Source organism: Streptomyces sp. CB02009, assembly GCF_001905825.1.
Lineage (GTDB): Bacteria > Actinomycetota > Actinomycetes > Streptomycetales > Streptomycetaceae > Streptomyces.
The window spans coordinates 337114-451660 of record NZ_LIVV01000004.1; the positions used below are offsets into that span (position 1 = coordinate 337114).

103 protein-coding genes and 4 tRNA genes (2 of these 107 running past the window's edge) are annotated in these 114547 nt (G+C 71.6%); 47 read left to right on the forward strand and 60 right to left on the reverse strand.

The window, feature by feature from the left end:
* The 4 genes from AMK27_RS17850 to AMK27_RS17865 form a co-directional block, all read right to left on the reverse strand.
* A protein-coding gene (locus AMK27_RS17850; protein ID WP_073908501.1) for an FG-GAP repeat domain-containing protein crosses the window boundary here: on the reverse strand, nucleotides 1-1112 show its 5' portion. The gene continues 1099 nt to the left of window position 1, outside the view; 1112 of the gene's 2211 nt are visible here — the first part of the coding sequence; the start codon lies at nucleotides 1110-1112; its stop codon lies off the left edge, out of view.
* A 265-nt stretch (nucleotides 1113-1377) separates the two neighbouring features.
* On the reverse strand, nucleotides 1378-2472 hold the full coding sequence (locus tag AMK27_RS17855; RefSeq protein ID WP_073908504.1) for an AI-2E family transporter: 1095 nt from the start codon (nucleotides 2470-2472) through the stop codon (nucleotides 1378-1380).
* A gap of 215 nt (nucleotides 2473-2687) precedes the next feature.
* Nucleotides 2688-3650 (reverse strand): pirin family protein, encoded by a 963-nt coding sequence (locus AMK27_RS17860; RefSeq protein ID WP_073908507.1) that lies wholly within the window; start codon nucleotides 3648-3650, stop codon nucleotides 2688-2690.
* Nucleotides 3651-3800: 150 nt separating this feature from the next.
* Nucleotides 3801-4304 carry an SseB family protein gene (locus AMK27_RS17865; RefSeq protein WP_073908510.1) on the reverse strand — a complete coding sequence of 168 codons (504 nt, stop codon included), beginning with the start codon at nucleotides 4302-4304 and terminating at the stop codon, nucleotides 3801-3803.
* 330 nt (nucleotides 4305-4634) lie between these two features.
* On the opposite strand from AMK27_RS17865, the gene AMK27_RS17870 reads away from it, so the two are divergent.
* The gene (locus AMK27_RS17870; RefSeq protein ID WP_073908512.1) at nucleotides 4635-6464 is read left to right on the forward strand and encodes an acyl-CoA dehydrogenase; all 1830 of its coding nucleotides are present in this window, start codon (nucleotides 4635-4637) and stop codon (nucleotides 6462-6464) included.
* A 103-nt stretch (nucleotides 6465-6567) separates the two neighbouring features.
* Here AMK27_RS17870 and AMK27_RS17875 read toward each other — a convergent pair whose 3' ends face one another.
* Nucleotides 6568-7143: a YciI family protein gene (locus tag AMK27_RS17875; protein WP_073908515.1), complete on the reverse strand. Its 576-nt coding sequence runs from the start codon at nucleotides 7141-7143 to the stop codon at nucleotides 6568-6570.
* An 89-nt stretch (nucleotides 7144-7232) separates the two neighbouring features.
* On the opposite strand from AMK27_RS17875, the gene AMK27_RS17880 reads away from it, so the two are divergent.
* Together AMK27_RS17880 and AMK27_RS17885 are read left to right on the forward strand one after the other, a co-directional pair.
* On the forward strand, nucleotides 7233-8540 hold the full coding sequence (locus AMK27_RS17880; protein ID WP_073908518.1) for a M18 family aminopeptidase: 1308 nt from the start codon (nucleotides 7233-7235) through the stop codon (nucleotides 8538-8540).
* Nucleotides 8541-8617: 77 nt separating this feature from the next.
* A complete protein-coding gene (locus AMK27_RS17885) occupies nucleotides 8618-8962 on the forward strand; it encodes a hypothetical protein (protein WP_073908521.1) in 345 nt (114 codons plus the stop codon).
* Here the strand turns inward: AMK27_RS17885 and AMK27_RS17890 are convergent, their stop codons facing one another.
* On the reverse strand, nucleotides 8963-10768 hold the full coding sequence (locus AMK27_RS17890; protein WP_073908524.1) for an NHL domain-containing thioredoxin family protein: 1806 nt from the start codon (nucleotides 10766-10768) through the stop codon (nucleotides 8963-8965).
* 56 nt (nucleotides 10769-10824) lie between these two features.
* Between AMK27_RS17890 and AMK27_RS17895 the strand changes: the two genes are divergently transcribed.
* Nucleotides 10825-11316, forward strand: coding sequence for an LURP-one-related/scramblase family protein (locus AMK27_RS17895; protein WP_073908527.1), 492 nt, complete (start codon nucleotides 10825-10827; stop codon nucleotides 11314-11316).
* Nucleotides 11317-11380: 64 nt separating this feature from the next.
* On the opposite strand, the gene AMK27_RS17900 is transcribed toward AMK27_RS17895, so the two are convergent.
* Entirely contained in the window at nucleotides 11381-12661 is a 1281-nt protein-coding gene (locus AMK27_RS17900; RefSeq protein WP_073908530.1) for a trans-sulfuration enzyme family protein, read from the reverse strand.
* Nucleotides 12662-12724: 63 nt separating this feature from the next.
* On the opposite strand from AMK27_RS17900, the gene AMK27_RS17905 reads away from it, so the two are divergent.
* From AMK27_RS17905 to AMK27_RS17925, 5 genes are all read left to right on the forward strand, one after another.
* The gene (locus AMK27_RS17905) at nucleotides 12725-14299 is read left to right on the forward strand and encodes an aminotransferase-like domain-containing protein (RefSeq protein ID WP_079188494.1); all 1575 of its coding nucleotides are present in this window, start codon (nucleotides 12725-12727) and stop codon (nucleotides 14297-14299) included.
* Between the two features lie 101 nt (nucleotides 14300-14400).
* Nucleotides 14401-14844 (forward strand): hypothetical protein, encoded by a 444-nt coding sequence (locus AMK27_RS17910; RefSeq protein WP_073908533.1) that lies wholly within the window; start codon nucleotides 14401-14403, stop codon nucleotides 14842-14844.
* A 14-nt stretch (nucleotides 14845-14858) separates the two neighbouring features.
* Nucleotides 14859-16316, forward strand: coding sequence for a hypothetical protein (locus AMK27_RS17915; RefSeq protein ID WP_073908536.1), 1458 nt, complete (start codon nucleotides 14859-14861; stop codon nucleotides 16314-16316).
* 49 nt (nucleotides 16317-16365) lie between these two features.
* Entirely contained in the window at nucleotides 16366-16974 is a 609-nt protein-coding gene (locus tag AMK27_RS17920) for a hypothetical protein (RefSeq protein ID WP_073908539.1), read from the forward strand.
* A gap of 159 nt (nucleotides 16975-17133) precedes the next feature.
* A complete protein-coding gene (locus AMK27_RS17925; RefSeq protein ID WP_073908542.1) occupies nucleotides 17134-17985 on the forward strand; it encodes a histidine kinase in 852 nt (283 codons plus the stop codon).
* A 204-nt stretch (nucleotides 17986-18189) separates the two neighbouring features.
* Here AMK27_RS17925 and AMK27_RS17930 read toward each other — a convergent pair whose 3' ends face one another.
* Entirely contained in the window at nucleotides 18190-18987 is a 798-nt protein-coding gene (locus tag AMK27_RS17930; RefSeq protein WP_073908544.1) for a carbon-nitrogen family hydrolase, read from the reverse strand.
* A gap of 155 nt (nucleotides 18988-19142) precedes the next feature.
* On the opposite strand from AMK27_RS17930, the gene AMK27_RS17935 reads away from it, so the two are divergent.
* A complete protein-coding gene (locus AMK27_RS17935) occupies nucleotides 19143-19970 on the forward strand; it encodes a maleylpyruvate isomerase family mycothiol-dependent enzyme (protein ID WP_073908547.1) in 828 nt (275 codons plus the stop codon).
* Between the two features lie 49 nt (nucleotides 19971-20019).
* On the opposite strand, the gene AMK27_RS17940 is transcribed toward AMK27_RS17935, so the two are convergent.
* The 5 genes from AMK27_RS17940 to pdhA (AMK27_RS17960) all read right to left on the reverse strand — a co-directional run bounded on the left by AMK27_RS17940 (nucleotide 20020) and on the right by pdhA (AMK27_RS17960) (nucleotide 25872).
* The gene (locus AMK27_RS17940; protein WP_073908550.1) at nucleotides 20020-21336 is read right to left on the reverse strand and encodes an MFS transporter; all 1317 of its coding nucleotides are present in this window, start codon (nucleotides 21334-21336) and stop codon (nucleotides 20020-20022) included.
* Entirely contained in the window at nucleotides 21333-21974 is a 642-nt protein-coding gene (locus AMK27_RS17945) for a GntR family transcriptional regulator (protein WP_073908553.1), read from the reverse strand. The genes AMK27_RS17940 and AMK27_RS17945 overlap by 4 nt, the downstream gene beginning before the upstream one ends.
* A 256-nt stretch (nucleotides 21975-22230) precedes the next feature.
* On the reverse strand, nucleotides 22231-23679 hold the full coding sequence (locus AMK27_RS17950) for a dihydrolipoamide acetyltransferase family protein (RefSeq protein ID WP_073909516.1): 1449 nt from the start codon (nucleotides 23677-23679) through the stop codon (nucleotides 22231-22233).
* Between the two features lie 31 nt (nucleotides 23680-23710).
* The gene (locus tag AMK27_RS17955) at nucleotides 23711-24691 is read right to left on the reverse strand and encodes an alpha-ketoacid dehydrogenase subunit beta (protein ID WP_073908556.1); all 981 of its coding nucleotides are present in this window, start codon (nucleotides 24689-24691) and stop codon (nucleotides 23711-23713) included.
* Nucleotides 24692-24693: 2 nt separating this feature from the next.
* On the reverse strand, nucleotides 24694-25872 hold the full coding sequence (gene pdhA, locus AMK27_RS17960) for a pyruvate dehydrogenase (acetyl-transferring) E1 component subunit alpha (protein ID WP_073908559.1): 1179 nt from the start codon (nucleotides 25870-25872) through the stop codon (nucleotides 24694-24696).
* A gap of 338 nt (nucleotides 25873-26210) precedes the next feature.
* Here pdhA (AMK27_RS17960) and AMK27_RS17965 point away from each other — a divergent pair, with 338 nt between their 5' ends.
* From AMK27_RS17965 to AMK27_RS17975, 3 genes are all read left to right on the forward strand, one after another.
* Nucleotides 26211-26870 carry a response regulator gene (locus AMK27_RS17965; RefSeq protein WP_073908562.1) on the forward strand — a complete coding sequence of 220 codons (660 nt, stop codon included), beginning with the start codon at nucleotides 26211-26213 and terminating at the stop codon, nucleotides 26868-26870.
* Nucleotides 26871-27041: 171 nt separating this feature from the next.
* Nucleotides 27042-27494 (forward strand): pyridoxamine 5'-phosphate oxidase family protein, encoded by a 453-nt coding sequence (locus AMK27_RS17970; protein ID WP_073908564.1) that lies wholly within the window; start codon nucleotides 27042-27044, stop codon nucleotides 27492-27494.
* Nucleotides 27495-27674: 180 nt separating this feature from the next.
* Entirely contained in the window at nucleotides 27675-28673 is a 999-nt protein-coding gene (locus tag AMK27_RS17975; protein ID WP_073909520.1) for a phosphotransferase, read from the forward strand.
* Between the two features lie 36 nt (nucleotides 28674-28709).
* Here AMK27_RS17975 and AMK27_RS17980 read toward each other — a convergent pair whose 3' ends face one another.
* Complete coding sequence (locus AMK27_RS17980; protein WP_073908567.1) at nucleotides 28710-30338, reverse strand: protein kinase domain-containing protein; 1629 nt, start codon at nucleotides 30336-30338, stop codon at nucleotides 28710-28712.
* A 275-nt stretch (nucleotides 30339-30613) separates the two neighbouring features.
* Here AMK27_RS17980 and AMK27_RS17985 point away from each other — a divergent pair, with 275 nt between their 5' ends.
* On the forward strand, nucleotides 30614-32284 hold the full coding sequence (locus tag AMK27_RS17985; RefSeq protein WP_073908570.1) for a protein kinase domain-containing protein: 1671 nt from the start codon (nucleotides 30614-30616) through the stop codon (nucleotides 32282-32284).
* 257 nt (nucleotides 32285-32541) lie between these two features.
* Here AMK27_RS17985 and AMK27_RS42705 read toward each other — a convergent pair whose 3' ends face one another.
* On the reverse strand, nucleotides 32542-32700 hold the full coding sequence (locus tag AMK27_RS42705; RefSeq protein ID WP_158076923.1) for a hypothetical protein: 159 nt from the start codon (nucleotides 32698-32700) through the stop codon (nucleotides 32542-32544).
* Between the two features lie 94 nt (nucleotides 32701-32794).
* Here AMK27_RS42705 and AMK27_RS17995 point away from each other — a divergent pair, with 94 nt between their 5' ends.
* The 5 genes from AMK27_RS17995 (at nucleotide 32795) to AMK27_RS18015 (ending at nucleotide 38419) form a co-directional block, all read left to right on the forward strand.
* Complete coding sequence (locus tag AMK27_RS17995) at nucleotides 32795-33208, forward strand: hypothetical protein (protein WP_143204863.1); 414 nt, start codon at nucleotides 32795-32797, stop codon at nucleotides 33206-33208.
* Between the two features lie 95 nt (nucleotides 33209-33303).
* Nucleotides 33304-34029: a PadR family transcriptional regulator gene (locus AMK27_RS18000; protein WP_107425604.1), complete on the forward strand. Its 726-nt coding sequence runs from the start codon at nucleotides 33304-33306 to the stop codon at nucleotides 34027-34029.
* Nucleotides 34030-34177: 148 nt separating this feature from the next.
* Nucleotides 34178-34912 (forward strand): ABC transporter ATP-binding protein, encoded by a 735-nt coding sequence (locus AMK27_RS18005; RefSeq protein WP_073908576.1) that lies wholly within the window; start codon nucleotides 34178-34180, stop codon nucleotides 34910-34912.
* Nucleotides 34909-37773, forward strand: a complete 2865-nt coding sequence (locus tag AMK27_RS18010; protein WP_073908578.1) for an ABC transporter permease — start codon at nucleotides 34909-34911, stop codon at nucleotides 37771-37773. The genes AMK27_RS18005 and AMK27_RS18010 overlap by 4 nt, the downstream gene beginning before the upstream one ends.
* Nucleotides 37774-37870: 97 nt before the next feature.
* Complete coding sequence (locus AMK27_RS18015) at nucleotides 37871-38419, forward strand: bacterial proteasome activator family protein (protein ID WP_015034799.1); 549 nt, start codon at nucleotides 37871-37873, stop codon at nucleotides 38417-38419.
* A gap of 140 nt (nucleotides 38420-38559) precedes the next feature.
* Here AMK27_RS18015 and AMK27_RS18020 read toward each other — a convergent pair whose 3' ends face one another.
* The 7 genes from AMK27_RS18020 to pdhA (AMK27_RS18050) all read right to left on the reverse strand — a co-directional run bounded on the left by AMK27_RS18020 (nucleotide 38560) and on the right by pdhA (AMK27_RS18050) (nucleotide 47015).
* Entirely contained in the window at nucleotides 38560-39546 is a 987-nt protein-coding gene (locus AMK27_RS18020; protein ID WP_073908580.1) for an NAD(P)H-quinone oxidoreductase, read from the reverse strand.
* Between the two features lie 188 nt (nucleotides 39547-39734).
* On the reverse strand, nucleotides 39735-40820 hold the full coding sequence (locus AMK27_RS18025) for a potassium channel family protein (protein ID WP_073908583.1): 1086 nt from the start codon (nucleotides 40818-40820) through the stop codon (nucleotides 39735-39737).
* Nucleotides 40817-42208: a molybdopterin molybdotransferase MoeA gene (locus tag AMK27_RS18030; RefSeq protein ID WP_073908585.1), complete on the reverse strand. Its 1392-nt coding sequence runs from the start codon at nucleotides 42206-42208 to the stop codon at nucleotides 40817-40819. Before AMK27_RS18030 ends, AMK27_RS18025 begins: the two co-directional genes overlap by 4 nt.
* A complete protein-coding gene (locus AMK27_RS18035) occupies nucleotides 42205-43113 on the reverse strand; it encodes an NTP transferase domain-containing protein (RefSeq protein WP_073908588.1) in 909 nt (302 codons plus the stop codon). The genes AMK27_RS18030 and AMK27_RS18035 overlap by 4 nt, the downstream gene beginning before the upstream one ends.
* A 259-nt stretch (nucleotides 43114-43372) precedes the next feature.
* A complete protein-coding gene (locus AMK27_RS18040) occupies nucleotides 43373-44791 on the reverse strand; it encodes a dihydrolipoamide acetyltransferase family protein (protein WP_241847532.1) in 1419 nt (472 codons plus the stop codon).
* Nucleotides 44791-45855 (reverse strand): alpha-ketoacid dehydrogenase subunit beta, encoded by a 1065-nt coding sequence (locus tag AMK27_RS18045; RefSeq protein WP_073908594.1) that lies wholly within the window; start codon nucleotides 45853-45855, stop codon nucleotides 44791-44793. The genes AMK27_RS18040 and AMK27_RS18045 overlap by 1 nt, the downstream gene beginning before the upstream one ends.
* Entirely contained in the window at nucleotides 45855-47015 is a 1161-nt protein-coding gene (gene pdhA, locus AMK27_RS18050) for a pyruvate dehydrogenase (acetyl-transferring) E1 component subunit alpha (protein ID WP_073908597.1), read from the reverse strand. Before pdhA (AMK27_RS18050) ends, AMK27_RS18045 begins: the two co-directional genes overlap by 1 nt.
* 177 nt (nucleotides 47016-47192) lie before the next feature.
* Between pdhA (AMK27_RS18050) and AMK27_RS18055 the strand changes: the two genes are divergently transcribed.
* Nucleotides 47193-47795 (forward strand): Lrp/AsnC family transcriptional regulator, encoded by a 603-nt coding sequence (locus AMK27_RS18055; RefSeq protein WP_107425605.1) that lies wholly within the window; start codon nucleotides 47193-47195, stop codon nucleotides 47793-47795.
* A gap of 240 nt (nucleotides 47796-48035) precedes the next feature.
* Here AMK27_RS18055 and AMK27_RS18060 read toward each other — a convergent pair whose 3' ends face one another.
* Together AMK27_RS18060 and AMK27_RS18065 are read right to left on the reverse strand one after the other, a co-directional pair.
* Nucleotides 48036-48629, reverse strand: a complete 594-nt coding sequence (locus tag AMK27_RS18060) for a TetR/AcrR family transcriptional regulator (protein WP_073908600.1) — start codon at nucleotides 48627-48629, stop codon at nucleotides 48036-48038.
* Entirely contained in the window at nucleotides 48626-50233 is a 1608-nt protein-coding gene (locus tag AMK27_RS18065; protein WP_079188495.1) for a 3-hydroxyacyl-CoA dehydrogenase, read from the reverse strand. Before AMK27_RS18065 ends, AMK27_RS18060 begins: the two co-directional genes overlap by 4 nt.
* A 124-nt stretch (nucleotides 50234-50357) precedes the next feature.
* Here AMK27_RS18065 and paaN point away from each other — a divergent pair, with 124 nt between their 5' ends.
* Nucleotides 50358-52055, forward strand: a complete 1698-nt coding sequence (paaN, locus tag AMK27_RS18070; protein ID WP_073908603.1) for a phenylacetic acid degradation protein PaaN — start codon at nucleotides 50358-50360, stop codon at nucleotides 52053-52055.
* 136 nt (nucleotides 52056-52191) lie between these two features.
* Here the strand turns inward: paaN and AMK27_RS18075 are convergent, their stop codons facing one another.
* Genes AMK27_RS18075 through AMK27_RS18085 form a run of 3 tightly spaced genes read right to left on the reverse strand, consistent with a single transcriptional unit; the run spans nucleotide 52192 to nucleotide 54964 of the window.
* Nucleotides 52192-52869, reverse strand: coding sequence for a TrmH family RNA methyltransferase (locus AMK27_RS18075; protein WP_073908606.1), 678 nt, complete (start codon nucleotides 52867-52869; stop codon nucleotides 52192-52194).
* On the reverse strand, nucleotides 52866-54134 hold the full coding sequence (locus tag AMK27_RS18080; protein WP_073908610.1) for an HTTM domain-containing protein: 1269 nt from the start codon (nucleotides 54132-54134) through the stop codon (nucleotides 52866-52868). The genes AMK27_RS18075 and AMK27_RS18080 overlap by 4 nt, the downstream gene beginning before the upstream one ends.
* On the reverse strand, nucleotides 54131-54964 hold the full coding sequence (locus AMK27_RS18085; protein WP_073908613.1) for a DUF5819 family protein: 834 nt from the start codon (nucleotides 54962-54964) through the stop codon (nucleotides 54131-54133). The genes AMK27_RS18080 and AMK27_RS18085 overlap by 4 nt, the downstream gene beginning before the upstream one ends.
* A 112-nt stretch (nucleotides 54965-55076) precedes the next feature.
* Between AMK27_RS18085 and paaA the strand changes: the two genes are divergently transcribed.
* The 6 genes from paaA (at nucleotide 55077) to AMK27_RS18115 (ending at nucleotide 60017) form a co-directional block, all read left to right on the forward strand.
* Complete coding sequence (gene paaA / locus AMK27_RS18090; RefSeq protein WP_107425606.1) at nucleotides 55077-56144, forward strand: 1,2-phenylacetyl-CoA epoxidase subunit PaaA; 1068 nt, start codon at nucleotides 55077-55079, stop codon at nucleotides 56142-56144.
* Nucleotides 56141-56428 (forward strand): 1,2-phenylacetyl-CoA epoxidase subunit PaaB, encoded by a 288-nt coding sequence (paaB, locus tag AMK27_RS18095; protein ID WP_073908616.1) that lies wholly within the window; start codon nucleotides 56141-56143, stop codon nucleotides 56426-56428. The genes paaA and paaB overlap by 4 nt, the downstream gene beginning before the upstream one ends.
* The gene (gene paaC, locus AMK27_RS18100) at nucleotides 56425-57165 is read left to right on the forward strand and encodes a 1,2-phenylacetyl-CoA epoxidase subunit PaaC (protein ID WP_073908619.1); all 741 of its coding nucleotides are present in this window, start codon (nucleotides 56425-56427) and stop codon (nucleotides 57163-57165) included. Before paaB ends, paaC begins: the two co-directional genes overlap by 4 nt.
* Nucleotides 57159-57656 carry a 1,2-phenylacetyl-CoA epoxidase subunit PaaD gene (gene paaD / locus AMK27_RS18105; protein ID WP_073908622.1) on the forward strand — a complete coding sequence of 166 codons (498 nt, stop codon included), beginning with the start codon at nucleotides 57159-57161 and terminating at the stop codon, nucleotides 57654-57656. The genes paaC and paaD overlap by 7 nt, the downstream gene beginning before the upstream one ends.
* On the forward strand, nucleotides 57656-58759 hold the full coding sequence (locus AMK27_RS18110) for a 2Fe-2S iron-sulfur cluster-binding protein (protein ID WP_073908625.1): 1104 nt from the start codon (nucleotides 57656-57658) through the stop codon (nucleotides 58757-58759). The genes paaD and AMK27_RS18110 overlap by 1 nt, the downstream gene beginning before the upstream one ends.
* 124 nt (nucleotides 58760-58883) lie before the next feature.
* Complete coding sequence (locus AMK27_RS18115) at nucleotides 58884-60017, forward strand: acyl-CoA dehydrogenase family protein (protein ID WP_073908628.1); 1134 nt, start codon at nucleotides 58884-58886, stop codon at nucleotides 60015-60017.
* A gap of 36 nt (nucleotides 60018-60053) precedes the next feature.
* Here the strand turns inward: AMK27_RS18115 and AMK27_RS18120 are convergent, their stop codons facing one another.
* The 5 genes from AMK27_RS18120 to AMK27_RS18140 form a co-directional block, all read right to left on the reverse strand.
* Entirely contained in the window at nucleotides 60054-60398 is a 345-nt protein-coding gene (locus tag AMK27_RS18120) for a rhodanese-like domain-containing protein (RefSeq protein ID WP_030321294.1), read from the reverse strand.
* Nucleotides 60399-60455: 57 nt separating this feature from the next.
* The gene (locus tag AMK27_RS18125) at nucleotides 60456-61250 is read right to left on the reverse strand and encodes a hypothetical protein (protein ID WP_073909531.1); all 795 of its coding nucleotides are present in this window, start codon (nucleotides 61248-61250) and stop codon (nucleotides 60456-60458) included.
* Nucleotides 61251-61498: 248 nt separating this feature from the next.
* Complete coding sequence (locus AMK27_RS18130) at nucleotides 61499-62992, reverse strand: DUF2252 domain-containing protein (protein WP_107425608.1); 1494 nt, start codon at nucleotides 62990-62992, stop codon at nucleotides 61499-61501.
* A 287-nt stretch (nucleotides 62993-63279) separates the two neighbouring features.
* Nucleotides 63280-63939, reverse strand: a complete 660-nt coding sequence (locus AMK27_RS18135) for a response regulator (RefSeq protein ID WP_073908631.1) — start codon at nucleotides 63937-63939, stop codon at nucleotides 63280-63282.
* Nucleotides 63940-63976: 37 nt separating this feature from the next.
* On the reverse strand, nucleotides 63977-65767 hold the full coding sequence (locus AMK27_RS18140) for a sensor histidine kinase (protein WP_241847533.1): 1791 nt from the start codon (nucleotides 65765-65767) through the stop codon (nucleotides 63977-63979).
* A gap of 185 nt (nucleotides 65768-65952) precedes the next feature.
* Here AMK27_RS18140 and AMK27_RS18145 point away from each other — a divergent pair.
* Nucleotides 65953-66026, forward strand: a tRNA-Met gene (locus AMK27_RS18145).
* A gap of 198 nt (nucleotides 66027-66224) precedes the next feature.
* On the opposite strand, the gene AMK27_RS18150 is transcribed toward AMK27_RS18145, so the two are convergent.
* Nucleotides 66225-66308, reverse strand: a tRNA-Leu gene (locus tag AMK27_RS18150).
* A gap of 697 nt (nucleotides 66309-67005) precedes the next feature.
* On the opposite strand from AMK27_RS18150, the gene AMK27_RS18155 reads away from it, so the two are divergent.
* From AMK27_RS18155 to pknB, 6 genes are all read left to right on the forward strand, one after another.
* Complete coding sequence (locus AMK27_RS18155; RefSeq protein WP_073908634.1) at nucleotides 67006-67875, forward strand: FhaA domain-containing protein; 870 nt, start codon at nucleotides 67006-67008, stop codon at nucleotides 67873-67875.
* Between the two features lie 10 nt (nucleotides 67876-67885).
* Nucleotides 67886-68413: an FHA domain-containing protein FhaB/FipA gene (locus tag AMK27_RS18160; RefSeq protein WP_073908637.1), complete on the forward strand. Its 528-nt coding sequence runs from the start codon at nucleotides 67886-67888 to the stop codon at nucleotides 68411-68413.
* 179 nt (nucleotides 68414-68592) lie between these two features.
* Nucleotides 68593-70086, forward strand: coding sequence for a Stp1/IreP family PP2C-type Ser/Thr phosphatase (locus tag AMK27_RS18165; RefSeq protein ID WP_073908640.1), 1494 nt, complete (start codon nucleotides 68593-68595; stop codon nucleotides 70084-70086).
* A gap of 26 nt (nucleotides 70087-70112) precedes the next feature.
* On the forward strand, nucleotides 70113-71555 hold the full coding sequence (locus tag AMK27_RS18170; protein WP_073908643.1) for an FtsW/RodA/SpoVE family cell cycle protein: 1443 nt from the start codon (nucleotides 70113-70115) through the stop codon (nucleotides 71553-71555).
* Nucleotides 71552-73018: a peptidoglycan D,D-transpeptidase FtsI family protein gene (locus AMK27_RS18175; RefSeq protein ID WP_073908646.1), complete on the forward strand. Its 1467-nt coding sequence runs from the start codon at nucleotides 71552-71554 to the stop codon at nucleotides 73016-73018. Before AMK27_RS18170 ends, AMK27_RS18175 begins: the two co-directional genes overlap by 4 nt.
* A gap of 155 nt (nucleotides 73019-73173) precedes the next feature.
* Complete coding sequence (gene pknB, locus AMK27_RS18185; RefSeq protein ID WP_073908648.1) at nucleotides 73174-75213, forward strand: Stk1 family PASTA domain-containing Ser/Thr kinase; 2040 nt, start codon at nucleotides 73174-73176, stop codon at nucleotides 75211-75213.
* A 144-nt stretch (nucleotides 75214-75357) separates the two neighbouring features.
* Here the strand turns inward: pknB and AMK27_RS18190 are convergent, their stop codons facing one another.
* The 6 genes from AMK27_RS18190 to AMK27_RS18210 form a co-directional block, all read right to left on the reverse strand.
* Nucleotides 75358-76032, reverse strand: a complete 675-nt coding sequence (locus AMK27_RS18190; RefSeq protein ID WP_073908651.1) for a class E sortase — start codon at nucleotides 76030-76032, stop codon at nucleotides 75358-75360.
* 37 nt (nucleotides 76033-76069) lie between these two features.
* Nucleotides 76070-77440, reverse strand: a complete 1371-nt coding sequence (locus AMK27_RS18195) for a class E sortase (protein WP_073908654.1) — start codon at nucleotides 77438-77440, stop codon at nucleotides 76070-76072.
* Complete coding sequence (locus tag AMK27_RS18200; RefSeq protein ID WP_073908659.1) at nucleotides 77437-78075, reverse strand: aminodeoxychorismate/anthranilate synthase component II; 639 nt, start codon at nucleotides 78073-78075, stop codon at nucleotides 77437-77439. The genes AMK27_RS18195 and AMK27_RS18200 overlap by 4 nt, the downstream gene beginning before the upstream one ends.
* Nucleotides 78072-78233, reverse strand: a complete 162-nt coding sequence (locus tag AMK27_RS43055; RefSeq protein WP_143204864.1) for a DUF4175 domain-containing protein — start codon at nucleotides 78231-78233, stop codon at nucleotides 78072-78074. The genes AMK27_RS18200 and AMK27_RS43055 overlap by 4 nt, the downstream gene beginning before the upstream one ends.
* Nucleotides 78234-78297: 64 nt before the next feature.
* Entirely contained in the window at nucleotides 78298-78978 is a 681-nt protein-coding gene (locus AMK27_RS18205) for a class E sortase (protein WP_073908664.1), read from the reverse strand.
* Nucleotides 78979-79034: 56 nt separating this feature from the next.
* Entirely contained in the window at nucleotides 79035-79802 is a 768-nt protein-coding gene (locus AMK27_RS18210) for a DUF881 domain-containing protein (RefSeq protein ID WP_073908667.1), read from the reverse strand.
* A gap of 140 nt (nucleotides 79803-79942) precedes the next feature.
* Between AMK27_RS18210 and crgA the strand changes: the two genes are divergently transcribed.
* The gene (gene crgA, locus AMK27_RS18215; RefSeq protein ID WP_030321260.1) at nucleotides 79943-80197 is read left to right on the forward strand and encodes a cell division protein CrgA; all 255 of its coding nucleotides are present in this window, start codon (nucleotides 79943-79945) and stop codon (nucleotides 80195-80197) included.
* A gap of 315 nt (nucleotides 80198-80512) precedes the next feature.
* Here the strand turns inward: crgA and AMK27_RS18220 are convergent, their stop codons facing one another.
* Both AMK27_RS18220 and AMK27_RS18225 read right to left on the reverse strand, forming a co-directional pair.
* Nucleotides 80513-81397 carry a rhomboid family intramembrane serine protease gene (locus AMK27_RS18220; protein WP_073908672.1) on the reverse strand — a complete coding sequence of 295 codons (885 nt, stop codon included), beginning with the start codon at nucleotides 81395-81397 and terminating at the stop codon, nucleotides 80513-80515.
* Between the two features lie 22 nt (nucleotides 81398-81419).
* Nucleotides 81420-81947 carry a peptidylprolyl isomerase gene (locus tag AMK27_RS18225; RefSeq protein ID WP_073908676.1) on the reverse strand — a complete coding sequence of 176 codons (528 nt, stop codon included), beginning with the start codon at nucleotides 81945-81947 and terminating at the stop codon, nucleotides 81420-81422.
* A 175-nt stretch (nucleotides 81948-82122) separates the two neighbouring features.
* Here AMK27_RS18225 and AMK27_RS18230 point away from each other — a divergent pair, with 175 nt between their 5' ends.
* A complete protein-coding gene (locus AMK27_RS18230) occupies nucleotides 82123-82836 on the forward strand; it encodes a DUF5324 family protein (protein ID WP_073908679.1) in 714 nt (237 codons plus the stop codon).
* A gap of 386 nt (nucleotides 82837-83222) precedes the next feature.
* Here AMK27_RS18230 and AMK27_RS18235 read toward each other — a convergent pair whose 3' ends face one another.
* Together AMK27_RS18235 and AMK27_RS18240 are read right to left on the reverse strand one after the other, a co-directional pair.
* Nucleotides 83223-83609, reverse strand: coding sequence for a DUF6344 domain-containing protein (locus AMK27_RS18235; protein WP_073908682.1), 387 nt, complete (start codon nucleotides 83607-83609; stop codon nucleotides 83223-83225).
* A 352-nt stretch (nucleotides 83610-83961) separates the two neighbouring features.
* Nucleotides 83962-84034: transfer RNA gene (locus AMK27_RS18240), tRNA-Ala, on the reverse strand.
* Nucleotides 84035-84162: 128 nt separating this feature from the next.
* Here AMK27_RS18240 and AMK27_RS18245 point away from each other — a divergent pair.
* Complete coding sequence (locus AMK27_RS18245; RefSeq protein WP_055601717.1) at nucleotides 84163-84711, forward strand: helix-turn-helix domain-containing protein; 549 nt, start codon at nucleotides 84163-84165, stop codon at nucleotides 84709-84711.
* Nucleotides 84712-84772: 61 nt separating this feature from the next.
* A complete protein-coding gene (locus AMK27_RS18250) occupies nucleotides 84773-86236 on the forward strand; it encodes a serine/threonine-protein kinase (protein WP_073908685.1) in 1464 nt (487 codons plus the stop codon).
* A 41-nt stretch (nucleotides 86237-86277) separates the two neighbouring features.
* On the opposite strand, the gene AMK27_RS18255 is transcribed toward AMK27_RS18250, so the two are convergent.
* From AMK27_RS18255 to dnaA, 11 genes are all read right to left on the reverse strand, one after another.
* The gene (locus tag AMK27_RS18255) at nucleotides 86278-87654 is read right to left on the reverse strand and encodes a hypothetical protein (RefSeq protein ID WP_241847548.1); all 1377 of its coding nucleotides are present in this window, start codon (nucleotides 87652-87654) and stop codon (nucleotides 86278-86280) included.
* Nucleotides 87655-87761: 107 nt separating this feature from the next.
* On the reverse strand, nucleotides 87762-87896 hold the full coding sequence (locus AMK27_RS18260) for a DLW-39 family protein (RefSeq protein WP_003958712.1): 135 nt from the start codon (nucleotides 87894-87896) through the stop codon (nucleotides 87762-87764).
* Nucleotides 87897-88054: 158 nt separating this feature from the next.
* Nucleotides 88055-88128, reverse strand: a tRNA-Ile gene (locus AMK27_RS18265).
* 109 nt (nucleotides 88129-88237) lie between these two features.
* Nucleotides 88238-88807: a DUF3566 domain-containing protein gene (locus AMK27_RS18270; RefSeq protein ID WP_107425609.1), complete on the reverse strand. Its 570-nt coding sequence runs from the start codon at nucleotides 88805-88807 to the stop codon at nucleotides 88238-88240.
* 106 nt (nucleotides 88808-88913) lie between these two features.
* Complete coding sequence (gyrA, locus tag AMK27_RS18275) at nucleotides 88914-91541, reverse strand: DNA gyrase subunit A (RefSeq protein WP_073908691.1); 2628 nt, start codon at nucleotides 91539-91541, stop codon at nucleotides 88914-88916.
* A gap of 41 nt (nucleotides 91542-91582) precedes the next feature.
* Nucleotides 91583-93613 (reverse strand): DNA topoisomerase (ATP-hydrolyzing) subunit B, encoded by a 2031-nt coding sequence (gene gyrB / locus AMK27_RS18280; protein WP_073908694.1) that lies wholly within the window; start codon nucleotides 93611-93613, stop codon nucleotides 91583-91585.
* 435 nt (nucleotides 93614-94048) lie between these two features.
* A complete protein-coding gene (locus AMK27_RS18285; protein ID WP_073908697.1) occupies nucleotides 94049-94609 on the reverse strand; it encodes a DUF721 domain-containing protein in 561 nt (186 codons plus the stop codon).
* Entirely contained in the window at nucleotides 94606-95727 is a 1122-nt protein-coding gene (gene recF, locus AMK27_RS18290) for a DNA replication/repair protein RecF (RefSeq protein ID WP_073908700.1), read from the reverse strand. Before recF ends, AMK27_RS18285 begins: the two co-directional genes overlap by 4 nt.
* A 60-nt stretch (nucleotides 95728-95787) precedes the next feature.
* Nucleotides 95788-96666 carry a phosphogluconate dehydrogenase (NAD(+)-dependent, decarboxylating) gene (gene gnd, locus AMK27_RS18295; RefSeq protein ID WP_073908703.1) on the reverse strand — a complete coding sequence of 293 codons (879 nt, stop codon included), beginning with the start codon at nucleotides 96664-96666 and terminating at the stop codon, nucleotides 95788-95790.
* A 120-nt stretch (nucleotides 96667-96786) separates the two neighbouring features.
* Entirely contained in the window at nucleotides 96787-97917 is a 1131-nt protein-coding gene (gene dnaN / locus AMK27_RS18300; RefSeq protein ID WP_015034855.1) for a DNA polymerase III subunit beta, read from the reverse strand.
* Nucleotides 97918-98973: 1056 nt separating this feature from the next.
* Nucleotides 98974-100764: a chromosomal replication initiator protein DnaA gene (dnaA, locus tag AMK27_RS18310; RefSeq protein ID WP_073908706.1), complete on the reverse strand. Its 1791-nt coding sequence runs from the start codon at nucleotides 100762-100764 to the stop codon at nucleotides 98974-98976.
* Between the two features lie 396 nt (nucleotides 100765-101160).
* Here dnaA and rpmH point away from each other — a divergent pair, with 396 nt between their 5' ends.
* From rpmH to AMK27_RS18355, 9 genes are all read left to right on the forward strand, one after another.
* Nucleotides 101161-101298 (forward strand): 50S ribosomal protein L34, encoded by a 138-nt coding sequence (gene rpmH, locus AMK27_RS18315; protein WP_030205020.1) that lies wholly within the window; start codon nucleotides 101161-101163, stop codon nucleotides 101296-101298.
* Between the two features lie 20 nt (nucleotides 101299-101318).
* The gene (rnpA, locus tag AMK27_RS18320; protein WP_073908709.1) at nucleotides 101319-101690 is read left to right on the forward strand and encodes a ribonuclease P protein component; all 372 of its coding nucleotides are present in this window, start codon (nucleotides 101319-101321) and stop codon (nucleotides 101688-101690) included.
* The gene (yidD, locus tag AMK27_RS18325; protein WP_073908712.1) at nucleotides 101687-102013 is read left to right on the forward strand and encodes a membrane protein insertion efficiency factor YidD; all 327 of its coding nucleotides are present in this window, start codon (nucleotides 101687-101689) and stop codon (nucleotides 102011-102013) included. Before rnpA ends, yidD begins: the two co-directional genes overlap by 4 nt.
* Nucleotides 102014-102016: 3 nt before the next feature.
* Nucleotides 102017-103342 (forward strand): membrane protein insertase YidC, encoded by a 1326-nt coding sequence (gene yidC / locus AMK27_RS18330; RefSeq protein ID WP_073908715.1) that lies wholly within the window; start codon nucleotides 102017-102019, stop codon nucleotides 103340-103342.
* Nucleotides 103343-103371: 29 nt separating this feature from the next.
* On the forward strand, nucleotides 103372-103881 hold the full coding sequence (locus AMK27_RS18335) for a Jag family protein (protein WP_030321234.1): 510 nt from the start codon (nucleotides 103372-103374) through the stop codon (nucleotides 103879-103881).
* Nucleotides 103882-103999: 118 nt separating this feature from the next.
* Nucleotides 104000-104716, forward strand: coding sequence for a 16S rRNA (guanine(527)-N(7))-methyltransferase RsmG (gene rsmG / locus AMK27_RS18340; RefSeq protein WP_073908718.1), 717 nt, complete (start codon nucleotides 104000-104002; stop codon nucleotides 104714-104716).
* Nucleotides 104717-104952: 236 nt separating this feature from the next.
* Nucleotides 104953-106029, forward strand: a complete 1077-nt coding sequence (locus AMK27_RS18345) for a ParA family protein (RefSeq protein ID WP_073908721.1) — start codon at nucleotides 104953-104955, stop codon at nucleotides 106027-106029.
* Entirely contained in the window at nucleotides 106026-107123 is a 1098-nt protein-coding gene (locus AMK27_RS18350; RefSeq protein ID WP_073908724.1) for a ParB/RepB/Spo0J family partition protein, read from the forward strand. The genes AMK27_RS18345 and AMK27_RS18350 overlap by 4 nt, the downstream gene beginning before the upstream one ends.
* Nucleotides 107124-107282: 159 nt before the next feature.
* The gene (locus tag AMK27_RS18355; protein ID WP_073908727.1) at nucleotides 107283-107900 is read left to right on the forward strand and encodes a GNAT family N-acetyltransferase; all 618 of its coding nucleotides are present in this window, start codon (nucleotides 107283-107285) and stop codon (nucleotides 107898-107900) included.
* 111 nt (nucleotides 107901-108011) lie between these two features.
* On the opposite strand, the gene trxA is transcribed toward AMK27_RS18355, so the two are convergent.
* The 6 genes from trxA to murJ form a co-directional block, all read right to left on the reverse strand.
* Nucleotides 108012-108344 carry a thioredoxin gene (gene trxA / locus AMK27_RS18360; protein WP_030321223.1) on the reverse strand — a complete coding sequence of 111 codons (333 nt, stop codon included), beginning with the start codon at nucleotides 108342-108344 and terminating at the stop codon, nucleotides 108012-108014.
* Between the two features lie 56 nt (nucleotides 108345-108400).
* Nucleotides 108401-109366, reverse strand: a complete 966-nt coding sequence (trxB, locus tag AMK27_RS18365) for a thioredoxin-disulfide reductase (RefSeq protein ID WP_073908730.1) — start codon at nucleotides 109364-109366, stop codon at nucleotides 108401-108403.
* A 139-nt stretch (nucleotides 109367-109505) separates the two neighbouring features.
* Nucleotides 109506-110468, reverse strand: a complete 963-nt coding sequence (locus tag AMK27_RS18370) for a zf-HC2 domain-containing protein (protein WP_073908733.1) — start codon at nucleotides 110466-110468, stop codon at nucleotides 109506-109508.
* On the reverse strand, nucleotides 110465-111169 hold the full coding sequence (gene sigM, locus AMK27_RS18375) for an RNA polymerase sigma factor SigM (protein ID WP_252121804.1): 705 nt from the start codon (nucleotides 111167-111169) through the stop codon (nucleotides 110465-110467). The genes AMK27_RS18370 and sigM overlap by 4 nt, the downstream gene beginning before the upstream one ends.
* A 25-nt stretch (nucleotides 111170-111194) precedes the next feature.
* Nucleotides 111195-112883, reverse strand: coding sequence for a protein kinase family protein (locus AMK27_RS18380; RefSeq protein ID WP_073908736.1), 1689 nt, complete (start codon nucleotides 112881-112883; stop codon nucleotides 111195-111197).
* A 119-nt stretch (nucleotides 112884-113002) separates the two neighbouring features.
* Nucleotides 113003-114547: the 3' portion of a murein biosynthesis integral membrane protein MurJ gene (gene murJ, locus AMK27_RS18385; RefSeq protein ID WP_073908739.1), read on the reverse strand. The gene runs 723 nt beyond the window's last position; the window shows 1545 of its 2268 coding nt (coding positions 724-2268); its start codon lies beyond the right edge, outside the window; the stop codon is at nucleotides 113003-113005.

The following is a 114547-nucleotide window of genomic DNA, read 5'->3' on the forward strand; positions in this document are numbered from 1 at the left end:
GCGAAGTCGCGGCCCGTGCTCGCGACCCGGGTCACCACGGGGACGCTGCCCTGGACGCCGTCGAACAGGCGGTAGAGACCGTCGGCGTCGTTCTTGACGCCCCGCACGTGCACGGCGCCGTCCGGGGCGTGGGCGACGCTGGAGAAGCGCTCCAGGAGTTCGTACGGCTGGGCGTCGGCCTTGAAGAGGTCCACGGCGTACAGCGGGGTGACCGAGTTCCCGGCCGCCTCGCCCGGGACGCCGTACAGCAGCACGTCACCGACGATGCCGACGATGACGGCCTTCTGGCTGAAGGTGTCGAGCTGGATCTCCTTGGGGAGCTTGCCGGCCCTGTCGACGATGATCCGGTTGCCCTCGGACCGGGCCTCGACCCGGGCGGAGTAGTCGAGGGTGAGGGCGCCCCCGGCGCCCGTCACGAGCTTTCCGGTGTCCCGCTCGTGCCGGAGGGACGTGCCGTGGACGAAGTCGACCAGGGCCAGCGAGTCCTGGTTACGGAACGTGGCTCCCGACGTGTACCGGGTGGTGACCAGGACGAGCGCGTCGTTGCCGGCGGACGCGACGACCTTGAAGCCCACGTGGTTGCCGTACCCGGAGAGCTGGATCTTCCTGGTGTGCTCGCCGTTCGGGGTGTACAGCCACAGGTCGTGGTAGCCCCCCGCCCGGGGGACCTGCACGAACAGGTCCCTGCCGACCACGCCGACCAGCTCGGCCCCGGCGGCGAACTCGGTGGCGAGGTCGACCGTGACGGGCGCGGCGGAGCCCGTCATGTCCCGGACGGTGATCGCGCCGCCGTTCTCGCCGGTGACGAGGAAGTCGGACCTGCTGTCGTGTCCGACGGTGGCGCCGCCGACCGGCTCCACCGAACCGTCCGCCTTCCGCCACTCCAGGACGGTCGCGCCGTCGGCGTCCTCGCGGGACGTCAGGTAGCCGGCGTCGCCGACGCTGACGATGTCGGTGTCGACCGGCAGCGTCGCCGTGTCGGCGGCCTCGGCGACGGCCGCGGGAACGACGGCGGCGGCCGGGACGGTGACGAGGACCCCCGTCACGGCCGTGACCGTGGACAGGGTGAGAAGCGCGGCGGCGAGCCGACGGCCGGAGGTGCGGTGCTTCACGCGTGCAGTGCCTTCCGAAGGTGGTGTCCTGAGGGAGCGGCGAGCGAGGCGTCCGCCCCTGCTTCGGTGCACGTGTCCCTGGGGACGCGGCGGTGAAGGCCGTGCGGGGGCCCGGTGTCGCGGTCTGCGACCGCGCGAGCTCTCCGGAGGCGGCGGGAACGGCACGTCTGCCCGCACGCACCGCCTGGTACGACTGCCGGGCCGTGCGAACGGTTGTACGGGGAATCGCGTCTTCCGCTGGTGGGCCGGTCCGGCCGCGGACACGTCAGTGCGGCGGAGGACTCCGCAGCGCCCCCGGAGGGTCGTCGGGGGCCTCGCGGGGAGCCCCGTACCGCGTCCGCAGTTCGCCGAGGATGCCCGTCGCCGCGGCGGTCAGCGGTACGGCGAGCAGCATGCCCAGGATGCCCGCGACGGAGGCTCCGGCCGTGATCGCCAGCATCACCGCGGCCGGGTGCATCTGGACGGTCCGGCTCTGCACCATCGGCTGCAGCAGGTAGCCCTCGATCATCTGGACGGCCAGGACGATGCCGAGCACCCACAGCGCGATGGCGAAGCCCCGGTCCGCGAGCGCGACGAGGACGGCGATCGCGCCGGAGAGGAAGGCGCCGAGGTAGGGGATGTACGCGGTGACGAAGACGAGCGCGGCGAGCCCCACCGCGCCGGGCACGTCGAGGACGACGAGGCCGAGTCCGATGAGGATCGCGTCGACGAGGGCGACGAAGGTCGTCCCGCGCATGAAGCCCTCGACGGCTTCGAAGGCGCGGCGCGCCATGGCCTCGACGAGGTCGCCGGTGGCGCGGGGGACGAGGGCGCGCAGGGCGCCGGCCGCGCGGTCCGAGTCCCGCAGGAAGAAGAAGATCAGGACCAGGGAGAGGGCGGCGGTGGCGAGCATCCCGCCGACGACGCTGAGGCCCGTGAGCACGCCCGACGCGGCTGTTCCGCCGAACTCCTTCAGGAGGCCCTCGGCGTTCTCGGCGAGGTCGTCGAGGGAGGTCCCGGCCGGGCCGAGGTGCTCGGCGATGTCGGCGGCGGCCTGCCGGAGCGAGGCGATGATCTGGTCGCCGGTCTCGATCAGCGCGGCGACGACGATGTACGTGGCTCCGCCGACGACGGCGAGGACGGCGACGACCGTGAGCGCGGCGGCGGACGACCTCCGGACCTTCATCCGGAGCAGGCGCCGGTAGAGGGGCCCGAGGAGCGCGGTGCCGAGGATCGCGAGCAGGACGGGGGTGACGACCGTCTCGAAGACCACGCACAGCCAGATGCCGACGGCGGCGACCCCGGCGGCCAGGAGCAGGACGACGCACCAGGCGGCGACCCGGCGGGCGGGTTCGGGAAGGAGCGGCGACGACGTCTGCACCCGACCACCGGACCACGCCCTCCGGCGTGTCGTCGCGCGCGGACGGACCGTACGGGTGACGGGGCGTCAGCGACGCGTCGTCTCCGGCTCACATCCGGCGTCCGGCGGACACCCACGCGCGCGTACGGGGCCGGGCGCGGCGCCCGACCCCGTACCGGGTCCTGCTGTCAGTCCTGCTGTTCCGGCTGCCAGTCCTGCCGTTCCTGCGTTCCTGCCTACTCGCCCATCCCGTGGACCGCCGGGATCGTGCCGAGGCGGCCCGCCTGGAAGTCCTCGAAGGCCTGGCGGAGTTCGGCCTGGGTGTTCATGACGAACGGGCCGTAGTGGGCCATCGGCTCACGGATCGGCTGCCCGCCGAGGAGCACGACCTCCAGGTCCGGGGTGTTCCCGTCCTGCTTCTCGTCGGCGCGGACGGTCAGCGAGCCGCCCTTGCCGAAGACGGCCGTCTGGCCGGTGTGCACCGGGCGACGCTCCGCGCCCACGCTGCCGCGGCCCGCCATGACGTACGCGAGGCCGTTGAAGTCCTCGCGCCACGGCAGGGTGATCTCGGCGCCCGGGCGCAGCGTCGCGTGGATCATCGTGATCGGGGTGTGGGTGATGCCCGGTCCGTCGTGGCCGTCGAGCTCGCCCGCGATGACGCGGAGCAGCGCGCCGCCGTCGGGGGAGGTGAGCAGCTGGACCTGGCCGCCGCGGATGTCCTGGTAGCGGGGGGCCATCATCTTGTCGCTGGCGGGCAGGTTCACCCACAGCTGGAGGCCGTGGAAGAGGCCGCCGCTGACGACGAGGGACTCCGGCGGCGCCTCGATGTGGAGGAGGCCGGAGCCGGCCGTCATCCACTGGGTGTCGCCGTTGGTGATGGTGCCGCCGCCGCCCTGGGAGTCCTGGTGGTCGAAGGTCCCGTCGATGATGTAGGTGACGGTCTCGAAGCCCCGGTGGGGGTGCCAGGGCGTGCCCTTGGGCTCTCCGGGCGCGTACTCCACCTCACCCATCTGGTCCATCATGATGAACGGGTCGAGGTACTGGTAGTTGATCCCCGCGAAGGCGCGGCGGACCGGGAAGCCCTCGCCCTCGAAGCCCGAGGGGGCCGTGGTCACGGCGAGCACCGGGCGGGGAGCGGCGTCGGCCTGGGCGGCCACGCGCGGCAGGGTGAGCGGGTTCTCGACAGTCACTGCGGGCATGACGGACCTCCTAGAGCGGCCTTCTCCGACCTTGTACGTCCACTTTAGTTGAACGCTGAACTTCTTGCCACCCACAACGCGGAACGCCCGGGAGTCATTCCTCCCGGGCGCTCTCCCCACGTCTAGGGGGTGTCTTGGGCCAAGCCTGCGTCAGCCGTACATCCTGCGCATCGCGAAGTCGACCATCTGCTCCACGGCCTTCGCGTCGAAGACCATCCGGTGGTCGCCCTCCATGTCCAGGACGAAGCCGTAGCCGGTCGGCAGCAGGTCGATCACCTCGGCGCCGGTGATCACGAAGTACTTCGACTCCTTGCCCGCGTACCGCCGCAGCTCCTTGAGCGAGGTGAACATCGGGATGACCGGCTGCTGGGTGTTGTGCAGGGCCAGGAAGCCGGGGTTGTCGCCGCGCGGGCAGTAGACCTTCGAGGTCGCGAAGATCTGCTGGAAGTCCTCGGGCGCGAGCGTGCCCGTCGTGAAGGCGCGGACCGCGTCGGCGAGGGAGGGCGGCGAGGGCTCCGGGTAGAGCGGGGGCTGCTGCCCGTACCCGCCCTGCATGCCGCCCTGCATTCCCCCCGGCATGCCGGCCTGCATCCCGCCCTGCTGCGGCGGGGCGTACTGCTGCTGGGCACCCGGATTCTGCTCGTAGCCGTACATGGGGCCAGCCTATCGACCCGAAGACGGTCGCAGCACGGGCCGTTGGGGAGTACGGCGACGGCGGCGGGCCCCCGCGCGGAAGGAGGGCGGGAGGAGGACGGGAGCGGAGTGCGGGGAGGAGCGCGGGGAAGGACCGCGAGGGAGGCCCGTGGCACATGCCCCGGGCCCTTTTTCTGCGGCCCGTGTCACAGATGGCCGGATAGGGGTTGCTCTTATTACCGGTGGGTAGCATCATCGTAGGGAAGCGTGGGCTACTCACCGGTAGTACGAGCAGGGCCACGCTCGCGTACCAGGACATCCTCCTCCCCGAGCCTTAACGGAGCCGTCGCCATGGGGCACTACAAGTCGAATCTCCGCGACATCGAGTTCAACCTCTTCGAGGTCCTCGGCCGCGACAAGGTGTACGGCTCCGGGCCGTTCGAGGAGATGGACGTCGAGACCGCGAAGAGCATCCTCGACGAGATCCGCCGCCTCGCCGAGAACGAGCTCGCGGAGTCCTTCACCGACGCCGACCGCAACCCGCCGGTCTTCGACCCGGAGACCAACACCGCCCCGGTGCCGGCCACCTTCAAGAAGTCGTACAACGCCTTCATGGAGTCCGAGTACTGGCGTCTGGGCATCCCCGAGGAGATCGGCGGCACCGTCTCCCCGCGCTCCCTGATCTGGGCGTACGCGGAGCTGCTGCTCGGCTCGAACCCGGCCATCTGGATGTACTCCTCCGGCCCGGCCTTCGCCGGCATCCTCTACAACGAGGGCAACGAGGCGCAGAAGAAGGTCGCGCAGATCGCCGTCGAGAAGCGCTGGGGCTCCACCATGGTGCTCACCGAGCCCGACGCGGGCTCGGACGTCGGCGCCGGCCGCACCAAGGCCACCCAGCAGGAGGACGGCTCCTGGCACATCGAGGGCGTGAAGCGCTTCATCACGTCCGGTGAGCACGACATGGAGGAGAACATCCTCCACTACGTCCTCGCCCGCCCCGAGGGTGCCGGCCCCGGCACCAAGGGCCTCTCCCTCTTCCTCGTCCCGAAGTTCGAGTTCGACTGGGAGACCGGCGAGCTGGGCGAGCGCAACGGCGTCTACGCCACCAACGTCGAGCACAAGATGGGCCTCAAGGCCTCCAACACGTGCGAGATGACCTTCGGCGACCAGCACCCCGCCAAGGGCTGGCTGATCGGCGACAAGCACGACGGCATCCGCCAGATGTTCCTCATCATCGAGTTCGCCCGCATGATGGTCGGCACGAAGGCGATCTCCACCCTCTCCACGGGCTACCTCAACGCCCTGGAGTACGCCAAGGAGCGCGTCCAGGGCACCGACCTGGCGAACTTCATGGACAAGGCCGCGCCCAAGGTCACCATCACCCACCACCCCGACGTCCGCCGCTCGCTCATGACGCAGAAGGCGTACGCCGAGGGCATGCGCTCCCTCGTCCTCTACACGGCCTCCGTGCAGGACGAGATCGCGATCAAGGAAGCGGCCGGCGAGGACGCCAAGGCGCTGCACGGCCTGAACGACCTGCTGCTCCCGATCGTCAAGGGCTACGGCTCCGAGAAGGGCTACGAGCAGCTCGCGCAGTCGCTCCAGACCTTCGGCGGCTCCGGCTTCCTGCAGGAGTACCCGATCGAGCAGTACATCCGGGACGCCAAGATCGACACCCTCTACGAGGGCACCACGGCCATCCAGGGCCAGGACTTCTTCTTCCGCAAGATCGTCCGCGACCAGGGCGCGTCCCTGAACGCGCTGTCCGAGGAGATCAAGAAGTTCCTCGCGGTCGGCACCGGGGGCGAGGAGCTGGCCGGCGCCCGCGACGCGCTGGCCAAGGCCGCCGTCGACCTGGAGAGCATCGTCGGCACGATGATCACCGACCTCACCGCCACCGGCGAGGACGTCAAGAACATCTACAAGGTCGGCCTCAACACCACCCGCCTGCTGCTGGCCTCCGGCGACGTCGTCGTCGGGTACCTGCTGCTGCGCGGCGCGGCCGTCGCCGCCGAAAAGCTGGCCGCGGGCGCGGCGGGCAAGGACGTCTCCTTCTACCAGGGCAAGATCGCGGCCGCGAAGTTCTTCGCCGCCAACGTCCTGCCGGGCGTGAGCGCCGAGCGCGCCCTCGCCGAGGCCGTCGACGGCTCGCTGATGGACCTGGACGAGGCCGCGTTCTAGGACGCGCCCCCGTTCACACAGGCACGGCCCGTCCCCGGGGAGGGGGGCGGGCCGTTCCCTTGCGCGCGGGCGGGCGCCCTACCCGGGCGCCCTACCCGGTGCCCTACCCGGGGCGGCCGCCGAACTGCCAGTCGTGCACCTCGACCGCGGCGTACCCGTCCGGGGTCGGCAGGACACCGCGGGCCGCCTCCCGGTCCGGCGCCCTGACCAGCGCCGCCGTACCCAGCCAGGTGGCGCCGTCGTCGGAGAGCAGCGGCCCGTAGGCGATCAGGTCCCCCCGGTCCTCCCAGTCGGCCGGCGCCTCCAGGTCGACGGCCTCCGCCGCCGCCGTGGGCGCGCCGAGGCCGATCACCAGGAAGCGGTCGCCGCCGGTCCGGCCGCCGGGGTAGTCCCACATGGTGCGCCCGAGGACGTTGCGCCACCGGCGCAGCATCACGTCCCGGTAGGCGCCGGCCTGGTGGTTGGGCTCATCGAAGGCGAAGGCGCGGGCGGCGTCCGCGTCGGGGAGGTCGAGGACGTGCACGCTGCCGGTGAGCGTCTCGCCGTCCTCGCCGAAGGTCGGCCCCCGGGCGATCATCTTCTCGGCGTACCGGTCCATGTAGGCCAGGTGGGCCTCGTTCAACGCCTGGCGCAACGGCAGGGAGCCGGTCCGGTCCCGGTGGTAGCAGAGGAATTCCATGTCCGAAGGATCTCCTCGCGCGAGGGCGCGGGGCGAGCGATTTGCGGGGCCCCGTATTCGTATACCGGGCCCTGCGTAAGGTGGAACCCATGAGCAGCGCAGCCTCCCGTCCCACCGCAGGCCCCTTCGACCGCGGCCACACCGACGACCTCATGGCCTTCCTGACGGCCTCGCCCTCGCCGTACCACGCGGTCGCGAGCGCCGCCGAGCGGCTCGAGAAGGCCGGGTTCCGCCGCGTCGAGGAGACCGCCGCGTGGGACGCGACGAGCGGCGGCAAGTACGTGGTCCGCGGCGGCGCGATCATCGCCTGGTACGTGCCGGAGGGCGCCTCCGCCCACACCCCGTACCGGATCGTCGGCGCCCACACCGACTCCCCCAACCTGCGCGTCAAGCCGCAGCCCGACATGGGCGCGCACGGCTGGCGGCAGGTCGCGGTCGAGATCTACGGCGGCACCCTGCTCAACACCTGGCTCGACCGCGACCTCGGCCTCGCCGGGCGGCTCACCCTCCGCGACGGCAGCCACCACCTGGTCAACGTGGACCGGCCGCTGCTGCGCGTCCCGCAGCTCGCGATCCACCTCGACCGCGGCGTCAACGACGGCCTCAAGCTGGAGCGCCAGCGCCACATGCAGCCCATCTGGGGCATCGGCGAGGTCCACGAGGGCGACCTGATCTCCTTCGTCGCCGCCGAGGCCGGCGTCGACGCCGAGGACGTGAGCGGCTGGGACCTGATGGTGCACGCCGTCGACGCCCCCGCGTACCTCGGCCGCGACCGCGAGCTGCTCGCCGGGCCGCGCATGGACAACCTGCTGTCCGTGCACGCCGCCGTCGCCGCGCTCGCCTCCCTCGCGGGCCGCGACGACCTCCCGTACATCCCGGTCCTCGCCGCCTTCGACCACGAGGAGAACGGCTCCGAGGCCGACACCGGCGCCCAGGGCCCGCTCCTCGGCAACGTCCTGGAGCGTTCGGTGTACGCGCGCGGCGGCGCCTACGAGGACCGCGCCCGGGCCTTCGCCGGCACCGTCTGCCTCTCCTCCGACACCGGCCACGCCGTCCACCCGAACTACGCGGAGCGCCACGACCCGACGCACCACCCGCGCGTCAACGGCGGCCCGATCCTGAAGGTGAACGTCAACCAGCGGTACGCCACCGACGGCAGCGGCCGCGCGGTCTTCGCCGCCGCCTGCGAGAAGGCGGGCGTGCCGTGGCAGTCGTTCGTCTCCAACAACGACATGCCCTGCGGCACGACGATCGGCCCGATCACCGCCGCCCGCCACGGCATCAAGACGGTCGACATCGGCGTGGCGATCCTCTCCATGCACAGCGCCCGCGAACTCTGCGGCGCCGACGACCCCTACCTCCTGGCCAACGCGCTGGTCGCCTTCCTGGAGGGCTGAGGTCCGGCGGCCCCGGGCCGCGGGACGGCCCGGGCCGCGAAACATCCGCGAAAGGTCCCGCTTGGCAGGGTCGCCCCATGCATCGTCATGAGGGGCCCTCCCGGGGCAGGTTCATCGCGGGTGTCGGGGGAGCCGCCGTGCTCGCCGCGGCGGTGGCGGGAGTGCTGGTCGGCACGTACAACGACCGGCCGCCGTGGGGGACCGACATCTCCTACGAGGGCGGCTTCGTCATGGCGTCCCGGATCCGCGGGTACGACGTGGACGGCACGCGGACGAAGGCGCTGCTCGCCGGGGAGTGCGTGCTCATGGAGCGGCAGGGCATGGGCGGCGACCGGGCCGTGCACGACCCGGCCGCCTGGGTGGACGGGTGCCTGGACGCCGCCGCCGGGCGGCCGTCCAGGAACCAGGGTCTCGTCCGCTGACTACGCGTCCATACCGGCGAGGATCAGCGGCAGCCGGGACACGCCCGCCTCCGTGATCTTCACCGGGACGCCCCAGTCCTGCTGGTGGACGTGGCAGGCCGGGTACTCGTTCGCCGGGTCGTCGTCGCAGGACGCGGCCATCGCCGAGACGTGCAGGACGCCCTCGGTGAGCTCCGGGTTGAGGTCGAGCTCGCGGAAGAGGTCCGTGCCCGTGCCCTCGCCCGCGAGGAGCAGCTCCGGCGGGGTCGAGGAGACCAGGAGGCGGGTCGAGGGGCCGTACCGCTCGTCCAGCTTCTGGCCGTTGGGCGCCTGGAAGACCACGTCGAGCCGGAGGCGGCCGGGGGCGACCTCGGTGGCCTCGCGCCGGGTGCGGTGGGCGACGGCCTCGACCTGGACGGCCTCCTCGGGGAGGCGCAGCCGGGTCAGCCGGTGCCGGGCGGACTCGACGACCACGATGTCGCCGTCGACGAGGACCGCGTCGCTGGGCTCGCGCAGGTCCGTGGCGAGCGTCGTCACCTCGCCGGACGCCGGGTCGTAGCGGCGCAGGGCGTGGTTGTACGTGTCGGAGACCGCGACCGAGCCGTCCGGGAGCGCGGTCACGCCCAGCGGGTGCTGGAGCAGGGCCTGCCCGGCGGCGCCGTCGCGGTGGCCGAAGTCGAAGAGGCCGGTGCCGACGGCGGTGTGGACCACGCCCTCCGTGTCGACCCAGCGCAGGGCGCTGGTCTCGGAGTCGGCGACCCACAGCCGGTCCTCGGTGGCGGCGAGCCCGGAGGGCTGCGCGAACCAGGCCTCGGCGACGGGCCCGTCGACGAGCCCCTCGTTGGTGGTGCCGGCCGCGACCTCGACGGTCTTCGTGGCGGGGTCGTACGTCCACAGCTGGTGGACGCCGGCCATGGCGATCCACACCTTGCCCTGCCACCAGGCGACGTCCCACGGCGAGGACAGGTCGACGTCCAGAGCGGGCCCGGAGGTGGGGGAGCCCTGCCACCACTGCTTCCCGGTGCCGGCGATCCGCTCGATCGCGCCGGTCGCCGGGTCGAGGACGCGCAGGGCGTGGTTCACGGTGTCCGCGACCACGACCGTGCCGTCGGGGAGCTGCGCGAGGCCCTGCGGCTCCCGGAAGACGCCCTCGCCGATCCGGCGTACGACGGTCTCGCCGTCGGCGGCCAGCTCGACGAGCTGGTGCCGGGTGGTGTCGGAGACCAGGAAGTTCCCGGAGGGCAGCAGGATCGCCTTGCCGGGGAAGCGCAGATCGGTGGCGACGGGCTCGGGGGCCACGTACGGCCCGTCGCCGCGCCGCAGGGTCCCCTTGGCCTCGTGCTCGGCCTCCAGCTCCTCGACGAGGGTCCGGATCGCGTTGGCGTGTCCCTCACCGGCGTGCTGGGCGACGACATAGCCCTCGGGGTCGATCACGACGAGCGTCGGCCACGCGCGGACGGCGTACTGCTTCCAGGTCGCGAGCTCCGGGTCGTCGAGGACGGGGTGGTGCACCTCGTAGCGCTCGACGGCGTCGCCGACGGCCTGGTGCTCGGCCTCGTGCACGAACTTCGGCGAGTGCACGCCGACGATGACGAGCGTGTCGCGGTGCTTCTCCTCCAGGTCGCGCAGCTCGTCGAGCACATGCAGGCAGTTCACACAGCAGAACGTCCAGAAGTCGAGCAGAACGATCTTTCCCCGGAGGTCGGCGAGGGTCAGATCGTCCCCGCCCGTGTTCAGCCAGCCACCCTTGCCGATCAGCTCGGGGGCGCGGACACGGGCACGGCGGGACGCGGGCGCGGGAGTGGGCGCCGAAGCGGCATCGTTCATGGTTCAAGCTTGCCATCCGGGTGAGAGACCCCGGCCGCGCGGGCAGGCATAGCGCCGTGAAATATCTCGTGCGGGACAAGATCTTCGCGATCGGCGACGACTACTGGATCGAGGACGAGCAGGGCCGGCACGCCTTCCTCGTCGACGGCAAGGCGCTGCGCCTGCGCGACACCCTGGAGCTGAAGGACCCCGACGGCCACGTCCTGATCACCCTGCGGCAGAAGATGTTCAGCCTGCGGGACGCCATGACGATCGAGCGGGACGAGCGGCCGCTCGCGACCGTCCGCCGCAAACGGCTCTCGCTGCTGCGCAACCACTACCGGGTGACGCTGGTCGAGGGCACGGAGCTCGACGTCAGCGGCCGGATCCTGGACCGGGAGTTCACCGTCGAGTACGAGGGTGAACTGCTGGCCCACATCTCCCGGCAGTGGTTCCACGTCCGCGAGACGTACGCGGTGAACGTGGTCCGCGAGGACGCCGACGCCGCGCTGCTCGTCGCGGTCGCGGTCTGCGTGATCCGGATGGCCGAGCGGGAGCGGGAGGACTGACGCGGAGGACTGACGCGGAGGACTGACGCGGAGGACTGACGCGGAGGACTGACGCGGAGGCCGCCTAGGCGGCCTTCTCCAGCGCCAGATCCAGCGCCTGCTCCAGGTCCGCCCACAGGTCCTCGACGTGCTCGATGCCGATCGAGATCCTGACCGTGCCGGGGCCGATCCCCGCCGCGGCCAGGGCCGCCTCGTCGAGCTGGTGGTGGGAGGTGGAGGCCGGGTGCATCACCAGGGTCTTCACATCGCCGAGCGAGACGCTGAGGGAGGCGAGCCGGACCGCCTCGACGAAGGTGCGGCCCGCCTCCCGGCCGCCCGCCAGGTCCACCGAGACCACGCCGCCCCCGCCGGCGGGCAGCAGGCGCGCGGCGATCTCCCGGTCCGGGTGGTCGGCGAGGGCGGGGTGGCGTACGGCCGCCACCGCCGGGTGCGCGGCGAGCCGGGCCGCCAGGTCGGCGGCGCTCGCGCACTGGCGCTCCATGCGCAGGGAGAGGGTCTGCATGCCGCGCAGGGTGAGCCAGGCGGCGAACGGGTCGGTGGACGCGCCCTGTTCGACCGCGTGGTGGCGGATCCGCCCGTACAGCCCGGCGTCCTTGAAGACGGCGATCCCGCCGAGGACGTCGGCGTGCCCGGACAGGTACTTGGTCGCGGAGTGGATGACGATGTCGGCGCCGTGGTCGAGCGGCCGGAAGAGGAGCGGCGAGGCGAAGGTGTTGTCGACGGCGACCGGGACCCCCGCCCCGGCGGCGACGGCGGCGAGCGCGGGCACGTCGGAGACCCGGGTGGTCGGGTTGGCGATGGTCTCCAGGTAGAGCAGCCGGGTCTCGGGCCGCAGCGCCGCCCGGACCTCCTCCGGGTCGGTGCCGGAGACGTACGTGACGTCGACGCCCCAGCGGGTGGCGAGGTCGGTGAGCACCGCGTACGTGCCGCCGTAAAGGCAGGTCTGGGCGATGACGTGGCCGCCGCTGCCCAGCAGGCCGAGGAGGACGGCGTTCACCGCGCCCATGCCCGAGGCGAAGGAGACGCCGGCGGTGCCGCCTTCGAGGCGGGCGACGGCGTCCTCCAGGGTGCGGACGGTGGGGTTGCCGAGACGGCTGTAGAGGAAGGCGTCCGCGGAGGTGAAGGCGGTGGCGAGGGCGTCGGCCGACTCGAAGGCGAAGACATGGCCCTGGTGGAGCGGGACCCCGAGGGGCCTGCTGCCGGTGATCTCCACGTGCGGCGGGTGGACGGCGAGGGTCTCGGGGCGGGGAGACGGCGACGGCGAGGCCGTGGGGGAGGGCGCGGACGGGAGCGCGGGAGACGGCGCGGAGTCGGCGGGCGCGGGAGACGGGGAGTCGGTGCTCATGAACTCAGTCTGTGGACGGGGGGTTTGCCTTCCCAGGTCCAATCCCGGCAGATTGGTTCGGCCATGAAGCCAATCGGTCACTCCCCCCCACCCGCCGACCTCGTCTCGCGGCTGGGCCGCTGGTCCGCCGGCCGCGGGCCCCTCTACCTGCTGCTCGCGGCGCGGCTGCGCCGCCTGGTCGACGAGGGCGCGCTGCCCCCGGGCACCCTGCTGCCGCCCGACCGGCGGCTCGCGAAGGACCTGGCCGTCGGCCGTACGACGGTGGTCGCGGCCTACGACACCCTGCGCCAGGAGGGGCGGCTCGTCCGGCGGCAGGGCAGCGGGACCCGGGTCGCGCGCCCGGCGCTCGCGCCGGAGGCGCCCCGGGCGGGGGACGCGTCACAGGCGGGGGACGCGTCACGGGCGGGAGGCGCGCCCCGCGTGGCGGAGACGTCCAACCCGCTGTTCCTGCACCTCCTGGAGGCGCCGGACGACGTCATCCTGCTCAGCTGCGCCGCCCCCGCGGAGCCGCCGCCCGAGCTGGTGGACGCGTACCGCTCGCTCGTCCTGCCGGGCGGCGATCTCGGCTACCACCCGGCCGGTCTCGGCGTCCTGCGGGAGGCGGTGGCCGCGCGGTACGCGGAGCGGGGCGTGCCGACCGGGCCCGGCCAGATCCTCGTCACCACCGGTGCGCAGCAGGGGCTTTCGCTGCTCGCCCGGCTGCTGCTCGCGCCGGGGGACGGGGTGCTGGTGGAGGCGCCGACGTATCCGGGGGCGCTCGACCTGTTCCGGGAGGCCGCCGCCGTGCCGCTGCCGGTGGCGGTCGGGCCGGACGGGGTCGACGTGGCGGAGGCGGTACGGGTGATGGAACGCCACCGTCCCGCCCTGGCCTACGTGGTGGCCCGCTTCCAGAACCCCACCGGCACGGTGCTCCCGCCGCTCGCCGGACGCCGGCTCGTGGCGGCGGCGAACGCGCTGGGGGTGCCGCTCGTGGACGACGAGGTGCTCGACGACCTGGCGTTCGGCACCGCGCGGGAACCACGGCCCCTCTCCGCGTACGGCGAGGTGATCGCGGTCGGTTCGCTCAGCAAGGTCGTGTGGGGCGGGCTGCGGATCGGCTGGGTGCGCGGCCCGGCGCCGCTGATCGCCCGTCTCGCCCGGCTGAAGGCCCTGCACGACCTGGGCTGCGACGTGCCGTCCCAGCTGGTCGCGGCGCGGCTCCTCGCCGATTTCGCGCCCGTACGGGCCGCCCGGCTGCACGCCCTGCGCGCGGGTCACGCCCATCTGCGGGCCGAGCTCGCCCGACTGCTGCCGTCCTGGTCCTGCGCCCCGGCGACCGGTGGCCAGACCCTCTGGGTGCGGCTCCCGCACGGCGACGGCGTCTCCTTCGCCCAGGTCGCCCTCCGGCACGGGGTGGCCGTCCTGCCGGGCGCGACGACCGACGCCCTCGGCGGCAGCGTCCGGCAGCTGCGGCTGCACTTCCTGCTGCCGCGGGAGGTGCTCACGGAGGCGGTGCGGAGACTGGCGGCGGCCTGGGCGGAGTACGGGCCCGCCCCGGCGGGAGCGCCGGGCGCGGACCCGGGGTCCGGAAGGGTCGGGGAGACGGGCGCGGAGACGGGCGTGCGACCGGGTGCGTCGCTTCAGGGCATCACGCTCTGACCAGGGGGGAGGGATCCAGCCTTGCGTCTCGGGCCTCACCACGGAAACATACGATGCACCTGCAAAGTGATGATCATTCTTTCTCATGGGGGCGCAGCGGCATGGGTTTTGACGAGGACTGGGCCGGCATACGGTCCGGCGCGACCGAACAGGCCCCCGTCGGAACGCGGTTGAACCAGCTCGACGGCGGTGGCGGAGGCGGGGGCACCTCCGGTGGGCCGCCCAGCCTCGCTACCGCACCCGCAAAGAAGAAGGCCGCGGCAAACACCATCGAGAACGAGCTGGAACCGGACACGGCCAAGGCCGCCAAGGTCGCCGACGCCGCCACGACCGCCGCCGTCGGCGGCTTCGAGGGCTGGGCGACCGCGACGGGCCTGAAGACGGTCGAGACCACCTGGGACAGCCAGGTGAAGAACCTCCTCGCCCGCCTCGCCTCCGAGAAGACCGCCCTGCGGAGCACCGCGCTCACGTTCGGCCAGCAGGAGCTCGACAACCGGGCCCGTCTCGCCGGGGTCAGGCCGACCTCGCGCATCGAGCAGTACTGAGGGGGCGGACGTACATGCTGACGTACTCCGAGATCATGACGACCGACCTGGGCAAGCTGTCCACCACCGCCGACAAGTGGACGGAGATGGCGGGCGACCTGAAGAAGGTCGAGGAGCGCTACCGCGACAGCGTCGAGTCGCTGACGACCTCCCAGGCCTGGCTCGGCGAGAGCGCCACCGTCGCGCAGACCAACTTCGCGGCCACCCGCTACGAGTACCAGGCCGCCCAGACCCAGGCGAAGGCCACCGCGACGGTGCTGCGCAACGCCCACGAGCAGTTCACCGAGCTGAAGAAGCAGCTGGAGAACGCCCGCGCCGACGCCGTCAAGGCCGGGATGAAGGTGTCCGAGCAGGGCAGGGTCGCCTACGACTACGACCGGCTCTCGGCGAGCGAGCGCAGCGCCCTGCACCACGACCCGGACGGCGCCAAGAGCGTGCGGGAGGCCGAGACGGCCTGGACCGAGCACCTCGACGGCTGCGTCAAGGCCTTCGACCTCGCCGACCAGGACCTGAAGAAGGACCTGGAGGCCCTGGTCAAGGACGGCTACGGCAACAAGAACGACGGCACCCTCGGCACCGGGTTCAACGGTGACGCGGGGAAGGTCGCCGCGGCCGACGACAAGGCCAAGGACGACCGGATGAACCTGGCCTGGCTGAAGATGAAGGACGACGAGACGCTCGACGACTACGTCCAGCGGCTCCAGCGCGACGGCATCGCCAAGCTCACCGGCAACGAGAAACTGGCCGACCTGGTCGACAAGTTCACCAAGGGCACGATCACCGCCGGCGCCTTCGCCGGCGCCCTGACCGCGGCCGGCCTGTACTCGTACAAGCTGTCCAAGGCGATCCGGCCGCCGTTCGTCCACCCGACCGCGCCCGGCACGTTCCTGTCCAAGCACTTCAACATGCGGCTCGCGGGCGCGGCGCCCGGCAGCCTGCTCACCAAGATCCCGCCGGGTCTCGCGACCGCGCTGACCGGCTCGGACGAGGCCGCCATGCTCGGCGGATTCATGCGCAACGGCGCCTTCTTCATGCCGACCGCCGCCGAGGCCAACCTCCTGAAGGTCGCGCAGAACGGCGGTCTCGCCAACGCAGCCAAGGCGGCCGGCGTGCTGCGCGGCGCCGGTGTCGTCGGCGGCGTCGCGGCCACCGCGTACGGCATCGCCAACCTCACCACGTACAACACGGACATGATCAAGGCCGACCCGGCGAAGTTCGCCTCGGACCTCACCGGAACGGCCTTCAGCGCCTCGATGACGGCCCTGACCGTCGCCCCGACCCCGGTCACCCTCGGCCTCGCCGTCGGCACCGGCGTGGCCTACGGCGCCGCGCTGATCTGGGACAACCACGAGGCCATCGGGAAGGGTATCGAGCAGGCCGGGGACTGGATCGGCGACAAGGCGTCCGACGTGGGCTCCGACATCGCGAGCGGGGCGAAGAAGCTGGGCAGCGCCCTGAACCCCTTCGACTGACCCCGGCCGCGCGCCCCCGAGACCCCCCAGACCGAAGAGGAATCCGTTCATGCACACCCAGGTCAGCCCGTTCGAACTCCAGGCGTGGAAGGAGGGGGACCGGCACCGCTACAGCGCCGGCTGGAAGGGGGTCTCCCCGGAGTTCGGCGAGATCACGCTGACGGCGCCGCTCCCCCGCACCAGCCCCGAGTCGCTCGTCTCGGAGGTGCGCGGCGGGCTGCTCCCCGTGGCCTCGTTCGAGGCCCGCGGGATGCACGCCGAGGGGCTCAAGCTGCCGACCCTGAACCGGTCCACGCTGCGGGTCGGCGACCGGATGGTGTACGTGGAGCGGAACCGGCTCGGCGCCACGCTCGCCCAGCGCGCCCTGACCATGAAGTACGCGGGCGACCGGTACCGGCTCGCGGCGCTCGACAAGAACGCGTACGTCCTGACCCGCGAGCCCGACGACGAGGACCCGGGGGTCAGGATCACCGTCCGCGAGTCGGGGCGCGGCAGGAACCGGCGGCTCTCCGTGCGGGCCGAGGGCCGCGCGGAGGGCGGGGACCTGGCCCTGGCCCTGATCTTCGCGGGCGTCGACCGGTCGGCCCTGACCCGGATCGGCGCGGTGAAGGCGGGCATCTCCCGCGTGACCCACTTCTGGACCGAGGCGGCGTACTGATTCCGGCCCGGGCGTGCTCCGCCGCCCGGCCCGGGGCCGCCTCCCTCACACCCACCGCCGCGCCCGTCCCACGGAGCGCACCCGCCGCGCCCGCCCTGCATGCCCCACCTGCCCTACCTGCCGCACCCGCCCTACCCGCCCTACCCGAGTGAGCGACACATGCCTTCCTTCGACGTGACCCGATCCCGTTTCCGGCTGGCCGACGACGAGGTCTTCGTCCTCGCCCAGCTGGCGACCGGTCAGCCGGTCCCGGAGTCCATGGCGCCCGCAGAGGCGCGGCTCCGGGACGCCGGGCTCATCAGCGCGGCAGGGGAGCTGTCCACGCTCCTGCTGCCCCTGCTGCAGACCCTCGTGAACCCCACCGTGATCCTCTCCCTGGAGGCGGGCGGCCGGCAGGGCACCCTGCACCACGGGCTGCTCATCGGCGAGGACCACGTCGTCTGCCACGAGACCTGGCCGGGCGAGGAGGAGGCGGTCTACCGGCTCGTCGAGCCGCGGACCGTGGTGTGGACGCTGGCCGACCTGATCGCCCTGCGCCAGTCCGACACGTCGGGCGCCGGCCCGGCCGGGGAGCAGGTCGTCGAGACGACCGTCGGCGTCCTCGAAGCGGGCCTCCAGGCCCAGGAGAAGGCCGCGTCGACGCCCGGCGCGGACGAGCGGCAGCTGGTCGTCGAGGCGCTGCGGGCCACCGGGGCGGCGGAGGGCACCGCCACGCTGCTCGCACAGCTGATCGTGGAGGTGCGCTCCAGCTGGCGGATGACCGCGGCCTGGCAGGGCCACCAGGACGGGGAGGCCGGTGTACGGGCCCGCGTGGTCGCCGCCTGGGACTGCGGTCCGCTCGGCTACTGGCTGCGCGAGCTGCCCGCCGAGCCGGTGACCGAGGGCGAGGTGACGGCCGCCAGCCCGTTCCGGCTGCGCCGCGTCGCCCCGAAGCGGATCTGGCAGGAGCTGACCGGCCTGCTCCCGGACGAGTCGGAGATCGTCCGTCGCGAGGCCCCGCCGCAGGCGTAGCGGGCCGCGCAGCGGAGCTCGTACGAGAGAAGGCATCGGCCTCACACCCGGCCCCTGCGCCGACGGGGGCCGGGTGGGCGACGGGGGCCGGGTCAGGAGCCGCCCGGGCGACCGAAGCCCGGTCCGGAGCCGTCCCCGCGACGGAGGCCGGGTCCGGAGCCGCCCGCACGACCGGAGCCGCCCGTGCGACCGGGCCCGGTGTGCTCAGGCGCGCTTCGGCGGTGCGACGCCCAGGACCCGGTCCTTCAGCGCCGGGAACTGCTCGCGGGTCGTCGTGACCTTCGCCGGGTCCAGGACCACCCGGAGGATCTCCTCGTCCGGGCCCGCCTCGGCGAGGGTCTCGCCCCAGGGGTCGACGACGATCGAGTGACCGGCCTGCTCCACACCCGCGTGCGTGCCCGCCGTACCGCAGGCGAGGACGTACGCCTGGTTCTCGACGGCGCGGGCCCGGGCGAACAGGCTCCAGTGGGCGCGGCGGCGGGCCGGCCAGCCGGCCGGGACGACGAAGGCCTGCGCGCCCGCGTCGACGAGCCCGCGGAACAGCTCGGGGAAGCGCAGGTCGTAGCAGGTGCCGACGCCCACGGTGAGGTGCGGCAGGTCGACGGTGACCAGGTCCTCCCCTGCGGCCATCATCACCGCCTCGCCCTTGTCGAAGCCGAAGCGGTGGATCTTGCGGTAGGACGCGGCGAGTTCGCCGTCGGGGGAGAGGACCAGCGAGGTGTTGTACAGCGCCCCGCCCTCCGCCTCGACGAAGGAACCGGCGTGCAGCCAGACCCCGGCGTCGCGCGCGGCGGCGGCCATCGCGCGGTGGGTGGGGCCGTTCAGCGGCTCGGACTCGGCGGCGTAGGACTCGTACGCGAAGGCCCCCACGGGCCACAGTTCCGGCAGGACGACCAGGTCGGCGCGGCCGGATTCCTCCCGTACGAGACGGGCCACCCGGGCCCGTCGGGCGTCGACCGGTTCGTCCGGGTCTACCGCGATCTGGATCAGCGAGGCGCGCACACTACCACCGTCCTGGCATTCGAGCCGTCAACACCGGCCTACGATCGTCACACGAAAGCACTGCCGGGGTGCCTTCGGGCAGCGTAACTTAGCGTCCGAGCCTCCCACCCAGTCGTGTTTTCAGCCCGCGCACCGAAGAACCGCCGAGGGGTCCCGTGACCGTCCATCCCAGCCTCCAGAACTACGCCGACGCCTGGACCCACTCCATCGAGGCGATAGCCGAGCTGGTGCAGCCGCTCGTGGAGGGGGAGTGGAACCGGCCCACACCGTGCCCAGGCTGGTCGGTGCGGGACATCGTGTCGCATGTGATCGGCATGGAGACCGAGATGCTCGGCGACCCGCGCCCGATCCACTCGCTGCCGCGCGATCTCTACCACGTACGCAGCGACTTCGCGCGCTACATGGAGGTCCAGGTCGACGTGCGGCGGCACCACACCGCGCCGGAGATGACCTCGGAGCTGGAGTACATCCTGATCCGCCGGGCCCGGCAGCTCCGCAACGAGAACCGCTCCCCCGAGCACCTGATCCGCGCGCCCCTCGGCGCCGAGCAGTCCCTGGAACTGGCGTACCGGATGCGCGCCTTCGACGTGTGGGTGCACGAGCAGGACCTGCGGGTCGCGCTCGGCGTGCCGGGCAACCTGGACTCGGCGGGCGCCCATGTGACGCGCGACGTGCTCCTGGAGGCCCTGCCGAAGGTCATCGCCAAGGACGCGGGCGCGCCCGCCTCTTCGGCCGTCGTGGTCGACGTCAGCGGCCCGCTGGAGTTCCTGCGGACGGTACGGGTCGACGCGGAGGGCCGGGGTTCCATCGACGGCGCGCCCTCGCTGGGCCCCGCGGTGACGCTCGCGACGGACTGGGAGACGTTCGTGCGCCTCGCCTGCGGCCGGGTCCGGCCGGCCGATGTGGCCGACCGGGTCAAGACGGAGGGCGACGAGGCGCTGGCGCAGGCCATCCTCGACAACTTCGCGGTGACTCCTCGCTAGTTCGCCCCGCGGCGGTCCGCGGGACGGTACGTCCTGGACGGGCGGACGCCTAGACCGGTACGTGCACGGCCTCCACCCTGCTGGCGACGAGCCGCTCCCGTTCCCTGCGGTGGGTACGGGCCTTGAGGCGGAGGATCTGGACGACGCCCAGGGCCTCCAGGACGAAGACCGACGAGAACGCGATCCGGTAGTTGTCGCCGGTCGCGTCGAGCAGCACGCCCACGGCGAGCAGCGTCGTCATCGAGGCCACGAAACCGCCCATGTTGACGATGCCGGACGCGGTGCCCTGACGCTCCGGCGGGTTCGCCGGGCGGGCGAAGTCGAAGCCGATCATCGAGGCCGGTCCGCAGGCACCGAGGACCAGGCAGAGGGTGACGAGCAGCCACATCGGGGCGTGGTCCCCGGGGTACGCGAGGGTGGTCGCCCACAGCAGCGCGGTCGCGGCGACCGTGCCGAGGGCGAGCGGGGCGCGGGCCGTGTGGTGACGGGCGATGATCTGCCCGTACGCGAGGCCGACGACCATGTTCGACAGGACGACCAGGGTGAGCAGGGTCCCCGCGGTCGACCGGGACAGACCCTGTGCCTCGACCAGGTACGGCAGTCCCCACAGCAGCAGGAAGACCATCGCGGGGAACTGGGTGGTGAAGTGCACCCACATGCCGAGCCGCGTGCCGGGTTCCCGCCAGGACTCGGCGATCTGACGGCGCACGAAGGCGGCGCCCGCGTGGGTGGCGGGCTGCGGTGCGTAGCCCTCGGGGTGGTCCTTGAGGAAGAGCAGCAGCAGGACCAGGACGACGACACCGGCCAGGGAGCTGCCGACGAACGTGGTCGTCCAGCCGAGGCCGTGCAGGGCGCGGGCGATGAAGACGGTGGAGACCAGGTTGCCGGCCATGCCGAAGAGGGCGGCCACCTGCCCGATGAGCGGGCCGCGGCGGGCCGGGAACCAGCGGCTGCCGAGCCGCAGGACGCTGATGAAGGTCATGGCGTCGCCGCAGCCGAGCAGCGCCCGGGAGGCGAGCGCGGTGCCGTACGAGGGCGAGAGCGCGAAGCCCAGCTGGCCGAGGGTGAAGAGGACGACGCCGAGGGCGAGGACCTTCTTGGTGCCGAGCCGGTCGACCATGAGGCCGACGGGTATCTGCATGCCCGCGTAGACGAGCAGCTGGAGGATCGAGAAGGTGGAGAGCGCGGAGGCGTTGACGTCGAAGCGGTCGGCGGCGTCGAGTCCGGCGACCCCGAGGGACGTGCGGAAGATGACGGCGACGAAGTAGACGGCGACGCCGACGCCCCAGACGAGGGCGGCCCGGCGGCCGCCGGGCGGATCGCCGGGGAGGGTGACGGCGGAGCCGTAGCCGTTGCGGCCGCTCATCGGTCCTCGCCCCGGACCAGGACCTTGACCCAGCTGAGGTGCTGGCGGACGCAGTGCGCCGCGCCCTCGGCGTCGCCGGCTCTTATCCGGTCGAGGATCTCGGCGTGCTCGGTGATGTTCTTGGCGACGCGGTCGGGCTGGGACTGCATCACGGCCACGCCCATCCGCAGCTGGCGGTCGCGGAGCTGGTCGTAGAGGCGGGAGAGGATCTGGTTGCCGGCGTGCTGCACGATCTCGGCGTGGAAGCACCGGTCGGTGACCGCCACCTCGGCGAGGTCCCCGGCCGCGGCGCGCAGCTTCTGCTCCTCCAGGAGCTCCTCGAGGCGCTCCACGAGCGAGGCGGGCGCGGGCACGGCCCGGCGGACGGCGAACTCCTCGACGAGCAGCCGGGTCTCGACGACGTCGGCGATCTCCTGCGCGGAGACGGCGAGGACGAGGGCGCCCTTCTTCGGATAGAGCTTGAGCAGCCCTTCCATCTCCAGCTTGAGCAGCGCCTCACGGACCGGCGTCCGTGACACCCCCACGGCGAGGGCGAGTTCGCCCTCGGTGAGGAGGGTGCCCCCCTCGTAGCGCCGGTCGAGGACGGCCTGCTTGACGTGCATGTAGACACGGTCGGCTGCGGGGGGTGCGGATGCCATGCGTACAGCTTAGATACAACAAGGGTGCAAGGGCAGCCGTGTCCACGATGCGGAATCGGCTGCGGTGCGGGCGGAGGAGCCCCGGCGTGAAGCGGGTCGGGCACGGGCGGCTTCGACGATCTCCCTCACCTTCCGCGGGGTGGACCACGCTCGTGGTGGCTGTGGCGCGCGCCAGTCGGTCACCACAGCGAAACACCCGGCCGGGAGAGTGTCCTCCCCGGCCGGGTGTTTCACGTGAAACGTCGCAACTCAGGCTTTACGCCCAGCTGATCAGCCTCTTCGGCTGCTCCAGGATCGCGGCGACGTCCGCCAGGAACTTGGAGCCGAGCTCGCCGTCGACCAGGCGGTGGTCGAAGGAAAGGGCCAGCGTCGTGACCTGGCGCGGCTTCACCTTGCCCTTGTGGACCCACGGCTGGAGCTTGATCGCGCCGACCGCGAGGATCGCGGACTCGCCGGGGTTCAGGATGGGCGTACCGGTGTCGACGCCGAAGACGCCGACGTTGGTGATGGTGAAGGTGCCGCCCTGCATCGCCGCCGGGGTGGTCTTCCCGTCGCGGGCCGTGGAGATCAGCTCGCTCAGCGACGCAGAGAGCTCGGGCAGGGTCTGCGCGTGCGCGTCCTTGATGTTCGGCACGAGCAGACCGCGCGGGGTGGCCGCGGCGATGCCCAGGTTCACGTAGTGCTTGAGGACGATCTCCTGCGCCGCCTCGTCCCAGGCCGCGTTGATCTCCGGGTTGCGCCGGACGGCGACCAGGACGGCCTTGGCGATGAGGAGCAGCGGGTTGACCCGCAGGCCCGCCATGTCCGTACCGGACTTGAGCTCCTCGACCAGCTTCATCGTGCGCGTGATGTCGAAGGTCACGAACTCGGTGACGTGCGGGGCGGTGAACGCCGAGCCGACCATCGCCGCCGCCGTGGCCTTCCGTACGCCCTTGACGGGGACACGGGTCTCCCGGGCGTCGGCCGACACGGCGGGCGCGGCCTGCACGGCCGGCGCGGCCGCCGGAACGGCCACGGGCTCGGCGACGGGCGCCGGGGCCTCGACGGCCGGCGCGGGCGCCGGAGCGGCCGCCGCGTGGACGTCCTCACGGGTGATGATGCCGTCCGGGCCGGTCGGGGTGACCGTCGCCAGGTCGACGCCGAGGTCCTTCGCGAGCTTCCGGACCGGCGGCTTCGCCAGCGGTCGCCCGGCGCCCGGCCCGTGCCCGTTGAGCTGCTCCGGCACGGAGACCGGAACGGCGACGGGGACGGCGACGACGGCCGGAGCCGCCTGCGCCGGAGCGGCGGGAGCGGCCGGGACCGCGCCCTGCGCCGCCTTGCGCGGGCGCCGCTTGGTGGAGCTCGCGGCCACGCCGTAGCCGACGAGGACCGGCGTACGGCCCTGCGGCTCGGCCTCCTCCTCGACGGCCGGGGCGACCGGAGCGGGCGCCGCGGCCTGGACGACCGGAGCGGCCTCGGCCGCCGGCGCCTCGGGCGCGGCCCCGCCGCCGACGTTCACCGAGATGATGACCTGGCCGACGTCGACCGTGGTCCCCTCGGGGAAGCGCAGCTCGTGGACCGTGCCGTCGAACGGGATCGGCAGCTCGACCGCGGCCTTGGCCGTCTCGACCTCGCACACGACCTGGCCGTCCTCGACCGTGTCACCGGGCTGGACGTACCACTTGAGGATCTCGGCCTCGGTGAGGCCCTCGCCCACATCGGGCATCTTGAATTCGCGGATCGTCACGGTGCTCTCCTCAGTACGCCAGCGAGCGGTCGACGGCGTCGAGCACGCGATCGAGACCCGGCAGGTACTCCTCCTCCAGGCGCGCCGGCGGGTACGGCGCGTGGTAGCCGCCGACCCGCAGGACGGGGGCCTCCAGGTGGTAGAAGCAGCGCTCGGTGATCCGGGCGGCGATCTCCGCGCCGGCACCGTAGAAGACCGGGGCCTCGTGGACCACCACGAGGTGGCGGGTCTTCTCGACGGACCGCTGGATGGCGTCGAAGTCGATCGGGGACATCGAGCGGAGGTCCAGGACCTCGACCGACTTGCCCTCCTCCTGGGCGGCCGCGGCGGCCTCCAGGCAGACCTTCACCATCGGCCCGTACGCGGCGAGCGTCAGGTCGGTGCCCTCGCGGGCCACCCGGGCGTCGTGGAGCGCGCCGGGGATGGCCTCGGTGTCGACCTCGCTCTTGTCCCAGTAGCGCCGCTTGGGCTCGAAGAAGATGACCGGGTCGTCGCTCTGGATGGCCTGCTGGAGCATCCAGTAGGCGTCCGAGGAGTTGGACGGCGAGACGACCTTGAGGCCCGGTACGTGCGCGAAGAGCGCCTCGGGGGACTCGGAGTGGTGCTCGACCGCGCCGATGCCGCCGCCGTACGGGATGCGGATGACGACGGGCATCTTGACCTTGCCGAGCGCACGGGCGTGCATCTTGGCGAGCTGCGTGACGATCTGGTCGTACGCGGGGAAGACGAAACCGTCGAACTGGATCTCGACGACCGGGCGGTAGCCGCGCAGGGCCAGGCCGATCGCGGTGCCGACGATGCCGGACTCGGCGAGCGGCGAGTCGATGACCCGGTCCTCGCCGAAGTCCTTCTGCAGACCGTCGGTGACCCGGAAGACACCGCCGAGCTTGCCGACGTCCTCGCCCATGATGAGGACCTTGGGGTCGGTCTCCAGCGCCTTGCGGAGCGACTCGTTGAGCGCCTTGGCGAGCGGAAGCTTCTGTACAGCCATGGTTACTTGACCTCGCCATCCGCGAAGGACGCCTGGTAGGCGGCGAACTGCGCGCGCTCCTCGTCGACGAGCGCGTGCCCGTCCGCGTACACGTTCTCGAAGATCGCCATGTCGTCGGGGTCGGGCATGTTCCGCACGCCCTCGCGGACGCGCTTGCCGAGCGCCTCGCTCTCGGCCTCCAGAGCCTCGAAGAAGGCCTCGTCGGCGTGGCCCTCCCGCTCCAGGTACGCCTTGAGGCGCAGGATCGGGTCCTTGGCCTCCCAGGCCTCCCGCTCCTCGTCCCGGCGGTACTTCGTCGGGTCGTCGGAGGTGGTGTGGGCACCCATGCGGTAGGTGAAGGCCTCGACGAGGGTCGGGCCCTCGCCGCGGCGGGCGCGCTCCAGGGCGGAGCGGGTGACCGCGAGGCAGGCCAGGACGTCGTTGCCGTCGACCCGGACGCCGGGGAAGCCGAAGCCGCGGGCGCGCTGGTAGAGCGGGACGCGGGTCTGCTTCTCGGTGGGCTCGGAGATCGCCCACTGGTTGTTCTGGCAGAAGAACACGACGGGCGCGTTGTAGACCGCGGAGAAGGTGAACGCCTCGTTGACGTCGCCCTGGCTGGAGGCGCCGTCACCGAAGTAGGCGATCACGGCGGAATCCGCGCCGTCCTTGGCGATACCCATCGCATAACCCGTGGCGTGCAGGGTCTGGGAGCCGATGACGATCGTGTAGAGGTGGAAATTGTTGCTGTTGGGATCCCAGCCACCGTGGTTCACACCGCGGAACATTCCCAGCAGATTCGTCGGGTCGACACCGCGGACCCACGCGACACCGTGTTCGCGGTAGGTCGGAAAGACGTAGTCGTCATCCCGCAGCGCACGGCCGGAGCCGATCTGGGCGGCCTCCTGGCCGAGCAGCGACGCCCACAGGCCCAGCTCGCCCTGACGCTGCAGGGAGGTCGCCTCGGCGTCGAAGCGACGGGTGAGGACCATGTCGCGGTAGAGACCGCGCAGCTCCTCGGCGCTCAGGTCGATGTCGTAATCGGGGTGCTGGACGCGCTCTCCCTCGGGCGTCAGCAGCTGGACGAGCTCAGGCTCTGCGCTCTGCGCCGCCGGTGCCTTCTTCGCGCTTGCGGCGCTGGTGGTGCGCTTGGCGCCGCTGCTGCGTCGCGTCGTCTTGCGCGCGGCAGTGCTCTCCACGGTCACGTGCGTGCTCCTCCGTCGGTCCGGCCTCCGGGTTCGCCGGTAAGCCAGTGCGGCTCCGCCTTATCCGTACCCTTCGCACGGGGTGGGTGCGACGCGGCCGGAGTCGGGCGTGACAGGTGCTCCGGCGAACGCCGTCATAGGCACGTTACCCATAGTGCGGCATTCCTGCGAAACCCCACCTGACCTGCGATTTTGCTTGGATTTCCAAGTAAATCGAGAAAAGGGGGACTCGCTGCTGGTCAGCGCATGGACAACGGCCCGACGCCGTCGTCGGAACATCCGGCACGTTATCCCGCGCACCCCGGGCGCGGGAAGAGCCAATATGTGAGACTGGCAGCGTGCGCGAAGAAGGAAAAATCCGGGTATTTCTGCTGGACGACCATGAAGTCGTCCGGCGCGGCGTCCACGAGCTGCTCTCCGTGGAGGACGACATCGAGGTGGTCGGGGAGGCCGGGACGGCGGCGGACGCGCTGGTCAGGATCCCCGCGACCCGTCCCGACGTCGCCGTGCTCGACGTCCGGCTGCCGGACGGCAGCGGGGTCGAGGTGTGCCGGGAGATCCGTTCGCAGGACGAGGACATCAAGTGCCTGATGCTGACCTCGTACGCGGACGACGAGGCGCTCTTCGACGCGATCATGGCCGGAGCCTCGGGTTATGTCCTCAAGGCCATCCGCGGCAACGAACTCCTGAACGCGGTACGGGACGTGGCGGCCGGCAAGTCGCTGCTCGACCCGGTGGCCACCGCCCGCGTCCTGGAGCGGCTGCGCGACGGCAACAGTCCGAAGGGTGACGACAAGCTCGCCAGTCTGACGGAGCAGGAGCGCAAGATCCTGGACCTGATCGGCGAGGGCCTGACCAACCGGGTCATCGGCGAGCGCCTCCACCTCGCGGAGAAGACCATCAAGAACTATGTCTCCAGCCTGCTGTCGAAGCTGGGCATGGAGCGGCGCTCGCAGGCCGCCGCCTACGTGGCGCGGCTCCAGGCGGAGCGCCACTGACGCACGCCGGGGCCCCGGAGCGGGCCGCGCGCCGTCGGTGACGCCGGAACGGGCCGCGCCGCCGGTGAGGCCGGAGCGCGGCCGACCGCCCCGATTCGGGACCTACGTCCCCGCGAAACCGGGGCAGGGGCCCCTTTTCCGACACGGTGCCGGTGGCGGAGAGTGGATGCCATGTCCACCGACGAGATCCGCGCCATCGAGCTGCTCAGCCGTGTGTCGTACGGCCGGGTGGCGACGAGCATGCGGGCGATGCCGTTCGTCGCCCCCGCCCGCCACATCGTGGCCGACGGCCGCGTCCTGCTCCGGCTGCACCGGGGCCTCGGCTACCACCGCGCCTGCAACGGCAGCGTCGTCGCCTACGGTGCGGACAACTTCAGCTCCGGGTCCGCGAACCTCTGGTCCGTGCAGTTCACCGGCACCGCGGAGATCGTCGAGCCGACCGCGGAGGAGCTCGCGGAGTTCGGCACCGAGCCCGAGCTGGTGGACGGCGAGGCCTTCGACCCGGTTTACATGCGCATCGAACCGCAGTTCGTGACGGTGCACGCGCTCGACTACGCGAGCGAGACCCCGGGCACCCGGCCCGCCCCCCACTCCGTCCGGCGACACCTCCACCACGTAGCGTGATCTAACATCTGGTAAGTGCCGCGCTCATATGAACCGCCCACTCCACCGGCCGAACCGCCCGGCCCCCGGACCGGCGGTCGCCGACCGGGCGCCCACCGGTCCGCCGCCTCCCCACCCGCCGCACCGCTCGGCGCCCCACCCGCACCCCTCGGGGCCCCGCCCGCCCCGCCGGTCGGCGCCCTGCTCCGCCGCCACCGGTACGCCGGAGAACCCCTCTCCTGCGTGCCCGTCGCCGAAGGGCTCCTCAACCGCGGCTTCCGCCTCTCCACCACCCGCGGCACCTACTTCCTCAAACAGCACCTCGACGCGCCCACCGCCGATCGCGCCACCATCGCCCGGCAGCACCGCGCCACCCAGCGGCTGCACGCCCTCGGCCTGCCCGTCGCCCCGCCGCTGCCCGACACCACCGGCCGCACGGTCGCCGTCGTCGACGGCCACTGCTACGCCCTGCACCCCTGGATCGACGGCCGCCACCGCGACGGCGCCCAGCTCTCCCTGGGCTGCTCCCGGCGCCTCGGCACCCTCCTCGGCCAGGTCCACACCGCCCTGGACCGGGTCATGGAGCCCTCGGGGCCCGACGGGGCCGGCGCCACCGCCGGCGACGCCGTCTGCGCCAGCGCGGACCTCCTGGACACCTTCCGGGCCATCGACGAGCTGATCCGCCTGGCCCGCGCCCACCGCCCCCGCGACAGCTTCGACGCGCTCGCCGAGCACCGCCTCAGGGAACGCCGCCGGCTCCTCGCCCAGCACGCCCACCACCGCCCGCCGCCCGCCGCGGCCGCCGGCTGGGTGCACGGCGACTTCCACCCGCTGAACCTGCTCTACCGGGGCGCCGAGCCCGCCGCGATCATCGACTGGGACCGGCTCGGGGTCCGCCCGAGGGCCGAGGAGGCGGTCAGGGCCGCCGCCATCTTCTTCGTAAGGCCGGGGGGCGAGCTGGCCCTGGAGAAGGTCCGGGCGTACGCGCGCGCGTACCGGCGGGCGACCGGCGCCGACCGCGCCGAGCTGGCGGCGGCGGTGCGCCGGGTGTGGTGGGAGCGGCTCAACGACTTCTGGACCCTGCGCTGGCGCTACCAGCTGCACGACCGAAGGGCCGACCCGCAGTTTCCTGCGATGTCGGCCCTGGCGGTCTGGTGGACCCGCGAGTACGAGGCGGTGAGCGACGCGTTCGCGGGGTGAGGCGGCGTCCGGGCCGGGGGCCCGGGCCGAGCCCGGTCAGCCGGTCTCGGTGCCGTCCGTCGCCGGCGGGTCCGTGTTGCCGCCGCCCCCGGTCGGGTCGGTGGTCGTCTCGGTCGGCCCCGGGTCCGTGGGATCGGTCGGCGGATCCGTCGGCTCCGTCGGCTCGTCCGTGGGCTCCGTCGGCGGCGCGGTCGTCCTCGACGGCTCCGTCGTCGGCGGAGCCGTGGTCGGCGGCTGGGTCGTCGGCTGGTACGTGGTCGGCGGCGGCCACGGGTTCTGCGTGGCACCCCCGTCCGACGTGCCCGGGTCGGTCGACGGCTCCTCGGAGGGCTCCTCCGAGGGCGTCGGCTCCTGCGACTGCGTCGACGGGGCCGTGCTGACCGTCGGCGTCGGCGTGCGGCCCTTCTGGTTGCCCGGGTCGCCCGCCTTGTCCAGGGCGTAGGCGACACCGGCGACCACCGCGACCAGCGCGAGCGCGGCGAACAGCCAGATCTTGCCGCGGCGGCCGTTGCCCCCGGTGTGCGAGCCGTACGCGCCGTCCTGGCCGTAGCCGCCGGTCCCGCCCGTACCGCCGTCGTAGCCGCCGTACCCGCCGACGCCGCCGTCCTCCGGGTTCCGCGGCGGAAGGATCGGGCCCTGCGCGGTCTCGCCGTGCGTGGGGTGACCCATCGCGGTCGTCGCGGCCATGCCGCCGACCGGGGTGTGCCCGCCCTCGTGCGCCTCGACCGGCCCGGTGTTCCACGTGCCGGTGTGGCCGCCCTGCTGCTGGAGCATCTGCAGGCCGTACTGGATGAGGCCGCGCATCTCCTCGGCGCTCTGGAACCGGTCGTCCGGGTCCTTCGCGAGCGAGCGCATCACCAGACCGTCCAGCTCCGGCGGCACGGACTGCGTGACGTCGGACGGCGGGACCGGCGCGTCCTGGACGTGCTGGTACACGACGGACAGCGGGGTCTCACCGGTGAACGGGGGACGCAGCGCGAGGAGTTCGTAGAGGAGGCAGCCCGTCGCGTACAGGTCGGAGCGGTGGTCGACGGCCTTGCCGAGCGCCTGCTCCGGGGAGAGGTACTGAGGGGTGCCCATGACCATGCCGGTCTGGGTCATCGTCGACTGCGCGCCGTGCAGGGCGCGGGCGATGCCGAAGTCCATGACCTTCACGGCGCCGCCGTGGGTGATGATCACGTTCGCCGGCTTGATGTCGCGGTGCACGATGCCGTGCTGGTGCGAGTAGGCCAGCGCCTCCAGGACTCCGGAGACGATGATGAGGGCCTGCTCGGGCCCGGGGGCCTCGGCGCTGAGCAGCAGGTCGCGGATGGTGCGGCCCTCGACCAGCTCCATCACGATGTACGGCACGGGCCGGCCGGCCACGAGGTCCTCGCCGGAGTCGTAGACCGCGACGATGGCGTGGTGGTTGAGCCCTGCGACCGACTGCGCCTCACGCGTGAAGCGGGCCTTGGAGACCGGGTCCTCGGCGAGGTCGGCGCGCAGCAGCTTGACCGCGACCGTACGGCCGAGCCGTACGTCCTCGGCCGCGAAGACCTCCGCCATGCCGCCGCGCCCCAGGCGGTGCGTCAGGCGGTAGCGGCCGTCGCCGACGACCCCGCCGACGCCCCAGGACTCCGCCGACGAGTCGGGCACACCGCCGCCTGCTCCGGATTCGGGTGCCATCAGTCCTCGCCGTCGTCTGTCGTGCCGTGTCCAGTCGTCACGCTACAGGCTCCGTACGACACCACGGTCCGAGATGGACCGGCCATCCAACCCCTTCCACGTACACCTGTGCAAATTCGGCAGGATTCCTCCGCCCCCGCGGAAACGGTTCGGGGGACCTTCCTGTGCGGAGGGTCACGGAACGGGCACCTGGCTTGACGTGTCACTGCCCTCGGGCAGACTTGGCCAGGAAATTCCGGATCGACGCCGCCACGCGCGCGTATGGGGGAGCACAGATGAGCCAGGACGGCGCACAGGGCCGCTATGCGGGCGGTTCGGTCGCGGGCGGCCGGTACCAGCTGCGCGACCTTCTCGGCGAGGGCGGCATGGCGTCGGTCTACCTGGCCTACGACAGTGCGCTCGACCGCCAGGTCGCCATCAAGACGCTGCACACCGAGCTCGGCCGGGAGCAGTCCTTCCGCGAGCGCTTCCGCCGCGAGGCGCAGGCGGTCGCGAAGCTGTCGCACACCAACATCGTCTCGGTCTTCGACACCGGCGAGGACACCCTCGACGGCGCCGTCATGCCGTACATCGTCATGGAGTACGTGGAGGGGCAGCCGCTCGGCTCGGTCCTCGCCTCGGACATCCAGCAGTACGGCGCGATGCCGGCCGACAAGGCGCTGAAGGTCACGGCCGACGTGCTCGCCGCCCTCGAGGTCAGCCACGAGATGGGCCTGGTCCACCGCGACATCAAGCCCGGCAACGTGATGCAGACCAAGCGCGGCGTGGTCAAGGTCATGGACTTCGGCATCGCGCGGGCCATGCAGTCCGGCGTGACGTCGATGACGCAGACCGGCATGGTCGTCGGCACCCCTCAGTACCTCTCCCCCGAGCAGGCCCTCGGGCGCGCGGTGGACGCCCGCTCCGACCTCTACTCGGTCGGCATCATGCTCTTCCAGCTGCTGACCGGCCGGCTCCCCTTCGACGCCGACTCCCCGCTGGCCATCGCCTACGCGCACGTGCAGGAGGAGCCGGTCGCCCCGTCGACCGTCAACCGGGCCGTGACGCCGGCGATGGACGCCCTCGTCGCCCGCGCGCTGCGAAAGAACCCGAACGAGCGGTTCCCGAGCGCGGCCGCGATGCGCGACGAGTGCCTGCGGGTGCTCTCCGCCGGTCAGACCGGTGCCCCGGTGATCGTCGCCGGCGGCCCCGTCAGCAGCGGTGCGGGCGTCGGCTCCGCGGTCTTCCCGCCCGTCGGCCAGACCCCGCCGCCGGCCCCGCACTCCGCACCGCACGGGGTGCAGCACCCCTACCAGCCGCCGACGCCGCAGCCCGGACCGTACGGTCCGGCGACCCCGGCCCCCGCCTCTTCGTACGGCTACCCGCAGCAGGCGCCGACGCACGCTCCGGCGTACCAGACCCCGTCCCACGCCCCGCAGGCCTCGTACCAGGCGCCCACCCCCGCGCCGTACGCCCCGGTGCACACCCCCGCGCCCACCTCGACGGGCGGCGGCTCGCGGCGGAACACGCCGGTGATCGTGGGCGCGGCCGTCGTCGCCCTGCTCGCGATCGGCGGTCTGGTCGTCGCCCTGAACCTCGACAAGGGCGATGACCCCGAGGCCGGCGGCACCGGCGGCACGGGCACCCAGCAGAGCCAGACCGCGGCCCCCGGCCACAAGGGCCCGGACCTCACCAAGACGATCGACCCCAAGAAGTGCAGCCAGCCGACGGAGTCGAGCGACGACCCGGAGAAGTTCGAGGTCCCCAACTTCACGTACAAGAACATCCAGTCGGTGAAGGCCTGCGTCCAGGCCGCCGGCTGGAAGATCATGACGCAGACCCCGGTGGACGAGTCCACGTACGGCGAGGGCACGGTCCTGGAGCAGTACCCGCCGGCCGGCGAGGACATCACCGACAAGGACGCCGAGTTCACCCTGAAGATCTCGACGGGCAACCCGGGGCAGTAGGGCGGATCCGCCCCCGGTCCCACGACGGCGCGGACGCTTCCGCGCCGTCCGGACCCCTTCCTTACTCCTCCTGACGCCCCTTTACGTCCGCTGCACCCGCCCCGGATGCCGGAAGCGTCCCGACATGTGACGCTGAGTCCACTATCTCGTCGGCTCGGCACGGGAGGGGGTCACCCGGTGACTCCAGCACTCCGCAGGGCACGGGCGCGGGTCCTCGGACCCGCTCTCACCTGCGTGTTCGCCTGCGCGTGCGTCCTCTACGGGGAGCCGTTCGCCCACGGAGCCGAGGCGCCCGTCAGCTCGGTGGGGGCCACGGCCTCGACCGCGTCGTCCGGCCCCACGTCCGTCCCGCCGTCGCCCTCCCCGACGTCCACCGCCCCGTCGCCCTCCTCCGGCCCTCCCACCGCGACGGTCACGCCCTCCCCTTCCTCCTCCGCGCCCACCTCCCCGGGGCGGACCTGGGGTGCCGGCCCGCCCGCGCCCCCCGCGCCCGCCGCCACCGGCACCGGGGTGGCACCCCCCGCCGCGCCGAACGCCGAGCCCAGCGACGTCCCCTCGCCCGACGGCACCGCGTCGCTGGCGGGCCGTCCCGCGGGCGAGGGGAGGCCGAGGCCCGGACGCTTCGTGCCGCCGGCCGCCGACGACACGGCTCAGCCGGAGGACTCTCGTACCGAAACGGCAACAGACCAGGAGAGCTCCGAGGGCCCCGCGGCCGTCGGGCGGGAGGACGAGGGGGTACGCGAGGAGGAGGCCGCCGCGCCGGAGACGCCCCCCGCCAGCCGGCCGGGCGTCGCGCCGCGGATGGCGTCCGAATCCGCGGCGCCCCTCGTCGACCAGCGGATTCCCGTGCTCACGCTGGGAGTGGGGCTCGCCCTGATGGGTCTCGGGATCGGCTTCCTGGGGCTCCGGATGCGGCGCCGCTGAGCCCCTCGGCCCGCCCGGGTCCCCCTTGAGTCGGACCCGGCCCTTCCGTCTCAGGACGGTTGTCCGCGACGACATACCCGGTATACATACTGAGTATGTCGATCCGCCACGGGCTTCTCGCCCTCCTCGAACGCGGCCCTCGGTACGGCTCCCAGCTCCGTACGGAGTTCGAATCCCGCACCGGCTCCACCTGGCCGCTCAACGTGGGCCAGGTGTACACGACCCTCAACCGGCTCGAGCGCGACGGCATGGTCGCCCAGGGCGGCGAGGACGCGGCCGGGCACGCGCTCTACGCGATCACGGACAGCGGCCGCGCCGAACTCAGGACCTGGTTCGAGAAGCCGGTGGACCGCACCAGCCCCGCCCGCGACGAGCTGGCCATCAAGCTCGCCATGGCCGTGGGCGCCTCCGGCGTCGACATCCGCGACGTCATCCAGTCCCAGCGCCGGCACACCGTGAAGGCCATGCAGGACTACACCCGCCTCAAGGCCCAGGCGCTCATCGCCGTCGAGAGCGGCGGAGCCCGGGAGCGCGACGACGTCGCCTGGCTGCTCGTCCTGGAGCAGCTGATCTTCCAGACCGAGGCCGAGGCCCGCTGGCTCGACCACTGCGAGTCCCGGCTGATCCGCCTGTCGGCGACGGCCGCGGACACCGGGTCCGCCACCGCGACCACGACCAGGGCCGCCACCGGCGGCACTCCCGGAGGCACGGCCGGCGGCACCGCGGAGGCGCCGACCGCGACCGCCCCGACCGGCGCCGACACGGCGCCCACCCGAACCGCACCACCCGAGGCCGCGTCACCCGTGGCCGGGGCGCGCTGACCGCACGGTCGCGCCCCACCCGCACCGCTCGCGCCTCACCCGCCGTACGGCCCGCGCACACCGCCCGCCGTACCACTCCCGCGTCACCTTTCCACCGCTCGCTCCCGTACCCGGCCGACCGTCGGGTACGCCCAAGGGGGGACCCCTCATGTCCGCACAGCAGCCCGTGCTGCAACTCCAGAACCTGACCCGCGTCCATGGCGCGGGTGCCACCGAGGTGCATGCCCTGCGCGGCATCGACCTCGCCGTGTACCCGGGTGAACTCGTCGCCGTCATGGGCCCGTCCGGCTCCGGCAAGTCCACGCTCCTCACCATCGCCGGCGGCCTCGACACCCCCACCTCGGGCCGCGTGATCGTCGAGGACACCGACATCACCCAGGCGAGCGTCAAGGAGCTCGCGGCCCTGCGCCGCCGCAGCATCGGCTACGTCTTCCAGGACTACAACCTCATCCCCGCCCTCACCGCCGCCGAGAACGTGGCCCTGCCGCGCGAGCTGGACGGGACCTCCTCCCGCAAGGCGCGCGTCGAGGCCCTCAAGGCCCTGGAGGAGATGGGCCTCGGCCACCTCGCCGACCGCTTCCCGGACGAGATGTCCGGCGGCCAGCAGCAGCGTGTGGCCATCGCCCGCGCGCTCGTCGGCGACCGCCGGCTCGTCCTCGCCGACGAGCCGACCGGCGCCCTCGACTCCGAGACCGGCGAGTCCGTGCTCGCCCTGCTCCGCAGCCGCTGCGACGCCGGCGCCGCCGGCGTCCTCGTCACCCACGAGCCGCGGTTCGCGGCCTGGGCGGACCGGGTCGTGTTCCTCCGGGACGGCGCCATCGTCGACCAGACCGTGCGCAGCGAGGCCGATTCCCTGCTGTCGGGCCAGGTGGCTGAGGCGTGAAGACCTGGTTCCACTCCTGGCGGGCCGCGATCCGGATCGCCCGCCGCGACGCCTGGCGCTCCAAGGGCCGCAGCGCCCTCGTCCTGGCCATGATCGCCCTGCCGATCCTGGGCGTCAGCGCCCTCGATCTGACCTTCCGCAGCTCCGAGCTGTCCCCCGCCGAGCGGGCGGACCGCATGATCGGCGCGGCCGACGCCCAGTTCAAGGACCCGGGATTCGGCGGAGTGCCGATCTTCCAGGACCCGCTCGGCGAGATGAACACGCCGGCCAAGGACTACGAGAACACGACGTGGCCGAGCGGCCCCACCGATGTCCCCAAGACCTTCCCCGCGGGGTCCACGGTCCTCACGGACAGCTCCGGCTCGGCCAAGCTGACGACGAAGCACGGTCTGCTCGTCACCCAGGTGCGTGAGCTCAAGGCGGCCGATCCGATCGCCCAGGGCATCACGACCCTGCTGGAAGGGCGCTACCCGGAGAAGAACGACGAGGTCGTCGCGACCTCGAACTTCCTGGAGAGCAGCGGGCTGACGGTCGGCTCGACCCTTTCCGCACGCAATTTCGACCGCCCGTATCGGATCGTCGGCTCCTACGAGATTCCCGACGATCTGAAGGCCGTCCAGGTCAACGCGCTCCCCGGCGCCTTCCTCGCCCCGTACGCGAAGGCCGTCGAGAAGGCCGGCCTGCAGAAGCCCGACACCAGCACCACGTACCTGGTGCGCGCGTCCGGTGGTTTCACGTGGAACACGGTCAAGGAGCTCAACGCCAAGGGCGTGATCGTCACCTCGCGTGCCGTGATCCTCGACCCGCCGGCCGACTCCGAGGTCCCGCTCTACCAGAAGGAGAACTGGGGCAACTACGAGGCCGGCTCGGGGGCGAGGGCCGCCGAACTCGCCGCCATCGGCACCGTCGTCGGTCTGGCGATGCTGGAGATCTGCCTGCTCGCCGGACCCGCCTTCGCGGTCGGCGCCCGCCGCTCGCGCCGCCAGCTCGGTCTCGTCGGTGCCAACGGCGGCGCCCGCAGCCACGTCCGGGCCATCGTGCTGAGTGGCGGTCTGGTCATCGGCGTCGCCGCGGCGGTCACCGGCACGGTCCTCGCCCTGATCCTCACCAAGGCACTCCAGCCGTACCTGGAGGAGACTATGGGCCAGCGGTTCGGAGCCTTCGACATCCGGCCGCTCGAAACCCTCGGCATCGCGCTGCTCGCCGTGCTGACCGGCCTGCTCGCCGCCATCGTGCCGGCGATCACCGCCTCCCGGCAGACCGTCCTCGCCTCGCTCACCGGCCGGCGCGGCGTCCGCCGCAGCAGCCGGGTACTGCCCCTGATCGGCCTCACGGCCCTGCTGATCGGCGGCGCGATCGCGCTCTTCGGCTCCATGGTCACCCAGCAGTTCATCGTCGTGGCCGGTGGCTCGGCCATCGCCGAGCTGGGCGTCGTCGCCATGACCCCGGCCCTGGTGGGCCTCTTCGGCCGGGCCGGCCGCTGGCTGCCGCTGTCGCCGCGGCTCGCGCTACGGGACGCCGTGCGCAACCGGGGCCGTACGGCACCCGCCGTCGCCGCCGTCCTCGCCGCCGTCGCCGGTACGGTCGCCGTCTCCACGTACATGGCCAGCGACGAGGCCCAGCAGCGGGCCCAGTACACCGCCCAGATGCCGCACGGAACCGTCGCCGCGTTCGTCACCGAGGAGGGCGGCCGGGACGTTCCCGCGGTCCGCGACGCGATCCAGCGGTACGTCCCCGTCGACATCCGCGCGGACGTCGCCCGCGTCTCGGTCGGCAAGCCCAGCTGCCAGCCCTGGGACAGCGGCCCGGGCTGCGGCCGCTTCGAGGTCGTCGTGCCCCCGGCGAACGAGTGCCCCATGTACCGGACGCTCCCCGGCGGCGGAGACCCCTCGGAGAAGTACACGCCCGAGCAGCGACGGAAGATGCTCACCGACGACTGGCGGTGCAAGGAGGGCCGGAGCAGCGGGATGTACGTCGCCGACGGCGGGCTGCTCGTCGCCGACGCCTCACTCCTGAAGGTGCTCGGCCTCGACGACCCCGCGACCGTGAAGGCCCTCGACGAGGGCAAGCTCGTCAGCTTCAACCCCGTCAACATCGGCAAGGACGGCACGTTCGGGATCAAGCAGATCACCGACCTCGCCGCCGCCGACAAGGCCTCGGAGGCGGGCAGGCCCGCTCCCGGCAAGGTCGTCTCCCTGCCCGCCTACCAGGTGCCCGGGGACGAGAAGTCCTACGGCGTCCAGGCCCTGATCACCCCGGCCACCGCCAAGGCCGCCGGTCTCGCGACCGCACCGCTCGGCATCTACGCCAGCACCGACCGGCTGCCCGACACCGAGGCACGCCAGAAGCTCGACGGCGAGCTCACCAAGCTCGGCAGCGACGTCGACCTACGCGTGGAGGAAGGATTCGTCAACGCCAACAGCCTCATCCTGCTCTCGCTGGCGATCTTCGCGGGGCTCGTCACCATCGGCGCCGCGGGCATCGCCACCGGGCTCGCCCAGGCCGACGCCGAGGCCGACCTGAAGACGCTGGCCGCCGTGGGCGCCCCGCCGCGGGTCCGCCGGACCCTCAGCGGCTTCCAGTGCGGCGTCGTCGCCGCGATGGGCGTGCTCCTCGGCTCGGCCGCCGGAGTGCTCCCGGCGATGGGCCTCCGGCTCAACGAGGAGCGGCAGCAGATGCGCTGGCACGAGGAATCCGTCGCCCAGGGCTGGAGCGCGGCCTCGGACGCGCCGTACGTCCCGATCGTCATCCCCTGGGAGACCCTCGCCGGCCTGCTCGTCGCCGTACCCGTGGGTGCCGCGCTGCTCGCCGCCCTGGTGACCCGCTCGCGCGGCGCGCTGGCCCGGCGCGAGGCGACCTGACGGTCTTCGTTGTCGACCTGTGCCCCCGCACGAGGGTGGATCACCCTCGTGCGGGGGCACACCCCGTGGTGACGCACGTGTACGAGAGAATGGCGGCATGGAGATGCCGAGGAATGACAGGTCGCAGGAGAGCCCCCAGGTCCTCATCGTGGGACAGGACGGGATGGCGCTCGGCGGCACTCAGGGCGACGACGAACCCCGCGAGGTCCCGGTGACGGAAATGGTCGAGCAGCCTGCGAAGGTCATGCGGATCGGCAGCATGATCAAGCAGCTCCTGGAGGAAGTACGCGCGGCACCTCTCGACGAGGCCAGCCGGGTCAGGCTCAAGGACATCCACGCCAGCTCCGTGAAGGAGCTGGAGGACGGGCTCGCTCCCGAGCTCGTCGAGGAGCTGGAGCGGCTCTCCCTGCCGTTCACGGACGAGGCGATCCCCTCGGAGGCGGAGCTGCGCATCGCGCAGGCGCAGCTGGTGGGCTGGCTCGAGGGCCTCTTCCACGGCATCCAGACGGCGCTCTTCGCCCAGCAGATGGCGGCCCGCGCCCAGCTGGAGCAGATGCGCAGGGCGCTCCCGCCGGGTGCGTCGCACGACGATGACGACGACGACCGCGGCCCCGGCCACGCGGTCCGCTCGGGCCCGTACCTGTAGGCCACGGCGGAGTACGCATGCGTGAGGGGCCCGGCACTGGGTGTGCCGGGCCCCTCACGCGTCGTCCGCGACGGCGCCGCGGGCGAGGATCCGGGTCCGAACCCGGGGAATCGGGTCCGAACCCGAGGAATCGGGCCGGGTCAGCCCCGCGGGGTCACGAGCAGGACCTTGCCGACGTGGGTGCCGGACTCCAGCGCCCGATGGCCCTCGGCGGCGTCGTTCAGCGGCAGCGTCCGGTCGACGACCGGCCTGACCGTGCCCGCGCCGATCAGCGGCCAGACGTGCTCCCGTACGGCGGCCACGATCGCCGCCTTCTCCTCCGCCGGGCGGGCCCGCAGCGTCGTCGCCATGACCGCGGCGCGCTTCGCGAGCAGCGCCCCGAGGTTCAGCTCGCCCTTGACGCCGCCCTGGAGACCGATGACGACGAGCCGGCCGTTCACGGCCAGCGCCTTCACGTTCCGCTCCAGGTACTTCGCGCCGACGATGTCCAGGATGACGTCCGCACCCGCCCCGTCCGTCGCCTTGGCCAGCTCCTCGACGAAGTCCTGCTCGCGGTAGTCGATGAGGACGTCCGCGCCGAGCTCGGCGCAGCGCGCCAGCTTCTCGGGGCCACCGGCCGTGACCGCGACCCGCGCCCCGACCGCCTTCGCCAGCTGGATCGCCATCGTGCCGATGCCGCTCGCACCGCCGTGCACGAGCAGCGTCTCGCCGGGACGCAGGTGCGCGATCATGAAGATGTTGGACCAGACGGTGCAGGCGACCTCGGGGAGGGCCGCGGCCGTGGCCAGGTCGACGCCCTCCGGCACCGGGAGCAGCTGCCCCGCGGGGACGACGACCTTCTCCGCGTAACCGCCGCCGGCGAGCAGCGCGCAGACCTCGTCGCCGACGGCCCAGCCGGACACTCCGGGGCCGAGCGCGGCGATCCGGCCCGAGCACTCCAGGCCGGGGTACGGCGAGCTGCCCGGCGGCGGGTCGTAGAAGCCCTGGCGCTGGAGCAGGTCGGCGCGGTTGACCGCGCTCGCCGCCACCTCGACGAGGACCTCGCCCTCGCCGGGTACGGGATCGGGCACCTCGGCCCAGACGAGGGCCTCGGGGCCGCCGGGTTCCGGAATCGTGATCGCATACATGGCGGCGAGGCTACTCCCGGCACCGGCCGGGGCGCGGTGCTCCCGGCTCCGACGGCCGGGTTCGGTCCTCCGGGTTCGGTCCTCCGGGCTCAGGGGGTCCTGGCCCAGCCGGTCCGGACTCGGCAGGTCCGGACCCAGCCGGTCCGGACCGGCTCGGCCGGGGCCGGTCCGGACCGGCCCCGGCCGGATCAGTCCTCCGGCGGCGTCCTGAGCGGGGTGACCGGCACGGCCCGCACGATGGTGATGACCCGGTCGGTGAGCTGGAGCGGGCTGGCCGCGGGGTCGTCGTAACCGAGCAGCCGGTGGCCGCGGAGCACGCTCACGACCAGGTCACCCGTCTCCCGCACGCTCTTCCCGACCTCGCTCTTGGTCACCGGGCGCTCGACCAGGTCGAGACCGGAGCCCTGCTGGATGAGGTCCTCCATCACCGTGCCGGCGCTGGGGCTCAGCACCGAGAGGCCGAGCAGGCGCCCGGCGGCGCTGGCGCTGGTGATGACCGCGTCCGCGCCGGACTGGCGCAGCAGCGGCGCGTTCTCCTCCTCACGGACCGCGGCGACGATCTTCGCGCCCCGGTTGAGCTGCCGGGCCGTGAGGGTGACCAGGACGGCCGTGTCGTCGCGCTGGGTGGCGATGACGATCTGCCGGGCCCGCTGCACCTCGGCACGGAGCAGGACATCGCTGCGGGTCGCGTCGCCGACCACGCCGACGAAGCCGTCCGCGTTCGCCGTCTCGATCACCTTGTTGGAGGGATCGACGATGACGATCTGCTCCTTGCTGAGACCGGTCGCGCAGAGCGTCTGGATCGCGGACCGCCCCTTGGTGCCGAAGCCGACGATGACGGTGTGGTCGCGCAAGGTGGACCTCCAGCGGTTCAGCCGGAACTCCTCGCGGGTCCGCTCCGTGAGGACCTCGAGGGTGGTGCCGACCAGGATGATCAGAAACAGCACGCGCAGAGGCGTGATCAGCAGGATGTTGGTGAGCCGGGCCGAGTCGCTGTACGGGACGATGTCGCCGTATCCGGTGGTGGAGAGCGTGACGGTCGCGTAGTAGGCGCAGTCGAGGAAGTCGAGCGTCTCGTTGGCGTTGTCGTGGTAGCCCGAGCGGTCGACGTAGACGATGAGGACCGTCACGGCGAGCACGCCGAGGGCCATCAGGAGCCGCTTGCCGACCTGGCGCAGGGGCCGCTCGACCTCCCGGCGCGGCAGCTTGACCTGCGGGCCGGAGATCCGCTCCTCCGCGTGGCGGGCCATCACGTCACGACTGGGAAGTTTCACGTGAAACACGCTCCTTGGGCCGGTACGGCCCCCTCGGCCGCCGGCCAGGGAAGGTCGAGGACATCCAGCTCTTGCCCGGGGCGGGCGCCGCCGGGCGGGACGACGGCCAGGCCGTCGGCGGCGGCGATGCCCCGGAGCATGGCCGGTCCGTTGAATCGCAGGGGCACGGCGCGTCCACCACGGCGGACGACCGGGACGAGCCGTGTGTCGTACGGATGGCCGGGCACCTCGTCCCGCACGGGGACGCGGGGCGGGGCGGGCGCCGCTGCCGCGGCCCCGGTCAGCGCGGCCAGGAGCGGCTGCGCCAAGGTCAGAAGCCCGGAGACGGCCGCGAGCGGGTTGCCGGGAAGCCCGACGAGATGGCGGACGTGCGGGGGCTCGGCCCGGGCGGGCGCCGACGGCAGGGGCTCGGACCGGGCGGGCTCGGACCGGGCGGGCTCGGCCGCGAGGCGGGCGAGCAGCATCGGGTGACCGGGCCGGACCTTCACGCCGTCGACCAGGAGGGTCGCGCCGGCCTTGTCCAGGACGCCGTGGACGTGGTCCACGGGCCCGGCGGCGGTTCCGCCGGTCGTGAGGACCAGGTCGGCGGCGGAGCCGGTGACGGCCGCGTACAGCTCCTCGGCCTCGTCACCGATCCTGCGGGTGGCGAGGACGTCGGCGCCGAGCGCCGCGAGCCACGGGCCGAGCATGGGGCCGAGGGCGTCGCGGATCAGACCGTCGTGGGGGAGCCCCGTCGTGAGCAGCTCGTCGCCGAGGACCAGGATCTCGACCCGGGGGCGCGACGGTACGGGCAGCTCGTCGTAGCCGGCGGCCGCGGCGAGACCGAGCACGGCCGGCGTCACGACGGTGCCGGCGGGCAGCAGCTCGTCGCCGGTACGGCACTCCTGGCCCCGGGGCCGGATGTCCTGCCCCGGCACGACCTCGCGCAGGGCGTGCAGCACCGCGCGCCCGGCACGTGCGGGGTCGGCGGGGGCCGGCTCGGTGCGGGCGTGCTCGGCGCGGACGACGGCGGTGGTCCCGACCGGGACCCGGGCGCCGGTGGCGATCCGTACGGCCTCGCCGTCGGCCGCCTCGGCATCGGACGCCTGTCCGGCGAGGACGGCGCCCTCCGCGCGTACGGTCCAGGGGCCGGGACCCGCGACCGCCCAGCCGTCCATGGCGGAGGTGTCGAAGGGCGGCAGGTCGGTGAGGGCGAGCAGCGGCTCGGCCAGGACCTGGCCGAGCGCCTGCCCGAGGGGTACGCCGCGCGGCGCCCGGCCGGCCCGCGCGGAGGCCCCGGCGCGGGCGGCGGCGGCGCGGGCCTCGGGCCAGGCGGTGGCCCGGTGCGGCTGCCCGGCCCGCGCGTCGGCGGTTCCGGGGGCCACCGGAAGGGGCTCCTTCAGGGTCATCCCGCCTCGTCCTGCTCGGCGGCCCAGCGCTGGGCCAGCGCGGCGGCCTTGCGGGCGGCCTCGGCGACCGCCTCGGGGCCGCCCTCGGTGCCCGCGCGCGCCGCCGCGTACCCGACCAGGAAGGTGGTCAGGGGTGCGGCGGGGCGGGCCACTCCGTGGGCGGCGTCGCGGGCCAGATCGAGCAGGACGCCGGTGTCGACGTCCAGCTCGATGCCCAGTTCGTCCTTGACTGCGGTGATCCATTCATCCAGCACGGTCCCATGCTCCCTGATGCGGGCGCGGGCCGTGGCGATGTCCTTCCAGGTGTCGCAGTCGAAGGAGGCCAGCGGCCCGGCGGCGACCCGGGTCAGGCGCAGCGCACCGGTGAGCTGCCGCAGCGGGCCGCCGGCGAGCGTGCCGCGCTCCTCGGCGATCCGTGCCAACTCCCGCCGGAGCGGGGTGACTCGGTAGGCGGCGACGAGCGGCTGGTCCCGTCCCCCGGCGTCGGTGAGGAGCGCGGCCTCGGCGTCGGGGGCGTCGGCGAGCGCCCCGAGCAGCCGGTGGACGGTGTCCTCGTCGAGGAAGGGCAGGTCGGCGGAGAGGACGAGCAGGACGTCGGCCCCGCCGGCCCCGGCATCCCCGAGTCCGGTCCCGCCTCCGGCGCGGGCGCCCGCGCCGATCTCCCGTACTCCCGCGTCGAGGGCGGCGAGCGGCCCTCCGCCGGGCGGGTCCTCCCTGGTCCAGCGGACGGGGCGGACGGTCGGGCGGGCGTCGCCCACGACCACGGTCCGGTCCGCGCCGCGGCACGCGGCGAGGACCCGGTCGAGGAGCGCCCGGCCTCCGACCCGTACTCCGGGCTTGTCGGCACCGCCGAGTCGCTGGGCGGCGCCTCCGGCGAGCACGACGGCGTCATGTGGGGTGGTCACCCCAGCAGTATGGTCCGCCGCCCCTTCCCGCCGTCGGGCGCGTCTCCCTGGTGGGACGGCACGCACGGCGGAACAGACGGCGGAACAGGCGGCGGACGGGTCCGGAGGCCGGAGCCGGCGGCCGGCGGCCGGCGACTTGTCAGGTGGCCCGAGCGCGGCTCCGGAGGACGGCCGGGGCCCTGCCCGCCGGGACCGGGGCAGGTCCGTCACGCCGCGCAGCCCCGGCAGGACCGGGCAGGTCCCGCCGGGGCGTTCGGTGTCAGAGCGTGCGGAGCAGGACCGCGGGCTGCTCGACGCAGTCCGCCACGTACCGCAGGAACCCGCCCGCCGTACCGCCGTCGCAGACCCGGTGGTCGAAGGTGAGCGAGAGCTGCACCACCTGACGTACGGCCAGCTCGCCCTGGTGGACCCAGGGTTTCGGGATGATCCGGCCGACGCCGAGCATCGCCGCCTCGGGGTGGTTGATGATCGGCGTGGACCCGTCGACCCCGAACACCCCGTAGTTGTTCAGGGTGAACGTGCCGCCCGTCAGATCCGCCGGCGTGAGCGCCGACTCCCGTGCGGCCTCGGTCAGCCGGGCGAACTCCGCCGTCAGCGACTCGGCCGTCCGGGTCCCCGCGTCCTTCACCACGGGGACGACCAGGCCGCGTGGGGTCTGGGCGGCGAAGCCGAGATGCACGGCCGGCAGCCGGACGATCTCGCGGGCCGCCATGTCCACGGTGGAGTTGAGCTCGGGGAACCGCGCCAGGGCGTGGACGCAGATCCGGGCGAGGAGCGCGAGCAGGGAGATCTTCGGCCCGCCCGCCGCGTTCATCGCCGCCCGCGCGGCCATCAGCTCGGTCGCGTCGGCGTCCACCCAGCAGGTCGCGTCCGGGATCTCCGTACGGCTGCGGGACAGCTTGTCCGCCACCGCTCCGCGGACCCCGCGCAGCGGCACCCGCTCACCGGCCGTGGCGACCGCGGCGGACGGCGCCGCGGCGGGCACGGCGACCCGGGAGGGCGCGGCAGCCGGGGTGGGCGCGGCGGCGGGCCGCTCCAGGGCCGCGATGGCCAGCTCCACATCGGCGCGCAGGATCAGCCCCGCGGGCCCCGATCCGCGCACCTCGCGCAGATCGAGCCCCCGGTCCCTGGCCAGCTTCCGCACGAGCGGCGAGATGACCGGCACCGGGCCGTCGTGGGCCGGGACGGCCTCGGCGACGGGAGCCGGGGCGGCCACCGCGACCGGAGCCGCGACCGGGGCGGGTGCGGGGGCCTTCGCCACGGCGTGGCTCTCGTGCCGCACTCGGCGGCGCCGGGCGGCGGGCCCTGCCGTGCCGTACCCGACGAGCACGTTGCCCGAGTACTCGGACGACACGGCGGACTCGGCAGCGGTCTCCCCCACCGTGGGGGCGGCTCCGGGAGCCGCCTCCGCGAGCTCCTCCGGTGCGCCCGTGCCACCCACAGCGACCGTCAGAAGCGGCGCGCCGACGGGCAGTTCGGTGCCCTCCTCGCCGTACCGGGCGGTGACGACACCGCCGTACGGGCAGGGCACCTCGACCATGGCCTTGGCCGTCTCGACCTCGACGACCGGCTGGTCGATGGCGACGACGTCGCCGACCGCGACGAGCCAGCGGACGATCTCCGCCTCGGTGAGTCCCTCACCGAGGTCGGGCAGCTTGAACTCGAGCACCTGGGCCATCAGCTTCCCGCCTCCCACTGCAGTCGCGCCACCGCGTCCAGGACCCGGTCGACGCCCGGCAGATGGTGCCGTTCCAGCATCGGCGGCGGGTACGGGATGTCGAAGCCCGCGACCCGCAGCACCGGCGCCTCCAGGTGGTGGAAGCAGCGCTCGGTGACGCGCGCGGCGATCTCCGCGCCGGGCCCGCCGAAGCCCGTCGACTCGTGGACGACGACCGCGCGGCCGGTGCGCCGCACCGAGGCGCAGACCGTCTCGTCGTCGAAGGGGACGAGCGAGCGCAGGTCGACGACCTCCAGGTCCCAGCCCTCGGCCTGCGCGGCCTCCGCCGCCTCCAGGCAGACGGGCACGGAGGGACCGTAGGTGATCAGCGTGGCTCCGGTGCCCCGCCGTCGCACCACGGCCTTGCCGATCGGTTCCACGGCGGCGGGCGCCTCGGGGGACCAGTCGGACTTGGACCAGTAGAGCCGCTTGGGCTCCAGGAAGACCACCGGGTCGTCGGAGGCGATGGCCGCGCGGAGCAGCCCGTAGGCGTCCTCGACAGTGGCCGGGGTGACGACGTGGAGTCCCGGGGTGGCCATGTAGTAGGCCTCGGAGGAGTCGCTGTGGTGCTCGACGCCGCCGATCCCGCCGCCGTACGGGACGCGGATGACGATCGGCATCGGCATCGCGCCGCGCGTCCGGTTCCGCATCTTCGCCACGTGGGAGAGCAGCTGCTCGAAGGCCGGGTAGGCGAACGCGTCGAACTGCATCTCGACGACCGGCCGCAGGCCGTACATCGCCATGCCGACGGCCGCGCCGAGGATGCCGGCCTCGGCCAGCGGGGTGTCCGTGCAGCGGTCCTCGCCGAACTCCTTCGCGAGTCCGTCGGTGACCCGGAAGACCCCGCCGAGGGTGCCGACGTCCTCGCCCATCACGTGGACGGTCGGGTCCTCGGCCATCGCGTCGCGCATGGCGCGCTGCAGCGCCTGCGCCATCGTGGCGGGCTTGGCCTTCCCGGCCCCGCCGCCCTTACCGGCCTTCCCGGCGGTCCTGTCCGCCGTGGATCCGGTCGTCGCCGTCGTCATCACGCCTCACCCTCGGCTTCGAGCTCGGCGCGCAGCTGCGCCGCCTGTTCCCGCAGCTGCGTGGTCTGCTCCGCGTACACGTGCGAGAAGAGGTCCATCGGGTTCAGCACCGGGTCGGCGTTCATCCGCTCGCGCAGCTCCGCGGCCATCGTCTCGGCGGCCTCGGCCGCCGCGCGCCTGCCGTCCTCGTCGAGCAGGCCGCGCTCGGTCAGTTCCCGTTCGAGGATCAGGATCGGGTCGTGCGCCCGCCAGGTCTCGACCTCGCCGGCCGCGCGGTAGCGGGTGGCGTCGTCGGCGTTGGTGTGGGCGTCGATCCGGTACGTGATCGCCTCGACGAGGGTGGGGCCGCCGCCGCGCCGCGCTCGGGCCACGGCCTCGGTGAGCACCTGGTGCACGGCGACCGCGTCGTTGCCGTCGACGAGCCGGCCGGGCATCCCGTATCCGACGGCCTTGTGGGCCAGGGACGGGGCGGCGGTCTGCTTGGCGAGCGGCACGGAGATCGCGAAGCCGTTGTTCTGCACGAGGAAGACCACGGGGGCCTGCCAGACGGCCGCGAAGTTCAGCGCCTCGTGGAAGTCGCCCTCGCTGGTGCCGCCGTCGCCGACCATGGCGAGCGCGACGACGTCGTCGCCCTTGAGCCGGGCGGCGTGGGCGAGGCCCACCGCGTGCGGGAGCTGGGTGGCCAGCGGCGTGGAGAGCGGCGCGATGCGGTGCTCGTGCGGGTCGTACCCGGTGTGCCAGTCGCCGCGGAGCAGCGTCAGGGCCTGCACGGGGTCCAGGCCGCGGGCGACCGCGGCCAGGGTGTCCCGGTACGAGGGGAAGAGCCAGTCCCGCTCCTCCAGGGCGAGGGCGGCGGCGATCTCGCACGCCTCCTGGCCGTGGGTGGACGGGTACACGGCGAGCCTGCCCTGCTTGGTGAGGGCGGTGGCCTGGGTGTTGTACCGGCGGCCTCGGATCAGCTCCGCGTAGAGCCGGAGCAGCAGCGCGGGATCGGCGTCGGCCACGGCGTCCGTGCCGAGCACGCGCAGCGGCTCGGTGTCGGGCAGCAGCGGGGTGGGGTCGGTACGCGGCTGCCAGGCCGGCGGCGGGGTCGGCCGGTAGGCGGGAACGGCACCGGGCGGCTCTTGGACTGTCGAACTGCGCTGTTGCAACGAGTCCACCTCCTCGTGGGAGCGGGCATAAGACCCGAAGGCGGGTGGCGCGAGTGTGGCGCGCCTCACCTACCGATTGTTCGGTCGTGGAGGCATTTTGGCTACAGGCACCTTCAGCCTGTGGACAAACGGTTCTCCACAGCCTGGGATGAGTACAGGTCGTCCACCGGAGAGAGGCGGGGGCACATGGCGGATGAACAAATGGCCGTCGACCGGAGCGGGGCTCCGGACGACGACCCGGGCGGCGACCCGGGCGGCGCGCTCCGCGGGACCGGGAGCGAGGTGCCCGGCGAGGCCCTGAGCGCCCCGATCGGCACGCCGACGGGCGCCCTTCCGGCACGCCCGCTGGACGCGATCGACCGGGACATCCTGCGACTGCTGCAAACGGACGGTCGCGCCTCGGTACGCTCCGTCGCCGAGCGGGTGCACGTCTCCCGGGCCAACGCCTACGCGCGGATCAACCGGCTCATCGACGACGGGGTGATCCGCGGCTTCAGCGCGCGGGTCAACCACGAGCGGGCGGGCCACGGCGCCTCCGCCTACATCACGCTCAAGATCGTCCAGAACTCCTGGCGGACGGTCCGCGAGCAGCTCGGCGCGCTGCCGGGGGCCACGCACATCGCGCTGGTCAGCGGCGACTTCGACGTCCTGCTGCTGGTGCACACGCCGGACAACAGGACCCTGCGCGAGCTGGTGCTCACCCGGATCCAGGCGATCCCCGAGGTGCTGTCCACGCGCACGCTGCTGGTGTTCGAGGAGACGGACCTCAACACGGACCCGCACGCCTGACGACACGGGCCCCGAGACGGCGAAGGGCGGGGTCCCGGCACGGCGGAGGACGGCCCCGACGAGGGGCCGTCCTCCGCTCCACAGACTCGTGGGATCGTCGATCCAGGCCCGATGGACCCCTCAGGCCGTCTCAGGCCCTGAGGAACCGGCCGGGGCCCAAGCCGACCCGGCCCAACGCGCCCCCAGAGCCACCCGGCGGGGCCATTCCGGCCCCGGCGGCCTTCCCCAGGGCCCGGCCCCTCAGCGGGCCGTCCTGAGCCCGTCGAACGCCAGGCGCGCGACGGTCTCGGCGAGCTGCTCGCGCTCCGCCGTCGCGTCCGGATGCGGCCGGTACCACTCCACCAGCGAGTTGATCATTCCGAAGAGCAGCCGGGTCGCGAGCCGGATGTCCACATCGGCCCGCAGATCGCCCTCCTCGGCCGCCGCCTTCAGCAGATCGGCCACCTTGTGGTCGAACTCGCGCCGCCGCTCCATGGCCCACCGCTCGGTGCCGGTGTTGCCGCGCACCCGCAGCAGCAGCGTCACGTACGGCAGCTCCGCGATCAGCACCTCGACCGTGCGGCGCGTGACGTGCTCGACCCGCTCGACGGCCCGGCCCCGGCCGGCCTCCGGCTCGTCGAGGATCGCGAAGAGCCCGTCGAGCGCCCGGCTGACCGCCCGCCGCAGCAGCTCCTCCTTGCCGGACACATGGTGGTAGATCGACGACTTGGAGATCCCGGCCGCCTTGGAGAGGTGCTCCATGGACGTGCCGTCGTAGCCGCGCTCGTTGAAGACCCGCACGGCGACCGAGAGCAGCGTCTCGGGCGTGTAGGTGTCGCGTCTCGCGGTGGTCATCGGGAGTCCTCCGCGTCCTCGGCGTGCCCCCGGCGTGCCGTGCCCAGGCTCGGCGCGTACCGGCCCGTGGGGTAGCGGTCGTGCATCGCGTCGAGGAGGTCCCTCACGCGCGCGTGGCCCACGTTCCCGGCCCACTCCAGCGGGCCGGCCGGGTAGTTGACGCCGAGCCGCATGGCCGTGTCCACGTCCTCGGCGGTGGCGACACCGCGGTCGACGGCGTCGGCGGCGAGGTCGGCCAGCATGGCGACCGTGCGACCGACGATCATGCCGGGGACGTCGCCGATCACGGAGACCTGCTTACCGAGCGCCTGGAAGAGACCGACCGCCTCCGCGAGGGTCTCGTCCGAGGTCCCCTCCCGGGTGGAGAGCACGATCCGGGTCGCGCGCGCGTAGTCCAGCGCCAGGTCGAAGTAGACGATCTCGTCGGTGCCGTACTCGAAGGAGGTCTCTCCGTCGACGAGCAGGAGCCGGCCGCCGCCGGGCAGCTGGATGTACCCGTGGCCGCCCTTGCGCCGGACGGCGATCCCCGCCGCCTCGAAGAGCCCGATCAGCGGCTGGGCGGGCCCGAGGTCGCCCAGTACGGCGATCTTCTTCGGCGCCTCCGCCGGCGCCGCCGTGTGCGGCTCGGGCCGCTCGGCGCCCTCCGCGTACGAGAACCAGCCCTGGCCCGTCTTGCGGCCGAGGCGCCCCGACTCCACGAGCCGCCGCTGCGCGAGCGAGGGCGTGAACTTCGGGTCCTGGTGGAAGGACTCCCACACGGACCGGGTGACGGCCTCGTTCACGTCCTGGCCGATGAGGTCGGTCAGCTCGAACGGGCCCATCCTGAAGCCGCCGCACTCGCGCAGGGCCGCGTCGATGGTGGCCGGGTCGGCCGCGCCCTCCTCGAAGACCCGCAGCGCCTCCGCGTAGAAGGGGCGGGCGACCCGGTTCACGATGAAGCCGGGGGTGTCCGCACAGCGCACCGGGGTCTTGCCCCAGCCCTTCACCGTCTCGTACGCGCGCGTGGCGACGTCCGGCCCGGTGGCGAAGCCGCTGACGACCTCGACGAGGGGGAGCAGCGGCGCCGGGTTGAAGAAGTGCAGTCCGACGAAGCGGCCGGGCAGCCGCAGGCCCCCCGCGATGGCGGTGACGGAGAGCGAGGAGGTGTTGGTGGCGAGGACCGTGTCGTCGCCGACGACCTTCTCCAGGTCGGCGAAGAGCTGCTGCTTGACGGGCAGCAGTTCGACGATCGCCTCGACGACGAGCGCCGCGTCCGCGAGCTCCCCGAGGTCCCGGGCGGCGGACAGGCGTCCGACGGCCGCCGCGCGCGCGGTGGCGTCGAGACGCCCCTTCTCGACGAGGCGGTCGAGGCGCGCGGTGAGGGCGGCCACGGCCTCCTCCGCGCGGCCGGGGGCGCTGTCGTAGAGCCGCACGGGGTGGCCGGCGACCAGGGCGACCTGGGCGATGCCCTGGCCCATGGTGCCGGTGCCGACGACGGCGACGGTCCGGTCCCGCCCGACGGGGCCCGGGGCCCCTCCGGCGGCGGCTTCGGATGCTTCCACGGCGGCGGCAGGCCCACTGGCGGTCACGTCGTCGCTCCCCCTGACGGTCACGTTGGCGCTCATAGGAGTGATCCTCCCCGATGGGTTTTCCACAGGATCGACAGGCCCCCTTGTCCCGACCGATCGTTCGGTTACTCTAACTCCGTACGTGTCTCCCTGCCCAGCTCGACGAGGAGTTGGTCCACCCATGGCCACCGCTCTGCCGACCACCGACCGACTGGCCGAGAAGCACCGGTCCACGCTCGACCAGGCGCTCGACACCATCCGGACCCGCGCCTACTGGTCGCCGTATCCCGAGCACCCGAAGGCGTACGGGGAGGACGGCTCGCTCGACGCCGCGGCCGGCCTCGCCGCCCACCAGGCCCGGCTGAACACCCGCTTCGAGCTCGACCAGCCCGGCACGGACGGCTGGACCGGCGGCGAGACCTCGCCGTACGGCCCCGAGCTGGGCATCGAGTACCCGCACGCCGACATCGACGTCCTGCTCCCCGCGATGCGCGCGGGCACGGCTGCCTGGCGCGACGCCGGGGCCGAGACCCGCGCCCTGGTCTGCCTGGAGATCCTCGCCCGGATCTCCGCCCGCACCCACGAGTTCGCCCACGCCGTCATGCACACCAGTGGCCAGGCGTTCATGATGGCGTTCCAGGCCGGCGGCCCGCACGCCCAGGACCGCGGCCTCGAAGCCGTGGCGTACGCGTACGCGGAGCAGACCCGCACCCCCGCCGGCCGGGCCGACTGGTCCAAGCCGCAGGGCAAGCGCGACCCGCTCGAGCTGAGCAAGGAGTTCACCCCGGTCGGCCGCGGCATCGCCCTGGTCATCGGCTGCAACACCTTCCCCACGTGGAACGGCTACCCGGGCCTGTTCGCCTCCCTCGCCACCGGCAACCCGGTCCTGGTCAAGCCGCACCCGCGCGCGGTGCTCCCGCTCGCGCTGACCGTGAGCGTCGCCCGTGAGGTGCTCGCCGAGTCAGGCTTCGACCCGAACCTGGTCGCGCTCGCCGTCGAGCGTCCGGGCGAGGGGATCGCCAAGACCCTGGCCGTGCGCCCCGAGATCCGGATCATCGACTACACCGGCTCGACCGCCTTCGGCGACTGGCTGGAGGCCAACGCCCGCCAGGCGCAGGTCTACACGGAGAAGGCCGGCGTCAACACGGTGGTGGTCGACTCCACCGACGACTACAAGGGGATGCTCGCCAACCTGGCCTTCTCGCTGTCCCTCTACAGCGGCCAGATGTGCACCACCCCGCAGAACCTGCTGATCCCCCGCGACGGCATCACCACCGACCAGGGCCCCAAGTCGTACGACGAGGTCGTCGCCGACCTGGCCGCGGCGGTGGGCGGTCTGCTCGGCGACGACGCCCGGGCGAACGGTCTGCTGGGCGCCCTGGTCAACCCGGACGTGAAGGCGCGGCTCGAGGCCGCCGCCGGTCTCGGCGAGGTGGCGCTCGCCTCCCGCGAGGTCGTCAACCCGGAGTACCCGGACGCGGTGGTCCGCACGCCGGTCGTCGTGAAGCTGGACGGCTCCAAGCCGGACGCCCAGGCCGCGTACTTCTCGGAGTGCTTCGGCCCGGTCTCCTTCGCCGTCTCGGTGGACTCCACCGCCGACGCCCTGGAGCTGCTGCGGCGCACGGTCCGCGAGAAGGGCGCGATGACGGTCGGGGCCTACACGACCTCGGCGGACGTCGAGCGCGCGGTGGAGGAGGTCTGCCTGGAGGAGTCGGCGCAGCTGTCGCTGAACCTCACGGGCGGCGTCTATGTGAACCAGACCGCCGCGTTCTCCGACTTCCACGGCTCCGGCGGCAACCCCGCGGCGAACGCGGCCCTGTGCGACGGCGCCTTCGTCTCCAACCGCTTCCGGGTGGTGGAGGTCCGCCGCCAGGCCTGAGGCACACCCGCGTGGAGGCTCCCAGGGGCCTCCACGCGGGCCCTCCGGGGCCCGTCCTCCCGCGTGAGGGTGTCGACCTCCTCCGTGCGGGTTCTCGACCCTCCTCGGAGATCTCGGCTCCCAAGAGATCCGGACTCTAGGGAATCTCGATCTCCGCGTAGCGCTGGACCCATGCGTGCATGGCGATCGCGGCGGCAGCCCCCGCGTTGATCGACCGGGTCGAGCCGAACTGGGCGATCGAGCAGACCATCTCCACATGGGCGCGGGCCTCCTCGGTGAGCCCCGGGCCCTCCTGTCCGAAGAGCAGCACGCACCGGCGGGGCAGCACGGTCCGCTCCAGCGGTACGGCGCCCGGCAGGTTGTCGATGCCGATGACCGGGATGCCCTCGGCCGCCGCCCACGAGGTCAGCGACTCGGTGTCCGGGTGGTGCCGGACGTGCTGGTAGCGGTCGGTGACCATGGCGCCGCGCCGGTTCCACCGCCGCCGGCCCACGATGTGGACCTCCTTCGCCAGGAACGCGTTGGCGGTCCGTACCACCGAGCCGATGTTGAAGTCGTGGCCCCAGTTCTCCACGGCCACGTGGAAGTCGTGCCGCCGGGTGTCCAGGTCGGCGACGACCGCCTCCCGCGTCCAGTACCGGTAGCGGTCCACGACATTGCGCCGGTCGCCTTCGGCGAGCAGCTCGGGGTCGTACCGCTCGCCCTCGGGCCACGGCTCGGGGTGCGGGCCGACGCCGACCTCGGGGCCGAAACCCTCGTCGTACTGGACCGGCTCCGACGCCTCGGGCGCTGCCGTCTCTTCGGTGGTGCTCACCCGACGAGGGTACGGGGACCGTGCTCCTCACCCGTACGGCGCTGCTCGGGCACCGTCCCGGCGGGCGCCCGCCGCCACAGCCGGTCCCTGCCCCGGACGACCCGGGCTCCGAGCGCCACGAGGAACGCCGTCGGCAGGAACACCGCGTCGGCGGAGATCATCGCGAGCGAGAAGACCGGCAGCCCGAGGAGCACCGCGATCCCGGCGTGCTCCAGCATCATCGCGACGAGCAGGACGTTCTTGACCTTGCGGTGGAAGAGCGTGAACGGGAAGGCGACCTGCACGATCACCGTGCCGTAGGTCAGCAGCATCACCATGATCCCGCTGGTCCCGAGCAGCTCGGAGAGGGCGGGCCAGGGCGTGAAGTAGTCGAGGTTCAGCGGGTAGAACAGCGCGGTGCCGTCCTGCCAGCGCGAGCCCTGGATCTTGTACCAGCCGGCCGTGGCGTAGATCAGGCAGACCTCCGCCATGATCACGAACAGGGCGGCGTTGTGCGCGAGGTTCGCGAGGGCGTCGAGCAGGGTGCGCGGCTCCCCGGGCGCGAACCGGCACACCAGCCACCACAGGCCGTTCCCCAGCCACAGGACCCACAGCAGCACCGGCAGCCACCATTCGCCGGTGACCTGGCTGAACCAGGTGGTGGCGAGGAGGAAGCCGCCGAGCACCGTCCACAGGAGCGGGCCGACGCGGTCGTGGCGCGGGGGTTCGCCGGCCTTCGCGGCGCGGGCCTCGCGGGCGGCCCGCCGGGCGTCGAGGGACCACACCTGGGAGCAGCGGGTCAGCACGAGGTAGATCGCGGCGAGGTGGAGGACGTTGTCGCCGCCGTCGCCGACGAAGACGGACCGGTTCTGCAGCGAGAGCACGCCGGCCATGAAGACGACCGACACGGCGCGGGTGCGCCAGCCGAGCAGGAGCAGCACGGCCGAGAGCACGGCGAGCCCGTAGACGAGCTCGAACCAGAGCCGGCCGTCCGACCACATGAGCACGGTGAAGGAGCGGTTGTCGGCGATCAGCCGGCGGGCCATCTCCCAGGACCAGGGGCCGTCGGGTCCGTACAGCTCGTGCCGGAACGGCAGCTCGCGCAGCAGGAAGACCAGCCAGGTCAGCGAGAAGCCGATCCGAACGATCGCGGTCTGGTACGGGCCGAGGGCGCGGCCCGTGACGTTCTGGACGGCGCGGGCGAGCCGACGGTCGAAGGGCTCGCGGGCCCGGCCACGCGCGGGCGTGGGGGCGGCGGAAGCAGGGCGGGGGGTGGGAGTGCTCATCGGCCCGCCTCCGTGCGGCTTCTGTCGACCCCGGCGGGCCGGTCGGCGTCGGTGACCGGCCACCACGGGAAGTCGCGGTAGGAGGGGGCGGTGTCGTTCTTCTCGGTGCCCCACGCGGGCGCGGCGACCGCCCGGGTGACGGTGCGGAGCTGCACGCGCTCCGCGTCGCCGGACCGGTCCCCGAGGCGGAGCATCGCGATCCGGCGCATGTACTCCTCCGAGAGACGGCCGCGCATCCCGTTGGGGGTGTGGTCCTCGGAGTGCGAGTTCAGATAGAAGTCCACGGCCCGCCGGAGCTCGTTCTGCTGGGCGTGGCTGGGCATCGGGTTGTGCCGGATCGCCTCGGCGTCCTGGGCGGTGAGGTCGATCCAGCCGGTGGTGCGGCGGCTGCCGTCGGCGGCGACGAGTTCGGCCCGGACCTCGACGGAGACGTTCTGCTGGAGCGGGTTGGGCGCGAAGAGCTTCCAGTTCTGTTCGAACTCGGGATAGACCCAGTCGTCGACCGCCTGGCCGTGCCGCTTGGTCAGCGTGTTGGACGGGGCGACGTGCAGGAACACCATCGCCAGATGGACGCAGGCGAAGACCCCGACGACGGCGAGCGCCACGGCGAGGACGACCTGGTAAGGCATCGACAGGGCCATGATCCCGCCGCCCGCGCGTTCCGCAGCGGGCCGCACGTCCGAGCCGTCGCCCGACAGACCCGAGGGCTCCGGGGCGTCCGAGGGCTCCGTCGTCACCGGGTCCGACGGGCCCTGGTGCCCGGTGCCGGCCGGGGGCGTCGGACGGCCGTCGTCCGCGTCGGCGGCGCCTTTCTCGACGTACGCGTCCATCCCGCCCCGATCCCGATCGGCCCACCCCGGTTATCCACAGGGTTGACACCATACGGGCCGCCGACTCACCATTGAAGCTATTCAACCGAACGATCGGTCGGTAGGGAGTCCGATGACTGCAGTGACGTCAGGGACGGCAGAGACCACGGGCGCGCCCGGCGGGTCGGACGCGGCCATGGCGGCGGAGCAGGCCGCCTACGAGGCCGTGTTCGACGCCGCAGTGGCCGCCGACGAGCGGATCGAGCCGCGCGACTGGATGCCCGAGGCCTACCGCGCCTCGCTCGTCCGGCAGATCGCGCAGCACGCCCACTCCGAGATCATCGGCATGCAGCCGGAGGCGAACTGGATCACCCGCGCGCCCTCGCTGCGGCGCAAGGCGATCCTCATGGCCAAGGTCCAGGACGAGGCCGGCCACGGCCTGTACCTGTACAGCGCCGCGGAGACCCTCGGCACCAGCCGCGACGAGCTGCTCGACAAGCTCCACTCCGGCCGCCAGAAGTACTCCTCGATCTTCAACTACCCCACGCTGACCTGGGCCGACGTCGGCGCCATCGGCTGGCTGGTGGACGGCGCCGCGATCACCAACCAGGTCCCGCTCTGCCGCTGCTCCTACGGGCCGTACGCCCGCGCGATGGTCAGGGTCTGCAAGGAGGAGTCCTTCCACCAGCGCCAGGGGTACGAAGCCCTGCTCGCCCTCTCCCGCGGCACCGAGGCCCAGCACGCCATGGCGCAGGACGCCGTGGACCGCTGGTGGTGGCCCTCGCTGATGATGTTCGGCCCGCCGGACGACGAGTCCACCCACACCGCGCAGGCGATGGCCTGGAAGATCAAACGGCACTCCAACGACGAGCTGCGGCAGCGCTTCGTCGACATCGCCGTCCCCCAGGCCGAAGCCCTCGGACTCACCCTCCCCGACCCCGACCTCCGGTGGAACGAGGAGCGCGGGCACTACGACTTCGGCGCCATCGACTGGACCGAGTTCTGGGACGTCCTCAAGGGCAACGGCCCCTGCAACGAGCAGCGGATCAGCCGCCGGCGCCAGGCCCACGAGGACGGCGCCTGGGTCAGAGAGGCAGCGGCCGCCCACGCGGAGAAGCACCGCGTGGACAAGCACCGCGTGGACAAGCACCAGGCCGAGCAGCACCAGCACACCGCACAGCACGGGGAGGCACAGGCATGACGAGCGACAGCTGGCCGCTGTGGGAGGTGTTCGTGCGCTCCCGCCGCGGACTGTCCCACACCCACGCGGGCAGTCTCCACGCACCCGACGCGGAGATGGCCCTGCGGAACGCCCGCGACCTGTACACCCGCAGGAGCGAGGGCGTCTCGATCTGGGTCGTGCCCTCCGCGGAGATCACCGCCTCCTCGCCCGACGAGAAGGACCCGTTCTTCGAGCCCTCCGCCGACAAGCCCTACCGCCACCCGACGTTCTACGAGATCCCGGAGGGGGTGAAGCACCTGTGAGCACCACCCCGGCCACGAGCGGCGCCGCCGTGATCACCGGCGCCGCCCTCGCCCTCGGCGACGACGCCCTCGTCCTCTCCCACCGCCTGGGGGAGTGGGCGGGCTCCGCCCCCGTCCTGGAGGAGGAGGTCGCCCTGGCCAACATCGCACTCGACCTCCTCGGCCAGGCCCGCGTCCTGCTCTCCCTCGTCGGCGACGAGGACGAACTGGCCTACCTCCGCGAGGAGCGCTCCTTCCGGAACGCCCAACTGGTCGAGCAGCCGAACGGCGACTTCGCCCACACCATCGCCCGGCAGCTCTACTTCTCCACCTACCAGCGGCTTCTGTACGGGCAGCTGGCCTCCGGCGACGGCCCCTTCGCCGGCCTCGCGGCCAAGGCCGTCAAGGAGGTCGCCTACCACCAGGACCACGCCGAGCACTGGACGCTGCGCCTCGGCGACGGCACCGACGAGAGCCACCACCGCATGCGGCGGGCCTGCGACGCCCTCTGGCGGTACACGGGCGAACTGTTCCAGCCCGTCGAGGGGATCGACGTGGACCACGCGGCCATGGAGAGCGCCTGGCTGGCCTCGGTCACCGACGTCCTCGGCAGGGCCACGCTCACCGTCCCCGAAGGACCGCGCACCGGCGCCTGGGCCGCGGGTGCCGGACGGCAGGGACTGCACACCGAGCCGTTCGGACGGATGCTCGCGGAGATGCAGCACCTGCACCGCAGCCACCCGGGGGCGACATGGTGACCATGACGGCCCTGGAGGAGGAGCTGAGCCGGATCGCCGGCGCCGTCCTCGACCCCGAACTGCCCGTCCTCACCCTCGCGGAGCTCGGCGTCCTGCGCGGCGTCCACGTCACAGGACCCGGTCGGGTCGAGGTCGCCCTGACCCCGACGTACACCGGATGCCCCGCCGTCGAGACCATGTCCACGGACATCGAGCGCGCACTCCACGAGCACGGAGTGCCGGAGGTCTCCGTGGTCACCGTCCTCGCCCCCGCCTGGTCCACCGACGACATCAGCGAGGAAGGACGGCGCAAGCTCGCCGAGTTCGGCGTCGCACCCCCGCGCCCCCAGGGCCCGGCCGGCGGCCCGGTACCGCTGACCCTCGCGATCCGCTGCCCCCACTGCGGCTCCACCGACACCGAACTCCTCAGCCGCTTCTCCTCCACCGCGTGCAAGGCTCTGCGTCGCTGCACCGCCTGCCTCGAACCGTTCGACCACTTCAAGGAGCTGTGATGGAGTCCTCAGGCGCGGGCGCCCGGGCCGGCGGACGGGCCGGGTTCCACCCCCTCAGGGTGAGCGAGGTCGAGCAGCTCACGGACGACTCCGTGGCGGTCACCTTCGCCGTCCCGCCCGAGCTCCACGACACCTACCGGCACCTCCCCGGCCAGCACCTCGCCCTGCGCCGCACCGGCGAGCACGGCGAGGAGATCCGGCGCACCTACTCCATCTGCGCCCCCGCCACCCCGGCCGGCGAGGCCCCCGTCCTGCGCGTCGGCATCCGGCTCGTCGACGGCGGCGCCTTCTCGACGTACGCCCTCAAGGAGCTGGCCGCCGGCGACCTCGTCGAGGTCATGGAACCGATGGGCCGCTTCACGCTCACCCCGCGCCCCGGCCACTTCGCGGCCGTCGTCGGCGGCAGCGGCATCACCCCCGTCCTGTCGATCGCGGCCACCCTGCTCGCCCGCGAGCCCGAGGCCCGGTTCTGCCTGATCCGCAGCGACCGCACCGCCGCCTCCACGATGTTCCTCGACGAGGTCGCCGACCTGAAGGACCGCTACCCCGACCGCTTCCAGCTGGTCACCGTCCTCTCCCGGGAGGAGCAGCAGGCAGGTCTGCCGTCCGGCCGCCTCGACCGCGAGCGCCTCGCCGCGCTCCTGCCCTCGCTGCTGCCCGTCGGCGCCATCGACGGCTGGTTCCTCTGCGGCCCCTTCGGACTCGTCCAGGGCGCCGAGCAGGCCCTGCGCGGCGCCGGAGTCGACCGCGGACGGATCCACCAGGAGATCTTCCACGTCGACGACGGCTCCGCGCCCACCACGGTGCCCACCGCCGACACCCCCGCGCACGCCACGCTGACCGCGACCCTGCACGGCCGGTCCGGCACCTGGCCGGTGGACCGCGGCGAGACCCTCCTCGACACGGTGCTCCGCTCCCGCGCCGACGCCCCGTACGCCTGCAAGGGCGGAGTGTGCGGCACCTGCCGCGCCTTCCTCGTCGGCGGAGAGGTGCGGATGGACCGCAACTTCGCGCTGGAACCGGAGGAGACCGACGCCGGATACGTCCTGGCCTGCCAGTCCCACCCGGTCACACCGGACGTGGAGCTGGACTTCGACCGCTGACGCGCGAGGAACCGGCGCCACAGCCCTCCGGCCCGACTGTGGCGCCCCCATTCCCTTCCACTAGAACCTGTTCTATCTTGACGATCCGTCAGGACCAGCAGGGGCACAACGGGAGGGCAGAGCAGTGGACTTCACCTTCACCGAAGAGCAGCAGGCAGCCGTCGAGGCCGCCAAGGCGGTCTTCTCGGGCGTCACGCCCGACGCGGTACCGAGCCCCGCCCTCACCGCGGGCGCCGTCTCCGAGGACCTCGACCGACCGCTCTGGTCCCGCCTCGCCGCCGCCGACCTCCTCGGCCTCGTGGTGTCCCCGGAGCGCGGCGGCGCCGGACTCGACCCCGTCGCCCTCTGCCTCGTCCTGCGTGAATCGGCCCGCGTCCTGGCCCGCGTCCCCCTCCTGGAGACCAGCGCCGTCGCCCTGACCATCGAGGCCTACGCACCCCCGAAGACGGCCGCCGAACTGCTCCCCCGGGTGAGCCGCGGCGAACTCGTCCTCACCGCAGCCTCCCAGGGACGCACCGGCCACGACCCCGCCGAACGCGCCGTCACCGCCCGCCGCGACGGCACCGACTGGATCCTCGACGGCCTGCAGACCGCCGTCCCCTGGGCCCACGGCGCCGACATCATCGCCGTACCGGCCCACACCCCCGACGGCGCCACCGTCCTCGCCCTGCTGCCCCGCACACACGACGGACTGACCCTCACCGCCCAGTACTCCACCAGCGGCGAACTCCTCGCGGAACTACGCCTCGACGCCGTCCGCCTCGGCGGCACCGACGTCATCGACACCGAAGGCGCCTGGGACCGGCTGCGCGGACTCCTCACCACCGGCACCTGCGCGCTCGCCCTCGGCCTCGGCGAGGCCGTCCTCACCATGACGAGTCAATACACCGGAAAACGCGAACAGTTCGGCCACCCCGTCGCCACCTTCCAGGCCGTCGCCGTCCAGACCGCCGACCGCTACATCGACCTGCGCGCCATGGAGGTCACCCTCTGGCAGGCGGCATGGCGCCTGTCCAGCGGAGCCGAAGCGGCACTCCCCGCCGAAGGGGACATCGCCGTCGCGAAGATCTGGGCCTCCGAAGGCGTACGACGAGTGGTGCAGACCGCTCAGCACCTGCACGGCGGCTTCGGCGCCGACACCGACTACCCGCTGCACCGCTTCCACGCCTGGGCCAAACACCTGGAGCTGTCCCTCGGCCCCGCCGCGGCCCACGAGGACGCCCTGGGCGACCTGCTGGCCGCCCACCCCCTCGACTGAGCCCCGCCGGAACCGGTCGGGACGGCCGGAGGAACGTCAGAGAACGAAAGCCGGGCTTCCGGTACCCGCCACCATCGGGCGCCCGGCGCCGTCCCAGGCGAGCATGCCGCCCTCGACGTTCACCGCGTCGAAGCCCTGCTGCACCAGGTACTGGGTGACCTGCGCCGACCGGCCACCCACCCGGCACATCACATACGCGCGACCGCGCTCGGCCACCGCCTCGGTCACCTCACCGAAGCGGGCCACGAAGTCGCTCATCGGGACGTGCAGCGCACCCTCGACATGCCCGGCGGCCCACTCGTCGTCCTCCCTGACGTCCAGCACCAGGGCATCGGCCGGCACGGAAGCCGCGTCCACCGAGGGCAGAGGGGAGAAATTCATGGGACCGGCCTTCTCTCGATCAGTACCGCCCGAAGGGTCTCGAGCGCACGGAAAAACCTACTGCACCAGCCCGGCCAGCTCGCTCTCCCGCTCGGAGACCTGAGCGAGCAGCTGCTCGGCGATCTCCTCCAGGAGACGGTCCGGGTCCTCGGGCGCCATCCGCAGCATCGCGCCGATCGCGCTCTCCTCCAGCTCGCGCGCCAGCGTCGACAGCATGTCCTTGCGCTGCGCCAGCCATTCGAGGCGCGCGTACAGCTCCTCGCTCTCGCTGAGCCGCTCCTCGGCCGGCACGGGACCGGCCTCCCACTCGGCGGACAGCTCGCGCAGGACGGCCTCGTCGCCGCGGGCGTAGGCGGCGTTCACCCGCGTGATGAACTCCTCGCGCCGCTTCCGCTCGTCCTCCTCGCGGGCCAGGTCGGGGTGGGCCTTGCGGGCCAGCTCCCGGTAGAGCTTGCGGACCTCCTCGGTGGGCCGGACCCGCTTCGGCGGCCGCACCGGACGGTCGGTGAGCATGGCCTCGGCCTCGGGGGAGAAGCCGTCGGAGTCGATCCAGTCGTGGAACAGCTCGTCCACCCCGGGCATCGGCATGACCGCGGCCCGCGCCTCCTGCGCGCGCCGCAGATCCTCGGGATCACCGGTCCGCGCCGCCCGCGCCTCGGCGATCCGGGCGTCGAGCTCGTCGAGCCGCGCGTACATCGGGCCGAGCTTCTGGTGGTGCAGCCGGGAGAAGTTGTCCACCTCGACGCGGAAGGTCTCGACGGCGATCTCGAACTCGATGAGCGCCTGCTCGGCCACCCGCACGGCCCGCTCCAACCGCGCCTCGGGCCGCTCGTCCCGCTGCTGCCCGCCCAGCTCGTCCTGGGGCCGCTCGCTCTCGGGGCCCTCGTTCGCACCCTGGTGCACGCTCACGTCTACGCCCGCCCACGTCCTCGTTCCGGCTCGTCCCACCCAGCCTACGGTCCTTCCGGGGGGCCTCCCCCCTCCCCTCCCCCTCCCCACCCTCCCCCTCTGGCCCCGGACAGGGGCATCGAGCCGCCGCGTCTGGCCTCATCGCCCCGCGGCGGCGCGCCGACGCGGCCCGCGGTCTGCTCGGGGGTCGGTCAGACGCCCAGTTCCGCCGCTATCCGGCCGGCCCGGACGGCGGTGAGCAGGTCGGCGTGGTCGGCGGTGGTGCGGTCCGCGTAGGAGACGGCGAAGGCGGCGACGGCCTCGTCGAACTCCTCGTTCTTCCCGCAGTACCCGGCTATCAGGCGCGGGTCGGCGCTGTGGGCGTGGGCACGGGCGAGCAGGGCCCCGGTCATCCGGCCGTAGTCGTCGACCTGGTCCACGGTGAGTGCGGCGGGGTCGACGCTGCCCTTGCGGTTGCGGAACTGTCGGACCTGGAAGGGCCGCCCTTCCACCGTGGTCCATCCGAGCAGGATGTCGCTCACGACCTGTATGCGCTTCTGCCCGAGCACCACGCGCCGTCCCTCGTGGCCGGGGTCCGGAACGGCGAATCCGGCGGTCGGCAGATGGGGAAGCAGAGCGGACGGGCGTGCCTCCTTCACCTGCAGGACGAGCGCCTCGCCCCGGTGGTCGAGGAGGAGCACCACGTAGGAACGGGTGCCGACGCTGCCGGTGCCGACGACCCGGAAGGCGACGTCGTGGACGGCGTACCGCGCGAGGAGCGGCAGCCGGTCCTCGGACACGGTCTCCAGGTAGGGACCGAGGGAGGCGGCGACGGCGGCCGCCTCGGCGTCCGGGACCCTGCGCAGCACCGGGGGAGCGTCGACGAAGCGGCGGCCGCCGCCCTCGGCGTCGGTGACGGCCTCGGTGGAGCGGGCGGCGAACCGGGCGCTCGTGTTGTTCCGGGCCTTGGCGGAGACCCGTTCCAGGGTGCCGAGGAGGTCGCGGGCGTCGGTGTGGGAGACGAGCTCCTCGTCGGCGATGGCGTTCCACGCGTCGAGGGCGGGGAGGCGGGCCAGCAGCCGCATGGTGCGCCGGTAGGCGCCGACGGTGTCGAAGGCGGCGGCCCGGCACACGTCCTCGCTCGCCCCCACCTCCCGGCCGACGAGGACGAGGGACGTGGCGAGCCGCTTGAGGTCCCATTCCCAGGGGCCGACGACGGTCTCGTCGAAGTCGTTGAGGTCCATGACGAGCCGGCCGCGCGCGTCTCCGTAGAGCCCGAAGTTGGCCGCGTGGGCGTCGCCGCACAGCTGGGCGGCGATCCCGGTGACCGGGGTGCCGGCGAGGTCCTGGGCCATGAGCCCGGCCGCTCCGCGCAGGAAGGTGAAGGGGCTGGCCGCCATCCTGCCGGCCCGTATCGGTGCGAGTTCGGGGACGCGGTCCCGGTTCGACTCCTCGACGGCCCGGACGGCGTCGGGCCGGTCGGCGGCGAGGGCGGGCTGCTGGTGGGCGGAGCGCGGGACGCGCTCGCGCAGTGCCTTGCCTCGCGCCTTGGGCGAGGCCGCGGCGGTCCCGCCGCTGACGGCGGCCCGGCGGGCGAAGCCCCGCACGTGCGGCACGCGCCCGCCGTCCGAGCCGCTGTCCGGCCCGCCGTGCGGTGCTCCGTCCGTGCCGCGCTGTCCCGGCACGCCGACCTGGTCGTCGCCCATGGTCTGGCCTCCCCCGATACGAAAGTCCAACATCATCCGGCCTGAAGGTACCGCCGCACCCGAGCGGTCGTCTCCCCCTGTGGACAAGGGCCTGTGGACAACTCCTCGGCCGGTGGCCGACCCTGCTCCGTCTCCTCCTGCGTCGCGCCCTCCGCCCGCAGTGGGCGGCGGGCCGCGACCCGTTCCTGCAGCCCCGCTCCAGGCGGTCCAGCAGCCCTCCTCCAGGCGTCCAGCAGCCCTCCTCCAGCCCAGCCCAGGCCTCCTGCAGTCCCTGCTCCAGGCCCGCGCTACAGCCCCGCGTCGCGGGCGAGGAGTGCCGCCTGGACCCGGTTCTCGCAGTCCAGCTTGGCGAGGATCCGGCTCACATACGTCTTCACCGTGGCCTCGCTCATGTGCAGCCGCTTCCCCGCGTCCGCGTTGGAGAGCCCCTCGCCGAGGAGCGCGAGGACATCGCGCTCCTTCTCGCTCAGGCCCGCGACCCGCCCCCGTGCCTCCTCGGCACGGGCCGCCTCCCGGCCGGTGGCGAGCCGCTCCACCACATGGCGGGTCGCCGCCGGTGACAGATACGCGTCGCCCGCCGCGGCGGCCCGTACCGCACGGATCAGCTCAGCGGGTGCCGTGTCCTTCAGGAGGAACCCGGCACCCCCGTGCTCCAGGGTCCGCAGGACGTTGTCCCGCTCCCCGAAGGTCGTCAGGACGATCACCCGGGCCGCGGGCGCCGCCCGGCGCAGCTCCGGCAGCGCGGACAGGCCGTCGAGCACCGGCATCTGGATGTCGAGCAGCACCACGTCGGCGGCGTGCGCCCGGGCCGCGTCGACCGCCTCCCGGCCGTTGGCGGCCTCGGCGACGACCACGATCTCCGGGTCGGAGGTGAGGATCATGCGGATCCCGGCCCTGATCAGCGGCTCGTCGTCGGCGATCACCACCCTGATGGGCTGCCCTGCCACAGCTACTCCCCACGGCTCCGGTACGGGCGGGTCGGCGCTAGCGCGCCTCGACCTCGTACGACTTCTTCTCGATCAGCTTGCCGTCCTTGAAGCAGAACCGGAAAACGGGCTCCTTGTCGAAGGTGTCGCTGAACTCCGAGGACATCAGCACGAGACAGTCGGCGCCCTCCGGCTGCGCCGGTCCCTTTCCGCCGAGGCCGGCGGTGGCGATCGTGTCGCCGGACGGGAGTTGGCCGCGCACCTCCTTCTCCGACGCACCGACCTTCACCGCGTCGTACTGCGCGGGCTCGATCATCCCCTCCTTCACCGACCCCATCAGGAAGTAGAGACCGAAGCCCGCCGCCACCACCAGCAGGACGAGCGCGGCGAACGCGATCCCGCAGCCCAGCGCGATCGAACCGCCCGTGCTCCTGCCTCTTCCCCCACGCATCGCCATGGCCAGCTCCCGCTCCGTGAATGTCCAGTCGGCCGGTCCGACCACGACCGGACGACCATCACCCACGAGCGGTTTCGTGGTCTGCTGCCGGAAGTCGTCGGCCTCATCGACCAAAGGCGCTGCCTCGGCGAGGGGTGCCGCCCCGTAGGGCAGCATCCCGGCGACCCGGAACCCGCCGCCGTCGGCCGGACCCGCATGGCACATGCCGCCCACCAGCCGGGCCCGCTCGGCGAGACCGGTCAGTCCCTGCCCGCCGCTCACCACGTCCTTCGCGGGCTCGTCCGTGGGCCTCTCGTTGAGGACCTCGACGACGAAGGTGTCCGGCTCGTACCGCAGCTCGACACCGATCGCCGCCCCCGGCGCGTACTTGTAGGCGTTGGTGAGGGCCTCCTGCACGATCCGGTACGCGGCGTGGTCGGCGGCCGGAGCCAGTGACCGCTCCTCCCCCGAGCGTCTCAGGCCGACCGATGTTCCGGCCGTGCGCGCCGCCTCGACGAGTCCTTCGATGCCCGCGATCCCCCGCGCCGCGCGGCCCGTCTCGTCGCCGGACCGGCCAGGTGCCGCGGCCGCCGAACCGTCGGGTGCCTCGATGCCGTCGCGCAGGATTCCGACGACCTCGCGCAGCTCGTGCATCGCGGTCACCGACGCGTTCCGCAGGACGCCGACGACCTCGCGCTGGCGCTCGCTCAGATCCCGGTCCACTTCGAGGGCTCCGGTGTGGACGGCGATCAGGGCCAGTTGGTGGCCGAGGCTGTCGTGCATGTCCTGGGCGATCCGCTGCCGCTCGCGCAGCCGCGCCTGCCCGACCACCATGGTCCGCTCCCGCAGCAGTTGGGCGTTGCGCTCCTGGAGCGCGTGCAGCAGGGTCCGCCGCTGGGTCCAGTAGCGGTGGGCGAGGCCGGGGGCCAGCGTGGTGCCCAGGTAGTAGAGCGTGGCCGTGAGGGCGATGGGGAGCAGTCGGCCGCCTTCCCAGGGCCCGACGAGGCTCCCGCCGACGTTCAGGACGAAGGCGGCGATGAACGCGGCGAGCGCGCGGCCCGCCCCCGCGATGTACCGGCCGGAGGACCAGCCGACGACGAGCAGCAAGGGCCCGAACCCGGGCACGAAGGGCGTGAGTCCCGCGGTCAGGACGAGCACGCTCGCGGGAAGTCTGCGGCGCACCAGGGACAGCAGGGCGGACGCGGCGGCGACGGCGCCCAGCATCCAGCCCTCGCCGCCCAGGAGGTCCTCGGTCCCGGCGCCGAGCAGCGCGACGACCGCGGCGAGTGCCACCTCACCGGTGGTCCTGCGCCCCGACCACTGCCCCGGCACCGCGAACCACGCCCACCCGGCGGCGAGCGCGGCCCCGATCCCGTACGAACTCCGGGTCCCCGACTTCGACGTAACGTCCACGCTCGGCACCGTAGAGGGCGGCCCGGCCCCGGGGCGTCCCTCTTTCGTCGCACCCCTCGTCGACAAAAGTCGCGCCCCGGACGCCCGACGCCGATGAGTCCCACCACCACCGTGCGCCCGGTGTGACGTTGGTCATGGCACGCGGGAGGGGGCGGTCCCGAACTTGTGTAGAGTGGCATCACCGACGCGGGGTGGAGCAGCTCGGTAGCTCGCTGGGCTCATAACCCAGAGGTCGCAGGTTCAAATCCTGTCCCCGCTACGAAAGAGAGGGGCCCGGCTGATGCCGGGCCCCTTTCGCGTTCCTCCGCTTCGGCCCGGTGCGAGCTACCTCACACCCCGTCCGCTCGTCCCGCCCGAGGCCGATCCAGCTCGACACGTCATCAGGGGGCAGGGACAGGGAACAGGGGAAAACGAAACGGTCGGCATCGTGATCACGATGCCGACCGTTTCTTACTTGTGCGCGAGGGGGGAGTTGAACCCCCACGCCCTTTCGGGCACTGGAACCTGAATCCAGCGCGTCTGCCTATTCCGCCACCCGCGCATTGGGTGTGCTCCGGACTCTCTCACTTTGCGGTGCGAGCGCCTGGCGACATCAGAAGATTAGCACGTCGCAGACCGTGGATTCACATCCGTTGTTTGGCCTCCGCTCACGCAGACCAAGGTGAGGGAGGGACAGATGCGTGGAGGGGGGAAGGGGCGTGGGGACGGACGCGGAGGGAAGGGGAGACGGGAGGGAGGCAGAGAGATGAGGAAGAGGGAGAGGAGGGAGAAGACGGAAGGGTGGCAGGAAAGAGGGATGTATCACCCGGAACTGTCGAGGACCGTTCGCGATACGGCCCCGATGCAGCCCCGATCCACCCTCAGTGCCGGCCCGACCAGACGCGCACCCCGGCCCCAGCCGGCCCTACCAGACGCCCGCCCCGGCCCGAACCAGCCCGACCCGACCCTCATCCGCCACCGGATCGCCCCCGGATCGCCCCCCGCCCAGGCCCGGATCACCCCGGATCGCCCCGAACCACCCGCGAACCACCCACGAACCGGCCCCAGACCTCGCCCGAGCCCCCGCGCCCACAGCCGGGTGCGGGACACTGTCCACAGGCCGCCTCTACGATCCGTGGGGAAAGCTTGTGAGTGGTGACACTCGTCCACAGGGCAGAGAAGGGGAACCAGCCGATTTCCCGACGCGTGGATACGATCAGTAAGCAGTACCAGGACGACAACGACGGAGGAGGTGCCCCATGGGAGTCATGAAGCGTTTCGAGCAGCGTCTCGAAGGTCTGGTCAACGGCACCTTCGCCAAGGTCTTCAAGTCCGAGGTCCAGCCGGTCGAGATCGCGGGCGCACTCCAGCGGGAGTGCGACAACAACGCGCAGATCTGGAACCGCGAGCGGACCGTCGTCCCCAACGACTTCATCGTGGAGCTGAGCGCGCCGGACTACGAGCGCCTCAGCCCCTACTCGGGTCAGCTCGGCGACGAGCTCGCCGGCCTGGTCAGGGACTACGCGAAGCAGCAGCGGTACACCTTCATGGGACCGATCAAGGTCCACCTGGAGAAGGCCGAGGACCTCGACACCGGTCTGTACCGCGTCCGCAGCCGCACCCTGGCGTCGAGTACGTCACAGTCGCAGCCGCCCGCGGGCGGCCAGCAGCAGCCTCACCAGCAGCAGGGCCAGGGACAGGGCCGCGGCGGATACGGGTACCCCCCGGCCGGCGCCCCGCCCATGCCCGCCTCCCCGCCGCCCGGCGCTCCCGGCCACCGGCCGGCGGCCGCCGCCGCGGGCCGTCCCGCGGCCCCCGGCCCCGGTACGCACGGGGGAGCGGGCCCTCAGGTCCGCCGCTGGATCGAGATCAACGGCACCCGCCATCAGATCTCCCGCCCGACTCTGGTCCTCGGCCGCAGCACCGACGCGGACGTGAGGATCGACGATCCCGGCGTCTCCCGCCGGCACTGCGAGATCCGGACCGGAACGCCCTCGACGATCCAGGATCTGGGATCCACCAACGGCATCGTGGTGGACGGGCAGCACACCACCCGCGCTACGCTCCGCGACGGCTCGCGGATCGTCGTGGGCAGCACCACCATCGTTTACCGGCAAGCCGAAGGGTGAAGCGGGGGCAATGTCAGAGCTGACCCTGACGGTCATGCGGTTGGGTTTCCTGGCCGTTCTGTGGCTGTTCGTCATCGTGGCCGTGCAGGTCATCCGCAGCGACCTCTTCGGTACGCGGGTCACCCAGCGCGGTTCGCGGCGCCAGGAGGCGCGACCGCAACAGCAGCAGCAGGCGCGGCAGGCCGCCGCGCCTCCGCAGCAGCGCGGCCAGCAGACCGCGGGCGGTGGGCGGCAGCGCCGCGGCGCCCCGACCAAGCTGGTCGTGTCCGAAGGCACCCTCACCGGCACGACCGTCGCCCTCCAGGGGCAGACGATCACGCTGGGCCGGGCCCACGATTCGACGATCGTGCTGGACGACGACTACGCGTCCAGCAGGCACGCGAGGATCTACCCGGACCGGGACGGCCAGTGGATCGTCGAGGATCTCGGGTCCACGAACGGCACGTATCTCGACCGGACCCGCCTCACCACCGCCACACCCATTCCGCTGGGCGCGCCGATCCGCATCGGCAAGACCGTCATCGAGCTGCGGAAGTAGTGCTACATCATGAATAGGCGCGAGCGGAGCGAGCGAGTCGGGACGGTCCCCGCCACAGGCCGTGCCGGGCTCCCGACCGGAGCGACTGGAGCGACCGGCGTGACCGGAGCGACCGGAGGGTGGGCAGTGTGGGTCGAGACCGGCTGTACCCCGATGCAGCGTCGACAGGGCAGGTGCGCATGACTCTGTCCCTGCGATTCGCCGCGGGCTCGCACAAGGGCATGATCCGCGAGGGCAACGAGGATTCCGGCTACGCCGGCCCCCGGCTGCTCGCCATCGCCGACGGCATGGGCGGCCAGGCCGCCGGTGAGGTCGCCTCCTCCGAGGTGATCTCCACCCTCGTCACGCTCGACGACGACGTCCCCGGCTCCGACATCCTCACCTCGCTCGGTACGGCGGTGCAGCGCGCCAACGACCAGCTCCGGATGATGGTCGAGGAGGACCCGCAGCTCGAGGGCATGGGCACCACGCTCACCGCCCTGCTGTGGACCGGCCAGCGACTCGGTCTGGTGCACGTCGGCGACTCGCGCGCCTATCTGCTGCGCGACGGTGTGCTGACCCAGATCACCCAGGACCACACCTGGGTCCAGCGGCTCGTCGACGAGGGCCGGATCACCGAGGAAGAGGCCACCACCCACCCGCAGCGCTCGCTCCTCATGCGCGCGCTCGGCAGTGGCGACCACGTCGAACCCGATCTCTCCATCCGCGAGGTCCGGGCCGGCGACCGCTACCTGATCTGCTCCGACGGGCTGTCCGGCGTGGTCTCGCACCAGACGCTCGAGGACACCCTCGCCAGCTACCAGGGCCCGCAGGAGACCGTGCAGGAGCTGATCCAGCTCGCCCTGCGCGGCGGCGGCCCCGACAACATCACGGTGATCGTCGCCGACGTCCTGGACGTCGACGGCGGCGACACCCTCGCCGGCCACCTCAGCGACACCCCGGTCATCGTGGGCGCGGTCGCCGAGAACCAGGCCGCCCAGCTGAACGACGGCGGGGCGATGCAGACCCCGGCCGGCCGCGCCTCCGGACTCGGCCGCCCTGCCCCGCACCAGCAGCCGCCCGCCGGCGGGTTCGGCCCGCCCGGAAGCGGCGACGACCACGGCTACGGCGGAATGCCCCCGCAGGGCTCCTTCGAGTCGTACACCGAAGACGACTTCGTGAAGCCGCGCAAGGGCCGCAAGTGGCTGAAGCGCTCCTTCTTCCTGATCCTGGTCCTCGGGCTCATCGGCGGCGGGCTGTACGGCGGCTGGCGCTGGACGCAGACCCAGTACTTCGTCGGGTCCAAGGACCAGCACGTGGCGCTGTACCAGGGCATCAGCCAGGACCTGGCCTGGGTCTCGCTGTCGAAGGTCGAGAAGGACCACCCCGAGATCGAACTCAAGTACCTCCCCGCGTACCAGCAGAAGCAGGTCGAGGACACGATCACGGGCGGCAGCCTCGCCAAGGCCGAGACGAAGATCGCCGAGCTGGCCGTGCAGGCCTCGGCCTGCAAGAAGACCGCGGAGCGCCGCGCGGCCGCCGAGAAGGCGGCCGACCAGGCGAGCAAGCCGCCGGCCGAGACGCCGGACGGCCCCGCCACCCCTGACTCCAAGCCCACCACAGCCGCTCCGACCCCGGGTCCCACCCTCACCGCGGAGGAGCAGAAGCTCGCCTCGAACTGCGGCAAGCAGTAAGCACCCGTAGGGGGCCTTTCACCACCATGAGCGTTGTCACCAACACGACCACCATCGGCGCGATCGAAGCGCCGAGCCGCCGCAACACCGAGCTGGCGCTGCTGGCGTTCGCCGTCATCATCCCGGTGTTCGCCTACCTCAACGTGGGCCTGGCCATCGACGGCAAGGTCCCGGCCGGCATGCTCGGGTACGGGCTCGGGCTGGCGCTGCTCGCGGGCGTCGCGCACCTCGTGGTGCGGAAGTGGGCCCCGTACTCGGACCCGCTGCTGCTGCCCCTGGCGACCCTGCTCAACGGCATGGGCCTGGTGCTGATCTGGCGGCTGGACCAGTCGCCGCGGCTGATCGCCCTGGCGAAGCGCCAGTACGGCGCGTTCAGCGCGTCCGCACCGAACCAGATGATGTACTCCGCCATCGGCATCGCCATGTTCGTGGGCGTGCTGCTGCTCCTGAAGGACCACCGGGTCCTCCAGCGGTACACGTACATCTCCATGGTCGTGGCGCTCGTGCTGCTGCTGCTGCCGCTCGTCCCCGGCCTCGGCGCGGACGTCTTCGGTGCCAAGATCTGGATCCGCGTCGGCGGCTTCTCCATCCAGCCGGGCGAGTTCGCGAAGCTGGTCCTGGCGGTGTTCTTCTCCGGCTACCTGATGGTGAAGCGGGACGCCCTGGCGCTGGCCAGCCGCCGCTTCATGGGGCTCTACCTGCCCCGCGGGCGCGACCTGGGCCCGATCATCACGATCTGGGCGGTCAGCCTCCTCATCCTGGTCTTCGAGAACGACCTGGGTACGTCGCTGCTGTTCTTCGGCATGTTCGTGATCATGCTGTACGTGGCGACCGAGCGGACCAGCTGGATCGTCATGGGTCTGCTGATGGCCGTCGCCGGTGCCGTGATCGTCGGCTCCACGGCGAGCCACGTGCAGTCCCGAGTGGCGGCCTGGCTCGACCCGTTCGAGTGCCTGAAGACGGCGCCCCCCGGCACTAACATGGCGTACGCCTGTGACCAGATGACCCAGGTGCTGATGTCCTTCGGCTCCGGCGGCATCCTCGGCACCGGTCTCGGCCAGGGCAACTCCGACCTGATCCAGTTCGCCGCCAACTCCGACTTCATCTTCGCCACGGTCGGCGAGGAGCTCGGACTCGCCGGTGTGATGGTCTTCCTGCTCTTCTACGGGCTGATCGTCGAGCGCGGTATCCGCACCTCGCTCGCCGCCCGCGACCCCTTCGGCAAGCTGCTCGCGATGGGCCTCTCCGGCGCGTTCGCGCTCCAGATCTTCGTCGTCGCCGGCGGTGTGATGGGCCTCATCCCGCTCACCGGTATGACGATGCCGTTCCTCGCGTACGGCGGATCCTCCGTGATCGCCAACTGGGCCCTGATCGGCATCCTGATCCGGATCAGCGACACCGCGCGGCGCCCCGCGCCCGCGCCCGCCCCGTCCCCCGACGCCGAGATGACCCAGGTGGTCCGTCCGTGAACAAGCCGCTGCGCCGGGTCGCGATCTTCTGCGGCCTGCTCATCCTCGCCCTGCTCGTGCGCGACAACTGGCTCCAGTTCGTCCGTGCCGACGAGTTGAACGCCCACCCCAAGAACCGCCGGGTGCAGATCGAGCGCTACGCGAACGAGCGCGGCAACATCATCGTCGACGGCAAGCCGATCACCGGCTCGGTGGACTCCGGGGACGAGTACTTCACGTTCAAGCGCACCTATGTCGACGGCCCCATGTGGGCCCCCGTCACCGGTTACGCCTCGCAGGCCTACGACGCCAACCAGATCGAGAAGATCGAGGACGGCATCCTCACCGGCAACGACGACCGGCTCTTCTTCGACCGCACGCTCGCCATGTTCACTGGCGAGAAGAAGAAGGGCGGCGACGTCGTCACGACCCTCAACGGCGCCGCGCAGAAGGCCGCCTTCGAGGGACTGGGCAAGAAGACCGGCGCCGTCGTGGCCATCGAGCCGTCGACCGGCAAGATCCTCGCGCTCGCCTCCACCCCCTCGTACGACCCCTCCTCCTTCGCCGGCTACTCCGCCAAGGACGAGAAGGCCTGGGTGGCGCTGGAGCAGGACAAGAGCAAGCCGAAGCAGAACCGGGCGATCCGTGAGATCTACCCGCCGGGTTCCGTCTTCAAGGTCGTGACCGCCGCCGCCGCTCTGGAGAACGGCAAGGTCAAGGACATCGACGCGAAGACCGACACCCCCGAGGGCTGGAAGATCCCCCTCTCCAACCGGGAGATGATCAACCACGCCCGGGGCTGCGCCAACGCCAGCCTGAAGCGTGCCCTCGACATCTCCTGCAACTCGGTCTTCGCGAAGCTCGGCGACGACGTCGGCGTCGAGAAGATGAACGAGATGGCCGAGAAGTTCGGCTTCAACGCCGAGCAGTTCACCCCCGTCCGCTCCTCCGCCTCCGTCTACGACAAGAAGGCGGACCGCGGCGGCAACGCCCTCTCCTCCATCGGCCAGTTCAACACCGCGACCACCCCGCTCCAGATGGCGATGGTCACGGCGGCGATCGCCAACGACGGCAAGCTGATGAAGCCGTACATGATCGACGAGCTGCGCGCCCCCAACGTCGACCTGCTCAAGAAGACCGAGCCGGAGGAGATGAGCCGCCCGGTCTCGCAGGAGAACGCGCAGCTGCTCCAGCAGATGATGGAGAGCGTCGTCCAGAACGGCACCGGCGGCAACGCCGACCTGAACATGGACGGTGTCAAGGTCGGCGGCAAGACGGGTACGGCCCAGCACGGCGACAAGAACGCGAAGCGCCCGTACGCCTGGTTCATCTCGTACGCGAAGACCGCCGAGGGCTCCCCGGTCGCGGTCGCCGTGATCGTCGAGGACTCGGCGGGCACCTCGCGTGAGGACATCAGCGGTGGCGGCCTCGCCGCCCCGATCGCGAAGTCCGTGATGAAGGCGGTCCTGAAGACCCGGAGCTGACGTCCCAGCCCCGTTCATGCCAGGTACCGGTCAGGTATCAGCTACCGGCCCCGGGCGGATCGTCTTCCCGGGGCCGGTACCGTATCCGCGAACAGCACACACCGCCGGACCACCCATGGGTGCGGTCGGGACAGACGGAGAGGGCTGGATTAGCTATGGAAGAGCCGCGTCGCCTCGGCGGCCGGTACGAGCTGGGCTCGGTGCTCGGCCGTGGTGGCATGGCCGAGGTGTACCTCGCCCAGGACACCCGGCTCGGCCGCACCGTCGCCGTGAAGACGCTGCGGGCCGACCTGGCCCGTGATCCGTCCTTCCAGGCCCGGTTCCGCCGTGAGGCACAGTCCGCCGCCTCGCTGAACCATCCGGCGATCGTCGCGGTCTACGACACCGGCGAGGACTACGTCGACAACGTCTCCATCCCGTACATCGTGATGGAGTACGTCGACGGGTCGACCCTGCGTGAGCTGCTGCACTCCGGGCGCAAGCTGCTGCCCGAGCGCACCCTCGAGATGACGGTCGGCATCCTCCAGGCACTGGAGTACTCGCACCGCGCCGGCATCGTGCACCGCGACATCAAGCCGGCGAACGTCATGCTGACGCGCACCGGCCAGGTCAAGGTCATGGACTTCGGCATCGCGCGCGCCATGGGCGACGCCGGCATGACCATGACGCAGACCGCCGCGGTGATCGGCACGGCCCAGTACCTCTCCCCCGAGCAGGCCAAGGGCGAGCAGGTCGACGCCCGCTCCGACCTGTACTCCACGGGCTGCCTGCTCTACGAGCTCCTCACCGTCCGTCCCCCGTTCATCGGCGACTCCCCGGTCGCGGTCGCGTACCAGCACGTCCGCGAGGAGCCGCAGCCGCCGAGCAACTTCGACCACGAGATCACGCCCGAGATGGACGCCATCGTCCTCAAGGCGCTGGTCAAGGATCCCGACTACCGGTACCAGTCCGCCGACGAGATGCGCGCGGACATCGAGGCGTGCCTCGACGGTCAGCCGGTCGCGGCCGCCGCCGCGATGGGCATGGGGATGGGCATGGCGGGCGCCCCCTCGTACGGCGGGGGCTACGGCGGCTACCCGGAGGACCAGCCGACGACGGCGCTGCGCCAGGCCGACCCGGCGGGCCAGACGTCGATGCTGCCCCCGATCAACGCGGACGACGGCGGCTACGGCTACGACGACCGCCCGGACCGCCGCCGCGGCGGAGGCCAGAAGAAGTCGAACACCTCGACGATCCTGCTGGCCCTCGCGGGCATCCTGGTGCTCGTCGGCGCGATCTTCATCGGCGTCTCGCTGTTCGACAAGAAGGACGGCACCCGGCAGGTCGCCGTTCCGCAGCTGGTCGGCCAGACGGTCGCGGTGGCCACGGAACGGGCGACCAACGCGGAGGTGAAGGTCCAGGAGGCCGGCACCGAGCGCTGCGACCAGCCCAAGGGCGCCATCTGCCGTCAGGACCCCGCCGCAGACGGCACCACGAAGATCGACACCGGCGCCACGATCCAGGTGTACGTCTCCGAGGGCGCCCCGCTCGTGGAGGTTCCGGACGTCCAGGAGCAGTCCCAGGAGCGCGCCGAGCAGTCCCTGAAGGCCAAGGGCTTCAAGGTCAAGGTCGAGCAGCAGGAGTCCGACGAGGACCCCGGCACGGTCCTGCAGCAGAATCCGGACGGCGGCACCAAGGCGGAGACGAACTCCGAGGTGACGATCACCGTCGCCAAGCAGAAGCTGCTGCAGCTCCCCGACGTGAAGACGCGGAGCTACGACCAGGCCGTCCAGCAGCTGAACGGGGTCGGCTTCACGAACATCACCAAGGAGGACGTCGACTCCGACCAGCCCGCGGGCATCGTCGTCGACCAGACCCCCGGTGGTCCCTCGGACCAGTCCAAGGAGACCCAGATCACGCTGAAGGTCTCCAAGGGCCCGCAGCAGACCCAGGTTCCGATCCCGGGCGACCTGAACAACCGGCCCTTCAAGGACGTCAAGGCGCAGCTCGAGGCGCTCGGCCTGGTGGTCGTCCAGCAGGGTTCGGACAAGGAGGACGCCATGGTCTTCGGCACGAACCCGCCCGCGGGTACGCCGGTGAAGACCGGGGACAGCGTCACCGTCTTCACGGTGGGCGGCGGCGGCCAGGGCGGCGGCCAGGGCGGCAATCAGGGTGGCGGAGACAACAACGGTGGCATCGGCGGCATCTTCGACTGACGCCCCGGCGACCGTGCGGACGGTCGGACCGTTCGAAGGGGAGAGCCCCGGCATCCAGTGGATGCCGGGGCTCTCCCCTTGTTCGCGCCGGTCGCCGCGGCCGTGCCCGCGCGGATCGCCTCGGCCGTGCCCGCGCCGGTCGCCTCAGCGGAGTTCCGCCGGAGGCGTCCGGTCGCGGTCGACCTTCTCCGTGCGCACCAGTTCGCCCCAGACGATGTACCGGTAGTCGGAGGTGTACATGGGGGTGCAGGTGGTCAGGGTGATGAAGCGGCCGGGCTTCGTCTTCCCCGACTCCTCGGGGACGGGCTGGAGGACGTCCACGTTGTACTTCGTGGTCTCCGGCAGGGTCTTGTAGACCTTGTAGACGTACCAGGTGTCCTTGGACTCGAAGACGATCGGGTCGCCGTCCTTGAGCTTGTGGATGTTGTGGAACTTGGCGCCGTGTCCGTCCCGGTGCGCGGCGAGCGTGAAGTTGCCCTGCTTGTCCTGCGGGAGGGCGGACTTGATCGGGTCGGTGTAGTAGCCGGCGACGCCGTTGTTGAGGATGGCGCTCTCGGTGCCCTGCTTGACCAGCACCTCGCCGTTGCCCATCGCCGGCACGTGGAGGAAGCCGATGCCGTCCTTGGTGTCGAGCGCTCCGGGGCCGTCGGCCCAGCGGTCGCGGACCTGGGCGCCGTCCTGGTCGGCGGCGCGGTCGGCGAGGACGTTGGTCCACCACAGGGAGTAGACGACGAAGAGGCCGAGCACCAGGCCCGCCGTGATGAGGAGTTCGCCGAAGAAGCTGATGACTCCGGCGATCCGATTACGCACGCGTGCCACTAGGTCGTCCCGTCGTCCCGTCCGGAGGTGTGGGGTCTCAGCCTACGAGCGCTTTCGGCTTTCCCTGGCTGCGCGGGCGTTCCTCGACCAGCCTGCCCCACACGATCATGCGGTAGGTGCTGGTGAACTCGGGCGTGCAGGTGGTCAGGGTGATGAACCGGCCGGGCTCGGTGAAGCCGGAGCCCTTGGGCACGGGTTCGATCACGGAGACGTTCGAGGGCGCGGTCTGCGGGAGGATGCTCGCCATCTCGTAGGTGTAGTAGGCGGTGCGGGTCTCGACGACGATGGGGTCGCCGGGCTGGAGCCGGTTGATGTAGCGGAACGGCTCGCCGTGGGTGTTGCGGTGGCCGGCGACGGCGAAGTTGCCCTGCTTGTCGGAGGGCATGGCCGTCTTGAGGCTGCCTTCGGCGTAGTGGCCGACCATGCCCTTGTCGAGGACCTTCGCCTTGTTGATGCCCTCGGCGACCGGGACGACGACGTCGAGCTTGGGGATGTACATGATGGCGAAGCCCTCGCCGGGCTCGAACGCCCCCGGCTTGCTGTCGTCCCCCGCGCCGTCGTCGTTGGCCCAGGTGTCCTCGATCTGCTCCTTGGCCCGGTCCGTCTCCTGCCCGGCCAGCACGTTCGTCCACCACAACTGGTAGGTCACGAACAGCAGCATCACCACACCGAAGGTGATGAACAGCTCCCCGACCGCACGGCTGGCGATGACACCGACGCTGTCCTTGGCGGCGCGGGCGGCCCGCCGGGCCTCGACTCGGGAGAGCGGTGCGGCGGGCGGTGCGCCCCCCGGGGTGCCGGCCGTGGCGCCGCCCGGGGTGGCCGGCGGTCCGCCCCGGCGGCTCTTGCCCCGGCTGCCGCCCTTGGCGGCGCGGCGGCGTTCGGCGCGGCCGGGCCCGGGAAGGGGCTCGGGAGCGGAGCCGGCACCGGGACCGGTCCCGGTGCCGATCCCGGTGCCGGTCCCGGGAAGGGCCTCCACGGCCTCCAGAACGGCCGTGTCGTCCGAGGGGCGCCGACGGGAGGGCCGTGGGGCTCGTGGGGCCTCAGGGGCCTCGTACGGCTCGTACGGGGGCGTGTGGGCGTCCTGGCGGGGCGCTTCGGGGGTGGCGTCGTAGGCGGGCGCGTAGGGGGCCTCGTAGACGGGCTCGGGCTCGCGGTACGTCTGCGCGGGCTGCCCGTACGTCTGCGGGGGCTGTCCGTACGCCTGCGAGGGCTGCTGGTACGTCTGCGCGGGGTCCTGGTAGGGCTGTTGAGCCTGCTGGGGCTCGGGGTAGGCCGCCTGCTCGGGGTACGGGTACGGGGCCGGAGCCGGTTCCTGGTACGGCGAGGGGACCCCGTAGGGGTCCGCGGGTATCGGCTCGGGCTCCGGCTCGTTCGTGTCCCGGAACCACGGAGAGCCCGTCGTCACGCGACGGCCTTGCCCACCACCGGCGCGAGCCCCGCCGACCGTCCGACCGCCCCCTTGTCGCCGCACTGCTCCAGCCAGTTGGCGAGCATCAGGTGCCCGTGCTCGGTGAGGACCGACTCGGGGTGGAACTGGACTCCCTCGACGGGAAGTTCGCGGTGGCGCAGGCCCATGATGATGCCGTCCTCGGTCCGCGCGGTGACCTCGAGCTCGGCCGGCAGGGCGGCGGGCTCGGCGGCCAGCGAGTGGTAGCGGGTCGCGGTGAACGGCGAGGGCAGTCCGGCGAAGACGCCCTGCCCCTCGTGGGTGACGGGGGAGGTCTTGCCGTGCAGCAGCTCGGGCGCCCGGTCGACGACCCCGCCGTACGCCACGGCCATCGACTGCATGCCGAGGCAGACGCCGAAGACGGGCACGCCGGTGGCCGCGCAGTGCCGGACCATGTCGATGCAGACCCCGGCCTGTTCGGGCGCGCCGGGGCCGGGCGAGAGCAGGACGCCGTCGAAGCCGTCCTGGGCGTGGCTCAGCTCGACCTCGTCGTTGCGGAGGACTTCGCACTCCGCGCCGAGCTGGTAGAGGTACTGAACGAGGTTGAAGACGAAGCTGTCGTAGTTGTCGACGACGAGAATTCGCGCGCTCACTGGCCGTCCACCGTCACATCGTTGAACGGAAGCAGCGGCTCCGCCCAGGGGAACACGTACTGGAAGAGGGCGTACACGACCGCGAGCACCAGCACGATCGAGAGCAGCGCCCGCACCCACGCGTTGCCCGGCAGATGCCGCCAGATCCAGCCGTACATGACGTCGACCGCCCCTTCCGTTCGTTACGGGGACCAGAGTACGGGGCGAGGGGGCCGCGGGGGGTCAGCTGTCCAAAGCCTGTGGACGACCGTCGGCGACCGGCCGGGTGGCGTCGAGGTGCGCCCAGACCACGAGCCGGTGGCTGCTGCCCCACTCGGGTTCGCAGGTGGTGAGGGTGAGATAGCGGCCGGGCCCGTCGAACCCGGACTTCGCGGGGACGGGGTCGATGACGCCGACATCGGTGGGCACGGTCCGGTAGGGGGCGCGGTCGACGCGGTAGGTGAACCAGGTCGTCCCGTCGGTGAGGACGATCGCGTCGCCCTCGCGCAGCCGCGGGAAGTCCTTGAAGGGATCTCCGTAGGTGCGGCGGTGGCCGGCGACGGCGAAGTTCCCGGTCGCGCCGAGGCGGGCGGTCCCGGCGTAGTGGCCGAGCCCCTTCTTCAGGGTGCCGACCCCGGTGCCCTGGAGGACGGGCCACTTCCAGTCCTTGCCGAGTCGGGGGACGTACATGACGGCGATGCCCTTGCCGGGGGTGTACGGCACGGCTGCGGGGACGGCTCCGGGTGCGGGGGCGGCGGTCCGGACCGGGGTGGCGGTCCACTCGCGCTGGAGGGTGTCGATCTGGCCGGCGCTCGCGCTCGCGGCCTGGATCCCGGTCCAGTACAGGACGTACACGACGAAGAGGACGATCAGGGCGCCGACGGTGATGCACAGCTCGCTGAAGGTCCTCACGACGAGACGCAAGCGCCCCTCCCGCAGTCGGCTCGCGGCGGTGCCACCCCGGCCGTGCGTGCGGGGTGTCAGCCCACCGGCTTCGCTTGGTGGAGGTCCACTGTGCCCGAGTACCCGGGAAGAGTCACCGCCCTGTGCTCGTCGACTTTCCAGCCGAGCCCGTACGCCTTCACGTACAGCTGGTAGTTCTGGATCGCCGGGGAGCCCGCGAGCGCCCTGGTCAGCTTCCCCCGGTCACCGACGGCGGTGATCTTGTACGGGGGCGAGTAGACGCGGCCCTGGAGGATCAGGGTGTTGCCGACGCAGCGCACGGCGCTGGTGGAGATGAGCCGCTGGTCCATGACCCGGATGCCCTCGGCGCCGCCCTGCCACAGGGCGTTGACGACGGCCTGCAGGTCCTGCTGGTGGATGACCAGGTCGTTGGCCTGCGGCTCGGGGTAGCCGGGGGCGGCCTGGGCGTTCGGCGGGGCGTCGTTGAGGGTGACGGTGAGACCGGAGCCGGAGACCTCGGTGGTGCCCGCCGCCGCTTCGAGCGCGTCGAGTTTCGCGTCCTCCGCGCGCGTGGAGCCGTCGTCGCGGGCGGCGAGCGAGTCGACCTGGGAGCGGAGGGCGGAGGTGGACTCGTCGAGGCCCGCGTTCTTGTGGCTGCGCTCCTCGATCAGGTCGGAGAGCCGCAGGAGTGAGGCGTCGGTGCGGATGTTCGTGCCCTTGGCGGTGTTGAAGCTCGTGACGAAGATCAGTCCGGCGAGGGCGAAAACGGCAAGGGTGAGCACCCGGACGGGGCGCCACCTCGCGGTGCGGCCAGGTCCTTCGGGAGTGCCGGCGGAATTGCTCAACGTACCCTGATCCCCTTCGGTGCCGCGGAACCACTACGCTAACGGACGCCTGGGGGACGCAGTCGTCCTCCTTCGTCACATCCCGGCGCCAGCCACAGTTCCCTGCGCGGTCACGCAGCGCATCGACAGGAGAGTCCCTCGTGCCGAAGTCACGGATCCGCAAGAAGGCCGACTTCACGCCCCCGCCGGCGAAGCAGGCCACCTCGATCAAGCTGACCAACCGCAGCTGGGTGGCGCCTGTGATGCTCGCGCTGTTCGCCATCGGTCTGGTGTGGATCGTGGTCTTCTACGTCACCGACGGTTCGATGCCGATCGAGTCGATCCGGAACTGGAACATCGTGGTGGGCTTCGGCTTCATCGCGGCCGGCTTCGGCGTCTCGACGCAGTGGAAGTAGCGGAGAACAGCAGGGGTACGGCCGCCGTCTAGCGTCCGTACCGGCTGCTCGTCAAGCTCTCCCCTGAACTTATCCACAGCGTTGTGCACAGCACTGGATAACTTACGAAGATCTGTGGATAACTCGCACGAGGTTGACGCCGGTATGACCGGAATCACCCTCGCCGGAGACCGCAACGCCCCTCGCCTCCCTGGAGAAGTACCAGGTCAGAGGCGAGGGGCGCAGTCTTTCCCCACAGAGCGGGGAGAGGCCGCCACGCACTGTGGATAACTCTGGGGAAAGCTCACAGAGAAGCTCGTCCACAGCCCTGTGCGCTCAGGTGAGCGTCGCGGTGCGGGCCAGCACGATCCCCACGTCGAGCAGCAGCACCAGGGCCAGCGCCCCGTACTGCACCAGGTCCCGGCAGGCCCTCGGCGCGTGCACGAGCGCGTACGTCACCACGAGGCCCGCGACCAGACCGCCGACGTGGGCCTCCCAGGAGATCCCCGGTCGGGTGAACGTCATGAGCAGCGACAGGGCCACGAAAAGGATCACCGGCCGCATGTCGTGACGCCGCCGGCGGGCGAGCACCACCCACGCGCCGATCAGGCCGTAGACCACGCCGGAGGCGCCGAGCGAGGGCTGGTTCTGCGCGGCGACGAGGTACGCCAGCACGGAGCCGGAGAGACCGGAGAGCAGGCACAGGGCCGCGTACCGGATCCGGCCCAGCTCGGGCTCGACGATCCCGCCGATCACCCACAGGCCCAGCACGTTGAAGAGGATGTGCCAGACCTCCTGGTGGAGGACGGTCGAGGTCAGCAGCCGGTACCACTCGCCGTCGGCGACCCCGACCAGCTCGCCGAGCGACGGGCTGTAGGCGTAGCCGATGAGGACGAGCTCGTCGACGAGCCGATCCCCGAACACGAGTACGGCCAGGTACACCGCGAGGTTGATTCCGATGAGGATCTTGGTGACGAGGCGGTCGTCCGCCGCGACCCGGCCGCCCGCGAGCGTCCGCGGCTGGTTGGCGTCGGCGGCGTGGCCCGTCCCCGACCCGTTGCGCACGCAGTCGGGGCACTGGAAGCCGACGGAGGCGGAGACCATGCACGACGGGCAGATCGGCTTCTCGCAGCGTGTGCAGCGGATGCCGGTCTCCACCTCGGGGTGGCGGTAGCAGCGCGGCAGACCGGCGCGCTTGTCCTCGGAGGGTTTCGGTTCCATGAGAGGTGCCGTCCCTTCCGCCTCAGCGCTTCTCGATCACCACGGACTCGATGACCACGTCCTGCAGCGGTCGCTCGGTGTGCGGGTCGGTCGCGGTGGCCGCGATCGCGTCCACGACCTTCCGGCTCGCGCCGTCCACGACCTCGCCGAAGATGGTGTGCTTGCGGTTCAGCCAGGTCGCGGGAGCGACGGTGACGAAGAACTGCGAGCCGTTGGTGCCCGGACCGGCGTTGGCCATGGCCAGCAGGTAGGGACGGTCGAAGAAGAGCTCGGGGTGGAACTCGTCGGCGAACTCGTAGCCGGGACCGCCCGTGCCGTTCCCGAGCGGATCGCCCGCCTGGATCATGAAGCCCTTGATGACCCGGTGGAAGACCGTGCCGTCGTAGAGCGGCTCCGAGGAGACCGTGCCGGTCGCAGGGTGCGTCCACTCGCGCTCACCGCCGGCGAGCTCGACGAAGTTCCTGACCGTCTTCGGGGCGTGGAACGGCATCAGCCGCACCTCGATGTCACCCAGGCTGGTCTTGAGGGTCGCGTACAACTGCTCGGCCACGGTCGCCTTCCGTCCACGTCATGTCGCGTCACGTCACGTCTGTCTCTGGCGTGTCCGATCCTCGCATGCCCCGGATGCCCACCCCACATGCCGTACCTGGCTCCGGGGGGCATGATTTCGAAAAGGATGGAAAGGCGAAAAACCGACATCGTCGCCACCGAGGAGGAGGAATCCCGTGACCCGCATGGACAGCGTGCGCGCCGCGTCAGATTCGGCGAAGGAGAGCGTCCTGCACGCCGCGGAAGTGGTGGCGCCGTACGCCGGCACGGCAAAGGACCAGGCCGCGCACTACGCCCATGAGGCGCGTGTGCTGATCGCGCCGAAGGTCTCCAAGGCCGCTCACCAGGCCCGGGCGCAGGCTCGTGCGCAGTACGACTCGTATGTCGCACCGCATGTACCGCCGCGGGTCGACGCAGCCGCACACACTGCGGCGGTCAAGACCCGCTGGGCCTACCGTCAGGCGGCCGATTACACCGTTCCGCGTGTCGAGCAGGCGGTCGCCGCGACAGGTCCCGTCCTCGATGAGGCCGGGTCGCGTTCGACTGCCGCCTGGGCCGCACTGCGCGGTCAGGTGACACCGGAGGAGATCCAGAAGATCGCGAAGAAGCACGAGCGTCAGGCACGGGCCGGACGCCTCGCCAAGGGCCTCCTGGTCCTGGGCGTTCTCGTCGGCGGCGCGTTCGCCGCCTGGAAGTGGTGGGACAAGCAGGCCAATCCCGACTGGCTGGTCGAGCCGCCCGCCGCCACCGAGGTGGAAGAGGAGGGTTCCGTACTGACGTCCTACGACGAGGGTGGGGATGCCCTCGACCCGGAGGTGGAGGCCAAGGAGACCGAGGCCGAAGCCGCTGCCGCCGCCGAGGAAGCCGCCGATCGCGACGAGCGCCGCTGACCGACCGGGGTACTGCTGGGTACTGCCGAGGTCCTACCGCGTGTGACCAGGGCCCTGCCGAAGTCTGCCGGGGTCCTGGTTCCCGCGGTGTCCCGCGGGGTCATGCCGAGTCCTGCGGGTTCTTGCCGTACTGCGGGTCCTGCGGGTTCTTGCCGTACTGCGGGTCCTGCGGGTTTCTTCCGGTTCTGCGAGTCCTGCGAGGCCTGCGGGTCCTGCGAGGCCTGCGGGTCCTGCGAGTTCCGTCTGCGGATTCCTGCCGGGTCCTGCCGGATCGTACGAGTCGGAGTCGTACGAGGAAGGGCGGACACGGTTACGGGAACGGGTGCAGGAACGGGTTCGGGAACGGGAACGGGTGCGGGGAGTGCGCATCGTCGTCTCCCCACGCCCTACGCCGCCGCGGCGAGCGCCAGCTCGGTCAGCGCGGCCGGCTCGTCGTTCTCGGCAGCGGCGGTGACGCCGGCGGCGGAGCGGCTGCGGGTGGCGGGAGAGGAACCGTGGGCCTCGGCGGCGATGCGCTGCTTGATCGTGGGCGGCAGGGAGCGGTCCCCGACGAGCGGCCGGCGGTGAGCCCTCTGTGCCGGTACGGAGGCGAGCGCGGCCCGCTTCTCCCCGGCGACGGGCGCGGCCGTGGTGGGGCCGGCCGGCTCCTCCGGCTGCTGGACGGCGGGCTGCTGGGTCGCGGCGGCGGTGCTCGCCAGGCCGACGGAGGCGAGCAGGGCGAAGAGGACGGAGATGAAGGCGGTCCAGAACTGCTTGACCTTGGCGGTGGCCATGGCCCCTCACTTTCGTGACGATCTCGAATGGTTCATTTCGGTTTGCGCGCTTTACGTACTTTCCTCATGATGTGGATGCGCGCCCGTTTTCCACGGAACGTCGCCGCCGTCGCGCAGTTCTTCCGATGAACACCACCCGTCCGGACCAGCGGACCCTTCGGGACCGGAAGCAAGCACGGCACCCACGGCCGTCCTGGACGGATTCCCACCCCCTTCGCCCCGCCTCGCGGCGGCCGGGAACGGCGGGCGGCACACGGGTCCCGACGGATCGACCGCGCGGGCGGACCCGGACCGGCATACGAAAACACCCCCTGTGAACTGCGTTTCCGCAGTTCACAGGGGGTGCCTGTTGTGGAGCCTAGGGGAGTCGAACCCCTGACATCTGCCATGCAAAGACAGCGCTCTACCAACTGAGCTAAGGCCCCGGAACGAGAACAGCGTACCGGGTCACCCCCCATGCCCGGCAAAAGGATTGGGACTCCCGGTCGGCGACCACTCTCCGTAAGATGCTGAGCGAGGTTCGCAGTGGCGAACCTAGGGATGGGGAGAAGAAATGGACGCAGCGCAGCAGGAAGCCACGGCGCGAGCCAGAGAGCTTCAGCGCAGTTGGTACGGAGAGCCGCTGGGGGCGCTCTTCCGTCGGCTGATCGACGATCTCGGACTCAATCAGGCCAGGCTCGCGGCCGTGCTCGGATTGTCAGCGCCCATGCTGTCCCAGCTGATGAGCGGCCAGCGGGCCAAGATCGGGAACCCGGCCGTCGTCCAGCGCGTCCAGGCGCTCCAGGAACTCGCCGTGCAGGTCGCCGACGGCACCGTCAGCGCGGCCGAGGCCACCGACCGGATGGACGAGGTCAAGAAGTCGCAGGGCGGCTCCGTCCTCACCAGCACCGGGCAGCCCGCCACCGGCTCCGGCGCACCGACCGTCCGCCGCGTGGTCCGCGAGATCCAGTCGCTGCTGCGCTCCGTAGCCGCGGCCGGCGACATCATCGACGCCGCCGACTCCCTCGCCCCGGCCCACCCGGAACTGGCAGAGTTCCTCCGGGTGTACGGCGCGGGGCGGACCGCGGACGCGGTCGCGCACTACGAGTCGCACCAGAACTGACGCGGTCGGCAGCCGGCCGGCACCGCCCGCAGACGAGGCAACGGGGAGCGGACACAGCACGATGGGTGAGGTATTCGCTGGGCGGTACGAGCTGGTCGACCCGATCGGACGGGGCGGGGCGGGCGCCGTGTGGCGCGCCTGGGACCACCGGCGCCGCCGCTATGTGGCGGCCAAAGTGCTCCTGCAGAGCGACGCGCACACGCTGCTCCGGTTCGTCCGGGAGCAGGCGCTGCGGATCGACCATCCGCACGTCCTCGCCCCGGCCAGCTGGGCCGCCGACGACGACAAGGTCCTGTTCACCATGGACCTGGTCGCCGGTGGTTCTCTGGCGCACGTCATCGGCGACTACGGCCCGCTGCCGCCCCGGTTCGTCTGCGTCCTGCTCGACCAGCTGCTCTCGGGCCTGGCCACGGTGCACGCCGAGGGGGTCGTGCACCGCGACATCAAGCCCGCGAACATCCTGATGGACGTCACCGGGACCGGGCGGCCGCATCTGCGGCTGTCCGACTTCGGCATCTCCATGCGCAAGGGCGAGCCCCGCCTCACCGAGACCAACTACGTGGTGGGCACGCCCGGTTACTTCGCACCCGAGCAGCTCCTCGGTGCCGAACCCGACTTCACCGCCGACCTCTTCGCCGTCGGCCTGGTCGCCCTCTATCTGCTCCAGGGCCGCAAGCCGGACTCGCAGGCCCTGGTCGGGCATTTCCTCACCCACGGCACTCCCGGCGCCCCCGAGGGCATCCCGGAGCCCCTGTGGCAGGTGCTCGCCGGTCTGCTGCAGCCCGATCCGCAGGCCCGCTTCCGGACGGCCACGGGCGCGCGCAAGGCCCTGGCCGCCGCCGCCGACATGCTGCCCGAGCCGCGCCCCGACGAGGATCGGGTCGAGATCTTCGACCAACTCGGGCCCCTGCCGTCCGGCTTCGGCCCCCAGGGCCCGACGGGCCCCGCCGGCACCGCCGCACCCACCGGCCCTGCCGACGGGGCGGCCACGGCCGCCCGGAGCACCCCCACGAGCGCCTCGACGCCCGCCGCACCCGGCGTGCCCCCCGGCGCCGCCCCGACGCCCGCCAACGCACCCGTACCGCCTCAGCAGCCCCAGCACCCCCCACAGCCGCACTACCAGACCCCACACCCGGCCACGGCCCCCTTCGCAGCCCCGGCCACGGCCCCGTCCTCCACTCCGGCCACGACTCCGCTCGCCGCCCCGGCCGCGGCTCCCGCGCCGCTGCCCGGGCCCTCCGAGACGGGCAGCTTCCACCTGCCCCCGCCGGTCGGCCACCCGACCCCCTCCTTCGACCGGGCACCGACCTCGGCGGTGCCGTACGGACAAGCCCCTACTCATCCATACACCGCCCGACCCGTTCAGGTTCCCGCTCAGCACACGGCCCCCGTCGGGGTCCCGGCGGGAGCCTCCGCCCCCGCCCCGGTACGCCGACCGGGACCGCCCCCGAAGGTCGCGATCCCGGTCCTGCTGCTCGCGCTGCTCTGCTTCGCGGTCGGCTTCTGGGCCCTCGCGCAGACCTGAGAGCGCCCGGCCCCCGGCTACGCGGCGGGGCCCGCCCCCGGTTACGCCGCCGCCCGCCTCCGCGCCACCAGCGTCCATCCGCCGAGTCCGAGCAGCAGAACCGTCCCGCTGCCGATCCCGGCCGCCGCGACGACCCGCATGGAGTCGCTCCCCGACGTCGCCTGCGCCCCCGAGACGCCCTTCTCCGCCGCTTCCTTGTCGTCGGCGGTCACGCTGAACCGCGCGGGGTCCCCGTCGTACCCGGGCCCCGGCTTCGCGTCGCCCCGCAGCGAGACCCGCAGGGTCAGCGGCACGGTCCCGTCCCCGTACTCCTTGGCCATGTCCGGGTTGAGCGTGGCCGACAGGTAGTACCAGCCCGCGAAGCGCATCCCGTTGGTGGCCTCGTCGTACGAGCCGCGGTTCTCGTGGGCCACCGGCCGCAGCGCGTCCAGCGCGAGCGTCGCGGGCTTGCCGCTGTAGCTGACGGTGTTCTCGTCGACGTGCCCGAGGGCGGGGTTCTCCAGGGAGAGGACCAGGGCGTGGCCGACGTACTCGTCGCCGGCGGCGCTGCTGCCGAGTTCGGCGGTGGCGAACAGCTGCTGCCCCCAGTCGACCGGCACCCGGTAGAAGAGCGTCTGGCCGGGCCGGATGTCGGACCGCCACTCGCCCTGCGCCAGCGAGGTGGCGTCGTGGACGCCGGAGCCGCCCTGCCGCGGCTGCGGGCCGCCCGCGGGCGGCCCGGGCGTGCCGGAGGCCCAGACCTCGGGCAGCTCGGTCGGGCCGGCCTTCTTCAGCACGGGCTCGGACGCGTGGCGGATCTCCAGCTCCCAGTCGTCCGTGCTCGTCTTCGACTCGCGCTCGACGAGCACGTAGTAGGCCCCGGCACGCTGGCAGGTGGAGCTGTCGGCCTTGATCTCGCGGCGGGCGTACGCGGCGAGCGGCCGGGTGAACTCGCTGGAGGAGAAGTTCGCCTGCTGGTATCCGCATTCGGTGCCAGAGCCGTCCTGCATGCTCACCTTGAAGCCGTCGCCGTACTCGACCTTCCCGCCGGCCCTCGGCACCGCGACGACGGAGACGTACGCGTTCTGCTGATCGAGGTTGACCCGGTAGTAGACCTTGCCGTTCCTCTTGAGCGTGTCGCGGTAGGTCTGCCCGGTCCTCAGCTCCACGGCGTCCGAGCTGGAGGCGGCGCCCTGGACCCGCTGGGCGGAGCTGTCGAAGGTGTACGGCGGAAGAGCCCCCTCGGCGCCCGCACGCCCCGCGACGGCGTTCCCGGCGCCCCCGAGGCCCGCACGCCCCTCGGCCGCGTTCGCCGCGCCCGCGGCCGCCGTCTGTGCGGGAAGCGCCACGGCCTGCCCGGGAAGCGCCACGACCGCTCCCACCGCCGCGGCCGCCGCGATCAGGGCCCCCGCCCTCCGGCCGATGCCCGCCTGCGTCATCACGCGCTGCTCCTCTTCACTCAAGCAAGTAGAAAAATTGCTCAGGCAAAGCGAAGCCCCGGCCCGCTCTCGCGCGGCCGGGGCTTCACCCACAGACGGTTCTCGTCTCAGACACCGGAACCTGCGGGCACGGAGTCGGTCGCCTCCGTCCACAGATCCTGCTCGGCGCGATCCGCCTGGATCTGGCGGTACACGAGGAGCCCGCCGATGGCGGCCAGTGCGACCAGGAGAAGCTTCTTCACCGCGCGACCTCGTCTTTCGTTGACGTAGGAGACTTCTGACGCCCACTCTACACATCGACCGATACCGATCGGTGACCTGTACGAGGTTCAAACCTTCCAAGGCCCCCGAACAAACAAATCGACCCGGACGGAGGAACCGTCCGGGTCGATCAGTACTGTGGGGCTAACAGGATTTGAACCTGTGGCCTCATCCTTATCAGGGATGCGCTCTAACCAACTGAGCTATAGCCCCGCCGCGCTTTGCGGTGTGTGTCCCGCGCGCTGACTCCTGAACATTAGCGCACCGGGGGGCCAGTCCCAAAATCGGTAACCGACCGGCCCCCTCGCAGGTCACTCGCGCGTCACTCGTCCTCGGCGAGCGTGAGCTCCACGCCGCCGACGAAGCCGGCCGACAGGTTGTAGATGAACGCGCCCAGCGTCGCCAGCGCGGTCATCAGGACCACGTCGATCACGGCGATCACCGAGGTGAACATCAGCACCCGCGGCAGCGAGAGGAACGACTGCAGATCGAAGCCGTTGGACTCGTTCGAGCCCGTGGCCTCGCTGATCGTGCCGCCGACCGTCGAGAAGACGCCCATGGCATCCATGACCATCCACAGCACGGCCGCCGCGACGATCGTGCAGATGCCCAGTGCGATGGAGAGCAGGAAGCTCACCTTCATCACCGACCACGGGTCGGCCTTGGCCACCCGCAGCCGCGCCTTGCGCGTACGGGGCGTCGTGCGGGCCCCCGTACGCGGCCGGCGCACGGCACCGGTCTGTCCGCCCGCCGTACCGCCGCCCGACGCCGGAGCGCCGTACGCCTGCGGCGGGTGGTAGGGCGCCCCCGGCTGCTGCGCACCCGTGCGCTCGCCGGGCAGCGGCCCGTTGTAGGTCTCGTACGAGGGCTGCTGCCCCCGAGTGTCCGTCACCGCAACCCCCTGGGAGTCCGTGGCGGAGCCACGGGCGCCGTTCGCTCCAGCACCAGCAGAAGCTCCGGCAGCCGCCGATCCGGCGCCCGTGGCTCCACTCACGCTCTTACTCCTCGTGCTCCCCGGCCGAGGGCTCCGTGCCCTCGACTGCCTCGGTCTCGACCACCACGGTCTCGACCACCGCGCTCTCGGACGCCTCCACGGCGCCCTCGGCGTCGACGAGGTCGTCGACCTCGTCCTCGCCGCCGGCCTCGGCGTTCCGCGCGATGCCGACGACGGCATCGCGCTTGCCCAGGTTGATCAGCTGGACGCCCATGGTGTCACGGCCGGTCTCCCTGACTTCGTTGACTCGCGTGCGAATCACACCGCCGGACAGCGTGATGGCGAGGATCTCGTCCGTCTCCTCGACCACCAGCGCGCCCACGAGCGAGCCGCGGTCCTCCACGATCTTGGCGGCCTTGATGCCGAGGCCGCCACGACCCTGGACGCGGTACTCGTCGACGGGGGTGCGCTTCGCGTACCCGCCGTCGGTCGCGGTGAAGACGAACGTACCGGGCCGGACGACATTCATCGAGAGCAGTTCGTCGTCCGCGCGGAAACTCATGCCCTTGACGCCCGACGTGGCACGTCCCATCGGACGCAGCGCGTCGTCCGTGGCGGTGAAGCGGATCGACTGCGCCTTCTTGCTGATGAGCAGCAGATCGTCCTCGGACGAGACCAGCTCCGCACCGATCAGCTCGTCGTCGCCGCCGCCCTCGGTCTCCCGGAGGTTGATCGCGATGACACCGCCGGACCGCGGCGAGTCGTAGTCCTTCAGCGCGGTCTTCTTGACCAGTCCGGCCTTGGTGGCGAGCACCAGGTAGGGCGCGGCCTCATAGTCGCGGATCGCAAGGATCTGGGCGATCTGCTCGTCCGGCTGGAAGGCCAGCAGGTTGGCCACGTGCTGGCCGCGCGCGTCCCGGCCGGCGTCGGGCAGCTCGTACGCCTTGACGCGGTAGACCCGGCCCTTGTTGGTGAAGAAGAGCAGCCAGTGGTGGGTGGTGGAGACGAAGAAGTGGTCGACGATGTCGTCCTGCTTCAGCTTCGTGCCCCGCACGCCCTTGCCGCCGCGCTTCTGCGAGCGGTAGTCCTCGGTCTTCGTCCGCTTCACGTAGCCACCGCGCGAGATGGTGACGACGATGTCCTCCTCGGCGATCAGGTCCTCGATGGACATGTCACCGTCGAAGGGCACGAGCTTGGACCGGCGGTCGTCGCCGAACTTCTCGACGAGCGCGGCCAGCTCCTCGCTGACGATCGCGCGCTGGCGCTCGGGCGAGGCCAGGATCGCGTTGTACTCGTTGATCTTGGCCTGGAGTTCGTCGTGCTCGGCGACGATCTTCTGGCGCTCCAGGGCGGCGAGCCGGCGGAGCTGCATCTCCAGGATCGCGTTGGCCTGGATCTCGTCGATCTGGAGCAGGTCCATCAGGCCGCCGCGGGCGACCTCGACGGTGTCGCTGCGCCGGATGAGCGCGATGACCTCGTCGATCGCGTCGAGCGCCTTGAGCAGACCGCGCAGGATGTGGGCGCGCTCCTCGGCCTTGCGCAGCCGGAAGCGGGTCCGGCGCACGATGACCTCGATCTGGTGCGTCACCCAGTGGCGGATGAACGCGTCGAGCGAGAGGGTGCGCGGCACGCCGTCGACGAGCGCCAGCATGTTCGCGCCGAAGTTCGTCTGCAGGTCGGTGTGCTTGTACAGGTTGTTGAGGACGACCTTGGCGACGGCGTCGCGCTTGAGCACGATGACGAGGCGCTGACCGGTCCGGGACGAGGTCTCGTCGCGGACGTCGGCGATGCCGCCGATCTTGCCGTCCTTGACCAGGTCGGCGATCTTCTGCGCGAGGTTGTCGGGGTTGGTCTGGTACGGGAGCTCCGTGACCACCAGGCACTGGCGGTTGTGGATCTCCTCGACCTCGACGACCGCGCGCATCGTGATCGAGCCACGGCCGGTGCGGTACGCCTCCTCGATGCCCTTGCGGCCGACGACGAGCGCGCCGGTGGGGAAGTCCGGGCCCTTGATCCGCTCGATCAGGGCGTCGAGGAGCTCCTCGTGGCTGGCGTCGGGGTGCTCGAGCGCCCACTGCGCACCGGCCGCGACCTCGCGGAGGTTGTGCGGCGGGATGTTGGTGGCCATGCCGACGGCGATGCCGGCGCTGCCGTTGATCAGCAGGTTCGGGAACCGGGACGGCAGGACCGTCGGCTCCTGGTTGCGGCCGTCGTAGTTGTCCTGGAAGTCGACGGTCTCCTCGTCGATGTCCCGGAGCATCTCCATCGACAGCGTCATGAGCTTGCACTCGGTGTACCGCATGGCGGCGGCCGGGTCGTTGCCCGGGGAGCCGAAGTTGCCGTTGGAGTCGACGAGCGGCATGCGCATCGACCAGGGCTGGGCGAGGCGGACGAGCGCGTCGTAGATCGAGGAGTCGCCGTGCGGGTGGTACGTACCCATGACGTCACCGACGACGCGGGCGCACTTGTAGAAGCCCTTCTCGGGCCGGTAGCCGCCGTCGTACATCGCGTACAGCACGCGCCGGTGGACGGGCTTGAGGCCGTCGCGCACGTCGGGCAGCGCGCGGGACACGATGACGGACATCGCGTAGTCGAGGTACGAGCGCTGCATCTCGGTCTCGAGCCCGACGGGCTCGATCCGCAGCACGGGCTCTTCTTCGGTGGTCCCGGTCGGGGTGGTTTCGTCGGCCATTGCTGGTCGTCAGTCCTTTCGTACGGTCAGCTGAGACCGACTCAGATGTCGAGGAAGCGAACGTCCTTGGCGTTGCGCTGGATGAACGAGCGGCGTGCCTCGACGTCCTCGCCCATCAGCACCGAGAACAGGTCGTCGGCCTGCGCGGCGTCGTCCAGGGTGACCTGGCCGAGTACGCGGTGCTCGACGTCCATGGTGGTGACGCGCAGCTCCTCGGCGTTCATCTCGCCGAGACCCTTGAAGCGCTGGATCGAGTCTTCCTTGATCCGCTTGCCGCTCTGCTTGCCCAGCTCGACGAGCGCGTCCCGCTCGCGGTCCGAGTACGCGTACTCGAAGTCGTCCCGGCCCCACTTGATCTTGTAGAGCGGCGGACGGGAGAGGTAGACGTGACCGGCCTCGACCAGCGGCCGCATGAAGCGGAAGAGGAAGGTCAGCAGCAGGGTGTTGATGTGCTGGCCGTCGACGTCGGCGTCCGCCATCAGGATGATCTTGTGATAGCGGAGCTTCTCGATGTCGAAGTCCTCGTGCACACCGGTGCCGAAGGCCGAGATGAGCGCCTGGACCTCGGTGTTCTGCAGGATCTTGTCGATCCTGGCCTTCTCGACGTTCAGGATCTTGCCGCGGATCGGCAGGATGGCCTGGTACATCGGGTTGCGGCCGGACTTGGCCGAGCCGCCGGCGGAGTCGCCCTCGACGATGAAGATCTCGCACTTGGCCGGGTCGTTCGACTGGCAGTCGGACAGCTTGCCCGGCAGCGACGCCGACTCGAGCAGGCCCTTGCGACGGGTCAGGTCGCGCGCCTTGCGCGCGGCCACGCGCGCGGTGGCGGCCTGGATCGACTTGCGGATGATGTCCGCGGCCTCGAGCGGGTTGCGGTCGAGCCAGTCGTTGAGGTGCTCGTAGACCGCCCGCTGGACGAAGGTCTTGACCTCCGTGTTGCCCAGCTTGGTCTTGGTCTGGCCCTCGAACTGCGGCTCGCTCAGCTTGACCGAGATGATCGCGGTCAGACCCTCGCGGATGTCGTCGCCCGTGAGGTTGTCGTCCTTCTCGCGGAGCAGCTTCTTGTCGCGCGCGTACTTGTTGATCAGCGAGGTCAGCGCCGCACGGAAACCCTCCTCGTGCGTGCCGCCCTCGTGGGTGTGGATGATGTTGGCGAAGGAGTACACGCCCTCGCTGTAGCCGCTGTTCCACTGCATCGCGACCTCGAGGGACAGGGACTTCTCCTTGTCCTCCGCCTCCAGGTCGATGACGGTGGGGTGGACCAGCTCGCCCTTGCGCGAGTTGAGGTACTTCACGAAGTCGACGATGCCGCCCTCGTAGTGGTACTTCACCGTGCGCGCGGCGGGCTCGGCGGCCGCCTCGGCGTCCGGGTCGTCGGCGCCGACCGTGGCCTTGGCCGACTCGCGCTCGTCGGTGAGCGTGATCGTCAGGCCCTTGTTGAGGAAGGCCATCTCCTGGAAGCGGCGCGAGAGCGTCTCGAAGGAGTACTCGGTCGTCTCGAAGATGTCCGGGTCGGCCCAGAACGTGACCGAGGTGCCGGTCTCGTCGGTGGCCTCGTGCTGCGCGAGGGGCGCGGTCGGGGCGCCCATCTTGTAGTCCTGCGTCCAGCGGTGGCCGTCCGTCCTGATCTCGACGGAGACCTTGGTGGACAGGGCGTTCACCACCGACACACCGACACCGTGCAGACCGCCGGAGACGGCGTAGCCGCCGCCGCCGAACTTGCCGCCCGCGTGGAGCACGGTCAGCACGACCTCGACGGCCGGCTTGCCCTCGGAGGCCACGATGCCCACGGGGATGCCACGGCCGTTGTCGACGACGCGCACGGCGCCGTCGGCCAGGATCGTCACGTCGATGGTGTCGGCGTGGCCGGCCAGGGCTTCGTCGACCGAGTTGTCGACGACCTCCTGCACCATGTGGTGCAGACCGCGCTCGCCGGTCGAGCCGATGTACATGCCAGGGCGCTTGCGCACGGCATCCAGGCCTTCGAGGACCTGGATGTTGCTGGCGGTGTACTGGTTGTTCTCGTTGGGGTCGCCGGAATCGGCCACGAAGCGCCCTTTCTGGCACAGCACAGGCCGTTCTCCGGGCATACGGGAGCGGCTGCGTCGTTCGACTTGTTCCGCAGGGTGGCGGGATTGTCTCCCAGTCTACCGGTAGCGCCGACAGTCATGGGGGTTTGCCGGTGCCTGAGTCCGCATGTGCCGCCCTGAGCGGGAGCCAAACGACTCCCCATATCCGGACAGGGGCTTCAGAGCCCCCTGACGGCCACCCAGCGCTTCGGGCTGTGACGGCGAGTGGCACCGGCCGCGGGCCGTCGTGCGGACCGTCGTTCCGCAGGGCGGAAGAGCTGGGGGCAGCTCGGCGGGACAGGAGGGGGCAGCCCGGCGGGACGGCTCGGGGAAAGCTCGGCGGGACAGGTGAGGGAGAGCTCGGGGACAGCTCGGCTTCCCGCCGGGCGGCGGGCTGCACCCGGACCCGCACGGCGGGAGGCCGCCCGCGTCGAACGGCTATCCGTACGTGTCGCCGGGCCCCACGGACCCGGGCGCCCTGAGCGGCCCGTACCCGCGCCGGGGAGCACCAGGGCCCAGCACCTTGATCATCCGCACGGTCCCGTGCCCGAGGTCCTCGTTGAGCCGCGCCACCAGCGTCGGCGCGAGCAGCCGCAGCTGCGTGGCCCACGCGGTCGAGTCGCACTGCACGGTCAGCACCCGCGCGTCCGGCTCGTCGTCGAACTTCACGGGTACGCAGTGCTTGGCCAGGTCCTCGCCGACGATCTGCGGCCAACGGCCCATCACCCCGCCGACCGCGGCCGGCGTCTCCCAGCCCCGCTCGGTGATCAGCCGGTTGATCGCGGCGCCGAGCGCCATCGGGTCGCGCCCGTCGGCGCGCGCGCCGGAGCGCAGGCCGCCCCCGCGCCGGGCCTGCTTCTTCTGCTGGGCCGCGGCGCCCTTGGCCTTCGCCTGCTCCTTGGCCGCGCGCAGCGCGACCCGCGCGAGGTCCACGCCCGAGGCTTCGGGAACGGCCGGCGCCGGAGTATCCACAGGCTGGGGAAGCTTTTCCTCGCTCATACGCGCTCCACCGTCCCTCCGGCCACCTGGTACCGCGTCCCCGCGAGGACCCCCGGTACGTCGTCGTCCACGGCGGCCGTCACCAGGACCTGCTCGCCGCCCGCCACCAGCTCCGCGAGCCGCTCGCGCCGCCGCGCGTCCAGCTCGGCGAAGACGTCGTCGAGGACGAGGACCGGCTCGTTGCCCTCGGAGCGCAGCAGGTCGTACGAGGCGAGCCGCAGCGCCAGCGCGTAGGACCAGGACTCGCCGTGGCTGGCGTACCCCTTCGCCGGGAGTTCGCCGAGCTTGAGGAGCAGCTCGTCACGGTGCGGGCCGACGAGGGTGACGCCCCGCTCGATCTCCTGCTTGCGCACCTCGGCCAGCGCGGCGGTCAGCTGCTCGTACAGCTCCTCGCGGGTGTGCCCGGTGCCCGGCGCGGAGGGCCGGTACTCGAGCAGGATCGGTCCGCCGCCGGGCGCGAGCTGCTCGTACGCCTTGTCGGCGAGCGGCTGCAGGACGGCGATCAGGTCGAGCCGCTGGGCGAGCAGCTCGGCCCCGGCCCGCGCCAGGTGCTGGTCCCAGACGTCGAGGGTGGACAGGTCCATGCCGCGGCCGCCGTGCCGGCGGGCCATCGCCGCGGACTTCAGGAGCGTGTTGCGCTGTTTGAGCACGCGCTCGTAGTCGGAGCGCACGCCGGCCATGCGCGGGGTGCGCGCCGTGATCAGCTCGTCGAGGAAGCGCCGGCGCTCGCCGGGGTCGCCCTTCACCAGGGCGAGGTCCTCGGGGGCGAACAGCACGGTCCGAACGATGCCGAGCACGTCACGCGGTCTGACCTGCGAGGACCTGTTGATACGGGCACGGTTGGCCCGGCCAGGGTTGAGTTCGAGCTCGACCAGCTGGGAGCGCTCGCCCTGGGTGACGGCGGCGCGGATCACCGCGCGTTCCGCGCCCATCCGGACGAGCGGGGCGTCGGAGGCGACGCGGTGGCTGGAGAGGGTCGCGAGATAGCCGACGGCCTCGACCAGGTTGGTCTTGCCCTGGCCGTTCGCGCCCACGAAAGCGGTGACGCCCGGGTCGAGCGGGACCTCGACCCGGGCGTAGGAGCGGAAGTCGGCCAGCGAGAGATGCGTGACGTGCATGGTTGGGCGCCGACCTTCTTCCCCCGGCGGCTGTGCACCGCGGGGTGCACAGCCTGTGGATTACTTCTTCGTCTCGACCGCGTGGCCACCGAACTGGTTGCGCAGCGCGGCGATCATCTTCATCTGCGGGGAGTCGTCCTGGCGGGAGGCGAACCGCGCGAACAGCGAGGCGGTGATCGCCGGCAGCGGTACGGCGTTGTCGATGGCGGCCTCGACCGTCCACCGGCCCTCGCCGGAGTCCGACGCGTAGCCGCGCAGCTTGTCCAGGTGCTCGTCCTCGTCCAGGGCGTTGACCGCGAGGTCCAGCAGCCAGGAACGGATGACCGTGCCCTCCTGCCAGGAGCGGAAGACCTCGCGCACGTCGGTGACGGAGTCGACCTTCTCCAGGAGCTCCCAGCCCTCGGCGTAGGCCTGCATCATGGCGTACTCGATGCCGTTGTGGACCATCTTCGCGAAGTGGCCGGCGCCGACCTTGCCGGCGTGCACGGAGCCGAACTCGCCCTCGGGCTTGAGCGCGTCGAAGATCGGCTGGACCCTCGCGACGTCCTCGGCGGAGCCGCCGTACATCAGCGCGTAGCCGTTCTCCAGGCCCCAGACGCCACCGGAGACGCCGCAGTCGACGAAGCCGATGCCCTTGGCCGCCAGCTCCTCGGCGTGCTTCTCGTCGTCCGTCCAGCGGGAGTTGCCGCCGTCCACGACGATGTCGCCGGGGGAGAGCAGCTCGGCCAGCTCGTCGATGGTGGACTGGGTCGCGGCACCGGCCGGGACCATCACCCACACGACGCGGGGCCCCTTGAGCCTGCCCACAAGCTCTTCGAGGCTGTGGACGTCGGCGAGGTCCGGATTGCGGTCGTATCCGATGACGGTGTGGCCTGCGCGGCGGATGCGCTCACGCATGTTGCCGCCCATCTTGCCGAGACCGACGAGACCGAGCTCCATCAGAGATTCCTTAAGCGTCGTGTGCGGTTTACCCGGATCCGAGCCTACGCCCGGACCCGGGTGCACACCTGTGGGGTCAGCCGCTCAGGCGATTCCCCGCAGTGACCGGCTTCCGCGGGGTCAGCCGCTGAGGCGCACCGGCATGATCAGGTACTTGTACGCCTCGTCCGCCTCGGCGTCCAGGGCGGGCTTGCCGCTCAGCAGGGCCGGCTTGGTGGAGGTCGTGAAGGAGAGCTGGGCGACCGGGGAGTCGATCGCGCTCAGACCGTCCAGCAGGAAGGTCGGGTTGAAGGCGATCGAGATGTCGTCGCCCTCGAGCTGCGCGTCGACGCGCTCCACAGCCTGTGCGTCGTCGCTGGAGCCGGCCTCCAGGATCAGCACGCCCTGCTCGAAGCTCAGCCGGACCGGGGTGTTGCGCTCGGCCACCAGGGCCACGCGCTTGACGGCCTCGACGAACGGGGCGGTCTCGATCACCGCGACCGAGTTGAACTCGGTGGGGAAGAGCGTCCGGTACTTCGGCAGGTCGCCCTCGAGGAGGCGGGTGGTGGTGCGGCGGCCCGCGCCCTCGAAGCCGATGAGGCCCTCGCCCTTGCCGGAGCCCGAGAGCGCCAGGGTGACCGTGTCGCCGCTCGTGAGCGCCTTGGCGGTGTCCAGGAGGGTCTTCGCGGGCACCAGGGCGACCGCGGAGGCGTCCGGGGACTCCGGCTTCCACAGGAACTCGCGGACCGCGAAGCGGTAGCGGTCGGTGGAGGCCAGGGTGACCGTGTCGCCCTCGATCTCGATGCGCACACCGGTGAGCACGGGCAGCGTGTCGTCGCGGCCGGCGGCGATGGCCACCTGTGCGGCGGCGGAGGCGAAGACCTCACCGGGGACGGTGCCGGTCGCGGTGGGCATCTCCGGCAGCGCCGGGTACTCCTCCACAGGCAGGGTGTGGAGGGTGAAGCGGGAGGAGCCGCAGACCACGGTCGCCCGTACACCGTCTGTGGAGATCTCCACCGGCCGGTTGGGGAGAGCGCGGCAGATGTCGGCGAGCAGTCGGCCGGAGACGAGGACGGTGCCGTCCTCCTCGACCTCGGCCTCGACGGAGACGCGGGCCGAGACCTCGTAGTCGAAGCTCGAGAAGCTCAGCGCGCCGTCCTCGGCCTTCAGCAGAAGGCCCGCGAGGACGGGGGCCGGCGGACGGGCCGGGAGGCTGCGGGCCACCCAGGCCACCGCCTCGGCAAGTACGTCGCGCTCCACCCGGATCTTCACCGGAACCGCCTCCTGCTTGTTGCTGGCTCTTCGTCGACTGCGGGAACCAGTCTGACGTACGCCGCCGACACTCGGTGCTGCTCGGGGTCAAGTCGCGACGAGAGCGCGTCGGAGCTCCGGCGCCGAGTTGTGCACAGGCCCCACTTCGAAGCGGATTCCTAGCTAACTCTAAGTGGGAGTAGTAGTAGGGCCTGTGGAAACGGTGGATAACGTCGTTTTCGCAGGTCAAGCCCGGTTTTTTGTCCACTGTGCCTGTGGGTGGAGTCGGTGGACAACTGGGGTTCTCTGTGGACACCCGAAAGTTCTGCACACCCGATACACAGGCCATGGGGAGTTCTCCCCAGCGCTGTCCCCAGCTTTCCCCAGGTTCCCCACAGCCCAAACGTCTCCCTTGGTGTGACGGCTTTCACTCGGCCCAGTGAGCGGGGGTGTTTCGTTGCCGAACAGTGGACAGGGGTGTGGAGAAGCTGTGGGCAACGGACCCCTCCCTGTGGGCAGCCGGTGGACAACCTTCGGGAGCCCCTGTGGACGAAAGTTCTGTCCACAGCCTGTGGAGATCTTTTACCAACAATTCCACAGGGGCCTGACCTGGGGTGATGATCTGTCAACAGTCCGGCCTGTGGACACAATCCGGATAACTCGACAGTCCCCACCCTGTGGACGGGAGATCATCCCGCAATCTGTGGAGAACCCGCCACCGGAACGGAGTAATCGAACAGCCCGTCCCCCGGAAGGGGTCCCGGGCGGCGGCCGCGGGCGCTCCCGGAGGGATCAGGAGTGGCTCCGGAAGGCGTTTTCGGCGTCCCCGGAGCGCCCGGGAAGACGTCCGGAGGGCCCTGTGGACGGCCTTACGACGGCTCCAGGAGCACTCCGCGCGTCGTCCCGGGCCGTGTCGCGCGTCGTCCCGGGCCGTGCCGAGGGGCACCCCGGGCCATGCCGCGGCGCGCCCCGGGGAACGCGGACGGGCGCCTCGGGGAATGCCGAAGGGCGCCCCGGGAAGTGTCCCTGGGCGCCCTTCGGGGGCCTGCGTGGCCGGCCCCGCGCGGGCCGGGCCGGTCAGCCGTTCTTGATGCGGTTGGTGAGCTCGGTGACCTGGTTGTAGATGGAGCGCCGCTCCGCCATCAGCGCGCGGATCTTGCGGTCCGCGTGCATCACCGTCGTGTGGTCGCGGCCGCCGAACTGCGCGCCGATCTTCGGCAGCGACAGATCCGTGAGCTCCCGGCACAGATACATGGCGATCTGCCGGGCCGTCACCAGCACGCGGCTGCGCGAGGATCCGCAGAGGTCCTCCACCGTCAGACCGAAGTAGTCGGCGGTGGCCGCCATGATGGCCGGCGCCGTGATCTCCGGCGAGGAGTCCTCGCCGCCCGGGATCAGGTCCTTGAGGACGATCTCGGTGAGCCCGAGGTCCACCGGCTGCCGGTTGAGGCTCGCGAAGGCCGTCACCCGGATCAGCGCGCCCTCCAGCTCACGGATGTTCCGCGAGATCCGGGACGCGATGAACTCCAGTACCTCCGGCGGGGCGTTGAGCTGCTCCTGCACCGCCTTCTTGCGGAGGATCGCGATACGCGTCTCCAGCTCCGGCGGCTGCACGTCGGTGGTGAGGCCCCACTCGAAGCGGTTGCGGAGCCGGTCCTCCAGGGTCACCAGCTGCTTGGGCGGCCGGTCCGAGGAGAGCACGATCTGCTTGTTCGCGTTGTGGAGGGTGTTGAAGGTGTGGAAGAACTCCTCCTGCGTCGACTCCTTGCTCGCGAGGAACTGGATGTCGTCGACGAGCAGGATGTCCACGTCGCGGTAGCGCTTGCGGAAGGCGTCGCCCTTGCCGTCGCGGATCGAGTTGATGAACTCGTTCGTGAACTCCTCCGAGCTCACGTACCGCACGCGGGTGCCCGGGTAGAGGCTCCGCGCGTAGTGCCCGATCGCGTGCAGCAGATGGGTCTTGCCGAGGCCCGACTCCCCGTAGATGAAGAGCGGGTTGTACGCCTTCGCCGGCGCCTCGGCCACGGCGACCGCGGCCGCGTGCGCGAAGCGGTTCGAGGAACCGATGACGAAGGTGTCGAAGAGGTACTTGGGGTTCAGCCGCGCGTGCTGCTCACCGGGCGCGCCGGAGCCCTGCGCGGAGGAGGAGCCGTGGCCGCCGACCTGACCGCCGCCCCCCGGACCGCCGCCGACCGGGCCGCCGGGCCTGGGCCCGGGACGGACGCCGTGGTTCTGCGGGTCGGGCAGCTCGGCCCGCTCGGGCCGCTGCTGCTCGTAGCCCCGCGGCGGCTCGTCGTACCGCGGCCGGGACTGCTCGGGGCCGGTCGGGCCGGTGTACGGAGCCCGCTCCTGGTAGCCGCCCAGCCGGGGCTGCTGCCAGGACAGGTCCTCCTGGGTGCGCGGCCAGGCGCCGGGGTCCGGGCGCTGCTGCCCGTAGTCCGGGTAGGCCGGGCGGGCGGTGGGCAGCCCGTCGTCGGGCATCGGCCGGTGGCCGTAGCCGCCGTCGTACTTCTCGTACGGCTCGGGCTGCTGGCGCTCGTCGTAGCGCGGCTGCTGCGACTGAGGGAGCGGAGGCGCCGGCGGGGTCGGCTCGCCGACGGAGTCGTCGACGGTGATCGCGATCCGGATCGGCCGGCCGCACTCACGGCTGAGGGTCTCGCTGATCAGCGGGGCGAGCCGGCCTTCGAGGACGCGCTTGCCCCACTCGTTGGGTACGGCGAGGAGCGCCGTGTCGGCGACCAGGGCAAGGGGCTGGCAGCGCTCGATCCACTGCTTGTCCTTGGGCTCGATTCCCTGCTGGCCCTCTGCGAGGAGATGCTCGAGGACGCGTGGCCACACTGCGGCAAGATCAGCAGGTACGTCAGCCACAGGGCACGCTTTCTCGCAGGTCCCACGATGGTGTGGTTCTCGGGGGACGGTGGGTCGATGTCCGTGAGGACAGATCCGTGAGGACAGGTAAGGACAGAACGGAAAAGATTGTGGAGTCCAACCACGGTAGTCGCGGCGGCTGAGGTGGTTCAAGTTGTTGTCCACAGCCTGTGCACAATGGGAGGTGGCGACAGGTCGGTTTGACCGGATGGCGTAGCCGCGCGTACCGTGACCAGGTCGAGTTGTCGATGGCTGCTGCCGCCTGCCTCCGATGGGCAAAGATCACGGTTTGTGAACGTGTAGCGGTGCACTCGGGCGTATTGCGAGCTACTCGTGGGCGCACGGTGACAGCCAGGCGATGTCCCGCCATCTACGAATCATTTCTGGAGCCCCCGAGTGAGCAAGCGCACCTTCCAGCCGAACAACCGTCGTCGCGCCAAGACCCACGGCTTCCGCCTGCGGATGCGTACGCGTGCCGGCCGAGCCATCCTTGCGAACCGTCGTTCCAAGGGTCGCTCTGAGCTGTCCGCCTGATCTGCTTAACAGGTCATGACGTGCTGCCTACCGAGAATCGGCTGAGGCGGCGCGAGGACTTCGCAACCGCGGTACGCCGAGGTCGCCGGGCCGGTCGCCCGCTCCTCGTCGTCCACCTACGCAGCGGTGCAACGAACCCGCACGCGCCTGGGGAGAGCGCTCCCCCGGCACGTGCGGGTTTCGTCGTGAGCAAGGCCGTGGGCGGTGCGGTCGTACGCAACCAAGTGAAGCGACGTCTGCGCCACCTCGTCCGCGACCGGCTCACCGAGCTGCCCCCCGGTAGCCTGGTGGTCGTACGGGCGTTGCCCGGAGCCGGCGACGCCGAACACGCACAGCTGTCCCGAGACCTGGACGCCGCTCTTCAGCGGCTGCTGGGAGGGGGCGCGCGATGAAGTACCCGCTGCTGGCTCTCATCAAGCTGTACCAGTGGACGATCAGCCCGCTTCTCGGGCCCGTCTGCCGGTACTACCCGTCGTGTTCCCACTACGGATTCACGGCCATCGACCGGCATGGCGCGATCAAGGGCACAGCCCTGACCGCCTGGCGCATCCTGCGGTGCAACCCGTGGTCGCCCGGCGGCGTGGACCATGTCCCCCCGCGTAAGCGCCCGCGCTGGCACGAAATGCTGAGGAACGCGCTGCGCGGCGACAAGGGCGGGTCCTCCGCCGAGACGAGCCCGGCCGCAGAGACCTCGCCCAATGCTCAAGGAGCCTGATTAGTGGACACGATTGCCAGTCTGTTCAGCTTCATCACCACACCTGTCTCATGGGTGATCGTCCAGTTCCACAAGGTGTACGGGGCGATCTTCGGCCCTGACACGGGCTGGGCCTGGGGCCTTTCCATCGTGTCCCTCGTGGTGCTGATCCGTATCTGTCTGATCCCGCTGTTCGTCAAGCAGATCAAGTCGACGCGGAACATGCAGGCGCTCCAGCCGAAGATGAAGGCGATCCAGGAGCGCTACAAGAGCGACAAGCAGCGTCAGTCCGAAGAGATGATGAAGCTGTACAAGGAGACGGGTACCAACCCGCTCTCCTCGTGCCTTCCCATCCTGGCGCAGTCGCCGTTCTTCTTCGCCCTGTACCACGTGCTCTCCAGCATCGCCTCGGGCAAGACCATCGGCGTCATCGACGACCAGCTGCTCGCCAGCGCCCGTCAGGCCCACATCTTCGGTGCCCCGCTGGCGTCGAAGTTCACCGACTCCGCCGCCGAGGTCGCCGCGCTCGACGCCTCGCTGGTCTCGGTCCGCATCGTCACCGCGGTCATGATCGTCATGATGTCGGCCTCGCAGTTCTTCACCCAGCGCCAGCTGATGATGAAGAACGTCGACCTCTCGGTGAAGACCCCGTACATGCAGCAGCAGAAGATGCTCATGTACATCTTCCCGGTGATCTTCGCCGTCATGGGCATCAACTTCCCCGTCGGTGTCCTCGTCTACTGGCTGACCACCAACGTGTGGACCATGGGCCAGCAGATGTACGTGATCAACCAGAACCCGACCCCGGGCAGCAAGGCGCAGGACTCCTACCTGCAGCGTCTGCTGAAGAGCATCACGCAGCACGGAGAGGTCCGCGGCCGCCGTCGCAAGGCCATCGTCAAGGTGATCGTCGCCAAGAGCACCAGCGACCGGAACGAGAACGAGCGCCGCTTCTTCTCGGGCCTCACCAAGGCCGGCTTCGTCGCTCAGGCCGACGGCACCGTGATCAAGGGCGACACCGTCGAGGCCGAGGCCGAGGGCGGCGCCGCCGCCAAGCGCCAGCAGCCCAAGCGCCAGAGCAAGGCCCAGCGCCAGGCCGCCGCCCAGCACGCCCTTGTGAAGGACGGCGAGGAGGCGTCCGAGCCGGCCGCCGAAGAGGCGCCGACCACCTCGCTCGAGAAGAAGCCCCAGGGTTCGGCCACGGCCGCCGCCAAGGAAGAGCCGAAGGGCGAGGCGCAGGGCGACAAGCCCGGGCGTCCCCGTGCCAACTCCGGAGGGTCCCGCCAGCAGGGCAAGTCCGGCCAGCGCAAGGGCCAGCAGCGGCCCAAGCACCCGTCCTCCAAGAAGTAAGCCTCGCCGAAGCAAGAAGGAGTCCATCCGTGACGGAAGGCACCACCTCCGCCGCCGCCGAGGGTGGCGACACCCTGACCCGCCTGGAGCAGGAGGGTGAGATCGCGGCCGACTACCTCGAGGGTCTGCTCGACATCGCCGATCTCGACGGCGACATCGACATGGACGTCGAGGCGGACCGGGCCGCGGTCTCGATCATCAGCGACTCGGCTCGTGAGCTGCAGAAGCTCGTGGGCCGCGACGGCGAGGTCCTGGAGGCGCTCCAGGAGCTGACCCGGCTGGCCGTGCACCGTGAGACCGGTGACCGCAGCCGTCTGATGCTCGACATCGCCGGATTCCGCGCCAAGAAGCGTGCCGAGCTCGCCGAGCTGGGCGCCAAGGCCGCGGGAGAGGTCAAGTCCACCGGCCAGCCGGTCAAGCTGGACCCGATGACGCCGTTCGAGCGCAAGGTCGTGCACGACGCGATCGCCGCCGCCGGTCTGCGGAGCGAGTCCGAGGGCGAGGAGCCGCAGCGCTTCGTCGTTGTCCTCCCGGCCTGAACCCTCACGTAGTGTCGGCCCCGTCTGTTCGCAGGCGGGGCCGATCTTTGTCAGCCTTGATAGTCAGCCACCACAGTGCGCCCGCACCCGATGCGTGCGGTACGGAAGGACGGTTCCCGTGACGGAGGAAGCGGAGCTCCCCGAGGCTCCGGAGCAGGCGCGGACAGTCTTCGGTGAGTACTTCCCGGAAGCCGTTCGGTACGCGGAGCTCCTCGCGGACGCGGGTGTGAAGCGCGGTCTGATCGGCCCGCGCGAGGTCCCGCGGCTCTGGGAGCGGCACCTGCTGAACTGCGCCGTCCTCTCCGAGGTCGTCCCCGAGGGCGTCACCGTCTGCGATGTGGGCTCGGGCGCAGGGCTTCCCGGTATCCCCCTGGCGCTCGTCAGGCCCGACCTGAAGATCACGCTCCTGGAGCCGCTTCTCCGCCGGACGAACTTCCTTCAGGAGGTCGTCGAGCTGCTCGGCCTCGACCATGTGACCGTGGTCCGCGGGCGCGCGGAGGAGATGCTCGGCAAGATCACCCCTGTGCATGTGGTGACGGCCCGCGCGGTGGCGCCGCTCGATCGGCTGGCCGGCTGGGGAGTTCCCCTGCTTCGTCCGTACGGGGAGATGCTGGCGCTCAAGGGCGACACCGCGGAGGAGGAGATCACCGGGGCTCGCGCGGCGCTCTCCCGTCTTGGCGTGGTGGCGACCTCCGTGCTGCAGGTGGGCGAGGGAATCGTCGATCCGCTGTCCACGGTCGTCCGGGTGGAGGTCGGCGAGAGCCCGGGTGGTGTGCGGTTCGCCGCCAAGCGCGCCAAGGCCGCTCGGACGAGCAAGACCCGCCGACGCCGCTGAGCGTCGCATTCGTACCATTTCGGAGTGTCGAACGGTCCCGGCCGGGCAGCAGGGGCATGGTGTTTCACGTGAAACATCGCTCACTGCTGCAGGGGATCATCAGTCGCGGTCGCGCGGCTGCCACGCCCCGGGACCGTAGATCCCGCGTGAACCCACCCGCAAGGGTTACGGAGATGTCCACAGAGGTGGATTCACCCACAGAACCACCGGCCTCGCTGGTTCACGACCCCGAAAGCATGGCAGGCTCTCCCCATCGCGAGCCTGAAGCCGAGGAGAGTGAATCCTTGCGGTCCGACGCCAACATCGCGGGACCGATGACCGATCCGGTCCCCGGTCCCCGAACCGAATCGGTGGGGGAGGATGTTTCACGTGAAACACCGCCCCCGATGGACGACACCCCCATTGGTCGTGCTGCCCAGCTGGCAGTAGAGGCGCTGGGTCGTGCCGGTGAGGGACTTCCCCGCCCGGCGCAGACTCGCGTGATGGTGGTCGCCAATCAGAAGGGCGGCGTGGGCAAGACGACCACGACGGTCAACCTTGCCGCGTCCCTCGCCCTGCACGGGGCCCGGGTCCTGGTCATCGACCTCGACCCGCAGGGCAACGCCTCCACGGCCCTCGGTATCGACCACCACGCCGAGGTCCCCTCGATCTACGACGTTCTCGTGGACAGCAGGCCGCTCTCCGAAGTCGTGCAGCCGGTCATGGATGTCGAGGGCCTGTTCTGCGCCCCCGCGACCATCGACCTCGCCGGCGCGGAGATCGAGCTGGTGTCGCTCGTGGCCCGGGAGAGCCGCCTGCAGCGGGCGATCCAGGCCTACGAGCAGCCGCTCGACTACATCCTGATCGACTGCCCGCCCTCGCTCGGTCTCCTCACGGTCAACGCCATGGTGGCCGGAGCCGAGGTGCTGATCCCGATCCAGTGCGAGTACTACGCACTGGAGGGACTCGGCCAGCTCCTGCGGAACGTCGACCTGGTCCGGGGGCACCTCAACCCGGCGCTCCACGTCTCGACGATCCTGCTCACCATGTACGACGGCCGGACGAGGCTCGCCTCCCAGGTCGCCGACGAGGTGCGCACCCACTTCGCCGAGGAGGTGCTGCGGACCAGCATTCCGAGGTCCGTCCGCATCTCGGAGGCACCGAGCTACGGGCAGACGGTCCTCACCTACGACCCGGGCTCCAGCGGTGCCCTGTCGTATCTCGAAGCGGCTCGTGAGATCGCCCTGCGGGGGGCCGCCGTGCACTACGACCCGCAGCACGCCCATCTCGGGCACCAGAACCACCAGCGCAGCATGTCGGAGGGGATCCAGTGAGTGAGCGACGTAGGGGATTGGGGCGTGGGCTCGGTGCGCTGATCCCGGCTGCTCCCCAGGAACGGCAGTCGCCGTCGAGCGGTGTGGGTGTGGCCGCGCCGGGTGTGGCGGCCCCCGCCATGCCCTCGGGCCGGGGGGTGGCGGCCGCGAAGCTGGCGTCCCTTCCGCAGAGCGCGCAGTCTCCGGAGTCGGCTCCGTCGTGGAACGACGCCGAGCCGGTGGTCCGGCCCGAGCCTCCGGCGGGCGCCTACTTCACCGAGCTTCCGCTCGACTCCATCGTTCCCAACCGGCACCAGCCGCGTGAGGTCTTCGACGAGGACGCCCTGGCGGAGCTCGTCGTCTCCATCAAGGAGGTCGGCCTCCTCCAGCCCGTGGTCGTGCGCAAGACCGAGGGCGAGGGCTATGAGCTGGTCATGGGCGAGCGGCGGCTCCGGGCGTCCAAGGAAGCGGGTCTTGAGCGCATCCCGGCGATCGTCCGGGACACCGACGACGAGAAGATGCTCCTGGACGCGCTCCTGGAGAACCTCCACCGCGCCCAGCTGAACGCGATCGAAGAGGCCCACGCCTACGAGCAGCTGCTCAAGGACTTCGGCTGCACCCACGACCAGCTCGCCGAGCGGATCGGGCGCTCCCGCCCGCAGATCTCCAACACGCTGCGCCTGCTGCGTCTCTCCCCGCCGGTGCAGCGCCGGGTCGCCGCCGGAGTGCTCTCGGCCGGCCACGCGCGGGCGCTGCTCGGTGTCGAGGACCCGGAGGCCCAGGACAAGCTGGCGTACCGGATCGTCTCCGAGGGCCTCTCGGTGCGGACCGTCGAGGAGATGGTGAGCCTCATGGGCTCCGAGGAGCCCGGCGACGCGGTCAAGCCGACGAAGCCGCGTGCCGGTGGCCGGGTCTCGCCCGCGCTCACGGACCTCGCCTCCCGTCTGTCGGACCGCTTCGAGACCCGGGTGAAGGTCGACCTCGGTCAGAAGAAGGGAAAGATCGTCGTCGAGTTCGCCTCGGTGGAGGATCTGGACCGGATCCTGGCGACCCTGGCTCCCGGCGAGGGGCGGGTCATGGACCAGAAGAACGACGAGAAGGGGGCGGAGGGCTGACGCCTTCCGCTGTCCAGGGCCGCTGAGGGCGGGCCGTGCTCCGGTTTCACCGGAACGCGGTCCGCCCTTTGCCTGTGAGCGGTGTCGTCCCGATCAGCCGATCGATACGATTCCAGGAGGCGTATCCGTGCTCGATCGCGAGGGAAGTGAGGCGCGGCCGTGGGGCGTCGGCTCGTACCGCTCACACTGGATAACCTTCCGGATCTGCCCAAGCGGTGTCGCTCCTGCGTCTTCTGGGAGCTCGACCCGGTCAGCGGAGAAGCCGCGGTGAAGGCCGGGCGTTCGGAGCCGGAGAAGGAGGCCTGGATCTCGGGGGTTCTCCTGGAGTGGGGCTCCTGCGGCCGGGTGGTCTATGTCGACGAAGTGCCGGTCGGCTATGTCCTCTACGCTCCCCCGGCCTATGTGCCGCGTTCCACCGCCTTCCCCACGAGCCCTGTGGCGGCCGATGCCGCGCAGTTGATGACGGCCTGGATCATGCCGGGCTACCAGGGGCAGGGGCTCGGCCGGATGGTCGTACAGACCGTGGCCAAGGATCTGCTGCGGAGGGGCTTCAAGGCCATCGAGGCGTTCGGGGACGCCCGGTGGAAGGAGCCGGCGTGCGTGCTGCCGGCCGATCATCTGCTGGCGGTGGGCTTCAAGACGGTGCGGCCGCATCCGGCCTTCCCCAGGCTGCGGCTGGAACTCCGGACGACGCTTTCCTGGAAGGAGGACGTCGAGATGGCGCTCGACCGGCTCCTCGGCGCGGTCCAGAAGGAGCCCGTCCTGCGTCCTCTGTAGCGCCGGGACACGAGAACGGCCCGCCCCCGATCGGGGGCGGGCCGTCTCTGTTTCACGTGAAACGCTGCCGCTGTTTCACGTGAAACCGTGAAACAGCGGCAGGGGGAGGCGTCAGGCCTTGGTCGGCTCGACGAAGCCTTCGAGGTCACGCAGGATGGCGGCCTTCGGCTTGGCACCGACGATCGTCTTCACGACCTCGCCGCCCTGGTAGACGTTCAGCGTCGGGATGGACATGACGCCGTACTTGGCAGCCGTGGCCGGGTTCTGGTCGATGTTGAGCTTCACGATCTCGATCTCGCCGTGCTCGGCGGCGATGGCCTCGAGCGACGGGGCGATCTGGCGGCACGGGCCGCACCACTCGGCCCAGAAGTCCACCAGGACAGGCTTGTCGCTCTTGAGGACGTCCTCTTCGAAGGAAGCGTCGGTCACAGTCTTCAGGGCCACAGCGGCCTCCTTGTTCTCGCGGGGTGTGGGGTGGTGTGGGGTGAGGAGAGACGGGGTCAGACCGCGGGGGTCTCGGCCAGCTTCTCGCTGTCGGCGAGGGCGGCCAGGAAGCGCTCGGCGTCCAGCGCGGCGGAGCAGCCGGTGCCGGCGGCCGTGATGGCCTGACGGTAGGTGTGGTCGACGACGTCGCCGGCGGCGAAGACACCCGTGAGGTTGGTGCGCGTCGACGGTGCGGCGACCTTGAGGTAGCCCTCCTCGTCGAGGTCCAGCTGGCCCTTGAAGAGCTCGGTCCGGGGGTCGTGGCCCACGGCGATGAAGAGGCCGGTGACGGGCAGCTGGCGGGTCTCGCCGGTCTTCGTGTCGCGCAGGGTCAGTCCGCTGAGCTTCTGCTCACCGTGGATCTCGGTGACCTCGCTGTCCCAGGCGAAGGAGATCTTCGGGTCGGCGAAGGCACGCTCCTGCATGGCCTTCGAGGCACGGAGGGTGTCCCGGCGGTGGACGATGGTGACCGTCTTGGCGAAGCGCGAGAGGAAGGTGGCCTCCTCGATCGCGGTGTCGCCGCCGCCGACGACGGCGATGTCCTGGTCCTTGAAGAAGAACCCGTCGCAGGTGGCGCACCAGGAGACACCGCGGCCGGAGAGAGCGTCCTCGTTCGGGAGGCCGAGCTTGCGGTGCTGCGAGCCGGTGGTGACGATGACGGCCTTGGCGCGGTGCACCGTGCCGACGGTGTCGGTGACGGTCTTGATGTCACCCGACAGGTCCACGGAGATGATGTCGTCGGGGACGAGCTCAGCGCCGAAGCGCTCGGCCTGGGCCCTCATGTTGTCCATCAGGTCCGGGCCCATGATGCCGTCGCGGAAGCCGGGGAAGTTCTCGACCTCGGTCGTGTTCATGAGCGCGCCACCCGCGGTGACGGCACCTTCGAAGACCAGGGGGTTCAGCGACGCTCGGGCGGTGTAGAGCGCAGCGGTGTAACCCGCGGGCCCGGAGCCGATAATGATCACGTTACGGACGTCGCTCACGGGTTTCTTCCTCGTCTCTGCAGACTGGCACTGCCTACGGGGGCGGTTGTCTCGGTCACTCTCACCCCACCCAACGGATCCTAAGGGGCGTACATTCCCGAAACCGCCGCGCGGCACCGCCGGCGGACGCAGAGAGAGGTCAGGAGCGGGGGTACGTCCCGCTGAACAGCAGATCGGCGTCCGTGCTTCCGCTCCCGCTGCTCTGCTCCGCGCACGTGGCGTCGACCACATAGGCCTGGACCCGGCTGCTGTCCGCGGGATCGGTGAGCACCAGCAGATAGGCGGACTTCCCCTGGTATTCGCCCTGCTCGTGCGTGAGGACCGCGTCGGACCGGCCCGTGCCGGCGAGCACGCAGCCGGGGACGGCGGTGTCCCTGTTCCGCTGGGGAGCCCTGCTCTCGGTCTCGGCGGACATCGATTCCGGTCCGATTCCACGAGGTGTCCCGGTGGACCGGTCCTCGGTCAGGAGCGCGTGGACCCGGTCCTCGACCGGGGAGCCGGAGAAGGGGCTCACGGCCGCCCCGGCGACCGTGTCGGCCTTCTTGGTGTCGCCCGCCTCACCGCCGGCGGTGAGATTGCCCGCCTGGCTGAGATAGAGGCTCGTGGCGAGGACCACGGCGCCGAAGGCGGCGCCGAGCGTCGAGAGCAGGGCGATACGACGGCGGCGGGGTTTCCCTGCCCGCCCGGGGCCGGTGGCGGCGCCGGAGCGCCCGGCAGGCCGGTTCGCGCCGCGGCCTGCGGAGCGGTCTGCGGCCCGCGCGGAGGAGTCCGCGGGAGCCGCTGCGGCGGGGACGGGCGATGTTTCACGTGAAACGGGGGCGTCGCCCTTCTGCGTCGTGGCGTTGAGAAGAGCCTCGGCGGCGAGAGCGGCGTCGATCCGTCCGGCGATCTCCGCGGGCATGCGGGGCGGCCCGGGCAGCGTGCCGAGCAGCCCCCGGATCTCGTCCAGGGAGGTGCGTACGTCCGCGCAGAGGGGGCATCCGTCCAGGTGTCGGCGGACGGCGGCCGAGCGGCTCGGTGAGAGGAGCCCCTCGGTCAGATCGGAGATCTCCGAGACGTCCGGGTGCTGTGTGGTGTTGGCCCTGCCGGCCGTGGAAGTCACGTGCGCCCACCTCCGCCCTTCACAGCAGCTGGATCAGTCGGTCCGGTGTCCGTCGGCCCCGGCACCGGTGGGACGGATGTCCCCGGCGTCCGGTTCCTTCCCCCATCAGGGGCTTCGTTACCCACGGTGTCGACGCGCAGATGAGTGACCATCGGAAGCAGCCGTGCCCGCCCGCGCGCGCAGCGGCTCTTCACCGTGCCGGTGGGAACGCCGAGGATACGGGCCGCCTCCGCGACCGGATATCCCTGCATGTCGACCAGGACGAGGGCGGCGCGCTGATCGGCGGGGATCGAACCCAGGGCGGCGAGGACCTCGCGGTGGACGTCGTGCCGCTCCACGGGGGCCTCGGCGGACTCGTGGGGTTCGAGGAGCTGCTCGAAGCGGTCGTTGTCGTCGACCGGAGAGGTCTTGCGTGAGGCCGCCTTGCGGAGGCGGTCGAGGCAGGCGTTCACCGTGATGCGGTGGAGCCACGTCGTGACGGCCGACTGGCCGCGGAAGGTGTGGGCGGCCCGGAAGGCGGACAACAGGGCGTCCTGGACGGCGTCAGCGGCCTCCTCGCGGTCTCCCAGGGTGCGCAGGGCCACCGCCCAGAGCCGGTCGCGGTGGCGCCGTACGAGCTCACCGAAGGCGTCGGGATCGCCGGCGACATGGCGAGCCAGGAGTTCCTGGTCGTCCGTGGCGTCGTCTATCGGTCGGTCCAACGGTGAGCCCCCTCCCCTGCGGTCGTCAGCCCATGATCTTTACTTCGCTCAGCTTGCCCCGGTAGCCGCCGTCGTTGGAGGGCAGTTCCGTCAGCCACACGAGAACGTAGCGGGTCGTGACGGGCTTGGTGAGCTTCAGGGCGACCTCGCTGCCCTGTCCCTTCGCCTGGGTGGTGTACGAATCCGGCTGGGACGGCTGCGACGTCGCGTCGGACGGTGCCGTACGCAGCTCCACCGACGTGTCGCCGACGAACGACAGGTCGACCTCGCTGATGCTCTGCGCCTTGCCCAGGTCGAGCACGAGGCCCACGCCGGTCTTCAGATTGGCGAAGCCGAGGCCGCGGTAGTTCTCGGTGTACCAGTACGTGCTGGGATCGCCGTCGAAGGCGAGGTCTATGGCCTGGGGCTTCTCCGAGCCGTTGCCCAGCGGGTCGAAGTCCTGGGCCGACTCGATGGTGACCGGCTTGAGCGGGGCGGGCTTCTCGTCGGCGGTCGCCGCAGGTGCCGGGGTCTCCTTCTGCGGGGAGTCCGGAGCGAGGAGCCGGTCCGCGATCTGCCAGCTGCCGAGGCCGAGCGCGGCGATCAGGAGGGCCGAGACGGCCCACTTCAGGGCCCTGCCCGTGCGGCTCTGCAGCGGAGGCGGCGGGATGACCACCGGCTGGGTGGTCGTCGGACGCGGCTGAGGACGCCCGTACGTGCCCTGCTGGTACGTCGTGCGCTGGTACTCGGGCGGGGCGGTGAACTCGGGCTCCGGGGGCTTCACACGGGGCATGGCGGCCACGGCCTTGGCCAGCTCGTCCGGAGTGGTGCAGGGCGGCTCCTGGCGCGATGCGGTGGCCCCGTCGTTGGCCAGGGCGCGCATGGCGATCTCGGAGAGACCCCGGTGGACACCGGCGCGGACCTGGTCGGGCGGGAGCAGGCCGACGCCCTTGGGCAGGCCGGAGAGACCGTAGGCGTCGCTGTCGTACGGCCAGCGCTGGGTGAGCGCGGCGTACAGGAGCGCGCCGATGGCCTCGGTGTCGTTGCGCTGCGGACGTTCGGCGGTGATGCCGCGCAGGGCGGCGTTCACGGCCAGGCCGCGGATCCGGTACTGGCCGGTGGAGCTGCGCAGGACGGCGCTCGGCGTGAGCCGGAGATGGGCGAGGCCTTCGCGGTGGGCGGCGGCCATGGCCTGGGAGACCTGGCTGACGAGCTGGTAGGCGTCGTGGGGCTCCAGGGGACCGGCTGCGAGCAGCGTGGTCAGCTCGGTGGAGTCGGGCAGCCACTCGTGCACCACGTACACGAGGTCGTTCTCCTCGACGGCGTCGAGGACCTGCACGAAGCGGGGGTCGCCGAGGAGGGCCGAGGAGCGGGCCGCGGCCAGGACCGACCGGGCCCGGGGGTGGTCGGCGGGCAGCAGGTGGACACCGACGGCACGCCTCAGTTTCTCGTCGACGGCCCGCCAGCTGCTGAAGCCGTCCAGACGGGTGACGCACTCCTCCAGCCGGTAGCGCCGGGCCAGTTTGTGGCCGCTGTGCAGCTCCGGAGCCGTGAGGGAGGGCTGTTCGCCGCTCTGTCGTTCGACCGCCTTCTTGTCCGTGGCCTCGGCGGGCTGTTCCGCCGTCTTCCTCTTGTCCGCCACCCCGTCGGTCGCGGCCGTGTCCGCCTTGGCGGTCAGCGGGTCGTTTCCGCTGTTGTCGGCCACGTCGACGGCAGCCGTGCTACGTTCCGCCACCGTCGTTCCCTGCCTCCCCATCCGTTGCGCCACATCCAACAGCCAAGCCAATTGTGCCCACAGTCGGACGCTATGCACGACACGCGGTTCCCCCCGATGGTTGTGCGGGAGCTGAAGACTCAGCGTCCCAGGCGTCCGCGCACCATTCCCACCAGGGTGTTCAGCTCCGCGATCCGCATGCGCTTGGCCGCGACGAAGAAGACTCCGAGGAGCACCGCTCCACCGACGACCAGGGCGACGAGCGAGCCCAACGCCCCCTCGCCGAGGAGCTTCAGCAGGCCGAAGCCGACGGCGCCGGAGACAATGGCAGCGGGCACGGAGGCCATGCACAGACGGGCGTAGGTCCGCAGGACGTGGGTGCCGTCCAGGTCGCCCCCCAGCCGCTTGCTGAGGCGGCGCCAGGCGATGCCGACACCGACGGCGTACGCGAGGCCGTACGAGGCGGCCATGCCGACGACGGCCCACTGGGCGGGCAGGACGACGTAACAGATCGCGGAGGCGGCCGCGTTGACGGCGGCGACGATGACCGTGTTGTAGAAGGGCGTCCGGGTGTCCTCGTAGGCGTAGAAGCCGCGGAGCACGACGTACTGGACGGAGTAGGGGATCAGGCCGAGGCCGAAGGCCATCAGGATGAAGCCCATGCCCTGGGCCGCCTCGACGCCGCTGGAGGCGTAGAGCAGGGTGCACATCGGGACGCCGAGCGCCAGGAAGGCGAAGGAGACCGGGACGATCGCGACGGCCGAGTTGCGCAGTCCCTGCGAGATGTCGTCCCGGACGGCGCCCGGGTCGTTGTCGTGGGCGGCGCGGGAGATCCGCGGCAGCAGCGCGGCCATGACGGAGACCGTGATGATGGCCTGCGGCATGCCCCAGATCAGCTGGGCGTTGGAATAGGCGAGGAAGCCCGCGCCGTTCTTGCCGGACGCCTCACCGGCCGCCGTGGCGAGCTGGGTGACGACCAGGACGCCGGCCTGGTTGGCGAGGACGAAGAGCACGGTCCACTTGGCCAGCTTGACCGTCTTGCCGAGCCCGTGGCCCTTCCAGTCGAAGCGGGGCCGGAAGCGGAAGCCGGTCTCCCGGAGGTACGGGATCATCGCCAGGGCCTGGACGACGAGTCCGAGCAGGGTGCCGATGCCGAGCAGGCGGATGCCGTCGTCGGGGATGGTCTGCACACCCATGTGGGACTCGGCGGAGGTGCCGTAGACCCAGATGAACAGGCCGAAGGTGACGATCATGACGATGTTGTTGAGGACCGGGGTCCACATCATCGCGCCGAACTTGCCGCGGGCGTTGAGGATCTGACCCATCACCACGTGCACGCCCATGAAGAAGATCGTGGGCAGGCAGTAGCGGGCGAAGGTCACGGCCACGCTGTTGGCGGCGGCGTCGTCGGCGATGGTGTTCGACATCAGCCGGATGAGCAGCGGCGCCGCCAAGACGGCCAGGACCACGATCGCGCCGAGCGCCACCATCACGAGGGTGAGCAGCCGGTTGGCGTAGGCCTCGCCGCCGTCCTCGTCGTTCTTCATCGAGCGGACGAGCTGCGGGACGAAGACCGAGTTGAGGCCGCCGCCGACGGTGAGGATGTAGATCATCGTCGGCAGGGTGTAGGCGATGGTGAAGGTGTCACCGAGCAGGGCGGCGCCGAGCGCACCGGTGATCACCAG

Bases quoted from the DNA above. Each gene is read 5' to 3' on its own strand.
- AMK27_RS17860 (WP_073908507.1), bottom strand. From the start codon at position 3,650: ATGCCCGCAGTGACTGTCGAGAACCCGCTCACCCTGCCGCGCGTGGCC.
- AMK27_RS17865 (WP_073908510.1), bottom strand. From the start codon at position 4,304: ATGTACGGCTACGAGCAGAATCCGGGTGCCCAGCAGCAGTACGCCCCG.
- AMK27_RS17870 (WP_073908512.1), top strand. From the start codon at position 4,635: ATGGGGCACTACAAGTCGAATCTCCGCGACATCGAGTTCAACCTCTTC.
- AMK27_RS17875 (WP_073908515.1), bottom strand. From the start codon at position 7,143: ATGGAATTCCTCTGCTACCACCGGGACCGGACCGGCTCCCTGCCGTTG.
- AMK27_RS17880 (WP_073908518.1), top strand. From the start codon at position 7,233: ATGAGCAGCGCAGCCTCCCGTCCCACCGCAGGCCCCTTCGACCGCGGC.
- AMK27_RS17885 (WP_073908521.1), top strand. From the start codon at position 8,618: ATGCATCGTCATGAGGGGCCCTCCCGGGGCAGGTTCATCGCGGGTGTC.
- AMK27_RS17890 (WP_073908524.1), bottom strand. From the start codon at position 10,768: ATGAACGATGCCGCTTCGGCGCCCACTCCCGCGCCCGCGTCCCGCCGT.
- AMK27_RS17900 (WP_073908530.1), bottom strand. From the start codon at position 12,661: ATGAGCACCGACTCCCCGTCTCCCGCGCCCGCCGACTCCGCGCCGTCT.
- AMK27_RS17905 (WP_079188494.1), top strand. From the start codon at position 12,725: ATGAAGCCAATCGGTCACTCCCCCCCACCCGCCGACCTCGTCTCGCGG.
- AMK27_RS17910 (WP_073908533.1), top strand. From the start codon at position 14,401: ATGGGTTTTGACGAGGACTGGGCCGGCATACGGTCCGGCGCGACCGAA.
- AMK27_RS17915 (WP_073908536.1), top strand. From the start codon at position 14,859: ATGCTGACGTACTCCGAGATCATGACGACCGACCTGGGCAAGCTGTCC.
- AMK27_RS17920 (WP_073908539.1), top strand. From the start codon at position 16,366: ATGCACACCCAGGTCAGCCCGTTCGAACTCCAGGCGTGGAAGGAGGGG.
- AMK27_RS17925 (WP_073908542.1), top strand. From the start codon at position 17,134: ATGCCTTCCTTCGACGTGACCCGATCCCGTTTCCGGCTGGCCGACGAC.
- AMK27_RS17940 (WP_073908550.1), bottom strand. From the start codon at position 21,336: ATGAGCGGCCGCAACGGCTACGGCTCCGCCGTCACCCTCCCCGGCGAT.
- AMK27_RS17945 (WP_073908553.1), bottom strand. From the start codon at position 21,974: ATGGCATCCGCACCCCCCGCAGCCGACCGTGTCTACATGCACGTCAAG.
- AMK27_RS17950 (WP_073909516.1), bottom strand. From the start codon at position 23,679: ATGCCCGATGTGGGCGAGGGCCTCACCGAGGCCGAGATCCTCAAGTGG.
- AMK27_RS17955 (WP_073908556.1), bottom strand. From the start codon at position 24,691: ATGGCTGTACAGAAGCTTCCGCTCGCCAAGGCGCTCAACGAGTCGCTC.
- AMK27_RS17970 (WP_073908564.1), top strand. From the start codon at position 27,042: ATGTCCACCGACGAGATCCGCGCCATCGAGCTGCTCAGCCGTGTGTCG.
- AMK27_RS17980 (WP_073908567.1), bottom strand. From the start codon at position 30,338: ATGGCACCCGAATCCGGAGCAGGCGGCGGTGTGCCCGACTCGTCGGCG.
- AMK27_RS17985 (WP_073908570.1), top strand. From the start codon at position 30,614: ATGAGCCAGGACGGCGCACAGGGCCGCTATGCGGGCGGTTCGGTCGCG.
- AMK27_RS18000 (WP_107425604.1), top strand. From the start codon at position 33,304: ATGTCGATCCGCCACGGGCTTCTCGCCCTCCTCGAACGCGGCCCTCGG.
- AMK27_RS18005 (WP_073908576.1), top strand. From the start codon at position 34,178: ATGTCCGCACAGCAGCCCGTGCTGCAACTCCAGAACCTGACCCGCGTC.
- AMK27_RS18015 (WP_015034799.1), top strand. From the start codon at position 37,871: ATGGAGATGCCGAGGAATGACAGGTCGCAGGAGAGCCCCCAGGTCCTC.
- AMK27_RS18020 (WP_073908580.1), bottom strand. From the start codon at position 39,546: ATGTATGCGATCACGATTCCGGAACCCGGCGGCCCCGAGGCCCTCGTC.
- AMK27_RS18030 (WP_073908585.1), bottom strand. From the start codon at position 42,208: ATGACCCTGAAGGAGCCCCTTCCGGTGGCCCCCGGAACCGCCGACGCG.
- AMK27_RS18040 (WP_241847532.1), bottom strand. From the start codon at position 44,791: ATGGCCCAGGTGCTCGAGTTCAAGCTGCCCGACCTCGGTGAGGGACTC.
- AMK27_RS18045 (WP_073908594.1), bottom strand. From the start codon at position 45,855: ATGACGACGGCGACGACCGGATCCACGGCGGACAGGACCGCCGGGAAG.
- AMK27_RS18055 (WP_107425605.1), top strand. From the start codon at position 47,193: ATGGCGGATGAACAAATGGCCGTCGACCGGAGCGGGGCTCCGGACGAC.
- AMK27_RS18060 (WP_073908600.1), bottom strand. From the start codon at position 48,629: ATGACCACCGCGAGACGCGACACCTACACGCCCGAGACGCTGCTCTCG.
- AMK27_RS18065 (WP_079188495.1), bottom strand. From the start codon at position 50,233: ATGAGCGCCAACGTGACCGTCAGGGGGAGCGACGACGTGACCGCCAGT.
- paaN (WP_073908603.1), top strand. From the start codon at position 50,358: ATGGCCACCGCTCTGCCGACCACCGACCGACTGGCCGAGAAGCACCGG.
- AMK27_RS18080 (WP_073908610.1), bottom strand. From the start codon at position 54,134: ATGAGCACTCCCACCCCCCGCCCTGCTTCCGCCGCCCCCACGCCCGCG.
- AMK27_RS18085 (WP_073908613.1), bottom strand. From the start codon at position 54,964: ATGGACGCGTACGTCGAGAAAGGCGCCGCCGACGCGGACGACGGCCGT.
- paaA (WP_107425606.1), top strand. From the start codon at position 55,077: ATGACTGCAGTGACGTCAGGGACGGCAGAGACCACGGGCGCGCCCGGC.
- paaB (WP_073908616.1), top strand. From the start codon at position 56,141: ATGACGAGCGACAGCTGGCCGCTGTGGGAGGTGTTCGTGCGCTCCCGC.
- paaD (WP_073908622.1), top strand. From the start codon at position 57,159: ATGGTGACCATGACGGCCCTGGAGGAGGAGCTGAGCCGGATCGCCGGC.
- AMK27_RS18110 (WP_073908625.1), top strand. From the start codon at position 57,656: ATGGAGTCCTCAGGCGCGGGCGCCCGGGCCGGCGGACGGGCCGGGTTC.
- AMK27_RS18120 (WP_030321294.1), bottom strand. From the start codon at position 60,398: ATGAATTTCTCCCCTCTGCCCTCGGTGGACGCGGCTTCCGTGCCGGCC.
- AMK27_RS18130 (WP_107425608.1), bottom strand. From the start codon at position 62,992: ATGGGCGACGACCAGGTCGGCGTGCCGGGACAGCGCGGCACGGACGGA.
- AMK27_RS18155 (WP_073908634.1), top strand. From the start codon at position 67,006: ATGGGAGTCATGAAGCGTTTCGAGCAGCGTCTCGAAGGTCTGGTCAAC.
- AMK27_RS18160 (WP_073908637.1), top strand. From the start codon at position 67,886: ATGTCAGAGCTGACCCTGACGGTCATGCGGTTGGGTTTCCTGGCCGTT.
- AMK27_RS18165 (WP_073908640.1), top strand. From the start codon at position 68,593: ATGACTCTGTCCCTGCGATTCGCCGCGGGCTCGCACAAGGGCATGATC.
- AMK27_RS18170 (WP_073908643.1), top strand. From the start codon at position 70,113: ATGAGCGTTGTCACCAACACGACCACCATCGGCGCGATCGAAGCGCCG.
- pknB (WP_073908648.1), top strand. From the start codon at position 73,174: ATGGAAGAGCCGCGTCGCCTCGGCGGCCGGTACGAGCTGGGCTCGGTG.
- AMK27_RS43055 (WP_143204864.1), bottom strand. From the start codon at position 78,233: ATGTACGGCTGGATCTGGCGGCATCTGCCGGGCAACGCGTGGGTGCGG.
- AMK27_RS18220 (WP_073908672.1), bottom strand. From the start codon at position 81,397: ATGGAACCGAAACCCTCCGAGGACAAGCGCGCCGGTCTGCCGCGCTGC.
- AMK27_RS18235 (WP_073908682.1), bottom strand. From the start codon at position 83,609: ATGGCCACCGCCAAGGTCAAGCAGTTCTGGACCGCCTTCATCTCCGTC.
- AMK27_RS18245 (WP_055601717.1), top strand. From the start codon at position 84,163: ATGGACGCAGCGCAGCAGGAAGCCACGGCGCGAGCCAGAGAGCTTCAG.
- AMK27_RS18250 (WP_073908685.1), top strand. From the start codon at position 84,773: ATGGGTGAGGTATTCGCTGGGCGGTACGAGCTGGTCGACCCGATCGGA.
- AMK27_RS18255 (WP_241847548.1), bottom strand. From the start codon at position 87,654: ATGACGCAGGCGGGCATCGGCCGGAGGGCGGGGGCCCTGATCGCGGCG.
- gyrA (WP_073908691.1), bottom strand. From the start codon at position 91,541: ATGGCCGACGAAACCACCCCGACCGGGACCACCGAAGAAGAGCCCGTG.
- AMK27_RS18285 (WP_073908697.1), bottom strand. From the start codon at position 94,609: ATGAGCGAGGAAAAGCTTCCCCAGCCTGTGGATACTCCGGCGCCGGCC.
- recF (WP_073908700.1), bottom strand. From the start codon at position 95,727: ATGCACGTCACGCATCTCTCGCTGGCCGACTTCCGCTCCTACGCCCGG.
- gnd (WP_073908703.1), bottom strand. From the start codon at position 96,666: ATGGAGCTCGGTCTCGTCGGTCTCGGCAAGATGGGCGGCAACATGCGT.
- yidD (WP_073908712.1), top strand. From the start codon at position 101,687: ATGAAGTACCCGCTGCTGGCTCTCATCAAGCTGTACCAGTGGACGATC.
- AMK27_RS18345 (WP_073908721.1), top strand. From the start codon at position 104,953: ATGGCAGGCTCTCCCCATCGCGAGCCTGAAGCCGAGGAGAGTGAATCC.